Genomic DNA, 109846 nt, shown 5'->3' on the forward strand with positions numbered 1-109846 from the left:
TCGCCGCCCGAACAGACTCACGCACCTGGCGGATCAAATCCAGGCCATCGATATGCCCCATCCGCAGGTCCGTAATGACCAGTCCAATCGAGGGTTTCTCTTCCAGCATCTTGAGTGCGGTTTCGCCACTGGAGGCGGTCAGGCAGCGAATTCCGTCCAAACCCAGAATCTCTGACAACAGCTCTCGGGCGTCTTTATCGTCATCGACGATCAGCACCCGCTGCGGCGGCAGGTCAGGTTCCAGCATGACGGCACTGAGCGCCTCGCGCTCGGCGTCACTCAAAATATCGTGGTCGGACATGGCTTTCTCTACATGTTCAGTACAGTTCCCTAGCACAGTGGTGAGACATCGCTAAGCAGACCTCCAATGTGCACTTCGTCGGAAACTTTTCCAAGAGGGGAACGCAGAGGTTTTTCGCACATTTGCGTAAGTTTTTTCCGACGCTTCATCACGTTTACTGCCTACCTAGACTTACGTCCAATGGGCACCCCGGCCGCAGGGGCCGACCATGGGTGAGTCATCCGACAACAACAAATCCAAAAAAGACTGCGGTAATGGTTATGAGTAAAGCGGACGCCTTCACACAGGCAGGGAAAACCGCGGTGTTGCAGAACATCCAGGGCACTTTGCAATTCCTTCAGCGCTTCCCGCCTTTCAATCAGATGGAACACGCCCACCTGGCGTACCTGGTTGAGCAATGTCAGCTGCGTTTTTATGCGCCCGGCGAGAGCATCATCAAACCTGCCGACGGCCCGGTTGAGCATTTCTACATCGTCAAGCAGGGTCGAGTGGTGGGCGAGCGTCCACATTCGGCCAAGGGCGGTACCGAAACCACTTTTGAGATCACCACCGGCGAGTGTTTTCCCCTCGCCGCGCTGCTGGGCGAGCGCGCGACCCGCACCGAACACCTCGCCGCCGAAGACACCTTTTGCCTACAGCTGAACAAGCTCGCATTCATCAAGCTGTTCGCCCTTTCCGGCACCTTTCGCGACTTTGCCCTACGCGGCGTGAGCAGCCTGCTGGATCAGGTCAATCAGCAAGTCCAGCAAAAAGCTGTGGAAACCCTCGGCACCCAGTACTCGCTGAACACTCGCCTCGGCGAATTGGCCATGCGCCATCCGGTGACGTGCAGCCCGACCACCCCACTGCGGGAAGCCGTGACCCTGATGCATGAGCAGCAGGTCGGCAGCATCGTGGTGGTCGATGAGCATAAAGCGCCGCTGGGCATTTTCACTCTGCGCGATTTGCGCCACGTGGTCGCCAGCGGCATCGGTGACTTCAACGAAGCCATCAAGCGGCACATGACCCAGGCGCCGTTCTATCTGACCCCGGACCACAGCGCCTTCGATGCCGCGATTGCCATGACCGAGCGGCATATCGCCCACGTCTGCCTGGTCAAGGATCAGCGCCTGTGCGGGGTGGTTTCGGAACGGGATCTGTTTTCCCTGCAACGGGTCGATCTGGTGCACCTGGCGCGCACCATCCGCAGCGCCCAGCGCGTGGAAAACCTGGTGGTGCTGCGCGGCGAGATCGGCCAATTGGTCGAGCGCATGCTGGCCCACGGCGCCTCTTCGACCCAGATCACCCACATCATCACCCTGCTCAACGACCACACCGTATGCCGGGTGATCGAACTGACCCTGGCGGAGAAAGGCGACCCCGGCGTGCCGTTCAGTTGGTTGTGCTTCGGCAGCGAAGGCCGCCGCGAACAGACGCTGCACACCGATCAGGACAACGGCATTATTTTCGAAGCCCGGGACGCCGCCCACGCTGCGGAAATTCGCGGCAAATTACTGCCCATCGCCCAACAAATCAATCACAGTCTGGCGCTCTGCGGTTTCACTCTGTGCAAGGGCAACATCATGGCCGGCAACCCCGAGCTGTGTTTGTCACGTGTCGAGTGGGCACGCCGCTTCGCCGCGTTTATCCGTGAAGCAACGCCGGAGAACCTGCTGGGGTCGAGCATTTATTTCGATTTGCGCGTGGTCTGGGGCAACGAGCAAAGTTGTGAACAGCTGCGTCGCGGGATTCTCGAACAGGTCGGCGACAACCGTTTGTTCCAGCGCATGATGGCCGAGAACGCACTGCGCAATCGCCCGCCCGTAGGACGTTTCCGCGAGTTTGTCCTGGCACGCAAAAATGGCGAGAAAGCCACGCTCGACCTGAAAGTCCAGGGTCTGACTCCATTCGTCGACGGCGCGCGATTGCTGGCACTGGCCAACGGGATCGAAACCAACAACACGCTGGAGCGCTTTCGCCAACTGGTGGACAAAGAGGTCATCGAGCCGCTGGACGGCGCGGCGTACGAAGAGGCGTATCACTTCATCCAGCAAACCCGCATGCAGCAACATCAGCTACAGACCCGGGAGAATTTGCCCTACTCCAACCGCGTCGATCCGGACAGCCTTAATCATCTGGATCGACGCATCCTGCGAGAATCCCTGCGCCAGGCCCAACGCCTGCAAAGCAGCCTGACCCTGCGGTATCAGCTATGAGCCTGTTCTCATGGCTGCGCCCGGCCGGGCCGATGCTGAATGGCGACCTGCAACAACGGCTGCAACGTTTACCGGCGGTGTCCAGTCTGGGTGAGTGCAACCTGCGTGATCAACGCTGGGTGGTGCTCGACCTGGAAACCACCGGGCTAAACCTGAGCAAGGACCGGGTGCTGTCCATCGGTGCGGTGGTAATCGAGGACGGCGCGATCGATTTCAGTCAGCAATTCGAACGCACCTTGCAATGTGCCGAACTGAAACTCGGCCCCAGTGTGTTGATTCATGGCCTCGGACCCAGCGCGATTGCTGCCGGCAGCGACCCAGCCGAGGCGCTGCTTGAGTTCATGGAATTCGTCGGCGACAGCCCGGTGCTGGCCTTTCATGCGCCATTCGACCAGCACATGCTCGGGCGAGCGTTGAAGGATCATCTGGGCTACAAGTTGCAGCATGCATTTCTGGATGTGGCGGACATCGCACCGATGCTGTGTCCGCAGGCCAACATCCGCGAGGCCGGGCTGGACGAGTGGATCGACTGGTTCAAGCTGGAAGTCTTCGAACGCCACAACGCCAGCGCCGATGCGCTGGCCACTGCTGAATTGGCGTTGATCCTGTTCAGCCGCTCGCGCCAGCAGCAGATTCATAGCCCGTTGAACTTGCAGCAGCGGTTGAATCAGTGGAAGCGGCGGCAACAAACTCCTTCTTTCTAACCTCACATAACCCCTGTGGCGAGGGAGCTTGCTCCCGCTGGGCTGCGGAGCAGCCCCTAAACACTTCAAACCGTACCGCATTCTCCGATTTTGCGACTGCTGCGCAGCCGAGCGGGAGCAAGCTCCCTCGCCACAGATCGGTAATTAACACCAAAACTCACCCGACCAACGCCAATTGCTTTACCTCCCCCGCCTCTGACACAATCGCGAACAATTCTCGTTAGTTAACACTTCCCAAACGGTGATGCTGCGTGTCGTCAGTCCCAAGCCCTCATAGTGAGCTCGTCGGTGCGTTATATCGCGACCATCGCGGTTGGTTATTGGCCTGGCTACGGCGCAACGTCGCTTGCCCGCAACGGGCCGAAGACCTGAGCCAGGACACCTTCGTGCGCTTGCTGGGCCGTGAGGAACTGAAACTGCCACGCGAACCGCGGGCGTTTCTGGTAGCGATTGCCAAGGGCCTGTTGTTCGACTATTTCCGCCGCGCCGCGCTGGAACAGGCCTACCTCACCGAACTGATGCTGATTCCCGAAGCCGAGCAACCTTCGGTGGAAGAACAGCAGATGATCCTCGAAGACCTGAAAAACATTGATCGTCTGCTCGGCAAACTGTCGAACAAGGCCCGGGCGGCGTTTCTCTACAATCGCCTCGACGGCCTCGGCCACGCGGAAATCGCCGAACGCCTGGGCGTCTCCGTGCCCCGCGTGCGTCAGTACCTGGCCCAAGGCATCCGCCAGTGCTACATCGCGTTGTACGGTGAGCCGGTATGAGTCCCGTCAGTTCCAAACCGGTGTCGGCGCAGGTGCTCGACGCCGCCATCGCGTGGCAATTGTCGCTGGATTCCGACAGCCCGGTGGAGCGCGAAGAATTCGCCAAATGGCACGCCGCCCACGAAGAACACGCGCGTGCCTGGCGCCAGTTGGGCATGCTCGATCAACGTTTCAGCGTCGCCAGCGGTCCGGCCCGCACGGCCCTGCTGCAATCGCGTGAAAGCATCCGTCGGCGAGTGCGCAATCTCGGCAGCGGTCTGGCCAGCGTGGTCGCGGTGATTGGCCTGACGCTGTTCGCCGCTGACCGTTACTTGCCGCTCGACTATTGGCTGGCAGATCAGCGCACCGCCACCGGTGAACAACGCACCCTGCGCTTGAGCGACGGCACGCTGATCAACCTCAACACTCACAGCGCCGTGGACGTGCGTTTTGACGAGAAGCAGCGGCGGGTCGTTCTTCAGGAAGGCGAAATCCTTGTTGAAACTGGGCATGGCGACGCTCGGCCGTTCATCGTCGAGACCCGTGAAGGCAGCATGCGTGCGCTGGGTACGCGGTTCCTGGTCAAGCATGAAGAACAAGGCACACGCCTGAGCGTGTTGCAGTCGGCGGTGGCCGCCCATCCGCAGTCGAACCCAGACGAATTGATTCTGCGCGAAGGCCAGCAAATGCTGATCCGCAATGATGGGTTGGGGCCGGTGACCGCGCTCAACCTCGGTGCGGATGCCTGGACACGCGGCATGCTGGTGGTGGACAACGCGCGGCTGGAAGATCTGATCCACGAGATTGGTCGCTATCGCCCCGGGCATTTGGGCGTCGCTCCGGAAGTGGCCGACCTGCGGATCACCGGCAGTTTCCCGCTGCGGGACACTGATCTGGCGTTGAGCGCGCTGTTGCCGACCCTGCCGGTACAGATTGAACAGCGCACGCAATGGTGGGTGACGGTGGCGGCGAAGACTGAAGCCAAGCCCTGAGTACAAGCGAAACCCTGTGGCGAGGGAGCTTGCTCCCGCTGGGTCGCGAAGCGACCCCCTGCATTATCCCGCCAGACCGTAATCGCTGATTTTGCGACTGCTGCGCAGCCGAGCGGGAGCAAGCTCCCTCGCCACAACTGTGCCTGCTGAATTATTAAATCGAAATTATTTTCATCCAGCCCTATCACTTTTTGATTTTCGTCCGGCACCTAGGCAATTGAGAAGTATTCCCTTTCAGGAGCCGCTGTATGTCCCGTTCGCTAGACACCTTGTTGCGCCCCAGTTTGTTGGCGGTTGCCATTGCCCTTTGCACCCCTTTGGCCAGCAGCCAACTGATCGCCGCTGAACAGGCATCCAGCGTTCGTGCTTACAACCTGCAGGCCGCGCCTTTGGCCAATACGCTGAACCAGATCGCCAGTCAGGCCGGTGTGGCGCTGTCGCTGAACCCATCGTTGGCGGCGGGCAAGACGTCGGCTCCGGTCAATGGCCAGTTCGACGCGGCCGGCGCCCTGCGCGAAGCCCTGCGCGGCACCGGTCTGCAGCTCGAGCAAAGTGGTACCGGCACTTACAGCCTGGTGGCCGTGCCCGAGGGCGCGATGGCCCTGCCGGCGACCAGTGTGATTGGTGTGGAAGACACTGAAAGTGCTTGGGGGCCGGTCGAAGGTTATCTGGCCAAACGTACGGCAGCCGGGACTAAAACCGATACGGCGCTGGCCGAGGTGCCTCGTTCAATTTCTGTCGCCACCCGTGAACAGATGCAGGACCGCGCCGTACAGAACCTGGATGACGCCGTCCGCTACATGCCCGGTGTCGTGGCCAGCAGCTACGGCAGTGACAGCCGTGCCGAGTGGCTGAAAGTCCGCGGATTTGAACCAACTCAATTCCTCGATGGCTTGCCGCTGCCCAAGGGCACCTACGCCATGCCCAAAATAGAAACCTGGGACCTTGAGCGAGTGGCCTTGCTGCGGGGTCCTGCATCATCGCTTTACGGTCAGACGCCTCCTGGCGGCTTGCTTGACATGGTTAGCCGCCGCCCCGAAGAACTTGCCAGCAACGAAGTGCAACTGCAGGTCGGCAGCCATGAGCGCAAGCAGATCAGCTTCGACAGCACTGGCCCCCTCGATGACCAAGGGCGTTTTCTTTACCGTGTCAGCGGCGTGGTGCGAGACAGCAACACCACCATCGAGCACACCGACGATAAACGCTACAACATCGCTCCCAGCCTGACCTGGAACATCGATCCCGATACCAAACTGACGTTCCTCAGCCAGTACAACCGTGACGATACCGGGATCACCAGCCAGTTCCTGCCGTTGCAAGGTACCAAGCTGTCTACGCCTGCCGGCGAGGTGAAGTATCACAAGAACCTCGGCGATCCAGAGTGGGAGTTCTACGACAAGACTTACTACGCTTTGGGTTATGCGTTTGAGCACCGGATGAACGACGTTTGGCAGTTCCGTCAGAACCTGCGCTACACCAAAAGCGATCTGTCTTTCCAAGGCATCACCTCTGGCGGGTTTTTCGGTTCGGTCAGTGACGACGGCACCTTGTCCCGGGGCGCCAACGTCGTCAACGAAGACATCAGCCAATTCGCTGTGGATAACAACTTCCAGGCCGATTTCGACACTGGCGTGATCAGGCACACCCTGTTGCTGGGCCTGGACCACCAACGCGTCAACACCAATTACAAATGGCTGTTCGGCAGCGCGCCGACCAGCAATATCATCACCCCGATTTACGGCCAGGACTTCAGTAACGTCAGCTACACCGCGTTCAACGATTACAACCAGAAGACCCATGACACAGGCCTGTACGTTCAGGACCAGATGGCCCTCGACAACTGGCGCCTGACGCTGGGCGGCCGTCAGGACTGGCTGCACACTGACTCGACCTTCTACAACGTGAACGATGCCAAGGACACCCGCGACGATAACGCCTTCACCGGCAACGCTGCCCTTAGTTATGTGTTCGATTCCGGCTTCACGCCGTACATCTCTTACGCGGAGTCTTTCCAGGCTGAAGCCGGTGGTGCGAATGGAGAAGCCTTCAAACCGGGCACTGGCAAGCAATACGAAGTGGGTATCAAATACCAGCCTCCGGGTATGGACATGCTGTTCACTGCGGCGGCCTATGACCTGACCCGCAAGGACATCGTGCTCAGTGACACACTGGGCGTTTCGCGTCCACTGGGTGAAGCCAAGGTGCGTGGTTTCGAACTGGAGGCGACCGGTGACGTCAACGAAAACCTCAAATTGACGGCCGCGTATACCTACGCCAATACCAAGATGACCAAGGTCACCAGCCCTTTGGACAAAAACCGCCCACTTCCACTGACGCCGGAAAACCAGGCCTCTGCGTGGGCTGATTACACTTGGCACACGGGCGTGCTGGATGGTTTCGGACTCGGATTCGGCGTGCGCTATATCGGAGAAACCGACAACATTGCCATCGGCAGCATGGCCTTCGTGCGCGATAAATCTGACGGCCATAGCGATTCGTACACCGTCTATGACGCAGCGGTCCATTACGACCTGGGCCGTCTGAATAGCTCCCTCAAAGGCGTTAGTGTTGCCGTTAATGCCAATAACGTGTTCGACAAGGAATACATCTCGACGTGTGACGGTTTCTATTGCTACTACGGCGACCGTCGCAATGTCTTGGCCAGCGTTAACTACAAGTGGTAATGGCATGACCTGACATGCCCCACGACCTGGCCGCCCTCGAAGGGCGGCTTTGGTGTTTCTGAAGGCTATGAAATGAAAAGTAAAACAATTCGCCGCTGGTCCGCCGTTCACACCTGGACCAGCCTGATTTGCACGGTGTTCCTGCTGATGCTGGCGCTGACCGGCCTGCCGTTGATCTTCCACCACGAGATCGACCACTTGCTGGGCGATGCCGCCGAGTTGAAGCAAATGCCGGCGGACACCCCGCAGCTGAATTTGCAGCAATTGGTGCTGGCTGCTGAAAAGCATCGTCCCGGTGAAGTGATGCAGTACTTCGGTTTCGACGAAGACGAGCCCTATGCCGCGATCGCGATCATGGCCGCCACGGCCGGTACAGAGCCGAACTCTTCCCACACGTTCATGCTCGACGCCCGAACCGGCGAAGCACTGGAAATGCCGTCGGCCAATGGCGGCTTCATGATGCTGATGTTGCGCCTGCACGTGGACATGTTCGCCGGGTTGCCGGGCAAGTTGTTGCTGGCGTTCATGGGGATTTTGTTCGTAGCGGCAATCGTCTCTGGCACGGTGTTGTACCTGCCGTTCATGCGCCGCTTGAAGTTCGCCACCGTACGCCAGGACAAATCCACCCGCCTGCGCTGGCTCGACCTGCATAACCTGATCGGCGTCGTGACCCTGACCTGGGCTTTGGTGGTCGGCGTCACTGGTGTGATCAGTGCCTGCGCCGACCTGTTGATCGCCGCGTGGCGCAACGACAGCCTCAGCGCGATGGTCGCGCCGTACCGCGATGCACCGCCGCTGACACAACTGGCGCCCGCCACCCGCTTGCTCGACATCGCCAGGGAAGTCGCACCGGGCATGCAACCGGACTTCATCGCCTTCCCCGGCACGCGGTTTTCCAGCGAGCATCATTACGCGGTGTTCATGAAAGGCAGTACACACCTGACTTCGCACCTGCTGACGCCGGTGCTGATCGATGCCAACACCCTGCAAGTCACCGCCGTGGCCGAGCGTCCGTGGTACATGGATGCGATGGGCATGTCGCAGCCGCTGCACTTCGGTGATTACGGCGGCATGCCGATGCAAATCCTCTGGGCGACTCTGGATGTGCTGACGATCATCGTTCTCGGCAGCGGGGTTTACCTCTGGGTGGTGCGGCGCAAGGCGGCAAAACCAGTCCTGGAAAAAGCGGAGAGCGTGGCATGAGGCCTCGGCAGTCGAATTTCTGGAAGGTGTTTGCCACGCCCACCGTCATTGCTCTGTTCAGCGCAGCGGGGTTGTTTGCCGCGTTGCTCGGCGATGGCATCTGGGATGCGCTGAGCTGGCTGGGCTTGGGTATCCCGGCCGTTCTTGCCCTGCGCGGCCTCCTCCAACGCCACTAACCTTCACCTGTAGGAGCTGCCGAAGGCTCGGGCCGCGTTCGGACGATCTTTTGATCTTGATCTTAAAAAACAAGATCAAAAGATCGCAGCCTTCGGCAGCTCCTACAGAGTCAAACGCCCCCGCCTGTCGCCTCCCCACGTCACCCCTCTGACATATTTGTTGACACTTTCCCCCTTGCACTTCTATAAAGACGCATGTTGTACGACAACCTACAACAACAGCTGCACCCCATAACTCCAAAAATAAAATGACGGTGATGTGATGAAAGTCAAAGGCATCCGCTGGTGGATGGTCGGTCTGGTGACGGCCGGCCTGATGGTCAACTACCTGGCTCGCAATACCCTCTCGGTGGCCGCTCCCACCCTGATGAGCGAAATGAACATCAGCACCGAGCAGTATTCGCACATCGTCGTCGCGTGGCAGGTTTGCTACGCGCTGATGCAACCGGTGGCGGGTTACATCATCGATGCCATCGGCACCAAAATGGGCTTCGCGATTTTTGCCTTTGCCTGGTCCGTTGCCTGCGCAATGGCGGCCATGGCCAGCGGCTGGCAAGGGCTGGCATTTTTCCGTGGCCTGCTCGGGCTGACGGAGGCGGCGGGCTTGCCGGCCGCGGTCAAGACGTCCACCGAATGGTTCCCGGCCAAAGAGCGCTCGGTGGCCATCGGCTGGTTCAACATCGGTTCGTCGATTGGTGCCGTGCTCGCACCGCCACTGGTGGTCTGGGCGATTTTGCACAGTGGCTGGGAACTGGCGTTCCTGATCGTTGGCGGTCTGGGTGTGGCCTGGACGTTCTTGTGGATGGTGCTCTACAAACACCCGCGCAATCAGAAGCTGCTGGGTGATGAAGAGCGCGAGTACATCCTCAGCGGCCAGGAAGATCACTTCAAAGACCCGGCTACCAAGAAAGGCAGCTGGAAGAAAATCATCGGCAGCCGCAACTTCTACGCCATCGCCAGCGCGCGGATTCTCTCCGAGCCAGCCTGGCAGACGTTCAACGCGTGGATTCCGCTGTATCTGATGACAGAGCGGCACATGAACATCAAAGAGATTGCGATGTTCGCCTGGCTGCCCTTCCTCGCCGCCGACCTTGGCTGCGTCCTCGGCGGTTATCTGAGCCCGTTCTTCCACAAGCACTGCAAAGTATCGTTGTTCACCTCACGCAAAATGGTCTTGCTGTTCGGCGCTTCGTGCATGATCGGCCCGGCGTGCATCGGCCTGGTCGCCAGCCCGTACACCGCGATTGCGCTGCTGTGCATTGGCGGCTTCGCCCACCAGACCTTGTCCGGCGCGCTGTATGCGATCACCTCGGACTCGTTCGGTAAAAACGAAGTGGCCACCGCCACCGGCATGGGCGGCATGTTCGGTTACCTCGGCGCCGCAGCATTTACTTTGGTGTTTGGCGTGATGGTGACCAAGATCGGCTACAGCCCGCTGTTCGTGGTGCTGGCGATCTTCGACATCATCGCCGCGTTCATCGTCTGGACGGTTGCCCGTGAGCTCAAACCTCAACAAGCCGGCCCAGATCTTCAAGCTGCAGTTCCAGCCAGCTAAACCACAACCCCTGTAGGAGCGAGCCTGCTCACTCCTACAGGGGAGTTTGTGGTGTTGAGCTATCGGCTCAACACGCTATGCTGCCCGACATTGCCACCGATCGAGACGTTGCCATGTCCGCCCCGAGCATGACCCTGTACCACAACACCCTTTCCCCCTTCGTTCGTAAAGTCATGGTGCTGCTGCACGAAACCGGTCAACAGGACCGCGTAGCCCTGCGCAACTGCGTGCTCACTCCGGTCGACCCGGACCTGACGCTGATCGACGACAACCCCCTGAGCAAAATCCCCGCCCTGCGCCTGGCCGACGGCAACGTCATTCACGACAGCCGGGTGATCCTCGATTACCTTGACCACCAGCACGTCGGCAACCCACTGATCCCCCGCGAAGGTTCGGCCCGCTGGCGGCGCCTGACCCTGGCCTCCATGGCCGACGGGATCATGGACGCCGCTGTGCTGGTGCGCTACGAAGTCGTCCTGCGCGCTCCGGAAAAACACTGGGATGCGTACCTCGACGGCCAGCGCGACAAGATCCGTCGCGCCCTGGCGTTGCTGGAAAAAGACGCCATCGCCGAGCTGACCAGCCACTTTGACGTTGCCGCGATCAGCGTGGCATGTGCCTTGGGTTACGTGGACTTGCGCCATCCGGACCTGGACTGGCGCGCGGCGAACCCGCAATTGGCGGCGTGGTATTTCGAGGTGAGCCAGCGGCCATCGATGATTGCGACGATGCCCAAGGTTTAAATTTTCGCGGATTGTCCCGGCCTTATCGCGAGAAGGCTCGCTCCTGCTTTTGAGCGCGCTCCCCTGTGGGAGCGAGCTTGCTCGCGATGGCACCACAACGAACCTAACGGAAACAATCCGGCAATCAGCGTCGCCAATACCCTTCCCTCCCGCTGGTCTTCGCGCAACCCCAGCGACCGGCTCATTGCACCGCTCCAATATCAAACTCCAATGGCTTGGCCGCTTTCTGCCCAACCCCATACCAATCGAGTTTCCGCGTCAGCACCATGAACACGCCGAGCAACCCGAACAGCAGCAGCGAGCCCATCAACAGCGCGTAATCCTCGGCACTCAACAAGCCATAAAGCAGCCCATACAACGTCGCCAATCCCGCCGAAAAACTCAGCCCGTGTCGCACGCTGCGCAACACGTGACAAACGTAAAACCCGATCAACAACACGCAACCGCTGGCCGACAACAGATACGCCAAGGCAAAGCCGATGTGCTCGGACAACGACAACAACAGCAAATAGAAGAACGCCAGCGCTACCCCCACCAATGCGTACTGCACCGGGTGCACCGCGAGGCTTTTCAGCACTTCAAAAAGGAAGAAGCCAGCGAAGGTGAGGACGATGAACAGCAACGCATATTTGATCGCCCGATCACTCTTCAAATACTGATCCACCGGATCGATAAAGCTCACGCCGAAACTGCGGCTGTTCAGCGAATCGCAACCGCCACGGGAGACGCAGCTGTTCAAAATTTCTTGCAGGTTGGTGGAGAAAAACGATGTCTGCCAGTTGGCGGTGAAACCCTGATCGGTGATTTCGCGCTGCGCGGGCAAGTAGTTGCCGATGAAGCTCGGATGCGGCCAGTTGGCACTCAGCGAAACCTTGCTGGTCTTGCCCACCGGCAGGATTTGTAATTGGCCGGTGCCTTGCAGTTTCAAGTCGAAACCGAAGGCCAGTTCGGTGACTTGCTTTGGGTCCACGGCCGGCAGGGTCACATGGACGCCCTCGCCCAACCAGCCAACCTGACTGCCGGGAACGAAGTCCAGGCTCTGGCCGTTGAGTTCGAGTTTTAACGCGTTTTCGATGCCGCGAATGTCGCTGATACCCACGGCCAGAAACGGCTGGTCGAATTGGTAATCGGCGAAGTCTTCCTTGATGCCCAGTTGAGCCGGCAGCGAAAAATGCCCGCTGATGCGGTTATCGGCATGGAACAATCGCGCCTGATAGATGCCCCGCGAGCGCAATTCCGTCTGCACGGCGCCGTCGAGTTCGAAGCGCTCCGGCAGAAAGTACAGGCGCCCGCGCTCCTCGCCGATTTCCTGATATCGCTTGTTGGTTTTTTCGTGGGTTTTCCAGGTGCGCACGACTTTGCGATACGGCACCACCATCAGCGGCCCACTCAATTGCTGGCTGTAACTGGAACTGCGGGCGATGTCTTCGAGCACGCCGTCGCGCAGTTGCTGCCGGTCCTGGATTACCCCGTTGATCATCAGCAACGGGATCAGCAACAACAGAATCAGCAGGGCGATCGCCCCGAGTTTGAGGGTAAGGCTGCGGTTCATGGGACTCTCCCTGTTTTCGATGGGGAAAGTCTGATGGGGCCGTGTGGGGGATTTGTGGAGAGAATGTGCAGAGTGTGTGGAGTTCGGAAAAGATCGCAGCCTTCGGCAGCTCCTACAGGTGCACATCGATCCCAGCAGGCGCTGCCGAAGGCTGCGATCTTTAGCGTATCGAAGGCAAACGCAAACTGACTTGGACACCGCCAACTACATTACCGACCGTAAGACTCCCACCATGCAACTTGACCACTTCCTCGACAAAATTAAGCCCAAGCCCAGTGCTTTTGCGCCCACTGTCAGGGCGAGGCAAAGAGTAGAAACGTTCGCTCAAACGCGGCAATGCATAGTCGGGAATCGGCTCGGCCTGGTTGAACAGTTTGAACTCGACTTGCTCACCGATCCGCTCAGCGGTGAAACGCAGCACGCCTTGAACCGGCGTGAAATCCAGCGCGTTGTCCAGCAGATTGCCCAGCGCCTGACGCAACAGAAACGGTTCGCCGATCAACGCCAGTTCCGATGCAATTGTTTGCTCTACCCGCAACTGTTTGCCTTCAGTCCGCGCCGCTTGTGCGTTCAACAGGCCGTCCACCAAAACCGCCAATGGCACCGCTACCCGCTCCTCAAGCCCTTGGCGCTGCTCGACCTGTGCCAGATTCAGCAGCCGCTCGATCAACTGCTGCATGCGCGCACTTTCGCTGTCGATGTTGCCGACAAACCGCTGCCGCTGCGCCAACGGCATTTCGCTTTGCAGCAACTCCGCCGCACCGCGAATCGCCGCCAACGGACTTTTCAGTTCATGGGTCAAGGTGTGCACGTAACGCTCGACGTAGGCCTTGCCTTCAAGCTGCGTGCGCATCTGTTCCACCGCCGTCGCCAATTGCTCCAGCTCGCCGCCACGGTAATGCGGCACTTCGACCCGTCGGCCCTCGCTCACGGCTTGTGCATAAGCGGTCAACCGTCGCAATGCCCGGCTCAACCACCACGACAACAGTGCGCCGAACAATAAGCCAAGGCCGATCAGCCCGGCGCCGTATGCGAGCAACCGGCGTTCCGTGCGATCCACATAAGGCTGCAACGAGCTGTTGGGCTTGGCCACGGTCACCACGCCGATGATTCGCCCGTTGTCGCGAATCGGCGCGCCGACGTGCATCACTGAGGACGTCGCGTCATCGGGATCACTGCGTGTCGAACGCGCGCCATACTCGCCGCGCAGGGTCAGGTAAACGTCGTTCCAGCGCGAATAATCTTGCCCCAGCGCTGCGCCGCTGGAGTCCAGCACCACCACGCCTTTGGCATCGGTGACATAGATGCGGTGGTTGACCTGATTCTTCGGCAAGCCCCAGATGTTCGCCGCCGGTTGTCGCTCACCGTAGGCCCGGAGCAGTTCGGGCCAGCGGTTCTGAGTCAGGGTGCCAGCCTTGAAATCATCACGCAGGATTTCCGCCATCAGGTTGGCGGTGTCGACCAGGGTTTCCTCGGTGGACTGGCGCACGCCCGGGCGAATTTCTTCCATCACCGTGTTGAGCACGAAGTAGCCGGTCAGGCCGATGAACAGCACGTAGACCAGAAAAATCCGTATCCCCAACGGCATCAGCTGTGCCCCGGGCTGTAGCTGTAACCAAGGCCGCGATGGGTCTGGATTGGCTCGGCGTCGGCCTTCACCCGTCGCAACTTGGCGCGCACGCTCTTGATGTGGCTGTCGACGCTGCGCTCGTACCCGGCATCGGCGGCCACGCCCAGCGCGTCGAGTAACTGTTCGCGGCTGAAGACGCGTTCGGGCTGATCGAGCAGACATTGCAACAAGCGGAATTCGTGACGGGTCAGGCTCAGCGGCTCGCCGCGATAGCTGATTTGCACTCTTTCATTGTCGATGCGAAACAGCGCAGACGCCGGCTCGGCGACAGCCCGCGGCACCATGCGTTTGAGAATCGCCCGGACCCGCGCTGCTACTTCACGAGGGCTGAAGGGCTTGACCACGTAATCATCAGCACCGATCTCCAGGCCCACCACACGATCGATTTCGCCATCCCGCGCACTGAGGAACATCACCGGTACTTCACTGAAACGCCGCAACTGCTTGCAGGTTTCAAAGCCGCTGATATCCGGCAGACCGATGTCCAGGATGATCAGGTCCGCCGGGGTCTGCCGCTGATGCTCCAGCGCCGCCGCGCCGAGGGTCAGCCACGTGGTGGTGAAGCCCTCGCCCTGCAAAGCGAAAATCAGGGTGTCGGCAATCGCCGCTTCGTCTTCGACAATCAGGATATGAGGCATGGCGTCCGGGCGTGGAGGTTGAGTGGGCGAACGGTGACTCAAGGGAGAATCGGCGTCAATCCAGCTGAGCAGATGAATGGTCCGGTCTGTAGTACCTAGCAGTTCTGATAGTAGGCAATGGCTGAAAACGGGTTGATGCTGTTAATCCGCCCTTTCGGAACTGATACGGAGATTGGTCAATGTCTACACACTCGCGCACAACGATACTGTTGGTAACCGATCATCAGCACTCAGTGATAAGTGCCTTGGCCGCAACGCGTCCTCAGTACATCGCCTATACACCTTATGGTCATCGTCCGGCGGAAAATGGCTTGATGAGTCTGCTTGGGTTTAACGGTGAACAACCAGATCCGCTGACCGGACATTATCATTTGGGGAACGGTTATCGGCAGTTCAATCCGGTTTTGATGCGGTTTAATAGTCCGGATAGTTGGAGTCCGTTTGGGGACGGAGGGATTAATTCTTACGCTTACTGCGAGGGTGACCCTAGAAATCGGAGTGACCCAACAGGACATGTATACGTATTTAACGCCTTAAAAAATCCAATATCCAGTATATCCAATCAGTCAAAAACCATTTCACGACCGGACCTTAACCGTAAGCGTGCTGTTTATTCCTCTTCTCCAATCACAGCAAGCGCTTCTACAACGAAAAAAAAATACAACGACAGCATCATCGACATTAAATATCACCGATATAAATACCGCCGTTTCGAAAATTCACCATAGCGAGCCAATTGCTCAAGTCATCGGTAGCTACACGGACAAACTCAATATTGTAATCTTAAAGAAAGCAAACTTCTTTACACTAACGCACTGAAAAAATATCCGTTCACGCCCCTCCGTAAAACACCGAGTATATATGTACCTGATGTAGCGACTCCTCAATGGACAGCCAATGGGCAGCTGGATGTCCATCACTTTGATGTATCGATATCAATTTTTAGGAATATGGCGCCCGTCCATCCTGAAGGTCACAGGTTTTCAGTTCTCGCAGATATACAAGAAATCAGACGAGCTAACTATATTCGGCAAAATACAGGTATAGATTTCCTTAAATAGCTCGTGTAGGTGTCCTTGAAAAATCAACAATCCGGCTTATCCGCCGTAAACCTTCTCGCCGGGTTCACCGCCGCGCCAAACTCACGCAGTGCCTTGGCGCCGATCAACAGTGGGTAGTTAAAGCTGCTGCGGTCAGTCAAGTTGACCTCGACGGTGCGTTTCACATTGCCCAGGCACAATTCCAGATCGACCACCGGACGCTTGGTGGGCGCGGCGGTGTCTTCATCTTCGTCTTCTTCGGAGCGGGTCTTGATCTTGCTGATCCGCGCGACCTTGTGCTCGTAAACCTTGTTGCTCGCATCTTTGGTGGCGAGGCGGAAACGCACCCAGTCTTCGCCGTCGCGGGTGAAGGTTTCGATGTCTTTGGCCGACAGCGACGCGGTCAGCGCGCCGGTGTCCATTTTGGCCTTGAGCACTTCGCCGCCGATTTCCGGCAGGGCGATGTATTCGTAACGCCCGTACAGGGTTGGTTCGGCGGCCATGACCGGCAGGGCCAAAAGGGAAAGCAATGCGAGGAGCGATTTCACGTGATGGGTGTCCTTGGAAATGAGGGGGCAATGGCCAAATTCTAGACCGCAACAAACAACGATAGTTGGGCCGCCATGTACCTTTGTGGCGAGGGAGCTTGCTCCCGCTCGGCTGCGCAGCAGTCGTCATGCGTGGTAATGAAACCGCATTGAATGGGGTTGGGGCCGCTTCGCAGCCCAGCGGGAGCAAGCTCCCTCGCCACGGGATACTCAGTGCGCTGCAAGCCTAACGCTTCCAAGGTGAAACATTCGTCACCAGCGATTTGGCCTGTCGCGCGAAGCTGCTTATCATGTCGCGCCCAAAATGCTTCCAAGAGTTTCTTATGCGCCGCCTGCTCACCGGCTGTTTCGTTGCCCTGCTGCTTTTACTCAACACCTTGGTCCTGATCGGACCTTTGATGGTGTTTGCCCTGCTCAAACTGGTCCTGTCCGGTCGCTTTCGCGATTACGCATCGAATGCGGTGATGTGGATTGCCGAAACCTGGTCGGAAATCGACAAGCTGATCTTCCGCCTGTGCATCCCCACCCAATGGGACATTCGCGGCGGCGACGATCTGCGTCGTGATACTTCGTACCTGGTGATCAGCAACCATCAATCCTGGGTCGATATCCCGGCGCTGATCCAGACGCTGAATCGGCGCACGCCGTTCTTCAAATTCTTCCTCAAGAAAGAACTGATCTGGGTGCCGTTCCTGGGCCTGGCGTGGTGGGCGCTGGATTACCCGTTCATGAAGCGCTACACCAAGGCGTTCCTGGCGAAGTATCCGGAGCTGGCCGGCAAAGACCTGGAGATCACCAGGCAAGCCTGCGAGCTGTTCAAGCGTCAGCCAGTGACGGTGGTCAACTACCTGGAAGGCACCCGTTTTACCGCCGCAAAAAGCGCTCAGCAACAATCACCGTTTACTCACTTGCTCAAGCCCAAGGCGGGCGGCGTGGCCTTCGTGCTGGCGGCGATGGGCGAACAACTGGATGCGATTCTCGACGTGACGGTGGCGTATCCGCAGCAGGCGATTCCGGGGTTCTGGGACTTGATCAGCGGCAACGTGCCGAGGGTCATCATCGACATCAAGACCCGCGAACTCGACCCGGCGCTGTGGCAGGGCGATTACGAAAACGATCCGCTGTTTCGGGAGAAAATCCAGAACTGGGTCAACCAGCTCTGGATCGAGAAGGACCGGCGTATCGACGCGTTGCGCGCCGAAAGCCGCTGATCAGCTACCAATACCGGTGCCGGTGCCAGCACCCCAGATTCCGCCAAGGCTTTGCAGCAACGAGCCACCCACTCCTTGCTGACCAAGGTATTGCAGGATCACCGGGGCAAACTGGCCGATCATGCCGGTGTCCATGCCCAGGGCACTGAAGGCGTTGTTCAGGTCGTTGGTGTCCTTGACGTTGCCCAAGGCGTTATCCAGCCCGGCAGCCTTGCCGTTGGCGCCGAGCAACGCAGCAAGAGCACCCAGCTCACCGCCACCCGACAGTTTGTCGATCCCCGGCACGCTTTTGGCCAGTTCCGAATAGTCGGTCGAGCTCAACTGATTCTTCGCCAGCCCCAACATCGCCCCGGCGCCGCCGACGGCTTGCTGTGGCGTCACATCCAGTTGGGTGAGTGCACCCAACAGGTCCGCTGTTTCCGAAGTCGGCGCGGCCTTCGTCGCGGCGTTGTCGCCCTTCATCCCCGCAATGGCGTTGGCCGCATCGCCCAGGCTGAACTGTGCGAAGGCCGGGCTGGCCGCCAGGGTCAGCAGCGAAGCGAGTGCAAAACCGCGTGAAATCTTCATCCAGACATCCTCTTGTGCCATGAAAACGCCCGACTCACGGGCGCAAAGCTGCCGGTTTGACCGGGTATGGACGGGCATGTTCCTTGAGGCTGGGCGCTTTTCCAACCCACTCGTCGAATCGCGGGTTTGATGGTTAGAAACCTATCAGATCTGCTAGTAGGCAACCTTGGGCGGTTGCGCCACAGTTATCCCTGAATCGTCGAACCTGCTCAGGAAGCCCGGCCATGCTGTCCAATCCAGAAACTCTGCTCTGTCGCTATCACTATGACCCGCTGGATCGGCTGGTTGATAGTGCGCCGTCGGCGTCATCGAATACTCGGCGCTTTTACCTGAAAGATCGCCTGGCTACCGAAATTCAGGGCACGGTGCAGCGTTCGATTGTGCAACACGACGATCAGCTGCTGGCTCAACAGCAGTGGCAGAGCGGTGTCGTGGAAACGGATTTGCTTGCCACTGATCAACAGCGTTCAGTGTTGAACGTACTCGGCGCGACTCGTCTTAATCCTCTTGCCTACGCGCCCTATGGTCATCGCCCGGCCGAGAACAGTTTGCTCAGCCTGCTCGGGTTTAACGGCGAACGACCGGATCCGGTGACTGGGTGTTACTTGTTGGGAAATGGTTATCGGGCGTTTAACCCGGTGTTGATGCGGTTCAACAGTCCGGACAGTTGGAGCCCGTTTGGGGAGGGTGGGTTGAATGGGTATGCGTATTGTGTGGGGGATCCGGTAAATAGGGAGGACTCGACGGGACACGCTGGCTGGCTGACTAAAACATTCAAGACCATTAGGGTAAAGTTAACTTATAGCAGGGCTAAAAAAGTAAACATATCAAAATCGAGTGACCTAACTGAGCCTTTTAGTGGAACTTATACAAAAAAAGAAATCACAAAAACTCAATTAGAAAACTCGCCAAACCAAGCGAAATTTGAACACCCTGAAATTTCACGCCCAAATAAAAATTTGAACAGCCAAGTAGATGAATTACATACAAAAATTACCGCCGCAGCCATAACACAAAGACAAAACAACATAAGACTAACAACTTCAATTTCGATATCATCAACCGATCCTGGCGAGAGGGAAGTTTTCAGAGATGTCACCGAAACACTAATCCTCCAACCACCCGACATAAGAAAACAAAATCCTGGCAACCTACCACTTACAATCAAGTCCATTCGCACGAATCAGGAACTACATTGATTCACACTACAAACTTAAAAGGGCGACATTACGTCGCCCTCTTCTTCAGCTACACCGGCTAAGCCGCACTAAACATCTTATGCGGATCAATCACAAACTTCTTCGGCACACCCGCATCAAACTCACCATACCCCTGCGGTGCCTGATCCAGGCTGATCACCTGAACCCCCACCACTTCGGCAATGTTGATACGGTCCCACATGATCGCCTGCATTAGCTGGCGGTTGTACTTCATCACCGGGGTCTGGCCGGTGTGGAAGCTGTGGGATTTGGCCCAGCCCAGACCGAAGCGAATGCTCAGGCTGCCCATTTTCGCGGCAGCGTCGACAGCGCCCGGGTCTTCGGTGACGTAGAGGCCTGGGATGCCGATTTTGCCGGCAACCCGCACCACGCCCATCAGCGAGTTGAGCACGGTGGCCGGGGCTTCGTGTTTCACGCCGTCATGGCCGTGGCCGCGGGCTTCGAAGCCTACGGCGTCGATGGCGCAATCCACTTCCGGTTCGCCGAGCAGTGCGGCGATTTGTTCGTGCAGTGGCGTGTCCAGGGACAGGTCGGCGATTTCGAAACCCTGCGCCTTGGCATGGGCCAGGCGAATGGTGTTGACGTCACCGACGATCACCACCGCCGCGCCCAGCAGGCGAGCGGAAGCGGCAGCAGCGAGACCAACCGGGCCGGCACCGGCGATGTACACGGTGCTGCCTGGGCCAACGCCGGCCGTTACGGCGCCGTGGTAACCGGTTGGCAGGATGTCGGAGAGGCAGGTCAGGTCACGGATTTTTTCCATGGCCCGGTCGCGATCCGGCAGTTTCAGCAGGTTGAAATCGGCGTAAGGCACCAAGGCGTATTCAGCCTGACCGCCGGTCCAGTCGCCCATATCGACGTAACCATAAGCACCGCCCGGACGCGCCGGATTAACACTCAGGCAAACGCCGGTGTGCATTTCCTTGCAGGAACGGCAGCGCCCGCATGCCACGTTGAACGGCACGGACACCAGGTCGCCGATTTGCAGGTTCTCGACGTCGCTGCCCTTCTCGATCACTTCACCGGTGATCTCGTGGCCCAGCACCAGGCCGGTTTGCGCGGTGGTACGGCCGCGCACCATGTGCTGGTCGGACCCACAGATGTTGGTGGAAACCACGCGCAGGATGACGGCGTGTTCAATCTTCCTGCCGCGCGGGTCCTGCATTTTCGGATAGTCGATTTTCTGTACTTCGACCTTGCCAGCGCCGAGATACACCACACCACGATTGCCAGACATGCTTTCACCTCGCTGTTGTTTTTATGGAACCGCGTTGCCCAGGCAGGCAGCGCGTTAAGTGCTCGGGTATAGATGCTGTTTCTTGTGTTGCTTGTAAGGGCCTCATCGCTGGCAAGCCAGCTCCCACAGTGGGCGGGGGTGTACACAAATTCTGCATACGACATAAATCCCTGTGGGAGCTGGCTTGCCAGCGATAGCAATCTAAAGAACGACCGTACGATTGGCGTTCAAAAACACCCTTCGCTCAATGTGATAACCCACGGCCCGGGCCAAAGTCAGCCCTTCGATGTCCCTGCCCTTGGCGATCAAATCTTCCGGGTAATGACTGTGGTCGACCACCTCGACGCCCTGGGCAATGATCGGCCCTTCGTCGAGGTCGTTGTTGATGTAGTGCGCCGTGGCGCCGACCAATTTCACACCCTTGTTGTAGGCCTGGTGGTACGGCTTGGCGCCCTTGAAACCCGGCAGCAGGGAGTGGTGAATGTTGATCGCCTTGCCATCGAGTTTGCGGCACAGCTCCGGCGACAACACCTGCATGTAACGCGCAAGGATCACCAGCTCGGCGCCGGACTCTTCGATCACTTGCAACACCTGACGCTCCTGCGACGGCTTGTCATTCGGGTCCAGCGGGAAGTGGTAGTACGGAATCTGGTGCCAGTCCGCCAGCGGCTTGAGGTCCGGGTGGTTGGAGATCACGGCGGCCACGTCCATCGACAACTGGCCGATGCGCTGGCGGTAGAGCAAATCGTTGAGGCAGTGATCGGCCTTGGAGACCATGATCACCACTTTCGGCCGGTAGTGCGGCGGGGTCAGTTCGAAAATCATGCCGAAGGATTCGCCACGTTCGGCGAGGCCTGCGCGGAATGATTGTTCGTCGAAGCCGTCGGGCTGGCGGAACTCCACGCGAATGAAGAAGCGACCCGAGAGCCGGTCATCGAAGGAATGGTGCTCGGTGACGTAGCAGCCCTGCTCGAACAGAAAGCGCGTCACCGCGTCCACGGTGCCGAGCACGCTGGGGCAGTCGGCGGTCAGAATCCATGTGTCTGGGGCGCGGCTCATAGTGCGGTGACTCCTGTTGCTACATCTGTGATCAGAGATAACTCTGTGGCGAGGGAGCTTGCTCCCGCTGGGTTGCGAAGCAACCCCAAAATCAGCGACCGCATGCCTTCAGGAAGGAATGCGGAATCAAGGTTTACGACTGCTGCGCAGCCGAGCGGGAGCAAGCTCCCTCGCCACAAAAGCAGTCAGCGACGTCACTGTGTTACGCCTGAACGCTAAGGCCAAACTCGGCAGAAGCATCCTGCAACCACAACCACCAGTAATCCGAGAAGCTGCGGCGGATCAGCAATTCCCAAGTGTCTTCGGCGGTGTGGCGGATCACCAGTTGCGACTTGGCGAACACCGTGCCGACCGCTTTGCCCACCGGAAAACTGTTCGGGTGTACGTCATAGCTGGTGGACTTCATCAAGACCTGGCGCACGCTCGGGCCGCTCAGTTCGAGGATCTGCTGGCCACCGCTGACGTTGACGATCTGGATGTGCAGGTCGCCCAGCGCTTCACGCAATTTTTGCTCGGCGGCGAACTCTTCGCCGGTCGGCACGATCAGCAGCCACTCATCCGGGCCCATCCATTGCAGGCTGGTTTCACCTTTGACGATGACAGTCAGTGCGCCCGGCAATTCGATGCCGAGGGCCTTGTGCACGCCGGCGGCGAACGCAGCATCGTGGCCGTCGCCACGAATGGTCAGGTGGCCCAGAAGCTTTTTCTCACGCACGGTCACACCGGCGCTCTTGCGCCCCTTGCCCACCAGGCTGGCGAGGTCGGCGTGATGCAGCGACGATTCGGCCTTGGCCCCGGTGGTTGGGCGTTGTTGGTAAACATTGGCTGCGGTCATAAAGCACCTGTTCCTGAATTCTGTTGATGGTGCGGTTGCCTCCTGTAGGAGCCGGCTTGCTGGCGATCCGGACGACGCGGTGTATCAGGTGCACCGTGTTTTCGTTCATCGCCAGCAAGCCGGCTCCTACAGACATCACCACATCCTGCAATCACACGTTCTGCCGTTCGCCTTTCGGATCGAAGAACACCGAAGAAACGATTTCCGCCTCGATCACGCTGCCGTCCGCCAGCGGCGCAAACACACGCTCGCCCATGCGGTTCAGGCCGCCCTTGACCACGCCCATGGCAAACGAATAGCCGAGGGAGTTATGGGCATAGCTGGAGGTCACGTGACCGACCATGGTCATCGGGATCGCCTGCTTGGTGTTGAACACCAGTTGTGCACCTTCCGGCAGCCATTTGTTCGGATCGATCGGCTTCAGGCCAACCAGTTGCTTACGCTGATCACGCACGCAGTCTTCGCGATTCATGCCGCGCTGGCCGATCCACGAGAACGGTTTGGTACGACCGACACACCAGCCCATGTTCAAGTCGTCAGGCGTCATCGAGCCATCGGTATCCTGACCGACGATAATGAAACCCTTCTCGGCGCGCAGTACGTGCATGGTTTCGGTGCCGTACGGGGTCAGGTTGTACTTCTTGCCGGCGTCGACGATTTTCTCGAGCACGCCCATCGCATAGTCGGCTTGCACGTTGACTTCGTACGACAGCTCACCGGTAAACGAAATCCGGAACACCCGCGCCGGCACGCCACCGACCAGACCTTCTTTCCAGGTCATGAACGGGAACGCTTCGTTGCTCAAATCGATATCGGTGACTTCGCTGAGCAGCTTGCGGCTGTTCGGCCCGGACAGGGTCATGGTTGCCCAGTGATCCGTCACGGAAGTGAAGTACACCTTCAGGTCTGGCCATTCGGTCTGCTGGTAGATTTCCAGCCATTGCAGCACGCGTGCAGCGCCGCCAGTGGTGGTGGTCATCACGAAATGGTTGTCGGCCAGGCAAGCGGTTACGCCGTCGTCGAACACCATGCCGTCTTCTTTGCACATGAGGCCGTAACGCGCCTTGCCCACGTCGAGCTTGGTCCAGGCGTTGGTGTAGATGCGGTTGAGGAACTCACGCGCATCGGGACCTTGAATGTCGATCTTGCCCAGAGTCGAAGCGTCCAGCAGGCCGACGCTGTCGCGCACGGCTTTGCATTCGCGCTTGACTGCGGTGTGCATGTCTTCGCCGGATTTCGGGAAGTACCATGGACGTTTCCACTGGCCGACGTCTTCGAACTCGGCGCCATTTTTCAGGTGCCAGTGATGCAGTGCGGTGAAACGCACCGGCTCGAAGATGTGCCCACAATGACGACCGGCCACGGCGCCGAAAGTCACCGGCGTGTAGTTCGGGCGGAACATGGTGGTGCCCATCTGCGGGATGGTCACGTTCAGCGAACGGGCGGCAATGGCCAGGCCATTGACGTTACCGAGCTTGCCCTGATCGGTGCCGAAGCCCAGTGCGGTGTAGCGCTTGACGTGCTCGACCGACTCGAAGCCCTCGCGGGTCGCCAGTTCGATGGCGGCGGCGGTGACGTCGTTTTGCAGGTCGACGAATTGCTTCGGTGCACGAGCGGTGTTCTTTTCATGAGGTACCTGGAACAGCGCCAGAGTTGGCTCTTCCAGACGCGACAAGGCTTTCGGCAAGGTCGCTTCGACCACCCCGAAACCGGCTTCGCTGGCCGCGCGCACGCCACCTTCAAAACCATCGACCAGGGAATCGCCGAGGCCGTAGACGCCGTTGATGCCACCGACGCACACGCGTTTTTGCGGTGCTTCGCCCGGCACAAAACCGAGGATGTCTTCACGCCAGGTCGGCTTGCCGCCCAAGTGCGAAGCCAGGTGCACCACCGGGCTGTAACCGCCGGAACTGGCGACCAGGTCACAGTCGAGCCATTCGCCAGGGCTGGTGACTTTGTGCCCTTTCACATCAATTGCGGCAACGCGGGCAGCGGTCACGTGCTTGCTGCCACGGGCCTCGATCACGGCGCTGCCGGTGAGGATGCGGATGCCTTTGGCGCGTGCTTCTTCCACCAGCGCACCACGCGGATTGCTGCGGGCGTCAGCAATAGCGACCACTTGCAGGCTGGCATCGAGCCAATCCAGCGCCACGCGATAGGCGTGATCGTTGTTGGTCGACAGCACCAGTTTTTTGCCCGGTGCCACGCCGTAGCGGCGCACATAAGTCGAGACAGCACCGGCCAGCATGTTGCCCGGCACGTCGTTGTTGCCGTAGACCAGTGGACGCTCGTGAGCGCCGGTCGCCAGCACCACACGCTTGGCACGAACACGGTGGATGCGCTGACGCACCTGGCCAATCGGTGCGCGGTCGCCGAGGTGATCGGTGAGGCGCTCGTGAATGGTCAGGAAGTTGTGGTCGTGGTAACCGTTGACCGTGGCGCGCGGCAACAGCAGCACGTCCGGGGTGTTCTTCAGCTCGGCGATGACGCTGGCGACCCATTCCACGGCAGGCTTGCCGTCGAGGCTTTCGCGGGAGTCGAGCAGGCTGCCGCCGAACTCTTCCTGCTCATCCGCGAGGATCACACGAGCGCCACTGCGTGCAGCCGCCAGTGCAGCGGCCAGACCAGCAGGGCCGGCACCGACGATCAGCACGTCGCAGTGCTGGTTCATGTAGTCGTAGGTGTCCGGATCGTTCTCGGTCGGCGAGCGGCCAAGACCTGCGGCCTTACGGATGTACTTCTCGTAAGTCATCCAGAACGATTGCGGGTACATGAAGGTTTTGTAGTAGAAACCCGGCGGCATCAGCTTGCCGCCGACCTTGCCGAGAATCCCCATCATGTCGTTGTTCACGCTCGGCCAGCCGTTGGTGCTGGTGGCGACCAGGCCTTGATACAGCGCTTGTTGCGTAGCGCGTACGTTCGGGATCTGCGTGGCTTCGGTCGCGCCGATCTGCAGCACTGCGTTCGGCTCTTCAGCACCAGCAGCAAAGATGCCGCGGGGACGGGAATATTTGAAGCTGCGACCGATGATGTCGACGCCGTTGGCCAGCAGTGCAGCGGCCAGGGAGTCGCCTTCAAAGCCTTTGTAGCTCTGGCCGTTGAAGGTGAAGCTCAAGACTTTATTGCGGTCGATCCGTCCGCCGTTGGACAGGCGATTGATCTGGCTCATACCTTCTCTCCCAGAGCCGTGGTGGCCGCTTTCGGGCTATCGGTCTTGTCGGTGAATTGTGGCTTGGTGCCGATCTTGTAGGTTTCGAGAATCTCGTAGGTCACGGTGTCGCGGGTGGCGTTGAAGTACTGACGGCAACCGGCGGCGTGGATCCACAGCTCATGGTGCAAACCGCGCGGGTTGTCGCGGAAGAACATGTAGTCGCCCCACTCCTCGTCGGTGCAGCTGTTCGGGTCCAGTGGACGCGGGATGTGCGCCTGGCCGGATGCATGGAATTCCTCTTCGGAGCGCAGTTCGCCGCAGTGAGGACAGAAGATATGCAACATGGGGATTTCTCCTGTTAGTGGGCAACCGCAGCAGCGCCGTGTTCATCGATCAACGCACCGTTGTGGAAACGGTCGATGGAGAAAGGTGCGGCCAACGGGTGCATTTCACCCTGGGCCAGGCTTGCGGCAAACACGTTGCCCGAGCCAGGTGTAGCCTTGAAGCCGCCGGTGCCCCAACCGCAGTTGAAGAACATGTTCGGCACCGGGGTTTTCGAAATGATCGGGCAGGCATCCGGGGTGGTGTCGACGATGCCGCCCCACTGACGGTTCATGCGTACGCGGGACAGCACCGGGAACATCTCGACGATGGCCTGGATGGTGTGCTCGATCACCGGGTACGAACCACGCTGGCCGTAGCCGTTGTAGCCGTCGATACCGGCGCCGATCACCAGGTCGCCCTTGTCGGACTGGCTGATGTAGCCGTGTACGGCGTTGGACATGATCACGCTGTCGATAATCGGTTTGATCGGCTCGGACACCAGCGCTTGCAGCGGGTGGGATTCGATCGGCAGACGGAAACCGGCGAGTTTGGCCATGTGCCCGGAGTTACCGGCAGTGACCACACCGACGCGCTTGGCACCGATGAAGCCCTTGTTGGTTTCGACGCCGATGCACACGCCGTTTTCCTTGCGGAAGCCGATCACTTCGGTCTGCTGGATCAGGTCCACGCCCAAGGCGTCAGCGGCACGGGCAAAGCCCCAGGCCACGGCATCGTGACGGGCCACGCCGCCGCGACGCTGGACGGTGGCGCCCATCACCGGGTAGCGGGTGTTTTTCGAGCAGTCGAGGTAAGGGATCTCGTCCGCCACTTGCTTGGCATCGAGCAGTTCACCGTCGACGCCGTTGAGGCGGTTGGCACTGACCCGACGCTCAGAATCACGGATGTCCTGCAGGGTGTGGCACAGGTTGTAAACGCCACGCTGGGAGAACATCACGTTGTAGTTCAGGTCCTGGGACAGACCTTCCCACAGTTTCATCGCGTGTTCGTACAGGTGCGCCGACTCGTCCCACAGGTAGTTGGAACGAACGATGGTGGTGTTGCGCGCGGTGTTACCGCCGCCCAACCAGCCTTTCTCGACCACGGCGACGTTGGTGATACCGTGCTCCTTGGCCAGGTAGTAGGCGGTCGCCAGACCATGCCCGCCACCGCCGACGATGACCACGTCGTAGACCTTTTTCGGGGTCGGCGTGCGCCACATGCGCTGCCAGTTTTCGTGGTGGCTGAGGGAGTGTTTGAAGAGGCCGAAGCCCGAATAGCGTTGCATAGTCATTTACTCCAAAACCGCGCTCAGCGATAAACCGGGAAGTCCGCGCACAGTGCCGACACTTGCTGGGCGACATTGGCCTCGACATCGGCGTCGCCGAGGTTGTCGAGGATGTCGCAGATCCAGCCAGCCAAGGTCACGCACTGGGTCACCTTGAAGCCGCGCGTGGTCACCGCCGGGGTGCCGATGCGCAGGCCGGAGGTCACGAACGGCGACTGTGGATCGTTCGGGACAGCGTTCTTGTTCACAGTGATATGCGCGCGACCGAGTGCTGCATCCGCGTCTTTGCCGGTGAGGCCCTGACGAATCAGGCTGACCAGGAACAGGTGGTTGTCGGTGCCGCCGGACACTACATCGTAGCCGCGTTTGATAAATACGCCGGCCATCGCCTGGGCGTTGTCGATCACTTGTTGCTGGTAAGCCTTGAAGCCTGGCTCCAGCGCTTCCTTGAAGCACACGGCTTTACCGGCGATGACGTGCATCAGCGGGCCGCCCTGGGCGCCGGGGAATACCGCAGCGTTGAGCTTCTTCTCGATCTCTTCGTTGGACTTGGCCAGGATCAGCCCGCCACGTGGACCGCGCAGGGTTTTGTGGGTAGTGGTGGTGACCACATCAGCGTACGGCAGCGGGTTCGGGTACAGGCCAGCGGCGACCAGACCGGCCACGTGGGCCATGTCGACGAACAGCAGCGCGCCAACCTTGTCGGCGATCTGGCGGAAACGCGGGAAGTCCAGCGTCTTGGAGTAAGCCGAGAAACCGGCAACGATCATCTTCGGCTTGCACTCGACCGCCAGACGCTCGACTTCGTCGTAATCGATCAGGCCGGTCTTGGTGTCGATGCCGTACTGCACGGCGTTGTACAGCTTGCCCGAGGACGACACTTTGGCGCCGTGGGTCAAGTGACCGCCGTGGGCCAGGCTCATGCCGAGGATGGTGTCGCCCGGCTGGATCAACGCCAGGTACACGGCGCTGTTGGCCGAGGAACCGGAGTGTGGCTGGACGTTGGCGTAATCGGCGCCGAACAGTTGCTTGGCGCGTTCGATGGCCAGGGCTTCAACCTTGTCGACGTGTTCGCAGCCACCGTAGTAGCGCTTGCCCGGATAGCCTTCGGCGTATTTGTTGGTCAGGCCGCTGCCTTGCGCTTCCATGACGCGTTTGCTGGTGTAGTTCTCCGACGCGATCAGCTCGATGTGATCTTCCTGACGTTGCTCCTCGGCATTCATCGCCGCCAGCAGTGCATCGTCGTAACCCTGGATCTGGTCTTGCTTGCTGAACATCGCGTCTCTCCCAGCGGCGGCGGTGCGCCTTTCGTCTCGGTGAGGCACGTACCTTTCGGCAGTGCCCTTTGATAGCGATGGTATGACTGGCTTGGACAGATCAAATGCCTACGGGCGCCACGCAAAGGTGCGTTTACGACATGGCGGGAAATGGCATGCCGAACACAACTATTAAATCAGCGAGAAACCCTGTGGGAGCTGGCTTGCCAGCGATGGCGGCGTCACATCCAGCATTGATGGCGGCTGACCCACGGCTATCGCTGGCAAGCCAGCTCCCACAAGGTCATGTGGCGATGTGGCGGACGAGCAGCAGCAGAAGGAAATGCGCGGGATAAAGGGCATACGCCCAACGCCGCATCGGGGGTGGTTTTACGCCCTGGACATGTCGCAACAAGAACATCCCCAGCCATGGCGCAATCAGACAAGCGACGATGGCCGGAATGGCCGCGTGGTTACCCAGCCGTGCGGCGTAATACAGCACCTGCCACTGATTGCACGCCAGACAAACCAGCCCCGGCAACAGCGCGAAATACCACGGCCGCCGGATGACCAAAAGCATCGCCAACGGCAACAACACCCCGAAGAAACCGAACATCAGTGTTTGCGTGAACAGCGCCGCCAGTAACAAGGCGACTGCCGCCAGCAACCGCGATTGCAGGGTCGGCTGCTGCCAACCTCGCGCCACCAGCAGGCCGAGGACCAAAGTGGGCATTACGTTCAGCGTGTCGAGCTCAGGAATGAACATTCGGTAAGGAATTTCACTCACGGCGCTAAATAGCAACAACCACCCGAAATAGCGCCACTGCCCGCCCGTCGTCACCGTCGACGCGCGCGCCAGATTCGCCGCCATCGCCAGGCAGAACCACGGAAACGCCAGACGCCCCGGCACATACATCAAATCGACGGAATAACCGACATATCGCAGGTGATCGAGCACCATGCTCAGCAGCGCCAGCCACTTGAGCAAATCCAGTGCACCGTCGCGCTGCTTTAAGTGCATAGCCATGTGCATAATTGCCCGGCATCCTTGTATTTTTCTGACAGTGACATCCCGTGTGCTCCCCGGACGATCTTCGGTAAAGTGCGCACCCTCATTGACCACGAGACGCTTCACCATAGGCGTCCCGACCACGGAAGCAGGCCATGACCGACAAGAGCCAACAATTCGCCAGCGACAACTACTCCGGCATTTGCCCTGAAGCCTGGGCTGCCATGGAGCAGGCCAACCATGGCCACCAGCGCGCTTACGGCGACGACGAGTGGACCGCCCGCGCGTCCGACGATTTCCGCAAATTGTTCGAAACCGACTGCGAAGTGTTCTTCGCCTTCAACGGCACCGCTGCCAACTCGCTGGCGCTGTCGTCGCTGTGCCAGAGTTACCACAGCGTGATCTGCTCGGAAACCGCTCACGTCGAAACCGACGAATGCGGCGCCCCGGAATTTTTCTCCAACGGTTCCAAACTGCTGATCGCCCGCACTGAAAATGGCAAGCTGACCCCGGAATCGATCCGCGAAGTCGCGCTCAAGCGCCAGGACATCCACTACCCGAAACCCCGCGTCGTGACCCTGACCCAGGCCACCGAAGTCGGCAGCGTCTACACCCCGGACGAAATCCGCGCCATCAGTGCCACCTGCAAAGAGCTGGGCCTGAACCTGCACATGGACGGCGCACGCTTCTCCAACGCCTGCGCATTCCTCGGCTGCTCTCCAGCGGATTTGACCTGGAAGGCCGGCGTCGATGTGTTGTGCTTCGGCGGCACGAAAAACGGCATGGCCGTGGGCGAAGCGATTCTGTTCTTCAACCACAAACTGGCCGAAGACTTCGACTATCGCTGCAAGCAGGCCGGGCAACTGGCCTCCAAGATGCGCTTCCTCTCCGCGCCTTGGGTCGGGATCCTGGAAAACGACGCCTGGCTCAAATACGCCCACCACGCCAACCACTGCGCGCAATTGCTGGCGGAACTGGTGAGCGATATTCCGGGCGTGGAACTGATGTTCCCGGTGCAGGCCAACGGCGTGTTCCTGCAACTCTCGGAACCGGCCATCGCCGCCCTGACCGCCAAGGGCTGGCGCTTCTACACCTTCATCGGCAACGGCGGCGCACGCTTCATGTGCTCGTGGGACACCGAAGAAGAACGCGTGCGTGAATTGGCCAAAGACATTCGTGAAGTAATGTCGCACTGATTTCCCGCAACCTACGCCGATCCCCGTGGCGAGGGAGCTTGCTCTCGCTCGGGGGCGCAGCCGCCGTAAAACCCGCCATGCGGTCTGCCTGACAGACCGCATTTTCAGACGTTGGGTCTGCTTCGCAGCCCAGCGGGAGCAAGCTCCCTCGCCCCAATGACCTTATGCGCCTGAAGACATCGTCTACATTGTTTGTCGAGCCTCCGCTCACATAACAATAAGCAGGAGCGTACGCATGTCATTGCAAGGCAAAACCCTGTTCATTACCGGCGCCAGTCGCGGGATTGGTCGTGAGATCGCGCTGCGGGCCGCGCGTGACGGGGCCAATATCGTGATTGCAGCGAAAAGCGCCTCGCCGCATCCCAAGTTACCCGGCACGATTTTCAGCGTGGCCCAGGAAGTCGAAGCCGCCGGCGGCAAGGCGCTGGCCCTGCAAGTGGATGTGCGCGATGAAGACGCCGTGCATCAGGCCTTGGCTCAGGCCAACGAACATTTCGGCGGCATCGATGCGCTGGTCAACAACGCCGGGGCCATCAAGTTGACCGGGGTCCAGCACGTTGAACTCAAGCGCTTCGACCTCATGCACCAGATCAACACCCGCGCCGTGCTGCTGTGCAGTCAGGCCGCGCTGCCCTTTCTGAAAAAGTCCGGCGGACACATCCTTAATCTCTCGCCACCGCTGAATCTCGCCACCAAGTGGTTCGCCCAATACAGCCCGTACACCGTGACCAAATACGGCATGAGCATGCTGACCCTGGGCATGAGCGAGGAATTCAAGAATTACGGGATCAGCGTCAATTCGCTGTGGCCGCAGACCATGATTGCCACGGCGGCGATCGAGTTTCAGCTAGGGTCACGGGAGTCGTTCAAGCATGCGCGAACGCCGGCGATCATGGCTGATGCGGCGCACATCATTCTGAGTAGCGCGAATCGCAGCCTGACCGGGCGGTTGCTGATTGATGAGGAAGTTTTGCGGGAGAACGGCGTGACCGGGTTCGATCACTACCGATTTGAACCCGACAGCGACGACAAGCTGATGCCTGACCTGTTTATCGACTGAACGCATTCCCCTGTAGGAGCTGTCGAGTGAAACGAGGCTGCGATCTTTTGATCTTAAAAAAATCAAGATCAAAAGATCGCAGCCTTCGGCAGCTCCTACAGGGGTTAGGTGTTTAGAAATCGATGCGAACGTCGCCCTTCGGCACGCTGCAGCACGACAGGATGTACCCTTCGGCCTCGTCTTCCTCGGTGATCCCGCCGTTGTGTTCCATCTCCACTTCGCCGCCCAGTTTCAACACTTTGCAGGTTCCGCAAATGCCCATGCCACAGGCCTTCGGAATCAGCAGACCGGCCTTGGAAGCCGCCGCATGAACGGTCTCGCCCGGCGCCACGCGAATGCTCTTGCCGGAAGCGATGAACTCGACTTGATGCAGATCCGCCGCATCGACTTCCGGGGCATCGGCGGCTTGTTCGGCTTGTTCCACGGCGTCGGCGCGGGCTTCTGGCGGCGTCGCGCCAAACGACTCCTCGTGATAGCGCTTCATGTCGAAGCCAGCGCTCTCCAGCAGGCGCTTCACCGCGTTCATGTACGGCGTCGGGCCGCAGCAGAACACTTCGCGCTCAAGGAAGTCCGGCACCATCAGTTCCAGCATCTTGTGGTTCAGGTAACCGCGATAACCGGCCCACGGCTCGCCCAGACCATGCTTCTCGCAGATCAGGTGCAGGCTGAAGTTGTCGATCCGCGACGCCATGTGTTCCAGCTCGCGGTGGTAGATGATGTCTTTGGGCGAACGGGCGCTGTGGATAAACGTCATGTCGACGTTGCCGTTGGTGTCGTAGAACCAGCGCGCCATGGACATGCATGGGGTGATCCCTACGCCGCCGCTCAGGTACAGCACTTTCGGGCTCGGGAAGTCGATGGCGTTGAACAACCCGACCGGGCCGTGTACCGCCAGCTCCTGGCCTTCGTGCAGGGTGTCGTGCAACCAGTTCGAGACCTTGCCACCCGGCACGCGCTTGATCGTCACCGAGAAGCTGTACGGCACCGACGGCGAGCTGGAAATAGTGTACGAGCGCATGATCGGCTGGCCTTCAATCTCCAGCTCCAGCGTGACGAACTGCCCCGGTTTGAAGAAGAACAGGATTGGCTGATCGGCCATAAAGCAGAAGGTGCGCACATCCCAGGTTTCCTGGATGACTTTGACGCAACGGACGATGTGCCGACCATTGGCCCAGGTCTGGGTGGTTACCGGGTTCAGGAAGCTGTTGGACATGCTGATCTCCACGGCCGACTGTCGGCCTTCATGTTGGCGATTCTGCGTATAGCGCGAACCACCCATTTACCTATCTGCGACATTCACATGCTTATCGCGACCAGCCCCCAACTACCGGGGGTTGCGCGTCGGGAACAGATTGCATCATGTCGCCCATGGATAAGGTTCTGGCCAGCGCCGGCCCCACACTCGCCCCATACCAAGACACATTCCTTACACCTTGCGTAGCAACCCGAAGCAGCACACCTGATTAGCCACTTTCGCCGGCCACGCAGATGGCCATGAGGATTAAATCGATGGACGTCACTACTACCCTGAGCCTGGGCGATCCGCTGGAACCCGCACGCAAGGCCACCGCGCAGATGCTGCAAGAGCGCGAGCGCACGTTCTCCCTGCCACAGCCGTTCTACTCGGACGAGCGCCTGTTTGATATCGACATGCAGGAGATTTTCCAGAAAGAGTGGTTGATCGCCGGCATGACCTGCGAGATCCCGACCAAGGGCAACTACCTGACGCTTCAGGTCGGCAAGAACCCGATCATCGTGATTCGCGGCGCCGAAGGTGTAGTGCACGCATTCCATAACGTCTGCCGCCACCGTGGCTCGCGCCTGTGCACCAGCGAAAAAGGCAAGGTCGCCAAACTGGTCTGCCACTACCACCAGTGGACGTACGAACTCGACGGTCGCCTGCTGTTCGCCGGCACCGAAATGGGCGCCGACTTCGACATGAAGCAGTACGGCCTCAAACCGGTGAACGTGAAGACCGCCGGCGGCTACATCTTCATCAGCCTGGCGGAAAATCCGCCGGCCATCGATGACTTCCTGTCGACGCTCAGCCATTACATGGAACCGTACGACATGGAAAACACCAAGGTGGCGATCACCACCACCTTGATGGAAAAGGCCAACTGGAAACTGGTGCTGGAAAACAACCGCGAGTGCTATCACTGCAACGCGTCGCACCCGGAACTGCTGAAAACCCTGCTGGAATGGGACGACGTCACCGACCCGCGCGCCGACCAGGCGTTCAAGGACCACGTGGCCGCCTCCGCCGCTGCCTGGGAAGCCGAGAAGATCCCTTACGCCCACGCCAGTTTCGGCCTGCGTAACCGCATCGTGCGCATGCCGCTGCTCAAGGGCACCGTGTCGATGACCCTGGACGGAAAACAGGGCTGCGCCAAACTCATGGGCCGCATCAAGAACCCGGACCTCGGTTCGATGCGCATCCTGCACCTGCCGCACTCGTGGAACCACTGCATGGGCGACCACATCATCGTGTTCACCGTGTGGCCGATCAGCGCCCAGGAAACCATGGTCACCACCAAGTGGATCGTGCACAAGGACGCGGTCGAAGGCGTCGACTACGACGTGGAGCGCATGCGCCAGGTCTGGGATGCCACCAACGACCAGGACCGTCGCCTGGCCGAAGAGAACCAGCGCGGGATCAACTCCACTGCGTATCAGCCGGGGCCTTATTCCAAGACCTATGAGTTCGGTGTGGTGAACTTTGTGGATTGGTACAGCGAGCGTCTGTTGAGCAATCTGGGGGCTGAGCCAGCGCCTTATCTCAAAGGGGTTCCGGTTAGCGGCTAAAAATCAAAAGCATCGCGAGCAAGCTTGCTCCTTGGTTTGGGTCGTTCACAGAATGTGTGTACCACTCAGGTTATTTGTAGGAGCAAGCTTGCTCGCGATAGCGTCAATCCTCGCAATACATCCCCATCTGACTCGCCACTAATTTAGAACTGTACGAAATATGACCTATTCCGTTCAGCGCTATGTCCTGCGCGCCTCTCAGCCTTCCGCAAACAAGTTATCCACACCTCCACCCACAGCAAATGGGGACAAGTGTGGAAAGGCTGAAAACTTTCTCCACAGAAACCGAAGAAAATCCGTGACTTATCCAGAATTAACGTTTTCAACAGCGACTGATCATTAATTGATCAAACCGCTACAACTCACGGATTTAGTGGCCTGCAGAGGATCGCGAACACCTTATCCACAGAAGCGCCAACAGACTTTGGGTACAACTTCGGCGTCTCTGTGGAAAACCGTTGAAAGCCGCGAATTTTCTACGCCTGCGGAGGTTTTACCCGCTCGAAACGACACTTTGGTCAAGTTTTAACCAGAAGTCTGAAAGGCTCGATTCATAAGGCCTGCAACGGTAAGCGAACATCTTATCCACAGAAGCGCCAACAGAGATTGGGGGCAAGTATGAACACCCAGAACCCTTTCCCCTCAGGAAAAAGCATTGGAAAACCGCAAGTTACGCTGGTTGTTTTTTGATCTAACGCTTACGGGCCGCGGTTTGCATGGGCCGTAGCGAGGGGCAAACATGTTATCCACAGAAGCGCTAACAGGGATTGTGGGTAAACAGCTCGGGCAACGCTGAAAATCATCAACCTCGGTTCAAGCAGGATCGACCCGTCTTCAACCGGGTATCGCGCATTGATCCAGACGACCAGCGCACAGTAAAAATGAGCTCAACGAAATCTTTAACTCCTGACATTCATGGCTGCAAGTGTTAGAGAAACCTGTGTTAGAGACTTCTCATCGACCACATTAGGGACCGATGGAGAATCTCCTAAACCCATGATATTTGCGACGTTATTCTTTACCGTTTGCCACAAAATGTTGTTCGTGTATGCGTTCTTGAGCGCAACAGCTCCGCGCGTCGCCGCACCAGCCAACAACGCTGTTGTCCCGGCAGCGCTGACATAGGCTCCTGCGGAGTATCCCGCTATCTGCATGGCTGCTCCGACAGCACTGCCAACGGAACCGGCGAGACTGACACGGGTAGCGCCTAAAGCCACTCCTGAAACCTTGGGCCCCAGGATCATGCCAATCGGAACCACCGAGTGCAGCGCGACGGTCAGGCCTCGCTGAACCAATGGAAGAAGAGTCCATTGACCCGTTGGATCCGTGAAGTTGACAGGATCGCCCTGACAATAGGCATAGGCATTCACCCCACCCTTCCCAAACGGACTCAACCGATCCGGGCTGTGAAACCGCATCAGCAACGGGTTATAGACGCGATAGCCATTGCCCAGGTGATACCACCCGGTTGATTGCTCCTTGAGCTGCCCATTGAATCCCAGATGCGTCGCTGCCTGGCTAACGCCACTCTGCAAACCATGGGGGGAATAAACGAAGGGATTCGAACCACGCTGATCCAGTTCGCCGAGAACGCTTTGCTGCACGTCGCTGGTCAGCAACAGGATTCGGGAGTACAGCGGCGCTGCTGCGGGCGAGTGCTTTACACATTGAATCGAGAGGGAGTTGGGCATCGACAGCGTCCTTGAGAAGACCTGAATAACCCGCCATGCCTGTCTGTTTCTGGCCCGCAAAACGCCGCCTGGCCCTGCTGGTGAAGGAGGGTATTAACTCTGCGATACCCTAACAAACAAACTGCAACGCCAACACTATCAGTTCTGCTAGGGGTCCGCCCGTTACGGAGCCTCCCGCTAAGGCCGATACATCAAATAAGCCTCACCCGTGACCCGAATCATCGGATGCGGCGTGATCTGGCAAGTATCGACAATACGAAAACCATGACGCTCATAGAAACGCCGAGCACCGGTGTTGGCGGCATAGTCGATCAGGCTCAGGCCATTGAGCCCGAGCTGGCTGGCGCGGTCGTAAGCGTAGGCAAGGAACTGCTTGCCCAGCCCCTGATTTCGCCAGCCCTCGTGCAGTGCCAGGCTGGAAATGTAGAGTGTGTCCGGGATTTCCATCTTGGCATACGGCGCCAGCACCGGATCGGTCACCGGCGCTGCAAACGGGTCGTGACGCATCACGTAACTGTGCAGCATGCCTATGATGTTCCCGCCCGCCTCGGCGATCAGGCAGTTCTGCCAGGAGAAATCCACACCGTCACGGGCATAACGGAGGGCGCCGACGTCCAATAGCTCCTGGCCGGGCTCGGCCATCTGGCTCCAGATGTAATCCGCAGCACCCTCCGATGAAATCTGGAACAACCGCGCAATCTCTCGCGCATCCGCGCGCACTGCCGAGCGAAATTCAACTGCCATTGCTTTTCCTTGTGGGATTGCTCGCGGTAACAAGCCAACCTCAATGCAGGAGCTGCCGAAGGCTGCGATCCTTTGATCTTGCTTTTAAAAATCAAAGTCAAAAGATCGCAGCCTTCGGCAGCTCCTACAAAAGCATCAGCGGACCACGCCTTCTTCGATCAGCAGTTTGAGGATGGCCTCGGCCCCGGCTTGCGCCGTCACGTTTTTAAGCACTTGTCCGCCACCGCCACTGGCTTTCGCCGTCGCCGCTTTCATTCGATCGGCGCCGCTCTTGGCCTTGATCACCTTCAAGCGTTTAGGCCGTGGTTTTGCTGGTTGCAGCGTGGCGACCGCCAGCAGTTCATCGTCGACGATTTCCACCTCATCGGCCTGCAACACCCCCCGTCGGGCCGGACCGTAGGCGCTCTGCCGAGGCTTGGGCGCTGCGTTATCCACAGTCGCGAGGAACGGCAAACGAACCTTCAAGCGACGGCGCTGACCACGGGGCAAGGCTTGCAGCACCAGCGCCGAAGCGCCGTCGATGGACTCAACCTGTGCCAGCCCCACCACCAGCGGCCAACCCAGACTTTCCGCCAACAGGAACGGCAACATGCCCGAGCCTTCACCGGTTTCCGCCTGGCTGCCGGTCAGCACCACTTGTGCCCCGGCATCACGCAAATACGCGGTCAACGCCGGCAACGCATCGGCGCCCTCCGGTTGTTCCAGCACGTGCAACTGCTCAAGCCCCATGCCCAGATAAGCGCGCAACGCAGGCTCGGCGACGTCGCCGGCATGCAGCACCTGCAAGTTATCCCCAGCCAGTTGCAGACCCAGCTCCACCGCCCTCGCATCCTGTTCCGCGCGACGTGGCCGGCCGGAAGTCGGGTGGGCACCAATGGACACCAGGCTGATGATTTTCGTGCTCATAACCCTTTCCTTCCCTTAAGCCGCATCGCGCTTGGCGTCGTTGCGGTAAGCCGCTACCGCATCGATCAAGGCTTGAAGAATCTCGGCGCTTTCGCCGATCACCGACAGGTCGGCCCGTTTGATCATGTCGCAGCCAGGGTCGAGGTTGATCGCCACCACCTTGTCGCAGGCACCGATGCCTTGCAGGTGCTGGATCGCCCCGGAAATCCCCACCGCCACATAGACGCGAGCGGTGACCCAGGTGCCGGAGGCGCCGACCTGACGATCGCGAGCCATGAAGCCGTCGTCCACCGCCACGCGGGACGCACCTTCGGTGGCGCCCAACGCTTCAGCCGTTCTGTGGAAAAGTCCCCAGTCCTTGACCCCGTTCCCGCCAGAGAAAATGAACTCGGCTTCGGCCATCGGAATCGCCGCCGGATCCACCGCCACCGCGCCCAGATCCTCAATGCGCGACAAGCTGCGCGCTACGGCTGTGGATAACTCCACCGGCAAGGCTTCGTGTCGGGTTTCGCTGACGGGTTCGGCACATTCGACGGCAGCCAGAATCAGCCGAGCGACCGGGCGGGCCAGGTCTTGCAAACCGGCACCAGCACGGCCGATGCACTCTTCATCTTTGACCTGCCAGACCCGCGTAGCCGGACGTTCGCCCAGGGCCGAGGCAAAGCGTCGACCGAGTTCGCCGCCACCGGTGCGGCTGTCAGGGAGCAACCAGTGACGTGGACTGAACTGGTTATCCACAGCCCGCAAGCCCTGGACCCGTTGCTCCGGTGCATAACCACTGAATTCCTCGCCTTCCAGCACCAGCAAGCGGTCGACGCCAGCGGTCGCGAAGGCGCTCTCTTTGTGTTCGCCGAAGACCACGGCCAACACCGCGCCGTCGTTGCCAGCCAATTGATGAGCCAGACCGAGCAAGTCACGGTCGTGGCTGCTCAAGCGGCCACCGACCATGTCCGGAACGACGCTGATGTAGAAGGCTGGTGCGGGCACTTGATGCAATGGCAACTGCACTTCGACGGCGGCCGAGCGTTTGCTCGTGCCGCCCTGCTGAGCGCCACTGCGGTCTATGCGTTTAATGCCGTTGGGACCGATAAAACCGATGCCATGGGGATTCTTGCGGATGACGCCGTTCGGTCCCATCCAGCTGTGCTGCGCCGGTTGCATGGCCGCGTGCAGCGGATGCAGGCGGTTACGGGCGATCCATTCGGCGCGGGGGTCGCGGCGGATAATGTCGCTCATCAGTGCACCTCCGCAGGTTCACGTTTGGCCGGGGTGGTCGACTTCGGCGCTTCGTCTTCGAGCAACGCGTCGGCCACCAGTTCGGCGATGTCCTTGATCAGTGGCCGAGGTTCGACCACGCCTTCGAGCATCGCCGTGCACTGTGGACAACCCACGGCCACCAGTTCGGCGCCGGTCTCGCGGATGTCTTCCATGCGCATGTCGGGGATCCGTTGCTTGCCCGGGATGTCGGTGATCGGCGCACCGCCACCACCGCCGCAGCAGCGCGAACGGAATCCGGAGCGTTGCATCTCTTTCACTTCGATCCCGAGTGCGCGCAGTACTTCGCGCGGTGCCTCGTACTCGCCGTTGTAGCGGCCGAGGTAGCACGGGTCGTGATAGGTCACGCTGTTGCCTTTGTGTTGGCCGAGGTTCAATGCGCCGGCACCGATGATTTCCGCCATGTAGGTGCTGTGGTGCTGCACCAGGTAGTTGCCATCGAATGCGCCATATTCGTTTTTCAGCACGTGGAAGCTGTGCGGATCGCAAGTGACGATGCGGTTGAAGCTGTATTTGGCCAGGGTCTGGATGTTGCGCTTGGCCAGCAACTGGAAAGTCGCTTCGTCGCCCAGGCGTCGGGCCACGTCACCGCTGTCACGCTCTTCCAGGCCGAGTACCGCGAAGTCGACCTTTGCTGCTTTCAGCACTTTGACGAAGGCGCGCAGGGTGCGCTGGTTGCGCATGTCGAAGGCGCCGTCGCCGACCCAGAACAGCACGTCGACGGATTTCTTCTCACTCATCAGGTTGAGGTTCAGGTCCGCCGCCCAGTTCATCCGTCCGCCCGGTGCGAAACCGCCCGGGTTGTCGGTAGCGATCAAGTTCTCCAGAACTTCCGCGCCCTTGTTCGGTGTGGCGCCTTTTTCCAGAGTCAGATGGCGGCGCATGTCGACGATGGCATCGACGTGCTCGATCATCATCGGGCATTCCTCGACGCAGGCGCGGCACGTGGTGCACGACCACAGCGTCTCGGCATCCACCAGACCATTGACGATCGGCTGATGCGGGTTGCCCGCGTGTTCGCCGATTGGCTTGCCGGGATACGGACTGCCGGCGAACTTGGCGTCGGTGCCACCGGCGAGGCCGACGACCATGTCCTGAATCAGTTTTTTCGGATTCAACGGCTGGCCGGCGGCGAAGGCCGGGCATGCCGCTTCGCATTTACCGCACTGCACGCAGGCGTCGAAACCGAGCAGCTGGTTCCAGGTGAAATCCTTGGGTTTTTCCACGCCCAGCGGTGCGCTCGGGTCATTCAGGTCCAGCGGTTTCAAACCGGTGGAACGGCCACCGCCAAAGCGCTCGGCGCGACGGTGCCAGGCCAGGTGCAGGGCACCGGCGAAGGCGTGCTTCATCGGCCCGCCCCAGGTCATGCCGAAAAACAGTTCCGACACGCCCCACAGCACGCCAATGCCGAGAATCGCCGCGACCAGCCAGCCACCGAAGTTTTCCGGCAGGATTCCGGCCACCGGCAGGGTCAACAGGAAGAACGATGCCGAGAACGCCAAAAGACTTTTCGGCAGGCGCATCCACGGGCCTTTGGACAAACGGCTTGGTGGGTTGCGCCGACGCAGGTACATAAAGATCGCACCGACGAACATCACCGCCGACATCAGCAGCAACGCGTAACCGAGGATGCGGTTATGCAGGCCGAAACCGTGCACCAGGATCGCCAGCACAATCGACGCCACCGCACCGCCCGCCGTGGCGACGTGGGTGTTGGCGATGTACTTGTCCCGCGCGACCACGTGGTGCAAGTCGACCATGTAACGCTTGGGCATGGCGAACAGGCCGCCGATCAGGTCGACCTTCGAGGCCCGGCCCCGGCGCCACATGGCTACCCGCCGCAACGCGCCGAGAACCGCAAGGCCCAGGGCAGCGAACAACAGGATTGGAAGAAGGGTGTTCAACATAGGTGTTGCTCCCAAAGACCGCAGGGTCGTGTGCGTGCCGGTAAGAGCAACGCACCTACTTGTGGCGTGGGAGCTTGCTCCCGCTGGAGCGCGGAGCGCTCCCAAAACAGCCGCAGTTGCATATCTGATGCACCTCGACTGCAGGTTTTGGGGCCGCTTCGCAACCCAGCGGGAGCAAGCTCCCTCGCCACAGGTGATGGTGGTTATCCGCTAGAAATCCTTGCACAACCGCAACGCGTCGTAGATGGCCGCGTGCACGTTGCGCTGGGCCACGCAGTCGCCGATGCGGAACAGCAGGTAGCCGTCACCGCTCTGCTCAAGGCATGGCTGCGGCTTGATCGCGAACAAGGCTTCGACGTCGATCTGGCCTTTGTTGCGCGAGCCTTCCTTCATCGCGTAGTAGATTTCCTCGTCCGGGCGCACACCGTTTTCGATGACCACCTGGTCCACCACCCGCTCCTCTTTGGCGCCGGTGTATTCGTTCTCCAGCACCGCCACCAGCTTGTCGCCTTCGCGGTAGACCTTCTCCAGCATCATGTCGCCGGTCATGATCACTTCTTTCGGGTACATGCTGCGGTAGTAAGTCGGGAACGACGTACCGCCAATCGCCACGCCCGGCTTGATGTCATCGGTGACGATCTCGACCTGGCTGCCCTTGTCGGCGATGAAGTCGGCGGTGGACATGCCGGTAAATTCGCAGATGGTGTCGTAGACCAGCACGTTCTTGCCCGGTGCAACCTTGCCGTCGAGGATGTCCCAGCTGCTGACCACCAGGCCTTCAGCCGCGCCCCAGTGTTCGTTCTGCTCGATGAACGGATGACCGCCGACAGCCAGCACCACCACGTCCGGACGCAGGTCCATGATGGTCGGCGCATCCGCCGCAGTACCCAGGCGCAGGTCGACTTTCAGGCGCGCCAGTTCCAGCTGATACCAGCGGGTGATACCGGCGATCTGGTCCCGTTGCGGCGCTTTCGAAGCGGTGGTGATCTGCCCGCCGATGAATTCTTTCTTCTCGAACAGCGTCACGTCGTGGCCACGTTCAGCAGCAACGCGAGCCGCTTCCATCCCCGCAGGACCGGCACCCACGACCACCACTTTGCGCTTCACGCCGGTGGTTTTTTCGATGATGTGCGGCAGACCCATGTATTCACGGGAAGTCGCGGCGTTCTGGATGCACAGCACATCCAGACCTTGATATTGACGGTCGATGCAGTAGTTGGCGCCGACGCACTGCTTGATCTGGTCGATCTGGCCCATCTTGATCTTGGCGATCAGGTGCGGGTCGGCGATGTGCGCACGGGTCATGCCGACCATGTCGACGTAGCCGCCTTCCAGAATACGCGTGGCCTGGTTCGGGTCCTTGATGTTCTGCGCGTGCAGCACCGGAACCTTGACCACTTCCTTGATGCCGGCAGCCAAGTGCAGAAACGGCTCCGGTGGATAACTCATGTTCGGAATCACGTTGGCCAGGGTGTTGTGGGTATCGCAACCCGAGCCCACGACGCCGAGGAAATCGAGCATGCCGGTGTCGTCGTAATACTTGGCGATCTGCTTCATGTCTTCATGGGACAGACCATCCGGGTGGAACTCGTCACCACAGATACGCATGCCCACGCAGAAATCGTCACCAACCTCGGCGCGCACGGCTTTCAACACTTCCAGACCGAACTTCATGCGGCCTTCGAAACTGCCGCCCCACTCGTCGGTACGCTTGTTGACCCGCGGGCTCCAGAACTGGTCGATCATGTGCTGGTGCACCGCCGACAGTTCGACGCCGTCCAGGCCACCGGCCTTGGCGCGGCGGGCCGCTTGAGCGTAGTTGCCGATCACCCGCCAGATCTCTTCCGGCTCGATGGTTTTGCAAGTGGCACGGTGCACCGGCTCGCGCACACCGGACGGCGACATCAGCGTCGGCCAGTTGAAGCCGTCCCAACGGGAGCGACGGCCCATGTGGGTAATCTGGATCATGATCTTGGCGCCGTGCTTGTGCATGGCATCGGCCAGATTCTGGAAGTGCGGAATGATCCGGTCGGTGGACAGGTTCACCGAGCTCCACCATTCCTGCGGGCTGTCGATGGCTACCACGGACGAGCCGCCGCAGATCGCCAGGCCGATCCCGCCCTTGGCCTTCTCTTCGTAATACTTGACGTACCGGTCGGTGGTCATGCCGCCGTCGGTCGCGTAGACCTCGGCGTGCGCGGTGCTGAGCACGCGGTTGCGGATGGTCAGTTTGCCGATCTGGATCGGCTGGAACATTGCTTCGAAAGCCATGGCGGGTTCCTCGACTTACAACGGCTTGACGATGAACAAGCCGTCTTCGTGGCCCTCTTCGGAGCCACCGTAGACTTGCTCGGCCACGGTGCGAATCTGGCTGCCGCGAGCGGCGAGGATCTGGTCCATCGCGCCGGCAAACCAGCCGGTGAACATGTAATCAACCTTGCGCCCGACCTTGCCGTACACGTACACGAACGCCGAGTGTTCGAGCTTGACGCTGGCGGTACCTTTGTCGAGGTCGATGTCCTGGATCTTGAACAGGCCCCAGCCGCGTTGCGACAGACGCTTCATGTAGTGCTCGAACACCGCAACGCCTTCCAGGCCGTGGCATTCGGCTTCTTTTTCACACCAGTGCCAGGCGGACTTGTAGCCGGCCTTGTAGAGGATGTCAGCGTAGGCTTCGGCGCCCAGCACTTCCTCGATGCCCATGTGGTTGTTGACGAAGAAATGGCGCGGTACGTACAGCATCGGCAGGGCGTCGGAGGTCCAGACACCGGTTTCGCTGTCGACTTCGATAGGCAATTGCGGGGCGATCTTGGCCATGGAAACTTAACTCCAGAAAAATTTTGGTGTTGCCCCCGGCACGGACGGCCGGGGGAAAGGATTCAGAAGTGCGGCGGCTTATTCGCCCCAGACGTCTTTCAAAACATTGACCCAGTTCTCGCCCATGATCTTGCGCACCACACGCTCGGAATGGCCGCGCTTGAGCAGGGTTTCGGTCAGGTTCGGGAACTCGCCGACGGTGCGGATGCCCAGCGGGTTGATGATCTTGCCGAAGCTGGTCAGGCGGCGGGCATAGCCCTTGTCGTGGGTCAGGTATTCGAAGAAGTCCTGGCCGTGGCCCTGGGTGAAGTCGGTGCCGATGCCGATGGCGTCTTCGCCGACGATGTTCATGGTGTATTCGATGGCTTCGGCGTAGTCGTCGATGGTCGAATCGATGCCCTTGGCGAGGAACGGCGCGAACATGGTCACGCCGACGAAACCGCCGTGGTCGGCGATGAACTTCAGTTCTTCATCGGACTTGTTGCGCGGGTGGATTTTCAGGCCCGACGGCAGGCAGTGGGAGTAGCACACCGGCTTCTTCGATTCGAGGATGACTTCTTCGGAAGTCTTGGAACCGACATGGGACAGGTCGCACATCACGCCAACGCGGTTCATCTCGGCGACGATTTCACGACCGAAGCCCGACAGACCGCCGTCGCGCTCGTAGCAACCGGTGCCGACCAGGTTCTGGGTGTTGTAGCACATCTGCACGATACCGACGCCCAGCTGCTTGAACACCTCGACGTAGCCGATCTGGTCTTCAAACGCGTGGGCGTTCTGGAAGCCGAAGAGGATGCCGGTCTTGCCCTGCTCCTTGGCCTTGCGGATGTCGGCGGTGGTGCGCACCGGAATCACCAGGTCGCTGTTCTCGCGGATCAGTTTCTGGCTGGCGGCAATGTTGTTGACGGTGGCCTGGAAGCCCTCCCACACCGACACGGTGCAGTTGGCTGCGGTCAGACCGCCCTTGCGCATGTCTTCGAACAGCTCACGGTTCCACTTGGCAATAATCAGCCCGTCGATAACGATGCTGTCGGCGTGCAATTCGGCTGGGCTCATCAGGCTGTCCCCTTATTAGCGATTCATGCGCCGAATCGTCTGCCGGCGCTTTGGGGCCAGCATATGCCTGAGCACCGGGGCGACCGGGTGCAAAAACGACAGGGGGTTTGCCGAAAGCGTCAATCTGCGACAAAGGGTCGTCGCCGGGCGCAATCAGCGCCCTGTTCAAGGCCCCGCGCTTGGGCCAGAATTCGCCGCATTACTAAATTTGGGGCGATGTAATGAAATCGATCTTCCTGGTTTTGGCACTGATGGCGACTGGCGTACACGCGGCTGAAGAAGCCGACGACAACCCCTGCGACAAAGTCGAAAACGACATCCAGACCCTGGAATGCTCGGTCTTCAGCAAAACCACCGCCGAAGACCTGCTGAGCGAAAACTACAAGAGCCTGAACGAGCGCATGCAGTCGCTCTACGGCAAGAACCCGTCGCAACTGACCGACATCACCGCCAAAATCAAAGCCGCCCAGCAACAATGGCTGAAAACCCGCGACGCCGATTGCGCCGTCGAAGCCTTCCCGGCCACAGCGGGCAGCAAGGCGTTCACGATTGCGCAGAATGATTGCGTGGCGCGGATGAGTGATGAGCGGTCGGAGTTTTTGGAGTCGATTGGGCAGGAGTAACCACAAAGGATGGAAAACAGCATGATCCCTCACGAAGTTGTCAGCCGCATTGTCGATGGAGCGCTGCCAGTACGCGCCTGGCGCGAACACTTGAACCTTACACAGGATGAAGTGGCCAAACGCATGGGCATCTCCCAACCGGCGTTCGCCCAGCAGGAAACGGTCGCAAAGCCGCGCAGAGCGACTCGTGGAAAAATCGCGGCGGCTTTTGGCATCAACGCCAGTCAACTTGAGCTGTAAGCTTCACGCCTTCAGCCAGAAAAGGGATTCAACATGAAAGTCTGCGGCATCGAAATCAAAGGCAGCGAAGCGATCATTGCCGTGGCCGACCTCGAAGGCTCGGCGCTGAGCCATGTAGCGCTCGCCACCAAGAAAATTGCCCTAGACGATGACGACGAAGCCGCCAACGTCAAAGTCTTCGCGGCTCAGGTTGCTTCGTTCGTGCGCGAGAATTCGATTGATCGGATCGCGATAAAAAAACGCAGCAAGAAAGGTGAGTTTGCCGGTGGGCCGACGACGTTCAAGATCGAGGGGATTTTCCAGTTGCTGGAGAATTGTGAGGTGACGCTTTTGTCGCCACAGACGATCAATGCGCAAGCCAAGAAGCACGGTTTTGAACCGCCGACGACGTTGAACAAATATCAGCATGAGGCGTACAAGGCGGCGTGTTCGGCGTTGATGAAGAAATAACCGCAACACATCCTGTGTAGGAGCCGGCTTGCTGGCGATGAAGCCAGTGGCATCATGGTGATCTTTCGTTTGCCATCGCCAGCAAGCCGGCTCCTACAGGTTCCCCGGGTGTTTATGCTTTCGCGGTACGCCGATCTTCCCGCGGACAACGCTCAAACTTCGCCCGATAACTGCGGGTGAAATACGATGGCGATTCAAACCCGCAGGCAATACTCACTTCCAACACGCTCATGTCGGTCTGTCGCAGCAGCTGCCGCGCTTTTTCCAGCCTTAATCGCAGATAGAAATTGCTCGGTGTGTCGTTGAGATGCAGACGAAACAGCCGCTCTAGCTGCCGCCGCGTCACCTTGATCGATTCCGCCAATTCCAGCGTACTCAACGGCGGTTCGCTGTGTTGCTCCATCTCACCGATGACCTGCACCAGTTTCTTGTTGCTGATCCCATATCGCGTGGCAACTTCCATGCGCTGGTGGTCTTTGCGCGGGCGGATGCGCCCGAGCACGAATTGCTCGCTGACCTGGATCGCCAGTTCCGGGCCGTGGGCCTGGGCGATCAGATCCAGCATTAAATCAATGGAAGCGGTACCGCCCGCAGAGGTAATACGCCGACGGTCGATCTCGAACAGCTCCTGGGTGACGCTGAGCTGCGGATAGGACTCCTTGAAGGCGTCGATGGCTTCCCAGTGCAGGGTCAGGCGATGGCCGTCGAGCAGGCCCGCCTCGGCGAGGATGAAACTGCCGGTGTCGATGGCGCCGAGGGTCACGCCTTCGTTGTCCAGCCGCCGTAGCCAGTGTTCCAGCGCTGGAGTGGTGAACTTCAACGGCTCGAAGCCGGCGACCACCAATAATGTCGCTCCTTTTTTCAACGGCTCCAACGCTGCATCGGCGTTGACCGACATGCCGTTACTGGCCAAAACCGCGCCACCATCGGCGCTCAGCACATGCCAGCGATACAGCTCACCACGAAAACGATTGGCGACCCGCAGCGGCTCGATGGCCGAGATAAATCCAATGGCCGAGAAACCCGGCATCAACAAGAAATAGAAATCCTGGGACATGGAGCGTACTCGATGGCACGTAACGTGAGGACGGGTAGCGTGAGGATGTTGATACGCCACTTGCCACAGGCATTCAAGAGGACAGGTCGCTGCAGTGCAAGTGCTGGTCGCCGCAGTGCGCTTTCATGGCTGATTTGCTGCGTAACGTGTCATCACCGGCGCATCAGACGCCGGAACTCACAATAATGAAACTGCCGAGGAACCTGAGAATGAAACGACTGATCAGCAGCTGTGTTCTTGCACTCAGTGGTACCGCTTTGCTGAGCGCCAGCGTCATGGCCGCCGAACCCGCCTCTTGCCAGAATGTGCGCATGGGCGTGGTGAACTGGACCGACGTCATCGCCACGAGCGCGATGACCCAGGTATTGCTCGATGGCCTCGGCTACAACACCAAACAAACCAGTGCGTCCCAGCAAATCATCTTCGCCGGGATTCGCGATCAGCGCCTGGACCTGTTCCTGGGTTACTGGAACCCGCTGATGACCCAGACCATCACCCCGTTCGTCGACGCCAACCAGGTCCAAGTGCTTGAAGCGCCCAGCCTGAAAGATGCCCGCGCCACCCTCGCCGTTCCGACCTACCTCGCCGACAAAGGCCTGAAAACCTTCGCTGACATCGCCAAGTTCGAAAAAGAACTGGGCGGCAAGATCTACGGCATCGAGCCGGGCTCGGGCGCCAACACCCAGATCAAGGCGATGATCACCAAGAACCAGTTCGGCCTCGGCAAGTTCCAGTTGGTCGAGTCCAGCGAGGCCGGCATGCTCGCCGCGGTGGATCGCGCCGTGCGCCGCAAGGAAGCCGTGGTGTTCTTCGGCTGGGCGCCGCACCCGATGAACGTCAACGTGCAAATGACCTACCTCACCGGCAGCGAAGACGCCCTCGGCCCGGACGAAGGCATGGCCACGGTGTGGACCGTCACCGCGCCTAAATACGCCGAACAATGCCCGAACATCGGCCGCCTGCTGAGCAATCTGACGTTCACCGCCGAAGATGAGAGCCGGATGATGCAGCCGTTGCTGGATCACAAGGACGCCTTCGAATCGGCAAGGCAATGGCTGAAAGACCATCCGCAAGACAAGCAGCGCTGGCTCGAAGGCGTCACTACCTTCGACGGCAAACCGGCGGCTGAAAATCTGAAACTGACCAGCAAGTAAACCTCATTTGAACCACCGACTCGCAGCCCGACAGGGCTGCGAACGGGACCACTACGCCTGAAGGAAACCGCCACATGAACCACGACGTCATCATCACCTGCGCACTCACCGGTGCTGGCGACACGACCGCCAAGAGCCCACACGTGCCGGTCACCCCGAAACAGATCGCCGCTGCCGCCGTGGAAGCCGCTAAGGCCGGCGCCACCGTGGTGCACTGCCACGTTCGCGACCCGCAAACCGGCAAGTTCAGCCGTGACGTGGCGCTCTACCGCGAAGTGATGGAGCGCATCCGCGAGGCCGACGTCGACATCATCGTCAACCTCACCGCCGGCATGGGCGGCGACTTGGAAATCGGCGCGGGCGAGAGCCCGATGGAGTTCGGTCCGAACACCGATCTAGTCGGCCCGCTGACCCGCCTGGCCCATGTCGAAGAATTGCTACCGGAAATCTGCACCCTCGATTGCGGCACCCTGAACTTCGGCGATGGCGACACCATTTACGTCTCCACCCCGGCCCAGCTGCGTGCTGGCGCCAAACGCATTCAAGAGCTGGGCGTTAAGGCCGAGCTGGAAATCTTCGACACCGGGCACCTGTGGTTCGCCAAACAGATGATCAAGGAAGGCTTGCTCGACAACCCGCTGTTCCAGCTCTGCCTGGGCATCCCGTGGGGCGCTCCGGCGGATACCACCACCATGAAAGCCATGGTCGACAACCTGCCGGCCGACGCCGTCTGGGCCGGTTTCGGCATCGGTCGCATGCAAATGCCAATGGCGGCGCAAGCGGTGCTGCTGGGCGGCAACGTTCGGGTCGGTCTGGAGGACAATCTTTGGCTGGACAAGGGTGTACTGGCGACCAACGGCCAACTGGTCGAACGCGCGGCAGAAATCCTCAGCCGCCTCGGCGCCCGCGTACTGACCCCGGCTGAAGGCCGCAAAAAAATGGGCCTGACCCAACGCGGCTGAGCCCCACACAACAAAACCTGTAGGAGCCGCCGAAGGCTGCGATCTTTTGATCTTGTTTTTTAAAAAGCCAAAGTCAAAAGATCGCAGCCTTCGGCAGCTCCTACAGGATTCAGCGAATCTTTTAGGACGCCACAATGACCTTCATTACCGAAATCAAAACCTTCGCTGCGCTGGGCAGCGGTGTCATCGGCAGCGGCTGGGTGTCTCGCGCCCTCGCCCACGGCCTGGATGTGGTGGCCTGGGACCCGGCGCCCGGTGCCGAAGCCGCACTGCGCAAACGCGTGGCCAATGCATGGGGCGCGTTGGAGAAACAAGGCCTGGCACCCGGCGCCTCGCAAGATCGCCTGCGCTTCGTCGACACCATCGAAGAATGCGTGCGCGACGCCGACTTCATCCAGGAAAGTGCTCCGGAACGCCTGGAGCTGAAACTGGAACTGCACAGCAAAATCAGCGCGGCGGCCAAGCCTGATGCCCTGATCGGTTCGAGCACCTCCGGCTTGTTGCCGAGCGAATTCTACGAGAGCGCCACGCACCCGGAACGCTGCGTCGTCGGTCACCCGTTTAACCCGGTGTACCTGCTGCCCTTGGTCGAAGTGGTCGGCGGCAAAAATACTGCGCCCGAAGCCGTGCAAGCGGCGATGAAAGTCTATGAATCCCTCGGCATGCGCCCGCTGCATGTACGCAAGGAAGTGCCGGGGTTCATCGCCGACCGTTTGCTCGAAGCGCTATGGCGCGAGGCCTTGCACCTGGTCAACGACGGCGTGGCGACCACTGGCGAAATCGACGATGCAATTCGTTTTGGCGCGGGTCTGCGCTGGTCGTTCATGGGGACGTTCCTGACCTACACTCTGGCCGGCGGCGATGCCGGCATGCGCCACTTCATGGCGCAGTTCGGCCCGGCGCTGCAGTTGCCGTGGACTTATCTGCCGGCGCCGGAACTGACCGATAAGTTGATTGATGACGTGGTGGATGGCACCAGTGATCAACTCGGCAAGCACAGCATTTCGGCATTGGAGCGCTATCGTGATGACTGCCTGCTCGCGGTGCTGGAGGCAGTGAAGACCACCAAAGAGAAGCATGGGATGGCGTTTGCCGAATAACCGCAGTCACCTGTGGCGAGGGAGCTTGCTCCCGCTCGGCCGCGCAGCGGTCGTAAAACCAGTGAATGCGATCTGTCTGTTATGCCGCGTTTCGAGGTTTTGGGACTGCTTCGCAGTCCAGCGGGAGCAAGCTCCCTCGCCACAAATGTGTATGCCAGCAACTATCTGTGGAGTGCTTTATGCCCACCCTCACCACCTACCAGACCAGAATCATCCCCGACTGGGTCGACTACAACGGCCACCTGCGCGACGCCTTCTACCTGCTGATTTTCAGCTACGCCACCGATGCGTTGATGGATCGCCTCGGCATGGACAGCAACAACCGCGAAGCCAGCGGTAATTCACTGTTCACCCTGGAACTACACCTCAACTATCTGCATGAAGTGAAGCTCGACGCTGATGTCGAAGTGCGCACGCAGATCATCGCCCACGACGCCAAACGTCTGCACCTCTATCACAGCCTGTATTTGATAGGCGATGACAAGGAGCTGGCAGGCAACGAGCAAATGCTGCTGCACGTCGACCTCGACGGACCGCGCTCCACGCCGTTCAGCGAAGTAACGTTGGGCAAGCTGCAAGCCATCGTCGCCGAACAGGCCGACCTGCCCGCCCCCGCCTACATCGGCCGAGTGATCGCGTTACCACCCAAAAAATAACAAGGAGATCGCCATTGAATACCGCCGCCGCTTTTGCCGACTTCCGTACTTATCCGTTGATCAGCGCGCTGTCAGGCGTGCAGGCCATGGCGGATCGTGTTCTGGTGAAGTGGGCCGATAACCGTGTCAGCCCGTTTCATCATCAATGGCTGCGGGACAACTGCCCGTGCCCGCAATGCGTCTACCCGGTGACCCGCGAGCAGGTGCTGGAAATCGTCGACGTGCCAGAAAACCGGACACCCGCCGAAACCCGCATCGATGCCGAGGGTTGCCTGTGCATCCAGTGGCAGGACGATCACCTCAGCCGCTTCGATCCTGGCTGGTTGCGCGCCCACGCTTACGACGACGAGTCCCGTGCCGAGCGCCGCGCCGGCAAGGCGAAAGCCAGACTCTGGCGCAGTGATTTGCAGCTGCCAGTGTTCGATTACCAAGCGCTGATGAACGACAACGACGCCTTGTTGCAATGGCTGCTGGCGGTGCGTGACGTCGGCCTGACCCAGGTTCGTGGCGTACCGACCGAGCCCGGCTCCTTGAAGCTGATCGCCCAGCGCATTTCCTTCATCCGCGAGAGCAATTTCGGCGTGCTGTTCAACGTGCAATCCAAGGCTGATGCCGATAGCAATGCCTACACCGCGTTCAACTTGCCGCTGCACAGCGATCTGCCGACTCGCGAGCTGCAACCGGGGCTGCAATTCCTTCATTGCCTGGTCAATGATGCCGAGGGTGGCGAGAGCATTTTTGTCGACGGTTTTGCCATCGCCGAAGCGTTACGCCTGGAAGATCCCGAGTCGTTCAAGAGTCTCTGCGAAATCCCCGTGGAATTCCGCAATAAAGACCGTCACAGCGACTACCGCTGCCTGGCGCCGATCATCGCGCTGGATCCTTTGGGGCAGGTGTCGGAAATTCGCATGGCGAACTTTTTGCGGGGTCCGTTTGATGCATCGGTGGAGCAGATGCCCAAGCTCTATCGTGCGTATCGACGGTTTATTGCGATGACCCGCGAGCCCCGGTTCCGGTTGATGCAAAGGCTCAATCCGGGCGAGTTGTGGTGCTTCGACAACCGCCGCACTTTGCACGCGCGCAATGCGTTTGATCCCGCCACCGGGGCGCGGCATTTCCAGGGGTGTTATGTGGATCGGGATGAGTTGTTGTCGCGGATCCTCGTTTTGCAACGCTAGACCGCGTCATCGTTCATCGCGGGCAAGCCCGCTCCCACAGGTTTTTGCGATCCCTGTGGGAGCGGGCTTGCCCGCGATGGGGTGCGAACAGGCAACACAAAATCCCGGATTGACAGGCAAAAAAAACCCCGATCAAGCCGTGACAAGATCGGAGCTGAGGAGGGTACTGTTGAGGAGCCGTTGCGCGAGGGTGACCAAACCTTCGTGAAGCGAGCTGAGTCCAGTGTGCCGACTCTCTTCGCAGGCAAATAGCCCGAAAACGACCTGTTCATAGTCATTGCGGCCATTGCGACAAATCGCCCTTGCCGCCACTCCGTGCCACTACCAGAATCGAGCCACGACACCGTTCCCTGAAGAAGGATTGCGTCATGATGTACGCCGATTTGATAGACCAGGAAGACCTGTTGGGCCAACTGAAAGCGTTGGGATTTCAAGTACCGAGCGGCGCCACGGCCGAGCAGGCTTGTGAATGTGCAGTGCGGGGTTTGAACATCGAACGGGCAACCGAGTTGCGGACCATGGTCAAGCAGATGTACACCAGCAGCGCGACCATCCTGCCGGCGGTACGTCAGGCCATCGACAAGCAGTTGCTGCCGGCGTTGGCGGAGTTTCAGCAGAGCCGTAGCGCCTGAGGGCCGAGGTGTAACACTCTGTGGCGAGGGAGCTTGCTCCCGCTCGAGCGCGAAGCGGTCGAAAACCCGGTAAATGCAACCTACCGGGAAGATCGCATATACCGGACTTGGGGCTGCTGCGCAGCCCAGCGGGAGCAAGCTCCCTCGCCACAAAAGCGCCTCTGCTTTAGAGCCTTACGCTGGCAAACGTCGACTCATTACGCGCTTGGCTCAGCGCCGACAACGGCCCGGACAACGGCGACAGCACCAGCGCTTGCGGCAGCGGCATCATCGCCACTTGCTGCGTGGTGTTGGACCCAACGCGCTCGTCACGCGGCGGAATGCCGAAGTATTCGCGGTAGCACTTGGAAAAGTGCGGCGTGGACACGAAGCCGCACACCGACGCCACTTCGATGATCGACATCGGCGTTTGCTTGAGCAGTTGCCGCGCGCGGATCAGGCGCAGCTTCAAGTAGTAACGCGACGGCGAGCAATGCAGGTATTTCTGGAACAACCTTTCTAGCTGACGACGGGACACGGCGACGTACACCGCCAGTTCGTCGAGGTCGATCGGCTCTTCGAGGTTGGCTTCCATCAGCGCAACGATTTCCTGCAACTTCGGCTGGTTGGTGCCGAGCATGTGCTTGAGCGGCACACGCTGGTGATCCTGTTCGTTGCGGATGCGCTCGTAGACGAACATCTCCGAAATCGCCGCCGACAGTTCACGGCCGTGATCGCGACTGATCAGGTGCAACATCATGTCCAACGGCGCGGTGCCACCGGAGCTGGTGAAGCGGTTACGGTCGAGGGTAAACAGGCGGGTACTCATGGCCACACGCGGGAAAGCTTCCTGCATCGCCGCCAGACATTCCCAGTGCACGCTGCAATCGAAACCGTCCAGCAGGCCGGCGCAGGCCAGGGCCCAACTGCCGGTGCACACTGCGCCGAGGCGACGGGACTGACGCGCCTGGCTTTGCAGCCATGACACGTGTTCGCGGGTAACAGTGCGTTGAATTCCAATACCGCCGCAGACAATCACTGTGTCCAGGGCGGGGGCTTTGTGCATGGAGGCATCGGGGGTGATTTGCAGACCGTCACTGGCCCAGACCTGACCGCCGTCGACGGTGAGGGTGGTCCAGCGATACAACTCGCGACCGGACAATTGGTTGGCCATGCGCAGAGGTTCGACTGCGGAAGCCAGAGAAATCAGCGTGAAATTGTCCAGCAGCAAAAAGCCGATGGATTGAGGCGCACGGTTCTGGGGTTGGGCCCCGGAGTTGGACGACGTCATCGCGGTATCTCCTCACACAAAGCGGGTGATGGCCTCAGGCGGAGGCTCTTGTTATCGCCATCGTTCTCGCGTGAGAGACGGGCTTTGTAATGACAGAGCAATTGCCATGCCTAAATTTGAATGTGCGTTCAATAACTCCTAAAAACGACGTCGGAATGTGTCTATATAAGACACGCAGTGAGTAGGGGTTATAAGTGCCATCAGGCAAGGCAAACGCGCTGTCCCGTTGCGTGTGAGCAAATCGGTAGCACTTGTGGGAACAGGGCTGCGAGCAGCCCGGAAAGAGTGTCACCGCAGGCACAGGTGACGGATGGTCAGGCCGGGGAAGGACCTGATTTTGAAGTCAGTTACTTATCTGTGAGCGACGCGCCAAAAGGTGGCGCGCCTGGGATTGCGTGTTCACTTAGCGCGCAGTTTTGACTGGTCTTGCGCTATCTATAGGAGCCTGCTTGCTGGTGATTGAGACGACGCGGTGAATCAGTCAGTCCGCGTTATCGTTCATCGCCAGCAAGCAGGCTCCTACAGGGATTTATGGTGTGATGAAAATATCAGTTACACCACAGAACCTGTGGGAGATTGCCAGCGATTGGGGTCACACGGTCTCAGCACTCCACAGCGCTAACCGCCAATCCCCCTCGCGATGTCTCTTTATATTTGTCATGCATGTCGGCACCGGTATCGCGCATGGTGCGGATCACCCGGTCCAGCGAGATAAAGTGCTGACCGTCACCGCGCAATGCCATCTGCGCCGCGTTGATCGCTTTCACCGCGGCAATCGCGTTGCGCTCTATGCACGGCACTTGCACCAGCCCGCCCACCGGGTCGCAGGTCAAACCGAGGTTATGTTCCAAACCAATTTCCGCCGCGTTGCACAGTTGCTCCGGTGTAGCGCCGAGGATTTCCGCCAGCCCCGCCGCTGCCATGGCGCAGGCCGAGCCCACTTCACCCTGGCACCCGACTTCGGCACCAGAAATCGAAGCGTTTTTCTTGCACAGAATCCCGACCGCTGCCGCGCCGAGGAAGTAGTCGACGACGTTGGCGTCGGTCACGTCTTCGCTGAACTTCATGAAGTAGTGCAACACCGCCGGAATGATCCCCGCCGCGCCATTGGTCGGTGCCGTGACCATGCGCCCGCCGGCCGCGTTTTCTTCGTTGACTGCCAGGGCGAACAGGTTGACCCATTCCATGGCGCTAAGCGTGGAGCCGATCACGTTGGGTTTATTCAGCTCCTGCAAACTGCGATGCAGCTTGGCCGCGCGCCGACGCACATTCAGGCCGCCAGGCAATATGCCCTCGTGCTTGAGGCCGTGCTCGACGCAATCCTGCATGGCGCGCCAGAGCGTCATCAGGCCGCTGCGAATTTCTTCCTCACTGCGCCAAACCTTCTCGTTGGCCAGCATCAATTCGGCCACGCGCAGGTTGTGCGTTTTGCACAGTTCCAGCAGCTCGGCGGCGCTGGAAAAATCGTACGGCAATACGGTGCGATCAAGGTCAACGACGCCGCTTGAAGCCTGGGCTTCGTCGACGACAAAACCGCCGCCGACCGAATAATAAGTGTCGCGATGCAACTCACCGTCATCGCCTTGGACAATCAGGGTCATGGCGTTGGGATGGAACGGCAGGTTTTCGTCGATCAGGCGCATATCGCGAGCCCAGATGAACGGCACTGACACGCGACCGTCGAGCAACAGGGTGTCGGTTTCGCGCAGGGTGGCGATGCGAATGCCGATTTGCGACGGATCGATCGCATCCGGCCACTCGCCCATCAGGCCCATGATCACCGCGTTGTCGCTGCCGTGGCCGATGCCGGTGGCGGACAACGAACCATAGAGCTGAACTTCGACGCGCCGCACTTGCTCAAGCAACCCCCGCTCACGCAAACCCTGCACGAACAGCGCTGCCGCCCGCATAGGCCCCACGGTGTGCGAACTGGAAGGGCCGATGCCGATTTTGAACAGGTCGAAAACACTGATAGCCATTACTGCCGAACTCCTGGATGAGCCTGATCCAGACGCAAAAGCGCCCGGTGGCGGAGCTGCTACGCTCAAGCTGCAATCCGCCGAGATGGCCGCATCATCAGGCTTTTGTCATGTCGTTCGACGTCTCACACCGACGCACTCATGCCCACTAACGCCGCGTGCGTTTTGCGCCATGTTTTCGCCGTTTTTTTGCGAATCAGAAGGGGAAATGGGGCTGAAAAAATCTGTAAACGACGTCACTGACACTGGATACGACCATCCCTGTACTGGTTACGACGCACCCTGTAGGCGTCAGATTTTCACTGGTACATGATCGTATCGACTCGATTGCAAGGCGCCGTGGTAGAGATGTCTCCAAAACGCCATCCAACCGCAACCTATAAGTGCGGTGGTCCAGTCGGAACACTGCCAAAAAAAACACCAAGGAGTCCATCCATGAAAGGTTCCCGTTCGTTGTTGTTGGCCGCCATGCTTAGTCTGCCGGTTCTGGCGCAAGCCGCCGAACCGGCCCAATGCAGCACCGTAAACTTCTCCGATGTCGGCTGGACCGACATCACCGCAACAACCGCGACCACCAGCGTCGTGCTCAACGCCCTCGGCTACAAGACCAAGACCACCATGATTTCCGTGCCCGTGACCTACAAGTCCCTGGCCGACGGCAAGAACATGGACGTGTTCCTCGGTAACTGGATGCCGACCATGGAAAACGACATCAAGGCCTACCGCGATGCGGGCACCGTGGAAACCGTGCGCACCAATCTCAAAGGCGCCAAGTACACCCTCGCCGTCCCACAGGCGCTGTACGACAAAGGGCTGCATGATTTCGCCGACATCGCCAAATTCAAGAAAGAACTCGACGGCAAGATTTATGGCATCGAACCCGGCAACGACGGCAACCGCCTGATCCAGAGTATGATCGACAAGAACGCCTTCGGCCTCAAAGACGCCGGTTTCAAAGTCGTCGAGTCCAGCGAGGCGGGCATGCTGTCGCAGGTCGACCGCGCGCAGAAACGCGACACCGCCGTGGTGTTCCTGGGCTGGGCCCCGCATCCGATGAACAAGCGCTTCAAGATTCAATACCTGACCGGCGGCGACGACTTCTTCGGCCCCGATTTTGGCGCCGCCACCGTGGCGACCAACACCCGTAAGGGCTACGCCTCGGAATGCAGCAACGTCGGTCAGTTGCTGAAGAACCTGGAGTTCACCGTCGACATGGAAAGTGAACTGATGGGCAACATCCTGGACGACAAAATGAAGCCTGACGCGGCCGCCAAGGCCTGGCTGAAAAAGAATCCCCAGGTGCTCGATACCTGGCTCGCTGGCGTGACCACCATTGACGGTAAACCTGGCTTGGACGCCGTGAAAGCCAAGCTTGCTCAGTAATCGCTTACGCCGGGCGGGCTCGCCCGCCCGGACTGTTTATTTCCTTGCATGCGGACGTTCACTACCATGCTGATTGATCAGAAAATACCTCTAGGCCAGTACATCGCAGGCTTCGTTGAATGGTTGACGCAACACGGCGCCAACACCTTCGACGCAATTGCCGTGTCACTGGAAACGATGATCCACGGCGTGACGTTTGCGCTGACCTGGTTCAACCCGCTGGTCTTGATCGGCCTAATCGCAATACTTGCCCACTTCATCCAGCGCAAATGGGGGCTGACCGCCTTCGTCGTTGCCTCCTTCCTGCTGATCCTCAATCTGGGGTACTGGCAGGAAACCATGGAAACCCTCGCCCAGGTGTTGTTCGCCACCCTGGTCTGCGTGGTCATCGGCGTACCGCTGGGTATCGTCGCCGCGCACAAACCGATGTTCTACACCATGATGCGTCCGGTGCTCGATCTGATGCAGACCGTGCCGACCTTCGTCTACCTCATTCCTACCCTGACCCTCTTCGGTCTGGGTGTGGTCCCCGGTCTGATCTCGACGGTGGTGTTCGCGATTGCCGCGCCCATCCGCCTGACCTACCTGGGCATCCGTGATGTCCCGCAAGAACTGATGGACGCCGGCAAGGCCTTTGGCTGCTCGCGACGCCAGCTGCTTTCGCGAATCGAACTGCCCCACGCCATGCCAAGCATCGCGGCCGGCATCACCCAGTGCATCATGCTGTCGTTGTCGATGGTGGTGATCGCGGCACTGGTGGGCGCCGACGGCCTGGGCAAACCCGTGGTCAACGCACTGAATACCGCTGATATCGCCCTGGGCTTCGAAGCAGGCCTGGCGATCGTACTGCTGGCGATCATGCTCGACCGTATCTGCAAACAACCCGACGCCAAAGTAGGGGGTGACGCATGAGCATAATTCGCTTCGAAGACGTCGACGTAATTTTCACCAAGGATCCGCGCGAAGCCCTGAAGCTTCTCGATCAAGGTCTGACTCGCAGCGAGATCCTGAAAAAGACCGGGCAGATCGTTGGCGTCGAAAAGGCCAGCCTTGATGTCGAAAAAGGTGAAATCTGCGTGCTGATGGGCCTGTCCGGCTCCGGCAAATCCAGCCTGCTGCGTTGCATCAACGGCCTCAACACTGTTAGCCGCGGCAAGCTGTACGTCGAGCACGAAGGCAAGCAGATCAACATTGCTTCCTGTACCCCGGCGGAACTGAAAATGATGCGCACCAAGCGCATCGCCATGGTGTTCCAGAAGTTCGCCCTGATGCCTTGGCTGACGGTGCGCGAGAACATCAGTTTCGGCCTGGAAATGCAGGGCCGTCCGGAGAAGGAACGCAAGAAACTGGTCGATGAAAAACTCGAACTGGTGGGCCTGACCCAATGGCGCAACAAGAAACCCGATGAACTCTCCGGTGGTATGCAGCAACGTGTGGGCCTGGCCCGTGCGCTGGCGATGGACGCCGACATTCTGCTGATGGACGAACCGTTCTCGGCACTCGACCCGCTGATCCGTCAGGGCCTGCAGGACGAACTGCTGGAACTGCAACGCAAGCTGAGCAAAACCATCGTTTTCGTGAGTCACGACCTCGATGAAGCACTGAAGCTCGGCAGCCGAATCGCGATCATGAAAGACGGCCGGATCATCCAGTACAGTAAACCTGAAGAAATCGTCCTCAACCCGGCGGACGACTACGTGCGGACCTTCGTCGCCCACACCAACCCGCTGAACGTATTGTGCGGTCGCAGCCTGATGCGCACCCTGGACAACTGCAAACGCATCAACGGCTCGGTGTGCCTGGATCCGGGCGGCGATTCGTGGCTGGACCTGGCGGAAGGCAACACCATCAAGGGTGCACGCCAGAACGGTTCTGCGCTGGACCTGCAAAACTGGGTACCGGGCCAGGCAGTTGAAGGTCTGGGCCGTCGGCCAACGTTGGTGGATTCGAACATCGGCATGCGCGATGCGTTGCAGATTCGCTATCAGACCGGCAACAAACTGGTGCTGCATGACAACAACCATGTGGTCGGGATTCTCGGCGACAGCGAGTTGTACCACGCGTTGCTCGGCAAGAACCTGGGCTAAGGCAACAAACACAAAAACGCCGCGAGAGGATCGCGGCGTTTTTGTTTTAAGAGCAAAGATCAAAAGATCGCAGCCTTCGGCAGCTCCTACAGGGGACCGCGATCAAATGTAGGAGCTGCCGAAGGCTGCGATCTTTTAAAGCTGACGCGATGCCACTGAAACACCGCGCCACTCACAACTTAGCTATACACCCGGCCAAGGAGCTGCCGATGGCTTTCAAACTGATCGAGCACGTCACGGGTGATCTGATCCTGGGTGAAACCCATCAAGTCGTAGTCCTGGCTGCCGTTGTGCAGGTACACCTCGGCGCGGTAGTAACGCTGACGCGCCTCATCGGATTGAGCCGATTCGGTCGGCGTCGCCAGATAACCGTCCAGGCTGACTTCGTAGACAAACGGGTTGCCCTCCTCCATCTCGACCCGCACGCCCATGCAACGCTTGGACTTGCCCAGCAACGTCTGCACTTCCAGGCCCTGCGCACGCATTTGCGTGGTCGCATCCTGCAAGGCCGGGCTCACGTGCTTGTCCATGAAACGCTGCACCACCGATTGGCTCGGTTGCAGGTCCAGTTGGGTCAAACGCTCGCTGAAACCACGACGTCCGCGCGCCGCCAGCTCGGCTTGTTCCTGTTCGATCTGCACGTCCTGGCGCATGGCCTTGTGCAAGCCAAACATGAAGCACACCAGCACCACCGAGAACGGCAGGCCGGCCAGCACCACCATGGTTTGCATGGCTTCGAAGTTACCGGCGAACAACAGACCGATAGTCACCAGGGTGATCACCACCGACCAGAAAATCCGCAGCCAGTGCGGCGCATCTTCATCGACATTGCCGCCCTTGCAGGAAAGGTTGGCCATCATCACCGCGCCGGAATCCGCCGGGGTCAGGAACAACACGAAACCTACGAAGATCGATACACCGATCACCACCTTCGACGCCGGGTAATGTTCCAGCAATTGGTAGATCGCCATGGACGGCTGTTCCAGCGCCGTTTTCCCAAGCTCCACCGCACCATGGTTCATCACCAGGTCCAGGGCCGAGTTACCGAAGATCGACAGCCACGCCAAAGTGAAACCCAGCGGAATCAGCAGCACGCCAGCCACCAGTTCACGCACCGTACGGCCACGGGAAATACGCGCGATGAACATGCCTACGAATGGCGCCCAGGAAATCCACCAGGCCCAGTAGAACAGGGTCCACAGGCCCAACCAGCGGTCAGACTTCTCACTGTCGCCTTCGTACACATAAAGGTCGAAAGTCTTCAGCACCACGCCGTTCAGGTAATCACCGACGTTTTGCACAAAGCCGTTGAGCAGGTGCAGGGTCGGGCCGAACAACAGCACGAAAATCAGCAGTCCGCTGAACAGCACGATGTTGAGGTTGGACAGACGACGAATGCCGTTTTCCACACCCGACACGGCAGCGATGGTCGCCACGGTGCTCATCACGATGATCACAATCAGCAGGTTGGTGTTGCTGTGTTCCATGCCGAACAGGTTTTCCAGCCCCGACGACACTTGCAGCGAACCAATCCCCAGGTTGGTCACCAGGCCCAGCAGGGTCACGAACATGCCAAAGCCGTCCACCGCATGTCCGGCCGCGCCCTTGACCCAACGCTCGCCCACCAGCGGATACAACGCCGAACGCAACGCCAGCGGCTGGTTATGACGGTAAGCAAAATAGGCAACGGCCAGACCGACCAGCGCGTAGATCGCCCAGCCATGCAGGCCCCAGTGCAGGAACGTCAGCTGAACCGCCTGACGCGCCGCGAGGTTGCTGGCGGCAACGCCTTCCGGCGGGTTGAAGTAATGGTCCAGCGGCTCGGAAGCACCAAAGTACAGCAGCGAAATGCCGATACCCGACGAGAACAGCATCCCCGCCCAGGCGCCGTAGCTGAAGTCCGGGGTGTCGTCCTTGCTGCCCAGTTTCAGTTTGCCGTAGGACGAAAATGCCAGGCCGACCACAAAGATCAGATAGGCGGCAATCACCACCATGTAGTACCAGCCGAAGCTGCGGGACAGCCAGGCTTGCGCCGTACCGAGCAGTCTGCCGGCCTCTTGCGGGGCGATGATCAGAATGGCGGTCAACAACAGAATCAACGCGGTAGAGGTGTAGAACACCCAACCGTTGACCGTCACCTTCTCGGGTGGGGTCTTTATTAGCGAGGCAGAACTCATGGCACAGATGCTCCGGGCAGTGCGAGAGAAGAACGCAAGACAAACGGGTTACCCGACTAATCGGTTAGTGGGCAGCCGACCAGTGGGTGATATAAAGACACCCCGAAAAAAGCCCGAAGCCCTGGGAGCGCCGTGGCGTACAGGTTTCGAGCCGTTTCGGATGTCGGTTTGTCGCCATTTACATGTAGGAAAAATCTGTAAGCAGCGACGATTTGTCGCAGATCTTATTCTTTGTTGATTGAACGTTCAATCAAAACAAAATAGAATGGCCCTCAAGCCGGTAGCCGTTTTACGTCTGCCGGAAGGCCTAAGGAGATGTGCAAGATGCCCAAGGTCGGTATGCAACCCATCCGTCGCCAGCAATTGATCGAAGCCACATTGCTGGCGGTTGATCAGGTCGGAATGGGGGACGCCAGCATTGCGCTGATCGCCCGTTTGGCCGGCGTCTCGAATGGCATCATCAGTCATTACTTTCAGGACAAGAACGGCCTGATCGCTGCCACGGCGCAGTACCTGATGAGTGTCCTCAGCGAGAACGTCACCGCGCGCCGTCAGGCGCTGAAGGACGACAGCCCGCGGGCGCATCTGCAGGTGATCATCGAAGGCAACTTCGACGCCAGCCAGGTCAATGGCCCGGCAATGAAAACCTGGCTGGCCTTCTGGGCCACCAGCATGCACCACCCGTCTTTGCACAGGTTGCAGCGGATCAACGATCACCGTCTGTATTCCAACCTGTGCTGCCAGTTCCGCCGCGTATTGCCGCTCGATGATGCGCGCAGTGCAGCCCGTGGCCTGGCAGCCCTCATTGACGGTTTGTGGTTGCGCGGTGCGCTGTCGGGAGATGCTTTCGACACCGAGCAGGCGCACCAGATCGCTTACGAATACATGGATTTCCAACTGGCCAAGCGGGTGAGTTAGAGCACACACAGAACGCTCAACCACCGCACAGCGCCAATCACTGATGCACTTGCGAGGACTTTATGGCCCGTTTCGAATTGCAAAAACTCTACATCGATGGCGGTTACTCTGACGCTGGCAGCGATGCCACCTTCGAAGCCATCAACCCGGCTAACGGTGAAGTCCTCGCAAAAGTACAACGTGCGACCAAGGAAGACGTTGAGCGCGCTGTGGTCAGCGCCGAAAAGGGCCAGAAAATCTGGGCCGCGATGACTGCCATGGAGCGTTCGCGCATCCTGCGTCGTGCCGTGGACATCCTGCGCGAGCGCAACGATGAACTGGCCGCCCTGGAAACCCTGGACACCGGCAAGTCGTACTCCGAAACCCGTTACGTCGACATCGTTACCGGCGCTGACGTGCTGGAATACTACGCAGGCCTGGTGCCAGCCATCGAAGGCGAGCAGATTCCGCTGCGTACCACGTCGTTCGTCTACACCCGTCGCGAGCCACTGGGCGTCGTCGCGGGTATCGGCGCGTGGAACTACCCGATCCAGATCGCCCTGTGGAAATCCGCTCCGGCCCTGGCGGCCGGTAACGCGATGATCTTCAAGCCAAGTGAAGTCACCTCGCTGACCACTCTGAAACTGGCCGAGATCTACACCGAAGCCGGCCTGCCAGCGGGCGTGTTCAACGTCCTGACCGGCAGCGGCCGTGAAGTCGGCACCTGGCTGACCGAGCACCCGCGCATCGAGAAAGTTTCGTTCACCGGCGGCACCGACACCGGCAAGAAAGTCATGGCCAGCGCTTCGAGCTCTTCGCTCAAGGACGTGACCATGGAACTGGGCGGCAAGTCGCCGCTGATCATCTGCGACGACGCCGACCTCGATCGCGCCGCCGACACCGCGATGATGGCCAACTTCTACAGCTCCGGCCAGGTCTGCACCAACGGCACTCGTGTGTTCGTACCGGCGCACTTGAAAGCCGCTTTCGAAGCGAAGATTGCCGAGCGCGTCGCACGCATCCGCATCGGCAACCCGGAAGACGAAAACACCAACTTCGGTCCGCTGGTGAGCTTCGCCCACATGGAAAGCGTGCTGGGCTACATCGCCAAGGGCAAGGAAGAAGGCGCCCGCCTGCTGTGCGGCGGCCAGCGCCTGACTGACGGCGAATTCGCCAAGGGCGCGTTTGTCGCGCCGACCGTGTTCACCGACTGCACCGACGACATGACCATCGTCCGTGAAGAAATCTTTGGCCCGGTGATGGCGATCCTGTCGTACGAAACCGAAGAAGAAGTGATCCGCCGCGCCAACGACACCGACTTCGGCCTGGCCGCCGGTATCGTCACCAAGGACCTGAACCGCGCCCACCGCGTGATTCATCAGCTGGAAGCCGGTATCTGCTGGATCAACGCCTGGGGCGAATCCGACGCGAAAATGCCGGTCGGTGGCTACAAGCAGTCGGGTGTCGGCCGTGAGAACGGCATCAGCTCGCTGAACAACTTCACCCGCATCAAATCGGTACAGGTCGAGCTGGGCGATTACGTCTCGGTGTTCTAAGACCCGAGACTTGTATTGCTTGCCAGGCCTTCATCGCTGGCAAGCCAGCTCCCACAGGTTTGGTGTCGCCCACTAAATCTGTGGCAGCCCCCAATCCTTGTGGGAGCTGGCTTGCCAGCGATTCGAGTGCGCAGCACTCGCCCAGGCCCGACCTGAACACTTTCAAAGAGGGTGCATTCAATGTCCCAAGAATTCGATTACATCATCATCGGTGCCGGCTCTGCCGGTAACACCCTGGCGACCCGTCTGACTGAAGACGCCGGCGTCACTGTCCTGCTGCTCGAAGCCGGTGGCCCTGACTACCGTTTCGACTTCCGCACACAAATGCCGGCGGCGCTGGCGTTCCCACTGCAAGGTCGTCGCTACAACTGGGCCTACGAAACCGACGCCGAGCCGCACATGGACGGTCGCCGGATGGAATGCGGTCGCGGCAAGGGCCTCGGCGGTTCTTCGCTGATTAACGGTATGTGCTACATCCGTGGTAACGCCATGGACTACGACGGTTGGGCGAAACTGCCAGGCCTGGAAGACTGGTCCTACCTGGACTGCTTGCCGTATTTCCGCAAAGCGGAAACCCGCGACATCGGTCCGAACGACTACCACGGTGGCGACGGCCCGGTCAGCGTGACCACGCCAAAAGCCGGTAACAACCCACTGTTCCACGCCATGGTTGAAGCGGGCGTGCAGGCGGGTTATCCGCGCACCGAAGACTTGAACGGTTACCAGCAAGAAGGCTTCGGTCCGATGGACCGCACCGTGACGCCGAACGGCCGTCGTGCTTCCACGGCTCGCGGTTACCTCGACGTGGCCAAAAAGCGTTCGACCCTGACCATCGTCACCCACGCCCTGACCGACAAGATCCTGTTCGACGGCAAGCGTGCGGTCGGCGTGCGTTACCTGGTCGGCGACGCTGAAGAGCGCGTTGAAGCCAAAGCGCGCAAGGAAGTGCTGCTGTGCTCCGGCGCCATCGCGTCGCCGCAGATCCTGCAACGCTCCGGCGTCGGCCCCGCCGAACTGCTGAACAAGCTCGATATTCCAGTGGTCCACGACCTGCCGGGCGTCGGTGAAAACCTGCAGGACCACCTTGAGCTGTACCTGCAATACGCTTGCACCCAACCGGTTTCCCTGTACCCGTCGCTGCTCTGGTACAACCAGCCGGCCATCGGTGCCGAGTGGCTGTTCAACGGCACCGGCATCGGCGCCAGCAACCAGTTCGAGGCCGGCGGTTTCATCCGTACTCGCGAAGAGTTCGAATGGCCGAACATCCAGTACCACTTCCTGCCGGTGGCGATTAACTACAACGGCAGCAACGGTGTGAAAGAGCACGGTTTCCAGGCGCACATGGGCTCCATGCGCTCGCCAAGCCGCGGGCGCATCCAGGCCAAGTCGAAAGACCCGCGCCAGCACCCGAGCATCCTGTTCAACTACATGGCCACCGAGCAGGACTGGCAGGAATTCCGCGACGGCATCCGCCTGACCCGTGAAATCATGCAGCAGCCGGCACTGGACGCTTTCCGTGGTCGCGAAATCAGCCCGGGCATCGACGTGCAAACCGATGAGCAGCTGGACAAGTTCATCCGCGAACACGCCGAAACCGCGTTCCACCCGTCCTGCTCGTGCAAGATGGGCACCGACGAGATGGCCGTGGTCGATGGCGAAGGTCGCGTGCATGGCATGCAAGGCCTGCGCGTGGTCGACGCCTCGATCATGCCGATCATCACCACCGGCAACCTGAATGCACCAACGATCATGATCGCCGAGAAAATCGCCGACAAGATCCGTGGCCGCCAGCCGTTGCCGCGCAGCACTGCTACGTACTATGTGGCGGGTGAAGCGCCGGTTAAGGGCAAGCCAATGCGGGAAGTGAGCCAGATCGCTCCGTAACGGCTCTCGCAATTGATTCAAAAAAAACCGTCAACCTTTCCGGGTTGACGGTTTTTTTTGGCTAATTCAAGCTGCTTACAACAAACAACAACACTCGCACCAAGCAACTAAAAACATCTATTACTCGAAACAAAATTCGTTACACATACACTCACACTAACTTAGAAACCTCCATTAATATTCGCGTCCAGTTCAAACAGGACTCGAGCAACTTAAATGGAGAAAAAAATATGCTCAACACGGAGTTTGCAAAAAAACCAAGTTACTTCAGAGACAAAATATCCGAAGAACAAGCGATCACCTTGGACTTCAGCTATATGGTGGGCGTTGTTGAGTCCTGGTGGAAAAAAACAACCAATACGACACGCACATCTTAAAAACACAGCTAGTTAACCTTTTTCTAACTTATCTGCGCACGGAAGATACCGTCTACTTCGACAAAGTGGGGCTGGCTAACGGATGCGCGGCCGTCCGTATTAAAAATGTATTCAACCTGGACTCGCCAAAACTTGCTTTAACCGTGCACGAGGCTCTGTCTGACCTGTTTTACCTCACTGACATCAAATACGAATACGAAGAACACAAAGCACTGTATCTCAAACCCTCCGCGGAAATACATCGGGAGTGGGGCAATGGTCATGGCGATATCACACCGCATTCTGATGACTTATATGAAGAGCTGAATGTTGATTTTCTGGCCCTGACTGTTTGCAGGGACGTCACGAAAACTCCCACCGCCTATTATTTCCCAGCTGATCTATTGCGTGATTTAAACGACGACGATATACGCGAGTTATTGACGATGCAGGCAACGTTCATTTCCGGTAAAAACGTCAGCGGCTTAAAAAAACGAGTCCGTCGCGTAGTTGAATATTCCGAAATCTACGGTTTTCTTTTTTCGCTGGATTTCCGAATTGATACAGAGAACGGTGAGCGGATGCGCGCTGAAAATGGTGGCCAGCACGTCCTGGACAAAATCCGCGCTGGCCTGCCAAACGCCAAACACAACGTTTCGACAGCTGAAACCGGTACGTTCCTTATCGTAGCCAACCACAAGATACTGCATGCACGCCCGATGCTGAATATCGATACCAACGAAGCTCGGGAACAAGCGCAACACTCGACATTCAATACAACGCCTCGATTGTTGTTTCGAAGCAAGGGCCCTAGAAAGCAATATTTCCCGCTGGATGAAACATTCTCAACCCGAGAGGCCCATTGATGACGGCTACAGATACATCCACTCGTCCCGTGGCCGTTGACGTCTTTATTGAAGGTGCACGGGATGCAATCACCTTTGGTGTCGCGTTTATTTTTTTGTACCTATCGATAGGTATTTTAAGTGCAACGCAATCACTAACACTCAGCCAGACACTTGCAACGACACTTTTAATATTCTCCACCCCCCTGCAGTTTTTACTAATTCAAAGCTATAACGATGGATGGATATTGCTTCCTGTCATCATGGCACTCAATGCTCGCTTTGTATTACTTTCCGCGACCCTTGCCCCCTATATAAGAAGCACTTCCACCACAAAAACCATGGCCGCCTTGATTCTGATCACGCCTTCGATATTCACAGGGTGTGTTACTCGATTCAAGCAAAAATCCGATCACGCCTTCGCCTACATGATCGGCCTTGGCCTTCCCATTTTCGGTGTCTCAATCATCTGCACCTACATCGGCTTTATCACCGGTGCCAAACTCACCTCACCCGTCATCTATGCGGCGATGACTCTTCTATTGCCGCTGCAGTTTACCGCTTTGGCGGGCAAGCACTGGCCTCATTACCCGGAAGTATCGAGTTACTGGCTTGGCTTCATCGGTGCGCCACTACTGGTTTATCTGTTCAAGGACTACAGCATGCTCTGCACGCCTTTTATCATCGGCGGACTGATCGTCCTGATTGAAAACACTTACAAAAAAGAGGCGGCGTAGCTTCATGACAATTTGGCTCCTTATTGCATTCTCCGCCGCAACCGCCTTCGCCTTTCGCGCCCTTCCCTTCGCCTTCAAGAACAGCACCGCACTCACGCAAACCCAAGGTTCTTTTTATCGGTTTATCAGCTACAGCGCACAAGCAATGTTGGGAGTCATCATTTATGACACAGCGTTCAACAAAAGGGATGCTCTGACCCTGATGCAGCAATTTGATACGCTGGATGCCCTGAAACTATTCTTGCTCGTCGGAACCTTCATCGCGGTCGCCAAAACAAGAAAAATCCTGCCTTCTTTTTTCGCCAGCCTAATCATTTATGTTGCTGCTTTCTTTTATCTGAACGGCTGAACGTGGCTCCCTGTACTGACGGCGGGATTGTTCGCGAGCAAGCTGCAATGGCTGCTCGCGAACTCAATCATCAGCCAACTCGTCATGCGCGCTCTCTATTTCGGAATCTTTTCCTCCATTGCTCCACCCTTGATCCTCCCCCCGCACAGGCCTAATCTAGCGCCACGCAATCGTTTCACCCCTCCCCTCGCAACACCGCTTCGCCGTCACTCCATACCAAGGAGGTTCCCGAATGTTCGATTTCCACCCCCAGCTCAAGCAGCGTTTTGCTGCCTTGCGCACGGGCGCTGAATTCTTTTCCCTGCGTTATGTGCGCGAGTCCGGGCAGTACCTGTCGGTGCGCAAGAACGTCGCCGAACCGCCAAGCCTGAGCCGTGACGAAGGCGCGATGCTGACCGCGCGCGTCAACGGCGTCGAAGCCTATGCCGCGACCAACGACCTGTCGCAACAAGGCCTGCAGGCCGCGCTCGAACGGGCCGAACAGCAAGCACGCAAGCTCAAGCCCCACGCCTTGCTCGACCTGCGCGAGCAGGCCGTGTCGAGTGATCGCGCCGACTATTTCTCGCCGAACCTCGACCAGCCCTTCCCGTCCCTGAGTGATTGCTACCAGTTGCTCAGCACCGAATCCGCCGCCGTGCCCAAGGACGAGCGGCTGGTGAACTGGCAGGTGAGCATCGGTATCACTCATGTCGAGCAGATCTACCTCAACAGTGCCGGCGCCGAACTGCGTCAGGCCCAGCGCTTCGTCTTCCCCGGACTGGAGGTCACCGCCTACGACGGCAACGACAGCCAGACCCGAACGTTCGGCCGGGAAAACTTCGGCCAACAGGGTGGCTTTGATGTCATCAGCCGCTGCGGGCTGATTGGCGCAGGGGTAAAAATCGCCGATCAGGCGCTGCAATTGCTGCTGGCGCCGAACACTCCGCAAGGTCCTCGCGACCTGCTGCTGACGCCTGACCAGATGATCTTGCAGATCCACGAATCCATCGGCCATCCGCTGGAGCTGGACCGCATCCTCGGCGACGAGCGCAATTACGCCGGCACCAGTTTCGTCAAAGCCGAAGACTTCGGTCACCTGCAATACGGCTCGAAACTGCTCAACGTGACCTTCGACCCGGACATCCCCGAGCAGCTCGCCAGCTACGGCCATGACGACGACGGCACGGCCGCCAGCAAACAATTCCTGATCCGCGAAGGCCTGTTGCTGCGCCCATTGGGCGGTGCGCTGTCGCAATTTCGCGCAGGGCTCGATGGCGTCGCCAACAGCCGCGCCTGCAGCTGGAACCGCCCGCCCATCGACCGCATGGCCAACCTGAATATCGAGCCCGGCGACCAATCGCTGGAGCAATTGATCGGCAACATCGAGCACGGCATCTTGATGAGCACCAACCGTTCATGGTCCATCGACGATGCGCGCAACAAGTTCCAGTTCGGCTGCGAATGGGGCCAGTTGATCGAGAACGGCGAACTCAAAGGCGTGGTGAAGAATCCGAATTACCGGGCGATTTCCGCGCAGTTCTGGAAGAACCTCAGCGCCGTCGGCGATGCCGGTACCTTCAAGGTCCTCGGCACACCGAACTGTGGCAAGGGTGAACCGAATCAGGTGATCCGCGTCGGCCATGCTTCGCCGGCCTGCGTGTTCAGCAACGTGGATGTATTTGGGGGAGACGCCTGATGAGTACAGCAAAAACTCAGGCCGAGTCATTTAAGGCGTTGGTCGACGGGTTGCGCGAAGCCCTGCGCGAGCCGGAACAATTCACCCTAAGCTACGCCGCCGAGTCGTCGGCCTTCGTGCGTTTCAACCATGCCAAGGTGCGTCAGGCCGGGCAAGTGCAGCAGGCGAGCATCGGTTTGAAACTGATCAATGCGGGTCGCCACGCCGACCTCGACATCACCCTCGCAGGCGACCCGCTAGTTGACCTTCAGCGCCTGGCCGAAGGCCTGCAACAGCTGCGCGAAACCTTGCCGCTGCTGCCGCAAGACCCGTACCTGCTGCTCAACTACAACGGCTGGAAAAACCAGAACGTGCAGGAGCATCCGCTGCCGGACACTGAACAAGTGGTCGGCGAAATCACCAGGGCTGCTGAAGGTCTCGATCTGGTCGGGTTCTATGCCGCCGGTCCTATCAGCCGTGGTTTCGCCAGTTCTTCCGGTGCATTCGGCTGGCATCAGGCCAACAGCTTCAACTTCGATTTCAGCCTGTTCCATGAAAACGGCCAGGCAGTGAAAGCCAGTTACGCCGGGCACGACTGGAGCAGCGAAGGCTTTGCCAAACGCTTCCAGCAGGCCCGCGAGCAACTTGAGTTTCTGGGTCGACCGCTGCGCACTTTGGCGCCGGGTCAGTACCGCGCCTACCTCGCTCCGGCGGCGATGGAAGAAATCATGGGCATGCTGTGCTGGGGCGGTTTTTCCGCGCAGTCGATTGCCAGCAAAAGCAGTCCGTTGCAGAAGCTCTACGGTGGCGATCAGGCATTCAGCCCGCTGGTTTCGCTGGATGAAAAAGTCAGTGGCTCGCTGAGCCCGGCGTTTTCCGACGAAGGCTATCCGCGCAGTGATCTTGGGCTGATTGTCGAGGGCAAGGCCGGCGCGCAACTGGTCGGCTCACGCAGCGCCGCCGAATACGGTTTGACCGCCAACGGTGCCAGCGGCGGTGAGTCGCCAACAGCATTGAACATGCGGGCCGGGGATTTGCCAGAGGCAGACATTCTCAAACAGCTCGGCAGCGGTTTGTACATCAGCAACCTGTGGTACCTGAACTTCTCGGATCAACCGGCAGCACGTTTGACCGGCATGACGCGGTTTGCGACGTTCTGGGTCGAGAACGGCGAGATTCAGGCGCCGGTCAGCACCATGCGTTTCGATGACAGCGCGTTCAGCTTGCTGGGTTCGCAACTGGAAGCGTTGACCCAGGAGCGCGAGATGCTGTTGTCGGCGAGCACCTATAGCCAACGGGCGACGGCTTCTGCTTTGTTGCCGGGGGCGCTGGTCAGCAAACTAACCTTGACCCTGTAAACACAAGACCCTGTGGCGAGGGAGCTTGCTCCCGCTGGGCTGCGAAGTAGCCCAAAACCGGCAACAGCGGAATATCAGACAGACCGCATTCGCTGGATTCACGACTGCTGCGCAGCCGAGCGGGAGCAAGCTCCCTCGCCACAGGGACCGAGCAATTTATGACTCAGAGGTCACATGCCCAACCGCCCGCCTCTCGATCCTGTCACCGCCCGCTGGGTGCCGTGGGTCGTCGCCATTGCCTTCTTCATGCAGTCCCTCGACGGGACCATCCTCAACACCGCCCTGCCGGCCATGGCCCGCGACCTGGCGGAAGACCCATTGCGCATGCAGGGCGTGATCATCGCCTACATGCTCACGGTCGCGTTGTTGATCCCGGCTTCAGGCTGGATCGCTGACCGTTTCGGCACCAAGAAAATCTTCTTCGGCGCGATCCTGCTGTTCAGCCTCGGCTCATTGCTCTGTGCGCTCTCGGAAAGCTTGAGCATGCTGATCGGCGCCCGGGTGATCCAGGGCTTGGGCGGCGCTCTGATGCTGCCAGTCGGGCGACTCGTAGTGCTGCGCGCCTACCCGCGCTCGGAACTGGTGCGAATCATGGGCTTCATCACCATTCCCGGCCTCCTCGGCCCGTTGATCGGCCCGACCATGGGCGGCTGGATGGTCGAGTATCTGACCTGGCACTGGATCTTCCTGATCAACTTGCCGGTCGGTGCGATCGGCTGCTACGCCGTGTGGAAATTCATCCCCGATCTGCGCGGCACCGAGCGCACCCGATTCGATAGCCTGGGTTTCGTGCTGTTCGGCGCGGCGATGATCCTGATTACCGTCGCCATGGAGGGCCTCGGCGAATTGCACCTGCCGCACCTGCGGGTGATGTTGTTGCTGTTCGGCGGCATGGCGTGTCTGGCGGCCTATTGGTTGCGCGCCGGGCATATCGAAAATCCACTGTTCGCGCCGTCGTTGTTCAAGACGAGGACTTTTGCCGTCGGCATCCTCGGCAACCTGTTCGCCCGTTTGGGCAGCGGCGCCCTGCCGTTCCTCGTGCCGTTGCTGCTGCAAGTGGCGCTGGGTTATTCGCCGTCCCAGGCCGGGATGAGCATGCTGCCGCTGGCCGCTGCGGCGATGATCGCCAAGTGGGTGGCGCGGCCGCTGATCGAGCGCCTGGGCTACCGCATCGTGCTGACAGGCAACACCCTGGCGCTGGGGATCATGCTGGCGAGCATGGGCCTGGTCAGCGAGCAGACGCCGTACTGGCTGCTGTTGTGCCTGCTGGCGATTCTTGGCGCGATCAACTCCTTGCAGTTCACCGCGATGAACACCGTGACCCTGATCGACCTTGACGACGCCAGCGCCAGCAGCGGTAACAGTTTGCTGTCGGTGGTAGCGCAATTGTCTTTGAGTCTGGGGGTGGCCTGCGCCGGTGCGTTGCTCGGCGGATTCACCGCAGAGATCGGCAATGATGGCGTGGACACGGTTTTGGGCGCCTTCCAGCTGACATTTGTGACCGTGGGAATCATGGCGATGCTGGCTGCAACGATCTTCTCGCAGCTCTCAAAGAATGACGGACGGCGTGTTAAACGTCCGGAAGAGCACATAGAGCCTTAGGGCGAATGGCCATCGGACTGGTACACTGCGCGACATTTTGTTTTGCAGGCCAGTCCCGTGACCACCATCGCCACCGCTTTTAATACTTTGCCGCTGTCCGCCGCCATGCTGGCTAACCTCGACTCCCTCGGTTATGCCCAGATGACGCCGATCCAGGCGCAAAGCTTGCCGGTGATCCTCAAGGGGATGGACCTGATCGCCCAGGCCAAGACCGGCAGCGGCAAGACTGCTGCGTTCGGTATCGGCCTGCTGAACCCGATCAATCCGCGTTACTTCGGCTGCCAGGCGCTGATCCTGTGCCCGACCCGCGAGCTGGCTGACCAGGTTGCCAAGGAAATCCGTCGCCTGGCCCGTGCCGAAGACAACATCAAGGTCCTGACCCTGTGCGGCGGCGTGTCCCTCGGTCCGCAGATCGCCTCGCTGGAGCACGGCGCGCACATCATCGTCGGCACCCCGGGGCGCATCCAGCAGCACCTGCGCAAGGGCTCGCTGGTGCTTCACGGCCTCAACACCCTGATCCTCGACGAAGCCGACCGCATGCTCGACATGGGTTTCTACGACTCCATCGAAGAAATCATCATGCAGTCGCCAGAACGTCGCCAGACCCTGCTGTTCTCCGCTACCTACCCGGTGGGCATCAAGCAACTGGCCTCGAAATTCATGCGCAACCCGCAGCAAGTGAAAGCCGAAGCGTTCCACGACGACACGCAGATCGAGCAGCGTTTCTACGAGATTTCCCCGGAAGAGCGCATGAGTGCCGTGACCAAGGTCCTCGGCCACTTCCGCCCGGCATCCTGCGTGGCCTTCTGCTACACCAAGCAGCAGGTCCAGGAAACCGTCGACCACCTGACCGCCAAAGGCATCTCCGCCGTCGGCCTGCATGGCGATCTGGAACAGCGTGATCGCGATCAGGTGCTGGCGATGTTCGCCAACCGCAGTACTTCGGTCCTGGTTGCCACCGACGTCGCCGCACGCGGTCTGGACATCGATTCCCTGGACATGGTGATCAACGTCGAACTGGCCCGTGATTCGGAAATCCACATTCACCGCGTCGGCCGTACCGGTCGTGCCGGTGAAAAAGGCATCGCGATCAGCCTGGTCGCACCGCCCGAAGCCCAGCGTGCACAGGCCATCGAACAGTTGCAGAAATCGCCGCTGACCTGGGATCAGGTCGACAACCTGACCAACCAGGGCGGTGGCCCGCTGCTGCCGCAGATGAGCACGCTGTGCATCGGCGCTGGCCGTAAAGACAAGGTTCGCCCGGGTGACATCCTTGGCGCACTGACTGGCGACGCGGGTATTCCTGGTGCTCAGGTCGGCAAGATCGCGATTTTCGACTTCCAGGCCTTCGTAGCCGTGGAACGCGGGATCGCCAAGCAGGCCTTGCAGCGCCTGAACGACGGCAAGATCAAAGGCCGTTCGCTGCGCGTGCGCATCCTCTGATCGACTGTAGGAGCCGGCTTGCTGGCGATGAACGATGACGCGGTCGACCAGATGGTCCGCAGCGTCTGCATCGCCAGCAAGCCGGCTCCTACAGGTTTTGCGTTGGTTTGAAAATTTTTGAGGACACCGTTTTGCGCTCTACCGAAGTCGTGATCATTGGCGCTGGCGCCGCTGGGTTGATGTGTGCGCTGACCGCCGCTGGGCGCGGGCGCAAAGTATTGTTGCTCGACCACGCGAATAAGGCCGGCAAGAAAATCCTGATGTCGGGCGGTGGCCGCTGCAATTTCACCAACATGTACACCGAACCGAGCAATTTCCTTTCGCAGAACGCGCATTTCTGCAAATCGGCCCTGGCCCGCTACACCCAGTGGGATTTCATCGGCATGGTCGCCAAGCACGGCGTGCCGTATCACGAGAAAAAACTCGGCCAGTTGTTCTGCGATAACAAATCCAGCGACATCCTCGAAATGCTGCTGAACGAGTGCGATCAGGTCGGCGTCAGCCTGCATCTGGATACCTCGATCCAGACCATCGAGAAGCTCGAAACAGGCTATTTGCTGGAGACCACGCTGGGGCAGATCACTTGCGAGTCCCTGGTGATCGCCACGGGTGGCCTGTCGATTCCGACTCTGGGCGCGACCGGCTTCGGCTATCAAGTGGCCAAGCAATTCGGCCACGACCTGTTGCCGACCCGTGCCGGACTGGTGCCGTTCACCATCACCGATCAGCTCAAGGAACTGTGCACCGAGTTGTCGGGGACGTCGGTGGATTGCCTGGTCAGCTGCAATGACCAGAGCTTTCGCGAGAACATCCTGTTCACCCACCGCGGCCTGAGTGGCCCGGCGATTTTGCAGATTTCTTCGTTTTGGGAATCCGGCGACACGGTGGAAATCAACCTGATGCCGGACCATGACGTGTCAGATTGGCTGCAACAGCAACAAGCCGAACGTCCCAACAGCGAACTGAAAACCCTGTTCGGTGAAATTTTCACCAAGAAGATGGCCAACTTGCTGGCAGACAACTGGTTCGTCTCCAAACCGATGAAGCAGTACACCCACGCGGAAATCGCCGCCATCGCCGAGAAACTGGCGAGCTGGAAAATCGTACCGGCCGGCACCGAAGGCTATCGCACCGCCGAAGTGACTTTGGGTGGCGTGGACACCAACGAAGTGTCGTCCAAGACTATGGAATCGCTGAAAAGCCCTGGGTTGTATTTCATTGGTGAAGTGCTGGACGTCACCGGGCACCTGGGCGGTTTCAACTTCCAGTGGGCGTGGGCTTCCGGCTACGCCGCCGCGCAGTACGCTTGATAAACGAGCTTTGGTGTCGAGGGAGCTTGCTCCCGCTGGGCTGCGGAGCAGGCCCAAAACCTGTCTCCCGGTTTGCCTGACACACCCAGTGCACAGGATTTACGACGGCTACGCCGCCGAGCGGGAGCAAGCTCCCTCGCCACAGGGTTCATTTCAAATGCGACATCTCCATCAGGAAGGAACAGATTTTGCTGTCAGATGTGATCGCCGCCATTGCGTCGGCGTCATTACTGGCTCAATTTAGCGTCATCGCCTCGGAAGGCCCTCGCACTTCATGTCATCGACCTCGTTTCGTCAGTCTTTGCGTCGCCTTTGGGCGCTGGATAAATTCAGCTACAGCGTGCGGGTGTTCATCGCCCTGACCGGCACCATGGCGTTGTGTTGGTATCAGGATGAAATGGGACTGCTGATCCCGTTATTCCTGGGGATCATTGCCAGCGCCCTGGCCGAGACCGACGACAGTTGGCAAGGCCGCCTCAACGCGCTGGCGGTGACGCTGGTGTGCTTCGCAGTCGCCGCGCTGTCGGTCGAACTGCTCTTTCCCTACCCCTACCTTTTCATCATCGCCTTCGCCCTCGCCGCCTTCTGCCTGACCATGCTCGGTGCCCTCGGCGAGCGCTACGGCGCAATTGCTTCGGCGACGTTGATCCTGTCGGTCTACACCATGATCGGCGTGGACCAGCGCGGCGGCGCAGTCACGGATTTCTGGCATGAACCGCTGCTGCTGGTGGCCGGTGCGGCCTGGTACGGCGTGCTGTCGGTGTTGTGGCAGGCGCTGTTTTCCAACCAGCCCGTACAGCAGAGCCTGGCGCGGTTGTTCCGCGAACTGGGGTTTTACCTGAAGCTGAAATCGTCGCTGTTCGAGCCGATCCGGCAGATGGATGTGGAGGCGCGGCGACTGGAACTGGCACAACAGAACGGTCGCGTGGTCGCAGCCCTCAACGCGGCCAAGGAAATCATTCTGCACCGGGTCGGCAACGGTCGGCCCGGCTCGAAGGTCAGTCGCTACCTGAAACTGTACTTCCTCGCGCAGGACATCCACGAACGCGCCAGTTCCTCGCACTATCCCTACAACGCTCTGGCTGAAGCATTTTTCCACAGCGACGTGCTGTTCCGCTGCCAACGCCTGCTGCGCCAACAAGGCAAGGCCTGCCGGGCGCTGGCCGAGTCGATCCAGATGCGCCAGCCATTCATCTATGACGCCAGTTTCGCCGAAGCCTTGAGCGACCTGCACGCGTCACTCGAACACCTGCGCATCCAGAGCAACCCGGCCTGGCGCGGCTTGTTGCGCTCGCTGCGCGCACTGGCGGCCAACCTCGGCACCCTCGACCGCTTGCTCAGCGATGCCAGCAACCCTGACGCCCTGGCCGATGCCACCGACAGCAGCCTGCTCGATCGCTCGCCGCGCAGTCTCAAGGACGTCTGGATACGTCTGCGCACGCAGCTGACTCCGACTTCGCTGCTGTTCCGCCACGCCCTGCGTTTGCCCCTGGCCTTGAGCATCGGCTACGCGATGGTGCATTTGATTCACCCGTCCCAGGGTTACTGGATCATCCTCACGACGCTGTTTGTCTGCCAACCGAACTACGGCGCTACCCGACGCAAACTCGGCCAGCGGATCATCGGCACCGCCATCGGCCTGACCCTGGCCTGGGCGCTGTTCGACCTGTTCCCGAACCCGCTGATCCAGTCGTGCTTCGCCATCGCTGCCGGGGTGGTGTTCTTTACCAACCGCACCACCCGCTACACCCTGGCGACAGCGGCAATCACCCTGATGGTGCTGTTCTGCTTCAATCAGGTCGGCGACGGTTACGGACTGTTTTTGCCACGGCTGTTCGATACCCTGCTCGGCAGCCTGATCGCCGGCCTCGCGGTATTCCTGTTCCTGCCCGACTGGCAGGGTCGGCGCCTGAACAAAGTGCTGGCCAACACCCTGAGCTGCAACAGCATCTATCTACGCCAGATCATGCAGCAATACGCGGCCGGTAAAAGCGACGACCTGGCCTATCGCCTGGCCCGGCGCAACGCGCACAACGCCGATGCGGCGCTGTCGACCACCCTGGCCAACATGCTGATGGAGCCGGGGCATTTCCGTAAGGAAGCGGACGTCGGGTTCCGTTTCCTGGTGCTGTCGCACACGTTGCTCAGTTATTTATCGGGCCTCGGCGCTCACCGGGAAACCCTGCTACCGGCGGATGTGCGCGAGCATTTGATCGAAGGCGCCGGCGTGAAGCTGGCCAGCAGCATCGACGAAATCGCCCAAGGCCTGGCGAGTAAAACCCCGGTTGCGATCCAAAGCGATGAGGAAGAAGCGCTGGCCAACGAACTGGAGCAAATGCCGGATGAAATCGATGAGGGTCAGCGACTGGTGCAGACGCAATTGGCGTTGATCTGCCGGCAACTTGGGCCGCTGCGCACGTTGGCGGCGCATTTGATCAAGGATACGAGTGAGGATTGAGATTTTCAGTGATTGCACTGGCCTCATCGCTGGCTTGCCAGCGATGAGGCCATTAGCCCCACCACAACACCTACATCCCATGCTGCTTCATCAACCGCGCATAACTCCCATCCGCCTTCATCCTGGCAATTTCCCGGTCGAACCCGGCGACGATCTGCTCATGCTTCGGGTTCTTCAGGCTGACCAGAATGTGCAGGCTGTTTTCGCTCAACGGCTTGGGCAAAAATTCCACGGCATTGCGCACCTTGGATGATTCACGGGCCAGGTAATAGCGAGCAACGTACTCATCTTCCAGCGTCAGCTTGACCCGATCGGCAGCGACCATGCGCACGGCCATGGCAAAACTGTGCACCGGGATTTTCTGCAAGGATTCATCTTCATCGAACGCAGCCGAATAGGCATACCCGCGCACCACAGCAATCGGATAGGTGTGCAGTTGTTGCAGATTGTTGAATTCGATCGGTGCGTCTTTGCGCTTGAGAAAGCGCACGCGATTGAGCAGATACTCGCCGGAAAACTGGCCGAGTTTTGTGCGCTCGTCGTTGTACCAGGCATTGACCAGCACGTCATAACGGCCCTCGCCTACTCCCAGCAACGCCCGCGCCCAGGGCACCTGTTCGAAATCACTGGCATAGCCGGCTCGCGCCAGTGCGGTGCTGACAATATCGGTGGCCAATCCACCGTTGAGCAGCGTGGCGTCGGTAAATGGCGGCCAGGCATCCGCCACCAGTCGCAGTTTTTCTGCCGCCGCGTTTTGAATCAGCAACAGCAATCCAATCAAAGCAAAGGCTCGATGCAATCGCGGCATGCTAGAAAATCCTTAGCGGGCGGGCTGCCCGACGTGTTTTCAGCCAAAACTCCAAGACCCCGTACCGGCACAACAAGGCACTAAACATTAGTTCATTGAAGCCACTGCACATCGCTCGATCCCAGATTACACAAAGAAGACAGCGCCGCGCGAAATGAATGATGGCATTTTGGTCTTTGTCACAGATTCCTTCGCCATAAAGACATCTAGCGCCCAGGCGCTTAGTATCGAGGGACGTTTTCAGGGAATCAGAACATGACAATCGATTGGGTCTGCAAACACCATAGTGACCTGGGCAAAGAACAGCTGTACGCCATTCTGCAACTGCGGGCCGAGGTGTTCGTCGTCGAGCAAAAATGCATCTATCAGGACATTGATGGCCAGGATCTGGAAGGTGACACCTGCCATCTGATGGCGTGGGACGGGGATCGTCTGGTGGCGTACCTGCGCCTGCTCGACCCGGAGTTACAGGGCGGTGACGTGGTGATCGGCCGGGTGATCATTGCACCTCAGGCCCGGCGTACAGGGCTTGGCCATGCGTTGATGGACCAAGCGCTGAAGCAGACTGAGAAGCGCTGGCCAGACATGCCGATCTATCTTTCGGCACAGGCGCATTTGCAGGGGTATTACGGGCGGTACGGGTTTGTGGTGGCGGGTGAGGAATATATCGAGGATGGCATTCCACACATTGGGATGCGTCGTTCCTAAGGGACGTATCGCTGGCAAGCCAGCTCCTACAATGATTGCGGGTGTATCGCATCTGAACCTGTAGGAGCCGGCTTGCTGGCGACGGCATCAGCGCAAATCTCAGGGATACTCCAACACCGCTTTAATCTGCCGCAAATTGCGCTCGATCCACCCCCGATCAATCGCCCCCCACTCGCGAATCCGATAGCGCCCGGCATGGTTGCGCGCGCCTTCTTCCTGCTCGAACTCGCAAACGATATCCAGATCCGCCAACGCAGCGATGGTGTCCTGGGCTGTACGCCGGGGCATACCGGTGACCTCGGTCAAGGCCGGAACGCTGCTGGCCAGACCACTGTCGATCAGGTACGCCACGTACAAGCGGCGGTAGAAGCTGCTCTTGGTCTTGCTTACGTCCATCCACAAACTCCCGGTTTAAAAGATCGCAGCCTGCGGCAGCTCCTACAGGGTTCGCGTTCCAATGTAGGAGCTGCCGCAGGCTGCGATCTTTTGATCTTTATTGCATATCCCGCCAAGTCAGATACACCCGCACATCGAACTCCACTTGGTGATACCCCGGCAACATGTGATCGCACAGCTTGTAGAAGGCCTTGTTGTGATCCGACTCTTTGAAATGTGCCAACTCGTGCACCACGATCATTTTCAGAAAGTCCGCGGGCGCTTCCTTGAACAGCGAAGCGATTCGAATCTCCTTCTTCGCCTTGAGCTTGCCGCCCTGCACACGCGAGATCGTGGTGTGCAGGCCGAGAGCCCGGTGGGTCAGGTCCAGACGGTTATCGAACAACACTTTGTCGATGGCCGGGGCGTTGCGCAGGTATTCCTGCTTGAGATCCAGCGCATAGGTGTACAACGCCTTGTCACTCTGCACCCCGTGTTTTTCCGGGTAACGCTGACTCAAGTAATCGCCCAGCCGACCTTCGGCGATCAGCTGGCGCACCTGGTCCTGCAATGAAGCGGGATAGGCCTGGAGATATTTCAACACGGTCATCGCAGCGGCAACACAAGTCACGAAAAGGTCGCCAGTGTAGCGAATTCAACGGGGCAGCGCGCTCCAGTCGAACGGCTGTACGAAGTCGCCGATGTCTTCAGCCATCATTGGCCGCGCCACCAAAAATCCTTGCACATATTCGCAGCCATTGGCTTGCAGCCAATCGTACTGCGCGATGGTTTCCACGCCTTCGGCAATCACCAGTATCCCGTACTGTTTGCACAGGTCGATGACATTGCGTGCCAACGCCGCGTCCCGCGCAGAGTCGGGCAGCCGCGCGATCAAATGCCGGTCGAGCTTGACCGTGTCCAGCTCCAGATCACGCAGGTGCGACAGCGAGCACGGGCCGGAACCAAAATCATCCAGCGCCACCCTGACCCCCAGGTTGCGCAGCAACCGTAGCTGTTTGCGGGTTTCTTCGGCGTCGTGCATCAAGGCCTCTTCCGTGACCTCGACTTCCAGATGACGCGCCAGCAAGCCGTGGCGTTCAAGCACGTGACGCAATTCGGTCACCAGATGCGGCATGGAGAACTGGGTGCGGCTCAGACTGACGCTCAGCACCAGGTCCTCAGCGAACAGGGTTTCCCAAGCCTTGCGCTGCCCGGCGCTACGCTGGTAAATCCAGCTGCCGAGACGACTGATCAGCCGTGCTTCTTCCAGCAGCGGCAAAAACAGCCCCGGCGGCACGTCACCGACGCTCGGATGCTGCCAGCGCAGCAAAGCCTCGAACCCGCGAATCTTCCCGTCACCAATGGCCACCTGCGGTTGATACACCAGGTTGAAATCTCGGTTCTCGATGGCCGTACGCACACTTTCTTCGAGCATCAGCCGCGAACGAGCCCGGCCGTTCATTTCGTGATCGTAAAAACGATATTGCTGACGACCGGCGCGTTTGGCCTCGTACATCGCGATATCGGACGCCCGCAACAAACCGTCAAGATTGGGACCGCAATCCGGGAACGTGGCAATGCCGATGCTGGCGCCCAAGGTAATGTCCAATCCATCGATTTGCTGACAAACCGACACCCGCTCAATGAGTTTTTCGGCAATCCGCGCCGCTTGATCGGGAACGTCGAGGTCCAGCAATGCAGTGAACTCGTCGCCACCAATGCGCGCCAGAATGTCGAAGGGCCGCAGGCAGGCCTTCAATTGCTCGGACACCCAACGCAGCACGCGATCGCCGGCATCGTGACCAAGGGAATCGTTAACCCGCTTGAAACCGTCGAGATCCAGGTACAACAAGACCCAGGAACGCTCGGTGCGATCGCTGCGCAGCAGCAGATTTTCCACGGTTTGATAAAAGCCACGACGGTTGAGCAATCCAGTCAGCGGGTCGGTGACGGCCTGGACTTCGAGTTGTTGGTGCAGGTGTCGCACCACCGACATGTCCTGCACGGTGACCACCATGGCACGTTGTTCGGCGGGCAACGGTGCGCAAGACAACGCAACCGGCACTTGCTGGCCGGGCGCAGTGCGCAGCAGCGCATCGTGCAGGCGTAACGTCTCGCCGCGTTTGTAGCCGGACAACAAATCCGAGTCAGCCCAGCGCGGGAAGTGCGGTTTTTGCAGATAGCCCAATAGCTCTCTGCCTTGCAGCTCTTGCACCGTGGCGTTGAGCAACCGCGAAATCGCCGGATTGGCAAAGCGGATCAGACCGTCCTCTCCGACCACCAGAATGCCTTCGGCGGCGTTCTCCAACACCGAGGCATTGAAGGCGCGAGCGACCTCCAGATCGTGGCTCAGGCGCTGCAACGCCCGTCGGTTGCGCTGGTGCTCCAGCAACGCCTGGACCTTGGGCTTGAGAATTTGCGGATCGAACGGTTTGAACAGGTAATCCACCGCACCACTGGCATAGCCCTTGATCACGGCATCCTGGGACTGTTCGTTGGCGGTGAGAAAAATAATCGGCGTCAGGCGGGTTCGCTGGCTGCCACGCATCAGGCGCGCCACTTCGAAGCCGTCCATGCCCGGCATCTGAACATCCAGCAGCACCAGGTCGACATCGTGTTCAAGCAACACGCCGAGGGCCTCGAAACCCGAGGCAGCGGTGATGACCTGCCAGTCCTGGCGCTGTAATAGTGCCCGCATACTGATCAGGTTTTCAGGGTAATCGTCGACGATTAGTAACGTTGAGCTGCCTTCAATTGGCGGGGGGTGCGCGCATTCCATGCTGCTTCTCTTGTTCAAGACGTCAGGCCGGTTTCTTGTGAAAACCGGACAAATACTGAGGCTTACTCTAGACCGGGTTCCGTAAAAGCAGAAGCTGTCAGTGCGCCATCATTTAACCGAAGCGTCCATTTGCCGACTAACGGTCGGAGCTACAGCCCGCTGAAACCGGCAGAGATGGCATTTCGACAGGATGTTGACGCCAACTAACTGCCAGGCGGACGTTAACAAAAAAGCATTCTACGATTATAAAGACCGCCCTCCAAGGCACGTGCCAGAGCATCTGGCACGGGCGTGCAACGAAAATTCGTGGAAGCTTTGATTATGATTGACCTCGCATCCTGGAACCTCAGTGTTCCTGTCGGCAGCCCGCCGTACACCGTTGAAACATCGAAACTGGTGAATGGCTTCAAGGATCAATACTTCCATTCCGACACCGGCGTTTTGTTCTTCTGGTCCCCGGTAACCGGCTCGCGCACTGAAAATGCCATCTATCCACGCACTGAATTACGCGAAACCTACAGCAACGGCACTCTGAAAAACTGGTACTACCCGGACGCCGACAATACCCTGAGGGCAACCCTGGCGGTGAATCAGGTGCCAAGCTCGGGCAAAATCGTCATTGGTCAGATCCATGCCTACAACAGCCAGAAGCCCATGGTGAAGGTCGAGTACCAGTACAAGACCAAAACCTCCACCGGTAACATCGTCGCCAAAGTGCGCATGCATCCAGATGACGACGAAGGCCGGGTCATCACCGTCGCCACCGGGGTAAAACTCGACCAGGAATTCTCCTACCTCATCCACCTCAGCCCCGGCGGCGCCTTGGGTATCAGCGCAGCGGGTTATCAGTGGGACACGGATATCAGCGCAACCTGGCGCGACAAACCGCTGTACTTCAAGGCCGGGGTGTATGTGCAGGACAATACCGGGTACACCAGTGAAGGCGGGAAAGTGACGTTTAGCAAGCTGGATATTGATCACGATAAATAATTTCACCATCGTTATCAGTGGTCAAAACATCACTTGGGAAACCCGCCTCGCGGCGGGATTCCAGGTATCCCGACCTGAAATGAAAGATTACAACGTTACGTAGAAACCGCTCACGATTGAACAGGAATGTGTCACTGAACGCACAATCAAAGAGATGAAAACTCGTATCACTAACGTAGTATCAAATGAATAATCGAATCTCCTACGACATTGTAGCTAGCCAAGGTCCGCCCATCCTCCATCTGCTTTCCTGCAAAGATCAAGCGCTGTTTGTCTGGAGGGACCCCCTCTTTAACTTGAATCTGTGCTTTCAAACGTTCAACTGAATCCAAGGAAGAAACTTCTATACTTATAGTTTTCCCACTACCACTGGGAGGTGTAACGAATATCTGCGAAACTTTTTCAATCTTGAAACCGGTAATATTTCGGATGGAGATAACTCTTGCAACGTTGTAACTGTCCTCATCTACAACGGTAATCATTGAGGTTTCTTTAGAATCCAGCTTTCCTGAAAGCGTACGACTCTCTGCTAAAGAGGTGGTCGCATCATTAAATACAAATTCCACGAAAACCCTATCACCTACTTTTGCCGCATCCAGGATAGCTTGAGTAGCAGTATCCATGGAACCTCCAGCGATAATATTCAACTTTGAGGAGCGAACTCATACTCATCACGAGATCACTTCACGGTAGCTCATTGCGCCCCCTATTTCGTCGGACACTGCCCATTTATCTTATCTTCGTCCGCGCAGTCATTAGCGAATATAATTTTTTGTTGAACCGACAATACTCTTTCAACCTCCGCATTAGTAAAATCCTGAGAAGCAAAACCAACCCCATTGACTGCTAAAAACATTAGGGCAGTACATGCAAACCATTTTGATACTTTCATTGAGAAAACTCCTAAGCAAGGGGGACACCTGACTTGAGAGTGAATCATCCTTCCCGGCGACGTACTATACAACTGTCAATGTTGACAGTATTCAATATTCATTCTGAAAAATTATCGCGACCGATATAGAGAATCGAAATATCAAAAGCATCGCTCACAAAAAAAACCGCCTCTCGGCGGGTTTCTCATACAACTCAAACGCTGAAGCACCTTAGTTGACCTTAGCGTTCAACTCTCCTTTCAGATAACGCTGATACATCCCTTCCAACGAGATCGCCCTGATCTTCGAAGCATTACCGGCAGTGCCGAAAGCTTCGTAGCGAGCGATGCACACGTCGCGCATGGCGGTGACAGTGGCGCCGAAGAATTTACGTGGGTCGAATTCGCTCGGGTTGGTGGCCATCAGGCGACGCATGGCGCCCAGCGGACGCCAAGTGCAGGTTGCTTTCAAACAAAAACTTCCTAGATAAAATGTTGCGTATACGATACATTTAAAATCAAATGTTGCGGTAATAGAACATGGATCACGATCTTATAATCAGCCGACTAGGCACCCAGTTACGAACCCAACGGATAAGACGTGGTTTGACGCAAGCGCAGCTTGCCGAGCTCGCGGGGCTGACGCGTTACAAGGTTATTGCGGTCGAAAAGGGCAACCTTTCTGTCGGCATGATCGCCTACGCGCGCATTCTCGGTGCTCTTGATTGTGAACTCGCTGTCGTCCCCGCCGCCATGCCCACCCTTGAAGAGCTTGGGGACCTGTTCGAATGAAAATGACCTCTCTCAAAGTGAGCACGCCTGAGGGAGCTAGTGGCAGGCTTTTCAGCGTTACAGAGGATTTCACGTTCCGTTATCACGGAGATGCATTGCCCGAGATGGCAATCAGCTTGTCCATGCCAGTACGGCATGACGAGTTTCGGCGGCGCGAGCTTCATCCTGTTTTTCAGATGAACCTGCCAGAAGGTTATGTGCTGGAGCAACTTCGCAATCGCTTGGCCAAGACTGCGAATGTCGATCCGATGTTGTTGCTGGCACTGACCGGCAGCACTTCACCCATCGGTAGGGTTCAGGTGCGATCTGAAGCGGTGGACGCACTGCTGGAGGAGCAACAATTTCCGGGAGAAAAGCTCGAAGAAATTCTGACCTGGAATGGGACGGAAGATATCTTCGCTGACATGCTTGATCGCTACATCCTGCGAGCAGGCATTTCTGGTGTTCAACCCAAGGTGTTAGTGCCGGAACGACAAGAAACAGCTCAGCCACGAGTGACATCGAAGACCTCGGATCTGATTATCAAAAGCGGCCGCGACGAATTTCCCGGCCTGGCGATCAACGAGTTCCTTTGCATGTCCATTGCCAAGGAGGCGGGAATTCCCGTTCCACCGTTTTACCTTTCCGATAATGCCAAGCTGTTTGTCATGCGTCGTTTTGACCGCGACGATCAGCTCAACCCGATAGGGTTTGAAGATATGGCGGTGTTGATGGGGTTATCGGCCAGCCAAAAGTACAGCAAGAGTTATGCAGCCATCGCCAAGGCTATTCGCTTGTTTTGCCCAGCCAGACATTTGCGCCACTCTCTTGAGCAACTTTTCGACAGCGTAGCCCTGAGTTGCATTGTCGGGAATGGCGACGCTCATTTGAAAAACTTCGGTTTGCTCTATTCCGATCCCACACAGCGTGATGCGCGTCTCTCTCCGGCTTACGACATCGTCAACACTACTGCCTATATCCCGGAAGACGTTTTGGCGCTGGATCTGGCCGGTAACAAGTCAATGTTTGCCTCACGACAAGGACTCCTGGAGTTCGCGCACACTTGTGATATCGAGCACCCAAGGGAACGCGTTCAGACAGTGCTCGCTGCGGTTGAAGCAGTCCTCAACCGCTATCCCCAGTATCGAGAACAGGCACCTCATGTTGTCACTGCCATTGAGCGTTCAGCAGCACCGTTCTCCCTGACCTTTGGATAGATTGATTACGCAAAATATCACTGCGCACAAAAAACCCGCCTCTCGGCGGGTTTTTCATGCAACTCAAACACTGAAGCGTCTTAGTTGACCTTAGCGTTCAACTCGCCTTTCAGATAACGCTGATACATCCCTTCCAACGAGATCGCCTTGATCTTCGAAGCATTACCGGCAGTGCCGAAGGCTTCGTAGCGAGCGATGCACACGTCGCGCATGGCGGTGACGGTGGCGCCGAAGAATTTACGTGGGTCGAACTCGCTCGGGTTGATGGCCATCAGGCGACGCATGGCACCGGTGGACGCCAGGCGCAGGTCGGTGTCGATGTTGACCTTGCGCACGCCGTGCTTGATGCCTTCGACGATTTCTTCAACCGGTACGCCGTAGGTTTCTTTGATGTCGCCGCCGTACTGGTTGATGATCGCCAGCCACTCTTGCGGAACCGAAGACGAACCGTGCATCACCAGGTGAGTGTTCGGAATGCGCTTGTGGATTTCCTTGATGCGGTCGATCGCCAGTACGTCGCCGGTAGGCGGCTTGGTGAACTTGTACGCGCCGTGGCTGGTGCCGATGGCGATGGCCAGGGCGTCGACCTGAGTGCGCTTGACGAAGTCAGCGGCTTCTTCCGGGTCGGTCAGCATCTGGCTGTGATCCAGAACGCCTTCGGCGCCGATGCCGTCTTCTTCACCGGCCATGCCGGTTTCCAGCGAACCCAGGCAACCCAGCTCGCCTTCTACCGAAACGCCGCAGGCGTGAGCCATGGCGACGGTTTGTTGGGTAACGCGGACGTTGTAGTCGTAGTCGGTCGGGGTCTTGCCGTCTTCGCCCAGGGAACCGTCCATCATCACCGAGCTGAAGCCCAGTTGAATGGAACGCTGGCAGACGTCAGGGCTGGTGCCGTGGTCCTGGTGCATGCACACCGGGATGTGCGGGAATTCTTCGATGGCTGCCAGGATCAGGTGACGCAGGAACGGTGCGCCGGCGTATTTGCGAGCACCGGCCGAAGCCTGGACGATCACCGGGGAGTCAGTCTTGTCAGCGGCTTCCATGATGGCGCGCATCTGCTCAAGGTTGTTGACGTTGAAGGCTGGAACGCCGTAGCCGAACTCGGCTGCGTGGTCCAACATCTGGCGCATGCTGATAAGTGCCATTGTGTGTGTCTCTCCCGGTTTGGGTCGTTAATCGTGCCAGCCTGCCGTAGCGGCGGCGGCTATTCAAGTTATTGCAGATCGGGGGTTGGCCCGGGCTGCGAATTCGGTGTTACCAAAATCTCAAAAACTACAAAGAACCCTGTGGCGAGCGAGCTTGCTCGCGCTCGGCTGCGAAGCAGTCGTAACCCGGCTATCTGATCGGGAACGCTTCGCGCTCCAGCGGGAGCAAGCTCCCTCGCCACAAAAGCCCAGCGGGCGGCATTTTTATTGCGCTTTACAGCCACGGCCAATCAAATCATTGGTGGCGACCCAGTAAACCAGGCCTTCCTCGCCTTTTATGTGAAACGCCAGCATGTCGTTGCTGTACAGCGAACCCGACGCACCCGGCTCCTGCTTCAAGCGGTAGACCTGATCGGCCCCGCCCAGACGCACGTCGACTTCCTTGCGGCTGTCGTCGGTATAGCGCCAAACCACTTTGGCCTGGCTATCGCAGGTCCAGGTGGTCCAGTTATCCACAGGGGCGGACGACTGGAACAGGTTCAACTGAGAACAACCGGCCAACAACACCAGCGCCGTAATGGCGATAAAACCTTTCATCCGTGTTCCTCGACCGGCAACATACGCCGCCGGCCTTGAGTAAAGAGTCAGACCCGTCAAGGGCAACCATGTTCCTTGGCAGGGGCCTGGGTCTCGTATTTGTCCAAGCCATCAGGCCCGGAACGCTTGTTGAGCACCGGATTGGTTTCCGCCTGCCAGTCGGCCTGATAGCAGCCATGCTGCGGCGCAGCCGGTGCAGGCTCCGGCGTGGCTTTCGGGTTGCTCCCGCAAGCCGCCAGCAAACCCGCGACGATCAACAGCGCGAACGACTTGACCATCTGAACACTCCCTTGCCTGGTCAAACGGGCGACCCTCAGGCCTTGGCCCGGCTTTCCAGCACTTCAACGGCTGGCAACACCTTGCCTTCGACGAATTCGAGGAACGCGCCGCCACCGGTAGAAATGTAGGAGATTTGCTCGGCAACGCCATATTTGTCGATGGCTGCCAGAGTGTCGCCGCCGCCAGCGATGGAGAACGCCGAGCTTTCTGCGATGGCCTGGGCCAGCACTTTGGTGCCGTTACCGAACTGGTCGAATTCGAACACGCCGACCGGGCCGTTCCACAGAATGGTTTTCGACGATTTCAGCAGCTCGGCGAAGTTGGCAGCAGTTTGCGGGCCTATGTCGAGGATCATGTCGTCGGCAGCAACGTCAGCGATCAATTTCACGGTCGCTGCTGCGCTTTCGGCGAATTCCTTGGCAACTACAACGTCCACCGGCAATGGCACGCTGACTTTGGCGGCGATGGCGCGGGCAGTGTCGAGCAGGTCCGGCTCGTACAGGGATTTGCCGACCGGATGACCGGCTGCAGCCAGGAAGGTGTTGGCAATACCGCCGCCGACGATCAGCTGGTTGCAGATCTGGCTCAGGCTGTTCAGCACGTCGAGTTTGGTCGAGACCTTGGAACCGGCAACGATGGCCGCCATAGGCTGGGCCGGGGCGCCGAGGGCCTTGCCCAATGCGTCCAGCTCGGCAGCCAGCAACGGACCTGCCGCTGCAACCTTGGCGAACTTGGCCACGCCGTGGGTCGAGCCTTCGGCGCGGTGAGCGGTGCCGAACGCGTCCATCACGAACACGTCGCACAGGGCGGCGTATTGCTTGGCCAGGTCGTCGGCGTTCTTTTTCTCGCCCTTGTTGAAGCGCACGTTTTCGAACAGCACGATGTCGCCCGCTTTCACGTCAACGCCGCCCAGGTAATCAGCCACCAGAGGCACTTCGCGACCCAGCGCCTTGCTCAGGTAGTCGGCGACTGGCTTGAGACTGTTCTCAGCCGAGAACTCGCCTTCGGTCGGACGGCCAAGGTGCGAGCAAACCATCACGGCCGCGCCTTTTTCCAGGGCCAGCTTGATGGTCGGCAGCGAAGCCAGGATTCGCGCATCGCTGGTGACAACACCGTCCTTGACTGGGACGTTGAGGTCTTCGCGGATCAATACGCGCTTACCTTGCAGATCGAGGTCGGACATCTTCAACACGGTCATGGGTCGCACTTCCTACGGTTTTTTTGAAGTTGCTGTGTGCAGATAGTGTTCTGCAACATCCAGCATTCGGTTGGCAAAACCCCATTCGTTGTCGAACCAGGCCAGGATGTTCACCAGCCGAGGGCCGGAAACGCGGGTCTGACTGGCATCGACAATCGCCGAATGTGGGTCATGGTTAAAATCGCAACTGGCGTGAGGTAACTCGGTGTAGGCCAGCAGGCCTTTGAGCGGGCCGCTGATGGCAGCCTCGCGCAGGATCCGGTTGACCTCGGCAGCGTCGGTATCGCTGACGGTCTGCATCGTGATGTCGAGGCAAGACACGTTCACCGTCGGCACGCGTACGGCTTTGGCCTGAATTCGCCCGGCAAGTTCCGGCAGCAAGCGTTCGATGCCGCGTGCCAGACCAGTGGATACCGGAATCACCGACTGGAACGCTGAACGGGTTCGGCGCAGGTCTTCGTGGTGATAGGCATCGATCACCGGCTGATCATTCATCGCCGAGTGGATGGTAGTAATCGACACGTACTCAAGACCAATGGCCTGATCCAGCAGACGCAACAGCGGCACGCCGCAGTTGGTGGTGCAGGACGCGTTGGAAACCAGCAACTCGTCGCCGGTCAGGCAATCCTGGTTCACACCATAGACGATGGTGGCGTCGACATCCGCCTCGCTGGCCATCGGCTGGGAAAAAAGCACCCGAGGTGCGCCGGCGTCGAGGAAACGCTGGCCGTCGTCGCGAGTGTGGTAAGCGCCGGAGCACTCCAGCACCAGATCGACGCCCAGGGACGCCCAATCGATGCCTTCGGGGGTGGCACTGCGCAGGACCTTCACGCAGTCGCCATTAATATGCAGACAATCGCCGTCGACCTTCACTTCACCGGGAAAACGCCCGTGAGTGGAGTCGAAGCGTGTCAGGTATTCGATGCTGGCCATGTCGGCCAGATCGTTGATCGCGACAATTTCAAACCCGGCCCTCTCGCCTCGCTCGAACAACGCACGCAAGACGCAACGACCAATCCGGCCGTAGCCGTTGAGTGCAACTTTGTAGGGACGCGGTTGAGGCATGGGGTTCTCGATTACCGTGGTGAATCCGTTATTGCAGCGTCGCCTGATCGACCGCTATCGCGGGCAAGCCCGCTCCCACATGGACGGTGTATATCCCTGTGGGAGCGGGCTTGCCCGCGATGGCGTCGGCTCAGGCAACACCTTTTCTGGATCAGTCTTCCAGCAACTCTTCAGCCTGACCCAGGATGTTTTCCAGGGTGAAGCCGAACTCTTCGAACAAGGCAGGCGCAGGCGCCGACTCGCCGTAGGTGGTCATGCCAATCACGCGACCTTCCAGGCCCACGTACTTGTACCAGTAGTCCGCGTGAGCGGCTTCGATGGCGATACGGGCGCTGACCTGCAACGGCAGAACCGATTGCTTGTAGCCGGCGTCCTGGGCATCGAACACGCTGGTGCACGGCATGGAAACCACACGCACGTTACGGCCCTGCTCGGTCAGCTTGTCGAAAGCCTGAACGGCCAGACCCACTTCCGAACCGGTGGCGATCAGGATCAGCTCAGGCTCGCCTGCACAGTCCTTCAACACGTAACCGCCACGGTTGATGTCGGCGATCTGCCCGGCATCACGGGTTTGGTGCTGCAGGTTCTGACGCGAGAAGATCAGGGCCGAAGGACCGTCCTTGCGCTCCAGAGCGTTTTTCCAGGCCACAGCCGATTCAACGGCATCGGCTGGACGCCAGGTATCGAGGTTCGGCGTGCAGCGCAGGCTGGCCAGTTGCTCGATTGGCTGGTGAGTCGGGCCGTCTTCGCCCAGACCGATGGAGTCGTGGGTATAGACGTGGATCACACGCTGCTTCATCAGGGCCGACATGCGTACCGCGTTGCGGGCGTACTCCATGAACATCAGGAAGGTCGCGCCGTAAGGCACCAGGCCGCCGTGCAGGGCAACGCCGTTCATGATCGCGGTCATGCCGAACTCGCGCACGCCGTAGTACATGTAGTTGCCGCTGGCATCTTCGGCGGTGACGCCTTTGCAACCTTTCCACAGGGTCAGGTTGGAACCGGCGAGGTCAGCCGAACCGCCGAGGAACTCAGGCAGCAGCGGACCGAATGCGTTCAGGGCGTTCTGGCTGGCTTTACGGCTGGCGATGGTTTCGCCTTTGGCGGCCACTTCAGCGATATAGGCATCGGCCTTCTCGGAGAAGTCAGCCGGCAGTTCGCCGCTCAGACGACGGATCAGTTCGTTGGCTTCGGTCGGGAATGCGGCGGAATAGGCAGCGAAACGCTGGTCCCACTCGGCTTCGACTGCGCGGCCGGCTTCCTTGGCGTCCCACTCGGCGTAGATATCGGCCGGGATTTCGAACGGGCCGTGGTTCCACTTCAGCGCAGCGCGGGTCAGGGCGATTTCCGCGTCACCCAGTGGGGCGCCGTGGCAGTCTTCCTTGCCTTGCTTGTTCGGCGAACCGAAGCCGATGGTGGTCTTGCAGCAGATCAGGGTTGGTTGCTCGCTTTTGCGCGCCGTCTCGATCGCGGTCTTGATCTCTTCCGGGTCGTGACCGTCGACGTTGCGGATCACTTGCCAGTTGTAGGCTTCGAAACGCTTCGGCGTGTCGTCGGTGAACCAGCCTTCGACTTCGCCATCGATGGAGATGCCGTTGTCATCGTAGAAGGCGATCAGTTTGCCCAGGCCCAAGGTGCCGGCCAGGGAGCCGACTTCGTGGGAAATGCCTTCCATCATGCAGCCATCACCCAGGAACACATAGGTGTGGTGGTCGACGATGTTGTGGCCAGGACGGTTGAACTGCGCCGCCAGGACCTTTTCAGCCAGGGCAAAACCCACGGCATTGGCCAGACCTTGGCCCAGTGGACCGGTGGTGGTTTCTACGCCCGGGGTGTAGCCGAGTTCCGGGTGACCCGGAGTGCGGCTGTGCAACTGGCGGAATTGTTTCAGGTCTTCGATCGACAGGTCATAGCCGGTCAGGTGCAGCAGCGAATAGATCAACATCGAGCCGTGACCGTTGGACAGCACGAAGCGGTCACGGTCGGCGAACGATGGATTGCTCGGGTTGTGCTTGAGGTAGTCGCGCCAAAGCACTTCGGCGATATCTGCCATACCCATAGGGGCACCGGGATGGCCGCTGTTGGCTTTTTGCACGGCATCCATGCTGAGGGCACGAATGGCGTTGGCACGCTCACGACGGCTAGGCATCGCTGTTCTCCTGGGGGCTTGAATAAAACGAAACGGAAAAAAGGCGAGCATTTTCCCTCACCGGGCCGCCTCGGGGCAATCACAGATAGTCATCTGAAGGCGTTTTTCCAATGGATTACGGCGTATTCGGCTGGTGAAACCTTTCCGCTGTTCGTTTGTAGAGTTAACCACCTCGTGAGAAGTGCCATCTATCGTCCAATATCAAAACTTTTTGATATTGCCCTTGCGATGCTTTCGACCCATGACTAGACTGCCGGCCTTATGAATTTACGCGTGCCTTCCATTCAACATGACGATTGCGACGAGCTGGCGGCCCTGTGCAAGGCCGGCGGCGATCCTCTGCGATTGAATGTATTGCGCGCCTTGGCCAACGATTCGTTCGGCGTGCTGGAACTGGCGCAGATCTTCGGCATCGGCCAGTCGGGCATGAGTCATCACCTCAAGGTGCTGGCCCAGGCCGACCTGGTGGCGACTCGTCGTGAAGGCAATGCGATTTTCTACCGTCGTGCCCTGCCCCACACCGAGCTGCTCGGCGGCAAGCTGCACGCAGCCTTGCTCGAAGAAGTGGATGAGTTGACCCTGCCTGCCGATGTGCAATCGCGGATCACTCAGGTTCACGGGCAACGAGCGGCGGCCAGTCAGGACTTTTTCTCACGGGTTGCGGAGAAGTTTCGCGCCCAGCAAGACTTGATCGCCGGCCTGCCGCAATACCGCGAAAGCGTCGTGGCATTGCTCGACAAGTTGAGTTTCGGCGACGGCGCCACCGCCATCGAAGTCGGCCCTGGCGATGGTGCATTTTTGCCGGAGCTGGCGCGCCGCTTCTCACAGGTCACCGCGCTGGATAACAGCCCGGCGATGCTCGAACTGGCACGCCAGGTCTGCGAGCGTGAAGCGTTGGCTAACGTTAACCTGCAATTGGCCGATGCACTGAACGGCGTCAGCCTGACGGCAGATTGCGTGGTACTGAACATGGTGCTGCACCATTTCGCCGCGCCAGCCGAAGCGCTCAAGCACATGGCCGATTTGCTGCAACCAGGCGGTAGCCTGTTAGTGACAGAGTTATGTAGCCACAACCAGAGTTGGGCCAAGGAGGCCTGCGGTGATCTCTGGTTGGGGTTTGAACAGGACGATCTGGCCCGTTGGGCCACCGCTGCGGGACTCGTTCCCGGGGAAAGCCTCTATGTAGGCTTACGTAATGGTTTCCAGATCCAGGTCCGCCATTTTCAGCGACCGGCTGGCGACACTCACCATCGGTAAATTCAGGAAAAAATCGAGATGAGCGAATACTCCCTTTTCACCTCCGAGTCCGTGTCTGAAGGGCATCCGGACAAAATCGCCGACCAGATTTCTGATGCGGTGCTGGACGCCATCATTGCTGAAGACAAGTTCGCCCGTGTGGCGTGCGAGACTCTGGTGAAAACGGGCGTGGCGATCATCGCCGGCGAAGTCACCACTTCGGCCTGGGTTGACCTGGAGCAGATCGTTCGTGACGTGATCACCAACATCGGCTACACCAGCTCCGACGTCGGCTTCGACGGCGCGACCTGCGGCGTGATGAACATCATCGGCAAGCAGTCCCCTGACATCAACCAGGGTGTCGACCGTGCCAAGCCTGAAGATCAGGGCGCCGGCGACCAGGGCCTGATGTTCGGCTACGCCAGCAACGAAACCGACGTGCTGATGCCTGCACCGATCACCTTCTCGCACCAACTGGTTCAGCGCCAGGCAGAAGCCCGTAAATCCGGCCTGCTGCCTTGGTTGCGCCCGGACGCCAAGTCGCAAGTGACCTGCCGCTACGAAAACGGCAAGGTTGTCGGTATCGACGCGGTTGTTCTGTCGACTCAGCACAACCCTGAAGTGTCGTACAACGACCTGCGCGAAGGCGTGATGGAGCTGATCGTCAAGCACGTGCTGCCTGCCGAACTGCTGTCCAAAGACACCCAGTTCCACATCAACCCGACCGGCCAGTTCATCATCGGCGGCCCGGTGGGTGACTGCGGCTTGACCGGTCGCAAGATCATCGTTGACAGCTACGGCGGCATGGCCCGTCACGGCGGCGGCGCGTTCTCCGGTAAAGATCCATCGAAGGTTGACCGTTCGGCTGCCTACGCCGGTCGTTACGTGGCCAAGAACATCGTCGCTGCCGGCCTGGCCGAGCGCTGCGAGATTCAGGTTTCCTACGCGATCGGTGTTGCTCAACCGACTTCGATCTCGTTGAACACCTTCGGCACTGGCAAGATCAGTGACGACAAGATCGTCAAACTGGTCCGTGAAGTGTTCGACCTGCGTCCATACGCAATCACCACCATGCTCGACCTGCTGCACCCGATGTACCAGGAAACCGCTGCGTATGGCCACTTCGGTCGCACCCCGGCGACCAAGACTGTGGGTGACGACACCTTCACCACGTTCACATGGGAAAAAACCGACCGCGCCGACGCCTTGCGTTCCGCTGCCGGCCTGTAAGACTTCCCTGGCGGTACCAAAAGCCTCGCACGGTTCGCCGTGCGGGGCTTTTTATTGTCTGCGCCTAAGACCGTGTTGCCGCTTTCGCGAGCAGGCTCGCTCCCACACCTGTGCACGACGCAGATCCCCTGTGGGAGCGAGCCTGCTCGCGATGGGGCCAGCCCAATCACCTTAGAAACACCAAGCAAAACACCCGTCATTCCGGCCGCACAATCCTGACTAACCTTCGAGCATCCATAATGAGCAAGGAAGCTCACAATGCGCGTGTTCATCGCTTTCCTTCTGACATTCCTCTGTCATGCAACCAACGCCGCCACATGCCCCGACTGGCCGCCCGCGCGCGCCTTGGCCGAAATCACCGCACTGCAAAAACAAATCGACACCTGGGACGACCAATACCATCGCGCAGGCCGTTCATTGATTGCCGACGAACTCTACGACCAATCCCGCGCACAACTCACCGAATGGCGCCGATGTTTCAATCCGGGCCCGGCCAAAGACCCGTTGCACTCCGCGGGCGGAACGGTCCCACACCCCGTCGCCCACACCGGCCAGGAAAAACTGCGCGATGTCCGGGCCGTCGAACACTGGCTGCGCGATCGTAAAGACGTTTGGGTCCAACCCAAGGTCGATGGCGTGGCAGTCACCCTGATTTATCGGCAAGGCCTGCTGACTCAGGCGATCAGTCGTGGCGACGGTGCACAGGGTCAGGACTGGACGACTTCGGCGCGCCAGATCGCTGCCATTCCCCAACAACTTTCACAGCCTCGGGACCTGCTGGTGCAAGGTGAACTCTATTGGCGCCTCACCGACCACGTGCAAGCACAGGCCGGCAGCCGCAACGCCCGAAGCACAGTGGCAGGCTTGATGGCGCGCAAAACATTGAGCACAGAGCAGGCTGGCGGCATCGGCCTGTTTGTCTGGGACTGGCCCCAAGGCCCGGCCAGTTTGCCGGCCCGAATCGCGATGCTGGACGAACTGGGCTTTGCCAGCACCGCGCCCTTTAGCCAGCCGATCAGCGCATTGGCAGACGCCGAGCGCTGGCGTGATCACTGGTATCGCACGCCCCTGCCCTTTGCCAGCGACGGGATTGTCCTGCGCCAGGAGCAACGTCCAGCTGTCGAACGCTGGCAAGTCAAACCGCCGTATTGGAGTGTCGCGTGGAAGTATCCCTTCGCTCAGGCATTGGCCGAAGTGCGCAAGGTTCACTTCAAGATTGGCCGCACGGGGCGGATTACCCCGCTGCTGGAACTGACGCCGGTGATGCTCGACGACCGGCAAATCAAACGCGTCAGCGTGAGCTCACTGCAACGCTGGCAAGCGCTGGGCATTCGACCGGGTGACCAGGTCGCCATCAGCCTGGCCGGCCTGACCATTCCAAGGCTGGATGGCGTTGTGTTGCGCAGCACCGAGCGCGCCGAACTGAAAGTGCCGCTGGCAGCGGACTTTCATCCAATGAGTTGCTGGCAGCCGACGCCGGGATGCGAAAGCCAGTTTCTCGCGCGCCTCACCTGGCTCAGCGGCAAGCACGGTCTGGCGCTGCCCCACGTCGGCCCTGGCACTTGGGAAAAACTTCTTGAAACAGGTCGTCTGAACAGCCTTCTGGATTGGTTGACCCTCGACGCTCAAGAGCTTGCTACCATTGACGGTTTCGGCGAGCGAAGTGCTGCCCGCCTTGAGGCCAGTTTCAACAGCGCCCGCCAGCGCCCTTTTTTGCGCTGGCTGAAAGCCTTGGGCTTGCCACCGACAGGTCAGGCACGTCTCGCCGATTCATGGCAGACATTGGCACAGCGAGACACCGAACAATGGCAGGCCGAAGACGGCATAGGCCCGGGACGCGCGGCGCAATTGAGCGCATTTTTCCGCGACCCGCAGGTCCTGGCCTTGAGTGAGACATTACGCGGGGCAGGGATTGACGGTTTTCAATAGCCGGCGAGGCCTGGCCACCGGGGAACCCCATAGCACCGATGAGCTCAAACAAGCCATCGCCGCACTGATTCGATTGCCTTTCCACATGGAGCTTTTATGAAATTTCTTTCACCGCTCGCCTTGTTGACCCTTTGCAGCGTGATGGCCGCTCCGTTGATGGCGGCCGAGGACGCACCGGAGCTGACCGGCTGCGCTGCCAAGAAGCAAGGCATCATCAATCAGATCGAATTGGCCAAGTCCCGCGGCAATGCAGACCAGCAGGCGGGACTGGAAACAGCCCTGAGCGAAGTCACTGCCAACTGCACTGACGCCTCGTTGAAAAAGGAACGGGAAAACAAGGTGCTCGACGCCAAACACGAAGTCAGCCAGCGTCAGGCCGACCTCGACAAGGCCATGAAAAAAGGCGACCCGGAGAAGATCAACAAGCGCAAAGACAAACTCGCCGAGTCCCGCAAGGAATTGCAGGAAGCGGTGGATGAGCTGGATAAGTAAACCCCGGCTAAACAAGTAAGCTTTTGTGGCGAGGGAGCTTGCTCCCGCTGGGTTGCGAAGCAGCCCTATAACCATTCAATAGCGTTTAGTGAGCTGTATTCGGTCAGCCGGATTTACGACGGCTTCGCCGCCGAGCGGGAGCAAGCTCCCTCGCCACAAATGCGCAAATCAATGATCCCGAAACGCCTTATGACAAGCACTACAGGCATCTTCAACCTTCTGCACCGCCGGCCCCAGATTGCTGGCCTTGTAAGGTTGTACCTGGCTGGCAATCACCAATTCACCGGTGGCGGTTTCAAGGTCGCGGGCCATTGTCTGAAAGCGCGCTTGCTGCTCCCAGACATCGCTTTTGGCGCTGGTGTGGTCTTCCTCACGCACTTGCGGGAAATGTTTCCACGGTTCATGGGACAGCGCATCGAGCTTCACCGCGCCATCCGCGAATTTGGGTCCATCGAACGGAATACGGCCACGCAACATGCCACCCAGGTCTTCACCGGTCTTGAGCATCTGCTTGAAAATAGCCTTGCGCTGACCGAGCGGCGAATGGGGGTCGACGCCACCGCAAGCGGACATCGTCAGGCAGGCCAGCAATACAACAGAAAGTCTTTTAAGAGTCATGGTGGCTTCAGGTCACGGGAACGGCGGCCAGTATCCTCGCGTCATCGGCAAAGACCAATAGCCCTATTATCAATACGGGTTGCCTGAGCGCATGGAGCACTCGGGCAACCGGCAAAGGAATTACTCCATGAACAGCCGTTTCAAGGCATGGCGTCACAGCCTGACCTGGACTCTGCCGATGGTGGCCCTGCTCGCAGGCTGCACCGGTGGCGACAACAACAAGCCGAAAACCCACGCCCTGGCCACCTACTCCAGCGCTACTTGGGAAGCCCTGCCGGCAGTATCCGACAACGACCTCGTTGCCGGTTTCGGTTCGTGGCGCAGCGCCTGCACCCGACTCAAGGCCGATCCGGTCTGGGGCGGAACTTGCGCGGAGGCTGCCAACGTGCCGCAAACCGCCAGCGAGATTCGCGGTTTCCTCAAGCAGAACCTTGATGTCTACGGGCTGCGCGCCGCCAACGACAATCCCAACGGCTTGATCACTGGCTATTACGAACCGGTGTACCCCGGCAGCCTGACCCAGACCACAACGGCGAACGTCCCGGTATATGGCGTGCCCGAAGACATGATCATCGTCTCGCTGGATAGCCTCTACCCGGAACTCAAAGGCAAACGCCTGCGCGGTCGACTTGAAGGCCGCGTACTCAAGCCTTACGACGATGCCGCAACCATCGGAGCAAAAGGCGTCAAGGCTCCGGTCGTGGCCTGGTTGACCGACCCGATGAACCTGCAGTTCTTGCAAATCCAGGGCTCTGGCCGTATCCAGCTCGACAGCGGTCGTCAACTGCGAATCGCCTATGCCGACCAGAACGGCCACCCTTATCGACCGATCGGGCGCTGGCTGGTTGAGCAAGGTGAATTGAAGAAAGAAGACGTGACCATGGGTGCGATCAGCAGTTGGGCCAAGGCCAATCCTTCGCGCATTCCGGAACTGCTCGCCAGCAACCCAAGTTATGTGTTCTTCACCCAGAACCCCGATAGCAACGAAGGCCCGCGCGGTTCGCTGAACGTGCCGTTGACGGCCGGCTATAGCGCGGCGGTGGATCGCAAGGTAATCCCGCTGGGCAGCCTGTTGTGGTTATCCACCACCAAACCGGACGGCACTGCGCTGGTCCGCCCGGTGGCGGCTCAGGACACCGGCGGCGCGATTGCCGGCGAGGTTCGTGCGGATCTGTTCTGGGGCACCGGCGAAGCGGCCGGGCAACTGGCGGGAGACATGAAGCAGCAGGGGCAGATCTGGATGCTGTGGCCCAAGGGCGCGGCGTTGCCACAAGTGCCGCAGGTCGCCGACAAGCCTTAAAGCAAAAGATCGCAGCCTGCGGCAGCTCCTACAGGGCTCACACAAACCCCATGTAGGAGCTGCCGCAGGCTGCGATCTTTTGATCTTGCCTTTAAACCGATACCACAAAGAACGCGGCAATCAACCCCATCCCCACGAACCACATCAACGACCGCAAAATCGCCCAGTCCGCCAGATAGCAAATGATGTACAGCAGCCGACTGGTGATGAACATCACCGCCAACACATTGATCGTCACCAGCTCGGCATTGCCCACCAGGTGCGCCACGATCACTGCCGCGACGAACGCCGGGGTCACTTCAAAACTGTTCAGTTGCGCCGCATGCGCGCGCCGGGCCACCCCATTGAGCGACTCGAGAAAGTCCCGAGGGTCATGGTTGTCACTCAGACGAAATCCACCACTGGCCTTGGCGATGCCCGTGCAGACATAGGGCAGGAAAATCGCAATCAAAATGCACCACAGAGCAACAGTCATAAAGCAGTCCCTTTCTCACGTATCAGAGCAATCAAAATTTCATGACCAACATGCCGATCAAAACCAGCCCACAGGCTAAGAGCCTTGGCCCGCCGAAAGGTTCTTTCAGGTAACGCATGCCAAACAGCACCACCAGAATCACGCTGATCTCGCGCAAGGCAGCCGCTTCGGCAATCGAGCCCAGCTGCATGGCCCACAGCACCAGAGCGTAGCTGAACAACACGCAGAACCCGACCGCCAAACCCAACCGCCATTGCTCTCTCCAAAACAATTTGAACGCTGGCCGCTTGCGCACCCAGGCCAGCAGCGGAAACGGCCAGGCACTGATCAACGTCACCCAGACCAGGTAATCCAGTGGATGCGACCAGCGCCGCAGCGCCTGGCCATCGATGAAGGTGTAGCAACCGATGCACAGTCCGATCAGCGCCACCACCGGCAGCATCGACCACGGCAGTCGCGCACCGCCTCCACCCTGCCAAAGCAGGCAAAGCATGCCGAGCGGGATCAACAAAATTCCAAAGATCTGCTGATGGGTCAGCACTTCGCCGGCGAATATCAGCGTCAGCGCCAACACCACCAACGGCGATAAACCCCGCATCAGCGGATAGACCAGTCCCAGATCGCCAACCCGATAGGCCTGGATCAGCAAATAGCGGTAGAGCAATTCGAACGCTGCCGAGGCGAGAATCCACGGCCAGATTTCCAGCGCAGGCAGCTCCACGAACGGCAGCATCAGCGCGACAAACAACATCGCCACGCTGTCCATGCAGGCCACCACCAGCAAACGCTCGGCACTGAATTTGATCAGGGTATTCCACGTCGCATGCAACAGTGCAGCCACCAACACCAACGCCGTCGCAAGCACGGCCTACTCCTTTATTTGTTGACGGCCCCCCTTGTAGGAGCCGGCTTGCTGGCGATGGCGTTCCTGAGATCGCCATCGCCAGCAAGCCGGCTCCTACAAGGGCTGGTCAGAGAATTGATTCGCCATATGTCAGCAGCTGTTTATACTGCAAGCGACCACGCCGCACTCAGTTGCACACCGACTAATTCCAATAAAAATTCTGCCCTGCCCGCTCTCGTCGAGAACGGTCATCGGCATGCGTATGCCTGATCACAGCGTCAAGACTACCGACAGAGACCTTGCGCATGCCACTCGCTTTGCTTGCCCTCGCTGTTGCCGCGTTCGGCATCGGCACCACCGAATTCGTCATCATGGGCTTGTTGCCCGATGTTGCCCGCGACCTTGCAGTGAGTATTCCGCACGCTGGATTGCTGATCACCGGCTACGCCCTGGGCGTGGTGTTCGGCGCGCCGATCCTCGCGGTCGGCACCGCCAACATGCCGCGCAAAGCCACGCTGCTGGGCATGACCCTGATGTTCATCCTCGGCAACATGCTCTGCGCCCTGGCACCGAATTACGCCACGCTGATGGCTGCACGAGTGGTGACGGCGCTGTGTCATGGCGCGTTCTTCGGCATTGGTTCGGTCGTAGCCGCCGGCCTGGTGGCACCCAACAAGCGGGCCCAGGCGATTGCGATGATGTTCACCGGCCTGACCTTGGCCAACGTCCTTGGCGTGCCGTTGGGCACTGCGCTCGGCCAATACGCCGGCTGGCGCTCGACCTTTTGGGCCGTGTCGGTGATTGGTGTGATCGCAGCCATCGCGCAATGGGTCTGGCTGCCAAAAAACATCGCGATGGACAAAGCCAACCTGGCCAGCGAGTTCAAGGTGTTGGGCAAGGCCAACGTGCTGTTGGCGCTGGGGATGAGCGTGCTGGCCTCAACCAGTCTGTTCAGCGTGTTCACCTACATCGCGCCGATCCTGCAGGACATCACCGGCGTCAGCCCCCATGGCGTAACCGTCATGCTGCTGTTGTTCGGCGTGGGTCTGACGGCAGGCAGCATGCTTGGCGGGCGCCTGGCTGACAGCCGCCTGTTGCCTTCACTGGTCGGCATGGTGTTCGCCGTGGTGCTGGTACTGGCCGCTTTCACCCAAACAAGCCACTCGGTTGTCCCGGCAGCGATCACGCTGGTGCTGTGGGGAATTTTTGCGTTCGCCCTGTGCCCGATCTTGCAACTGCTGATCATCGATCAGGCCCATGAGGCGCCGAACCTTGGATCGACGCTGAACCAGAGCGCGTTCAATCTCGGTAACGCCGCCGGTGCCTGGATCGGCGGCCTGGTGGTCGCCAGCGGCGCAGACCTCGCTGACCTACCCTGGACCGGCGCGCTGGTCAGCGGCCTGACCGTGCTGACTGCGCTGTTTTTTATCTACCTGCAACGTCGCGGTGCCACTGCGCCAGAGATGGCCGGCTAATTAGCGACGCGAAAAACGGAATGGAAGGCTCGGACAATTCGGACGCAAGCCGTATGAAGTTTCCTAAGCCCCTTTCACCGCGCTTTTGATGCCCAGCTGAAAGGCTCACACCAGAGCCTTTTCAGCCTTTCTCCGCCACTTCTTAATGCCGTTTCAGCCGTGTGTCTCAACTCATTGCACCACGTACTCAAGCCCCCTTGAGTCTCCTAAAGTGCGACTTCCGTAACCGTTCTCAAAGGAAGAGACACCCATGACCATTACCACTGCCCTCCCAATACGCCCGCCCAGTTCCTTGCCGATTTCTGGAAATACCTCCCAGAGCGCACCGACAGAACCCAGCGAGATTGATTGGGGTGACTTCAAGTGGGGTGCAATGCGAATCGGCCAAGGCCGAGCTGAAACCCTGGTGCAATCCCTGACTGAGCGTGGACTGACAATCCGTCGGTTTGAAAATGCAGTGGTCGAAATGGACCTGAATCTCCCCGACATCGAACATCTGGTCCTCAGTGGCGGTGGCGCCAAGGGCGTGGCGTTTTCAGGGATGGTCAAAGCATTGGAGGTTGAAGGGGCGCTGGGCAAAATACAAAGCATTTCCGGCTCATCGGCCGGCGCTATTTCCGCAGCTTTTATCGCCAGCGGAATGTCTTACGCAGACTTCGACAAAATGTCGGACGAAACCAATCTCGTTACGCTGCTCGACAGTCACAGCAAGATTCGGGGGCCGATACAACAAGCCTGTTCCGCTATTGGCAAAGTCATTGCGGAGGCCTCGGGAAAGCCTGGAAGCATTGGACGACTGTTTTTCGATCTAATGCCTCGCCTTCATTCCAAAGCCGAGCCGCTGGAGGAACTGCTTCACGAGAAAATGGTGGAGTCGGTTCAGTCGCGTTTCAAACAGGCCCTTGGCGACCCGCAGCGGCAGCTTTCGCAGGAAACCCGGGTCTGCGCAGATCACATAAAAAACAAAGGCTATGTGACATTCGGTGATCTGGCGAAGCTGAGCAAGGACATGCCTGAAATCAAGCAACTGCACATCACCGGCACAGCCATGTTCGACGATCGACCGCAGATGGTGGTATTCAATGCAAGCCTGACCCCGGAGATGGACGTGGCCCGCGCCGCCCATATTTCCGGCTCGCTGCCCGTGGTTTTCCAGAAGCCTTCGGAACAGGGATTGCCGTTCCAGACTGACGGAGAACTGACCGCCTTCCAGGACGGCGGAATCATGCTCAACACCCCGGTCGCGGACCTTTACGAACCGCAATTCCCGATGAGCCCGATTCCCGAACGCGATCAGTTGATTCTCAAGTTCGAGAGCGGCAATGACGGTACAAAAAAAGATCGTGGAACGTTGGGCTCGAACATCGCCGATAAATTCGTCGGTGTGAGCTACGCGGCTCGCGATGCACAAGAAGCGAGCGGCATCAAAGCCTTTGAAAAGCAGACAATCACCGTTCCATTGAAAACTGAAAAAGGCGACTTTACGGGGATGCTCAATGGGACCGTCAACTTCAGCATGCCGCTGGAACACAAAAACCACTTGCAGCAAAAACTCGAAGTTGCGGTGGGTGATCACCTGAGACGCCACGAACGCAGCGAAACCTTCACGTTCAATTCAATCGGCGGCGCCCTGCTCGCCCTAGATGACCGATTGTTCGACGCGGCGGCGACTGAACTGCAGTACGAAACGGGTTGCTCAGAAGTCATCCAGTTCCGCCAGGAAGCTCAACAGACATTGGCCGAATTAAGCCAGGCCCTGATCGAGGCGAAAGCCTCCGGCTCCGACAGGCTCGATCTTAGTGCTCCACTGAAAGATGCCATCACCCGTCTTGATCACCTCGGCGACAGGTCAGACAAAATCGAATGGCTGGCGAATAAACTCAACCAGGGAAACGCTGCAGATTACATGGAGCTGCTACAAGCCGTTAAACGCATGGATGCCCAGCTGGTAGGACCCAAATCCGTGGTGATGACTAAGGCGATCGAGGAAATGGGTCTGCGCGATATCAAAACCAAAGCCGAAAACTTCATCAGTGAAGTGATCTTTCCCTCCCTATACCGTCACGGCCAGCCTGATTCGAACGTCAAGCTGCTTAACAAGGCAGTATTCGAATTGCGCGAGTCAACGAGCCCCACGGACTTCAACGCGGCACTCAGTCGGATTGCTGATCAATATGTCTCGCGCAGCCTCCTGAATTCGTCGCGCCCATTCAATTCGACCACGATCACTCAAGCACGGGCATGGCTGATTCCTGCCCGATAAACGCAGTTGCCGGACGTCAGGCGAGCACTACCCTGCTCGCCCTACATTACTGTTCAGTGGTTTCTTTGGGAAAGTCCGGGCCAGCCTTGCTGCCATCGTCTTTCGGTGGCCCGCTTTCACTGCGAATCTGTGCATGGCTGATCAACGCAAAGATAAAACTGCCACCCACGATATTCCCCACCAGTGTCGGCCCGGCGAACACCAGCCAGAAATCTTTCCACGGGAGTTCGCCGGCAAACACCAGATAACCGACCTCGAGCGAACCGACCACGATGTGCGTGAAATCACCCAGCGCCATGAGGTAGGTGATGAGGATGATAATCCACATCTTGGCGCTCTCCATGGACGGGATCATCCAGACCATGGTGGCGATCATCCAGCCAGAGATGATGCCCTTGGCGAACATCTGACTGACGTCGTTTTCCATGACCTTGCGACCGATGTCGAGGAAGGCTACGTCGGTCTTGCTGTCGAAAATCGGCAGCTCCAGCATGACGTAAGCCACCAGCAAGGTGCCGCAGAGGTTGCCGATCAGCACCACTGCCCACAGCCGCAGCAATCGGCCAAAATTGCCCAGCGTAGGCTTGCTCATGATCGGCAGCACGGCGGTCAGAGTGTTTTCGGTGAAGAGTTGCTGACGGGCAAGAATCACCGCGAGAAAGCCGGCGCAATAACCGAAACTGGCGATCACCTTGAAACCTTCGCCGTCCGGCAGACGGGAATTGAGCAGGCCCATGCCCATCAACGACAGGCCCATGGTCAGTCCGGCGGCTAACGCTGACCACCATAGCGCGGCCACGCTGCGCTCCAGTTCCTTATCGCCCTGGGTACGGATAATTTCGTGCAGAACCGCCGCGCGTGGCGGCTGGTTTTTTTCGACCTCGTGCTGCTCTTTCGCCGAGAGGTCGGGGGTCTTGCCATCTTTTTTAGTGTCCATGGGATTCCTGAACCGCTGGCGTGTCGTTTAGGTACGACATTTGCGGACCGGCATCCGTTCTGTAGGAGCTGCCGAAGGCTGCGATCTTTTGATCTTGTTTTTGAGCTGTCAGTAACGACGACAGAATCAAGATAAAAATCTCACAGCCTGCGGCAGCTCCTACAGGTCTCGCATTATTCGACGCTGGCGTCGTCCTTGAACTGGTCTTTGACGTACTTGATCTCGGTCCGGCCGTGTGGCGCAGGGAGTCCGTCTTCACCCAGGTTGACGAACACGATCTTCTCCACGGTCAGGATGCTTTTGCGGGTGATCTTGTTCCTCACTTCGCACTTGAGGGTGATGGAGGTGCGACCGAACTCGGTGGCGGTGATACCCAGCTCGATGATGTCGCCCTGGCGCGAGGCGCTGACGAAGTTGATTTCGGAAATGTACTTGGTCACCACGCGCTGATTGCCCAGTTGGACGATAGCGTAGATCGCCGCTTCTTCGTCGAGCCAGCGCAGCAGGCTGCCGCCGAACAGCGTGCCGTTGGGATTGAGGTCTTCGGGTTTAACCCATTTGCGGGTGTGGAAATTCATGGTCACTCCTGAGCGTCTTGCCGAATGATGGGCGGTATCTTGGCAGACCCCGGTCCAGAGCTCTATTAACCATCGACTATGGTCTCGATTACCGTTCGGTCATTGACCAGCAGAAAGGCTTTGGAAGATCAGCATAGCCCGCTATAATCGCCCCCGTTTCAAAACGGTAATCTTCATTTGCTACCGTTTTCCCGCCACCTGTCCGAGGGGCGCTGCAGCAGGTTCAACCTGTCAGGCTCGGATGGGGCGTTGCTTGGTTGTCATCAGCCAGACACTAAACGCACAACGGCGCCCATTCGCATACATTACGAATGGAGGCTCTTCATGAGCGCTGTTATCACGCCTGCAGATTTTAACGATTACAAAGTTGCCGACATGTCCCTGGCTGCCTGGGGCCGTCGCGAAACCATCATCGCCGAATCCGAAATGCCGGCCCTGATGGGTCTGCGCCGCAAGTACTCCGAAGAGCAACCGCTCAAGGGCGCGAAGATCCTCGGCTGCATCCACATGACCATTCAGACTGCCGTGCTGATCGAAACCCTGGTTGCCCTGGGTGCCGAAGTTCGCTGGTCGTCCTGCAACATTTTCTCGACTCAAGACCAGGCCGCTGCGTCCATCGCCGCTGCCGGCATCCCGGTTTTCGCCTGGAAAGGTGAGACCGAACAAGAGTACGAGTGGTGCCTGGAGCAAACCATCCTGAAGGATGGCGCGCCTTGGGATGCCAACATGATCCTCGACGACGGCGGCGACCTGACCGAGCTGCTGCACAAGAAGTACCCACAGGTTCTGGATCGCGTCCACGGCGTGACCGAAGAAACCACCACTGGCGTTCACCGCCTGCTGGACATGCTGGCCAAGGGCGAGCTGAAAATCCCGGCCATCAACGTCAACGACTCGGTGACCAAGAGCAAGAACGACAACAAGTACGGCTGCCGTCACAGCCTGAACGATGCGATCAAGCGTGGTACTGACCACCTGCTGTCCGGCAAGCAAGCGCTGGTCATCGGTTACGGTGACGTGGGCAAGGGCTCCGCTCAGTCCCTGCGTCAGGAAGGCATGATCGTCAAAGTCTCCGAAGTCGACCCGATCTGCGCCATGCAAGCCTGCATGGACGGCTTCGAGCTGGTTTCGCCGTTCATCGACGGTATCAACAACGGTACTGAAGCGAGCATCGACAAAGCGCTGCTGGGCAAGATCGACCTGATCGTGACCACCACCGGCAACGTCAATGTTTGCGACGCGAACATGCTCAAAGCCCTGAAGAAGCGCGCTGTTGTCTGCAACATCGGCCACTTCGACAACGAAATCGACACCGCTTTCATGCGCAAGAACTGGGCATGGGAAGAAGTGAAGCCACAGGTTCACAAGATCCACCGTACCGGCGCTGGCGCGTTCGACGCCCAGAACGACGACTACCTGATCCTGCTGGCCGAAGGCCGTCTGGTTAACCTGGGCAACGCCACTGGCCACCCAAGCCGCATCATGGACGGTTCGTTCGCCAACCAGGTTCTGGCGCAGATCTTCCTGTTCGGCCAGAAGTACGCCGACTTGTCGCCAGCCCAGAAAGCCGAGCGCCTGACCGTTGAAGTACTGCCGAAGAAACTCGACGAAGAAGTGGCCCTGGAAATGGTCCGTGGCTTCGGCGGCGTCGTGACTCAACTGACCAAGACCCAGGCCGACTACATCGGCGTGACTGTCGAAGGTCCGTTCAAGCCGCACGCTTACCGTTACTGATTCGCTGACTGGCAACGCGGTGTTCTGATACACCGTGTTGCCTGTTTCGCCAGCAAGCCGGCTCCTACAAGTGAGCGGTCGTACATCGTGTACGACGTAAACCCTGTAGGAGCCGGCTTGCTGGCGAAAGCGGACAAAATGGCCCCACAGGCTTACGCGTTTCCAAGGATATGACCATGTCCCAAGATCGTCGCTACAGCTTCGAGTTCTTCCCTACGAAGACCGACGCTGGGCATGAAAAGCTGCTTGCCACTGCCCGTCAGTTGGCCTCGTACAACCCCGATTTCTTTTCCTGCACCTACGGCGCTGGCGGTTCGACCCGTGATCGCACGCTCAACACCGTGTTGCAGCTCGAAATCGAAGTCAAAGTTCCTGCCGCACCGCACCTGTCTTGCGTGGGCGACAGCAAGGACGACTTGCGCGGCCTGCTGAGCCAATACAAGGCCGCCGGCATCAAGCGTATCGTTGCCCTGCGCGGTGACCTGCCTTCCGGCATGGGCATGGCCAGCGGCGAAATGCGCCACGCCAATGACCTGGTTGAATTCATTCGTGAAGAGACCGGCGATCATTTCCACATCGAAGTCGCTGCTTACCCGGAAATGCATCCGCAAGCACGCAACTTCGAAGACGATATCGCCAATTTCGTGCGCAAGGCCAACGCCGGCGCCGACAGTGCGATCACCCAGTACTTCTTCAACGCGGACAGTTACTTCTACTTCGTCGAGCGGGTACGGGCTGCAGGTGTGAACATCCCGATCGTGCCGGGGATCATGCCGATCACCAACTACAGCAAACTCGCGCGCTTCTCTGACGCTTGCGGTGCGGAAATCCCGCGCTGGATCCGCAAGCAACTGGAAGCCTACGGCGACGACACCCAGAGCATTCAACGCTTTGGTGAACAAGTCATCACCGAGATGTGCGAAAGACTGCTGCAAGGTGGAGCACCAGGGTTGCACTTCTACACACTGAATCAGGCCGAAGCCAGCCTGGCAGTGTGGAACAACCTGAAGTTGCCGCGTTAAGCAAAAGCGGTAAAGGCAAGATCAAAAGATCGCAGCTTTCGGC

95 protein-coding genes, 2 pseudogenes and 1 riboswitch (1 of these 98 only partly in view) are annotated in these 109846 nt (G+C 59.0%); of the genes and pseudogenes, 52 read left to right on the forward strand and 45 right to left on the reverse strand.

Annotation, left to right across the window (positions count from 1 at the left end; all coding sequences use genetic code 11):
* On the reverse strand, positions 1-301 hold the 5' portion of the coding sequence (locus tag NL64_RS07040; RefSeq protein ID WP_034147428.1) for a response regulator. The gene continues 146 nt to the left of window position 1, outside the view; only the first 301 of its 447 coding nucleotides appear in the window; the start codon lies at positions 299-301; the stop codon falls past the left edge of the window.
* A gap of 254 nt (positions 302-555) precedes the next feature.
* On the opposite strand from NL64_RS07040, the gene NL64_RS07045 reads away from it, so the two are divergent.
* The 9 genes from NL64_RS07045 (at position 556) to NL64_RS07085 (ending at position 11302) form a co-directional block, all read left to right on the forward strand.
* Entirely contained in the window at positions 556-2496 is a 1941-nt protein-coding gene (locus NL64_RS07045; RefSeq protein ID WP_034147429.1) for a putative nucleotidyltransferase substrate binding domain-containing protein, read from the forward strand.
* Entirely contained in the window at positions 2493-3200 is a 708-nt protein-coding gene (locus NL64_RS07050; RefSeq protein WP_034147430.1) for a 3'-5' exonuclease, read from the forward strand. Before NL64_RS07045 ends, NL64_RS07050 begins: the two co-directional genes overlap by 4 nt.
* A gap of 251 nt (positions 3201-3451) precedes the next feature.
* Entirely contained in the window at positions 3452-3970 is a 519-nt protein-coding gene (locus tag NL64_RS07055; RefSeq protein WP_034147431.1) for an RNA polymerase sigma factor, read from the forward strand.
* Complete coding sequence (locus tag NL64_RS07060) at positions 3967-4941, forward strand: FecR domain-containing protein (protein ID WP_034147432.1); 975 nt, start codon at positions 3967-3969, stop codon at positions 4939-4941. The genes NL64_RS07055 and NL64_RS07060 overlap by 4 nt, the downstream gene beginning before the upstream one ends.
* Before the next feature lie 248 nt (positions 4942-5189).
* Positions 5190-7625, forward strand: coding sequence for a TonB-dependent siderophore receptor (locus NL64_RS07065; RefSeq protein WP_034147433.1), 2436 nt, complete (start codon positions 5190-5192; stop codon positions 7623-7625).
* A 72-nt stretch (positions 7626-7697) separates the two neighbouring features.
* Complete coding sequence (locus NL64_RS07070; RefSeq protein WP_034147434.1) at positions 7698-8828, forward strand: PepSY-associated TM helix domain-containing protein; 1131 nt, start codon at positions 7698-7700, stop codon at positions 8826-8828.
* Entirely contained in the window at positions 8825-9004 is a 180-nt protein-coding gene (locus NL64_RS07075; RefSeq protein ID WP_034147435.1) for a hypothetical protein, read from the forward strand. Before NL64_RS07070 ends, NL64_RS07075 begins: the two co-directional genes overlap by 4 nt.
* Before the next feature lie 262 nt (positions 9005-9266).
* Positions 9267-10559, forward strand: a complete 1293-nt coding sequence (locus NL64_RS07080; RefSeq protein ID WP_034147436.1) for an MFS transporter — start codon at positions 9267-9269, stop codon at positions 10557-10559.
* A gap of 113 nt (positions 10560-10672) precedes the next feature.
* Positions 10673-11302, forward strand: a complete 630-nt coding sequence (locus NL64_RS07085; protein ID WP_155292729.1) for a glutathione S-transferase family protein — start codon at positions 10673-10675, stop codon at positions 11300-11302.
* Between the two features lie 181 nt (positions 11303-11483).
* Here NL64_RS07085 and creD read toward each other — a convergent pair whose 3' ends face one another.
* The 3 genes from creD to creB all read right to left on the reverse strand — a co-directional run bounded on the left by creD (position 11484) and on the right by creB (position 15122).
* Positions 11484-12854 carry a cell envelope integrity protein CreD gene (creD, locus tag NL64_RS07090; RefSeq protein WP_034147438.1) on the reverse strand — a complete coding sequence of 457 codons (1371 nt, stop codon included), beginning with the start codon at positions 12852-12854 and terminating at the stop codon, positions 11484-11486.
* Between the two features lie 160 nt (positions 12855-13014).
* Positions 13015-14442 carry a two-component system sensor histidine kinase CreC gene (gene creC, locus NL64_RS07095; RefSeq protein WP_034147439.1) on the reverse strand — a complete coding sequence of 476 codons (1428 nt, stop codon included), beginning with the start codon at positions 14440-14442 and terminating at the stop codon, positions 13015-13017.
* A complete protein-coding gene (gene creB / locus NL64_RS07100; RefSeq protein ID WP_034147440.1) occupies positions 14442-15122 on the reverse strand; it encodes a two-component system response regulator CreB in 681 nt (226 codons plus the stop codon). The genes creC and creB overlap by 1 nt, the downstream gene beginning before the upstream one ends.
* A gap of 179 nt (positions 15123-15301) precedes the next feature.
* Between creB and NL64_RS31040 the strand changes: the two genes are divergently transcribed.
* Positions 15302-15850, forward strand: a complete 549-nt coding sequence (locus NL64_RS31040; protein ID WP_080757879.1) for an RHS repeat-associated core domain-containing protein — start codon at positions 15302-15304, stop codon at positions 15848-15850.
* A gap of 356 nt (positions 15851-16206) precedes the next feature.
* Here the strand turns inward: NL64_RS31040 and NL64_RS07105 are convergent, their stop codons facing one another.
* The gene (locus NL64_RS07105; protein ID WP_034147441.1) at positions 16207-16710 is read right to left on the reverse strand and encodes an ATP-dependent zinc protease family protein; all 504 of its coding nucleotides are present in this window, start codon (positions 16708-16710) and stop codon (positions 16207-16209) included.
* A 323-nt stretch (positions 16711-17033) separates the two neighbouring features.
* On the opposite strand from NL64_RS07105, the gene NL64_RS07110 reads away from it, so the two are divergent.
* Positions 17034-17921, forward strand: coding sequence for an acyltransferase (locus NL64_RS07110; protein ID WP_034147442.1), 888 nt, complete (start codon positions 17034-17036; stop codon positions 17919-17921).
* On the opposite strand, the gene NL64_RS07115 is transcribed toward NL64_RS07110, so the two are convergent.
* Positions 17922-18488: a DUF2780 domain-containing protein gene (locus tag NL64_RS07115; RefSeq protein WP_034147443.1), complete on the reverse strand. Its 567-nt coding sequence runs from the start codon at positions 18486-18488 to the stop codon at positions 17922-17924.
* A gap of 224 nt (positions 18489-18712) precedes the next feature.
* Between NL64_RS07115 and NL64_RS29395 the strand changes: the two genes are divergently transcribed.
* Positions 18713-19687: an RHS repeat-associated core domain-containing protein gene (locus tag NL64_RS29395; protein WP_080757881.1), complete on the forward strand. Its 975-nt coding sequence runs from the start codon at positions 18713-18715 to the stop codon at positions 19685-19687.
* A 58-nt stretch (positions 19688-19745) separates the two neighbouring features.
* Here NL64_RS29395 and fdhA read toward each other — a convergent pair whose 3' ends face one another.
* The 8 genes from fdhA to NL64_RS07155 all read right to left on the reverse strand — a co-directional run bounded on the left by fdhA (position 19746) and on the right by NL64_RS07155 (position 29876).
* Positions 19746-20945: a formaldehyde dehydrogenase, glutathione-independent gene (gene fdhA, locus NL64_RS07120; RefSeq protein WP_034147444.1), complete on the reverse strand. Its 1200-nt coding sequence runs from the start codon at positions 20943-20945 to the stop codon at positions 19746-19748.
* 201 nt (positions 20946-21146) lie between these two features.
* Entirely contained in the window at positions 21147-22004 is an 858-nt protein-coding gene (purU, locus tag NL64_RS07125; RefSeq protein ID WP_034147445.1) for a formyltetrahydrofolate deformylase, read from the reverse strand.
* Positions 22005-22206: 202 nt separating this feature from the next.
* Positions 22207-22839 (reverse strand): sarcosine oxidase subunit gamma, encoded by a 633-nt coding sequence (locus NL64_RS07130; protein ID WP_034147446.1) that lies wholly within the window; start codon positions 22837-22839, stop codon positions 22207-22209.
* Positions 22840-22990: 151 nt separating this feature from the next.
* Positions 22991-26008 (reverse strand): sarcosine oxidase subunit alpha, encoded by a 3018-nt coding sequence (locus NL64_RS07135; RefSeq protein ID WP_034147447.1) that lies wholly within the window; start codon positions 26006-26008, stop codon positions 22991-22993.
* Positions 26005-26334, reverse strand: coding sequence for a sarcosine oxidase subunit delta (locus NL64_RS07140; protein WP_034147448.1), 330 nt, complete (start codon positions 26332-26334; stop codon positions 26005-26007). Before NL64_RS07140 ends, NL64_RS07135 begins: the two co-directional genes overlap by 4 nt.
* A 14-nt stretch (positions 26335-26348) precedes the next feature.
* Positions 26349-27599, reverse strand: coding sequence for a sarcosine oxidase subunit beta (locus NL64_RS07145; protein WP_034147449.1), 1251 nt, complete (start codon positions 27597-27599; stop codon positions 26349-26351).
* Between the two features lie 23 nt (positions 27600-27622).
* On the reverse strand, positions 27623-28876 hold the full coding sequence (gene glyA / locus NL64_RS07150) for a serine hydroxymethyltransferase (RefSeq protein ID WP_034147450.1): 1254 nt from the start codon (positions 28874-28876) through the stop codon (positions 27623-27625).
* A gap of 283 nt (positions 28877-29159) precedes the next feature.
* A complete protein-coding gene (locus NL64_RS07155; protein WP_052321220.1) occupies positions 29160-29876 on the reverse strand; it encodes a TraX family protein in 717 nt (238 codons plus the stop codon).
* A gap of 143 nt (positions 29877-30019) precedes the next feature.
* Here NL64_RS07155 and NL64_RS07160 point away from each other — a divergent pair, with 143 nt between their 5' ends.
* On the forward strand, positions 30020-31060 hold the full coding sequence (locus tag NL64_RS07160; RefSeq protein WP_034147452.1) for a threonine aldolase family protein: 1041 nt from the start codon (positions 30020-30022) through the stop codon (positions 31058-31060).
* Positions 31061-31295: 235 nt separating this feature from the next.
* A complete protein-coding gene (locus NL64_RS07165; RefSeq protein ID WP_034147453.1) occupies positions 31296-32120 on the forward strand; it encodes an SDR family oxidoreductase in 825 nt (274 codons plus the stop codon).
* Positions 32121-32232: 112 nt separating this feature from the next.
* On the opposite strand, the gene gbcB is transcribed toward NL64_RS07165, so the two are convergent.
* Positions 32233-33333 carry a glycine-betaine demethylase subunit GbcB gene (gene gbcB, locus NL64_RS07170; RefSeq protein WP_034147748.1) on the reverse strand — a complete coding sequence of 367 codons (1101 nt, stop codon included), beginning with the start codon at positions 33331-33333 and terminating at the stop codon, positions 32233-32235.
* A gap of 296 nt (positions 33334-33629) precedes the next feature.
* On the opposite strand from gbcB, the gene gbcA reads away from it, so the two are divergent.
* Positions 33630-34925, forward strand: a complete 1296-nt coding sequence (gene gbcA, locus NL64_RS07175; RefSeq protein ID WP_034147454.1) for a glycine-betaine demethylase subunit GbcA — start codon at positions 33630-33632, stop codon at positions 34923-34925.
* An 899-nt stretch (positions 34926-35824) separates the two neighbouring features.
* Here gbcA and NL64_RS29140 read toward each other — a convergent pair.
* The 8 genes from NL64_RS29140 to NL64_RS07215 all read right to left on the reverse strand — a co-directional run bounded on the left by NL64_RS29140 (position 35825) and on the right by NL64_RS07215 (position 45321).
* Entirely contained in the window at positions 35825-36616 is a 792-nt protein-coding gene (locus NL64_RS29140) for an RHS repeat-associated core domain-containing protein (protein WP_052321218.1), read from the reverse strand.
* Between the two features lie 177 nt (positions 36617-36793).
* Positions 36794-37360, reverse strand: a complete 567-nt coding sequence (locus NL64_RS07185) for a GNAT family N-acetyltransferase (RefSeq protein WP_034147455.1) — start codon at positions 37358-37360, stop codon at positions 36794-36796.
* Between the two features lie 135 nt (positions 37361-37495).
* Entirely contained in the window at positions 37496-38266 is a 771-nt protein-coding gene (gene etfB / locus NL64_RS07190) for an electron transfer flavoprotein subunit beta (RefSeq protein WP_034147456.1), read from the reverse strand.
* A 15-nt stretch (positions 38267-38281) separates the two neighbouring features.
* Positions 38282-39502: an electron transfer flavoprotein subunit alpha gene (gene etfA / locus NL64_RS07195; RefSeq protein WP_034147457.1), complete on the reverse strand. Its 1221-nt coding sequence runs from the start codon at positions 39500-39502 to the stop codon at positions 38282-38284.
* Positions 39502-41448, reverse strand: a complete 1947-nt coding sequence (gene dgcB / locus NL64_RS07200; protein ID WP_034147458.1) for a dimethylglycine demethylation protein DgcB — start codon at positions 41446-41448, stop codon at positions 39502-39504. The genes etfA and dgcB overlap by 1 nt, the downstream gene beginning before the upstream one ends.
* 210 nt (positions 41449-41658) lie before the next feature.
* Entirely contained in the window at positions 41659-43719 is a 2061-nt protein-coding gene (gene dgcA / locus NL64_RS07205) for a dimethylglycine demethylation protein DgcA (protein WP_034147459.1), read from the reverse strand.
* Between the two features lie 15 nt (positions 43720-43734).
* The gene (locus tag NL64_RS07210; protein WP_034147460.1) at positions 43735-44265 is read right to left on the reverse strand and encodes a DUF5943 domain-containing protein; all 531 of its coding nucleotides are present in this window, start codon (positions 44263-44265) and stop codon (positions 43735-43737) included.
* Between the two features lie 78 nt (positions 44266-44343).
* Positions 44344-45321 carry a dipeptidase gene (locus tag NL64_RS07215; RefSeq protein WP_008033250.1) on the reverse strand — a complete coding sequence of 326 codons (978 nt, stop codon included), beginning with the start codon at positions 45319-45321 and terminating at the stop codon, positions 44344-44346.
* A gap of 221 nt (positions 45322-45542) precedes the next feature.
* Between NL64_RS07215 and NL64_RS07220 the strand changes: the two genes are divergently transcribed.
* The 3 genes and pseudogenes from NL64_RS07220 (at position 45543) to NL64_RS07230 (ending at position 46634) form a co-directional block, all read left to right on the forward strand.
* The gene (locus NL64_RS07220) at positions 45543-45944 is read left to right on the forward strand and encodes a lysozyme inhibitor LprI family protein (protein WP_034147461.1); all 402 of its coding nucleotides are present in this window, start codon (positions 45543-45545) and stop codon (positions 45942-45944) included.
* An 18-nt stretch (positions 45945-45962) separates the two neighbouring features.
* Positions 45963-46184 (forward strand): annotated as a pseudogene (locus NL64_RS07225) (helix-turn-helix domain-containing protein); the annotation flags it as partial.
* A 33-nt stretch (positions 46185-46217) separates the two neighbouring features.
* On the forward strand, positions 46218-46634 hold the full coding sequence (locus tag NL64_RS07230; RefSeq protein ID WP_034147462.1) for a DUF3010 family protein: 417 nt from the start codon (positions 46218-46220) through the stop codon (positions 46632-46634).
* 112 nt (positions 46635-46746) lie between these two features.
* Here the strand turns inward: NL64_RS07230 and NL64_RS07235 are convergent, their stop codons facing one another.
* Positions 46747-47691, reverse strand: a complete 945-nt coding sequence (locus NL64_RS07235; RefSeq protein WP_034147463.1) for a GlxA family transcriptional regulator — start codon at positions 47689-47691, stop codon at positions 46747-46749.
* A gap of 209 nt (positions 47692-47900) precedes the next feature.
* Between NL64_RS07235 and NL64_RS07240 the strand changes: the two genes are divergently transcribed.
* The 6 genes from NL64_RS07240 to NL64_RS07265 all read left to right on the forward strand — a co-directional run bounded on the left by NL64_RS07240 (position 47901) and on the right by NL64_RS07265 (position 53373).
* Positions 47901-48845 (forward strand): choline ABC transporter substrate-binding protein, encoded by a 945-nt coding sequence (locus NL64_RS07240; RefSeq protein ID WP_034147464.1) that lies wholly within the window; start codon positions 47901-47903, stop codon positions 48843-48845.
* Between the two features lie 74 nt (positions 48846-48919).
* Positions 48920-49807 carry a 3-keto-5-aminohexanoate cleavage protein gene (locus NL64_RS07245; protein WP_034147465.1) on the forward strand — a complete coding sequence of 296 codons (888 nt, stop codon included), beginning with the start codon at positions 48920-48922 and terminating at the stop codon, positions 49805-49807.
* Between the two features lie 134 nt (positions 49808-49941).
* Entirely contained in the window at positions 49942-50907 is a 966-nt protein-coding gene (locus NL64_RS07250) for an L-carnitine dehydrogenase (RefSeq protein ID WP_034147466.1), read from the forward strand.
* Between the two features lie 179 nt (positions 50908-51086).
* Positions 51087-51563 (forward strand): thioesterase family protein, encoded by a 477-nt coding sequence (locus NL64_RS07255; protein ID WP_034147467.1) that lies wholly within the window; start codon positions 51087-51089, stop codon positions 51561-51563.
* A 14-nt stretch (positions 51564-51577) separates the two neighbouring features.
* Positions 51578-52741 carry a gamma-butyrobetaine dioxygenase gene (locus NL64_RS07260; protein ID WP_034147468.1) on the forward strand — a complete coding sequence of 388 codons (1164 nt, stop codon included), beginning with the start codon at positions 51578-51580 and terminating at the stop codon, positions 52739-52741.
* 368 nt (positions 52742-53109) lie between these two features.
* Positions 53110-53373, forward strand: coding sequence for a hypothetical protein (locus NL64_RS07265; RefSeq protein WP_034147469.1), 264 nt, complete (start codon positions 53110-53112; stop codon positions 53371-53373).
* Positions 53374-53539: 166 nt separating this feature from the next.
* Here the strand turns inward: NL64_RS07265 and NL64_RS07270 are convergent, their stop codons facing one another.
* Positions 53540-54643, reverse strand: a complete 1104-nt coding sequence (locus NL64_RS07270) for a GlxA family transcriptional regulator (RefSeq protein ID WP_034147470.1) — start codon at positions 54641-54643, stop codon at positions 53540-53542.
* Between the two features lie 602 nt (positions 54644-55245).
* Complete coding sequence (locus NL64_RS07275; protein ID WP_034147471.1) at positions 55246-56622, reverse strand: L-serine ammonia-lyase; 1377 nt, start codon at positions 56620-56622, stop codon at positions 55246-55248.
* Between the two features lie 435 nt (positions 56623-57057).
* On the opposite strand from NL64_RS07275, the gene NL64_RS07280 reads away from it, so the two are divergent.
* From NL64_RS07280 to choV, 3 genes are all read left to right on the forward strand, one after another.
* A complete protein-coding gene (locus tag NL64_RS07280) occupies positions 57058-58005 on the forward strand; it encodes a choline ABC transporter substrate-binding protein (RefSeq protein WP_034147472.1) in 948 nt (315 codons plus the stop codon).
* Between the two features lie 66 nt (positions 58006-58071).
* Positions 58072-58917, forward strand: a complete 846-nt coding sequence (choW, locus tag NL64_RS07285; RefSeq protein WP_034147473.1) for a choline ABC transporter permease subunit — start codon at positions 58072-58074, stop codon at positions 58915-58917.
* Entirely contained in the window at positions 58914-60092 is a 1179-nt protein-coding gene (choV, locus tag NL64_RS07290) for a choline ABC transporter ATP-binding protein (protein ID WP_034147474.1), read from the forward strand. The genes choW and choV overlap by 4 nt, the downstream gene beginning before the upstream one ends.
* A gap of 179 nt (positions 60093-60271) precedes the next feature.
* Here choV and NL64_RS07295 read toward each other — a convergent pair whose 3' ends face one another.
* Complete coding sequence (locus NL64_RS07295; RefSeq protein WP_253277064.1) at positions 60272-62212, reverse strand: BCCT family transporter; 1941 nt, start codon at positions 62210-62212, stop codon at positions 60272-60274.
* A 381-nt stretch (positions 62213-62593) separates the two neighbouring features.
* Here NL64_RS07295 and betI point away from each other — a divergent pair, with 381 nt between their 5' ends.
* The 12 genes from betI (at position 62594) to yccS (ending at position 78718) form a co-directional block, all read left to right on the forward strand.
* Positions 62594-63187 carry a transcriptional regulator BetI gene (gene betI / locus NL64_RS07300; protein ID WP_034147476.1) on the forward strand — a complete coding sequence of 198 codons (594 nt, stop codon included), beginning with the start codon at positions 62594-62596 and terminating at the stop codon, positions 63185-63187.
* Positions 63188-63249: 62 nt separating this feature from the next.
* A complete protein-coding gene (gene betB / locus NL64_RS07305; protein ID WP_034147477.1) occupies positions 63250-64722 on the forward strand; it encodes a betaine-aldehyde dehydrogenase in 1473 nt (490 codons plus the stop codon).
* 180 nt (positions 64723-64902) lie between these two features.
* Entirely contained in the window at positions 64903-66606 is a 1704-nt protein-coding gene (betA, locus tag NL64_RS07310) for a choline dehydrogenase (RefSeq protein ID WP_034147478.1), read from the forward strand.
* Positions 66607-66946: 340 nt separating this feature from the next.
* Positions 66947-67828 (forward strand): hypothetical protein, encoded by an 882-nt coding sequence (locus NL64_RS07315; RefSeq protein ID WP_034147479.1) that lies wholly within the window; start codon positions 66947-66949, stop codon positions 67826-67828.
* Positions 67828-68544, forward strand: a complete 717-nt coding sequence (locus tag NL64_RS07320; RefSeq protein WP_034147480.1) for an AzlC family ABC transporter permease — start codon at positions 67828-67830, stop codon at positions 68542-68544. Before NL64_RS07315 ends, NL64_RS07320 begins: the two co-directional genes overlap by 1 nt.
* 4 nt (positions 68545-68548) lie before the next feature.
* Positions 68549-68893: an AzlD domain-containing protein gene (locus tag NL64_RS07325; RefSeq protein WP_034147481.1), complete on the forward strand. Its 345-nt coding sequence runs from the start codon at positions 68549-68551 to the stop codon at positions 68891-68893.
* 232 nt (positions 68894-69125) lie between these two features.
* On the forward strand, positions 69126-70568 hold the full coding sequence (locus NL64_RS07330) for a TldD/PmbA family protein (protein WP_034147482.1): 1443 nt from the start codon (positions 69126-69128) through the stop codon (positions 70566-70568).
* The gene (locus tag NL64_RS07335) at positions 70568-71905 is read left to right on the forward strand and encodes a TldD/PmbA family protein (RefSeq protein WP_034147483.1); all 1338 of its coding nucleotides are present in this window, start codon (positions 70568-70570) and stop codon (positions 71903-71905) included. Before NL64_RS07330 ends, NL64_RS07335 begins: the two co-directional genes overlap by 1 nt.
* 174 nt (positions 71906-72079) lie before the next feature.
* A complete protein-coding gene (gene mdtD, locus NL64_RS07340; RefSeq protein ID WP_034147484.1) occupies positions 72080-73507 on the forward strand; it encodes a multidrug transporter subunit MdtD in 1428 nt (475 codons plus the stop codon).
* A 105-nt stretch (positions 73508-73612) separates the two neighbouring features.
* On the forward strand, positions 73613-74950 hold the full coding sequence (gene dbpA, locus NL64_RS07345; RefSeq protein WP_253277065.1) for an ATP-dependent RNA helicase DbpA: 1338 nt from the start codon (positions 73613-73615) through the stop codon (positions 74948-74950).
* 131 nt (positions 74951-75081) lie between these two features.
* The gene (locus NL64_RS07350) at positions 75082-76260 is read left to right on the forward strand and encodes an NAD(P)/FAD-dependent oxidoreductase (protein WP_034147751.1); all 1179 of its coding nucleotides are present in this window, start codon (positions 75082-75084) and stop codon (positions 76258-76260) included.
* A gap of 274 nt (positions 76261-76534) precedes the next feature.
* Entirely contained in the window at positions 76535-78718 is a 2184-nt protein-coding gene (gene yccS / locus NL64_RS07355; RefSeq protein WP_034147486.1) for a YccS family putative transporter, read from the forward strand.
* Between the two features lie 70 nt (positions 78719-78788).
* Here the strand turns inward: yccS and NL64_RS07360 are convergent, their stop codons facing one another.
* A complete protein-coding gene (locus NL64_RS07360; RefSeq protein WP_034147487.1) occupies positions 78789-79526 on the reverse strand; it encodes a substrate-binding periplasmic protein in 738 nt (245 codons plus the stop codon).
* Between the two features lie 255 nt (positions 79527-79781).
* Here NL64_RS07360 and NL64_RS07365 point away from each other — a divergent pair, with 255 nt between their 5' ends.
* Positions 79782-80234, forward strand: a complete 453-nt coding sequence (locus NL64_RS07365) for a GNAT family N-acetyltransferase (protein ID WP_034147488.1) — start codon at positions 79782-79784, stop codon at positions 80232-80234.
* A 99-nt stretch (positions 80235-80333) separates the two neighbouring features.
* Here NL64_RS07365 and NL64_RS07370 read toward each other — a convergent pair whose 3' ends face one another.
* The 3 genes from NL64_RS07370 to NL64_RS07380 form a co-directional block, all read right to left on the reverse strand.
* Positions 80334-80630: a winged helix-turn-helix domain-containing protein gene (locus NL64_RS07370; RefSeq protein ID WP_007894945.1), complete on the reverse strand. Its 297-nt coding sequence runs from the start codon at positions 80628-80630 to the stop codon at positions 80334-80336.
* Between the two features lie 97 nt (positions 80631-80727).
* Complete coding sequence (locus tag NL64_RS07375; protein WP_034147489.1) at positions 80728-81219, reverse strand: M48 metallopeptidase family protein; 492 nt, start codon at positions 81217-81219, stop codon at positions 80728-80730.
* 45 nt (positions 81220-81264) lie between these two features.
* A complete protein-coding gene (locus NL64_RS07380; protein ID WP_034147490.1) occupies positions 81265-83388 on the reverse strand; it encodes a putative bifunctional diguanylate cyclase/phosphodiesterase in 2124 nt (707 codons plus the stop codon).
* Positions 83389-83709: 321 nt separating this feature from the next.
* Here NL64_RS07380 and NL64_RS07385 point away from each other — a divergent pair, with 321 nt between their 5' ends.
* A complete protein-coding gene (locus tag NL64_RS07385) occupies positions 83710-84378 on the forward strand; it encodes a polysaccharide lyase family 7 protein (RefSeq protein ID WP_034147491.1) in 669 nt (222 codons plus the stop codon).
* A 170-nt stretch (positions 84379-84548) separates the two neighbouring features.
* On the opposite strand, the gene NL64_RS07390 is transcribed toward NL64_RS07385, so the two are convergent.
* From NL64_RS07390 to NL64_RS07395, 3 genes and pseudogenes are all read right to left on the reverse strand, one after another.
* On the reverse strand, positions 84549-85001 hold the full coding sequence (locus NL64_RS07390; RefSeq protein WP_216594564.1) for a ubiquitin-like protein: 453 nt from the start codon (positions 84999-85001) through the stop codon (positions 84549-84551).
* Between the two features lie 83 nt (positions 85002-85084).
* Complete coding sequence (locus tag NL64_RS30035) at positions 85085-85270, reverse strand: hypothetical protein (protein WP_155292731.1); 186 nt, start codon at positions 85268-85270, stop codon at positions 85085-85087.
* A gap of 211 nt (positions 85271-85481) precedes the next feature.
* A pseudogene (locus NL64_RS07395) lies at positions 85482-85710 on the reverse strand (fructose-1,6-bisphosphate aldolase); the annotation flags it as partial.
* Between the two features lie 79 nt (positions 85711-85789).
* Between NL64_RS07395 and NL64_RS07400 the strand changes: the two are divergent.
* Together NL64_RS07400 and NL64_RS07405 are read left to right on the forward strand one after the other, a co-directional pair.
* Positions 85790-86041 (forward strand): helix-turn-helix domain-containing protein, encoded by a 252-nt coding sequence (locus NL64_RS07400; RefSeq protein ID WP_034147493.1) that lies wholly within the window; start codon positions 85790-85792, stop codon positions 86039-86041.
* Positions 86038-87237 carry a type II toxin-antitoxin system HipA family toxin gene (locus tag NL64_RS07405; RefSeq protein WP_034147494.1) on the forward strand — a complete coding sequence of 400 codons (1200 nt, stop codon included), beginning with the start codon at positions 86038-86040 and terminating at the stop codon, positions 87235-87237. Before NL64_RS07400 ends, NL64_RS07405 begins: the two co-directional genes overlap by 4 nt.
* 80 nt (positions 87238-87317) lie before the next feature.
* On the opposite strand, the gene fba is transcribed toward NL64_RS07405, so the two are convergent.
* From fba to tkt, 6 genes are all read right to left on the reverse strand, one after another.
* Positions 87318-88382: a class II fructose-bisphosphate aldolase gene (gene fba, locus NL64_RS07410; protein ID WP_034147495.1), complete on the reverse strand. Its 1065-nt coding sequence runs from the start codon at positions 88380-88382 to the stop codon at positions 87318-87320.
* Positions 88383-88646: 264 nt separating this feature from the next.
* Positions 88647-88979, reverse strand: coding sequence for an MliC family protein (locus NL64_RS07415; protein WP_034147496.1), 333 nt, complete (start codon positions 88977-88979; stop codon positions 88647-88649).
* 56 nt (positions 88980-89035) lie between these two features.
* Positions 89036-89257: a hypothetical protein gene (locus NL64_RS07420; RefSeq protein WP_034147497.1), complete on the reverse strand. Its 222-nt coding sequence runs from the start codon at positions 89255-89257 to the stop codon at positions 89036-89038.
* 35 nt (positions 89258-89292) lie between these two features.
* On the reverse strand, positions 89293-90456 hold the full coding sequence (locus NL64_RS07425; protein WP_034147498.1) for a phosphoglycerate kinase: 1164 nt from the start codon (positions 90454-90456) through the stop codon (positions 89293-89295).
* A 12-nt stretch (positions 90457-90468) separates the two neighbouring features.
* Complete coding sequence (gene epd, locus NL64_RS07430; RefSeq protein ID WP_034147499.1) at positions 90469-91521, reverse strand: erythrose-4-phosphate dehydrogenase; 1053 nt, start codon at positions 91519-91521, stop codon at positions 90469-90471.
* A 151-nt stretch (positions 91522-91672) separates the two neighbouring features.
* Complete coding sequence (tkt, locus tag NL64_RS07435; protein ID WP_034147500.1) at positions 91673-93670, reverse strand: transketolase; 1998 nt, start codon at positions 93668-93670, stop codon at positions 91673-91675.
* 261 nt (positions 93671-93931) lie between these two features.
* Here tkt and NL64_RS07440 point away from each other — a divergent pair, with 261 nt between their 5' ends.
* The 4 genes from NL64_RS07440 to NL64_RS07455 all read left to right on the forward strand — a co-directional run bounded on the left by NL64_RS07440 (position 93932) and on the right by NL64_RS07455 (position 98557).
* A complete protein-coding gene (locus NL64_RS07440) occupies positions 93932-94927 on the forward strand; it encodes an ArsR/SmtB family transcription factor (protein WP_034147501.1) in 996 nt (331 codons plus the stop codon).
* 18 nt (positions 94928-94945) lie between these two features.
* A complete protein-coding gene (gene metK, locus NL64_RS07445; RefSeq protein ID WP_008050251.1) occupies positions 94946-96136 on the forward strand; it encodes a methionine adenosyltransferase in 1191 nt (396 codons plus the stop codon).
* 258 nt (positions 96137-96394) lie between these two features.
* Positions 96395-98065, forward strand: a complete 1671-nt coding sequence (gene ligB / locus NL64_RS07450; RefSeq protein ID WP_034147502.1) for an NAD-dependent DNA ligase LigB — start codon at positions 96395-96397, stop codon at positions 98063-98065.
* Between the two features lie 96 nt (positions 98066-98161).
* Positions 98162-98557: a DUF1090 domain-containing protein gene (locus NL64_RS07455; protein WP_034147503.1), complete on the forward strand. Its 396-nt coding sequence runs from the start codon at positions 98162-98164 to the stop codon at positions 98555-98557.
* Between the two features lie 168 nt (positions 98558-98725).
* On the opposite strand, the gene NL64_RS07460 is transcribed toward NL64_RS07455, so the two are convergent.
* On the reverse strand, positions 98726-99175 hold the full coding sequence (locus NL64_RS07460; RefSeq protein WP_034147504.1) for a c-type cytochrome: 450 nt from the start codon (positions 99173-99175) through the stop codon (positions 98726-98728).
* Between the two features lie 127 nt (positions 99176-99302).
* Between NL64_RS07460 and mltA the strand changes: the two genes are divergently transcribed.
* Positions 99303-100475: a murein transglycosylase A gene (gene mltA / locus NL64_RS07465; RefSeq protein ID WP_034147505.1), complete on the forward strand. Its 1173-nt coding sequence runs from the start codon at positions 99303-99305 to the stop codon at positions 100473-100475.
* Between the two features lie 91 nt (positions 100476-100566).
* Here mltA and NL64_RS07470 read toward each other — a convergent pair whose 3' ends face one another.
* Both NL64_RS07470 and NL64_RS07475 read right to left on the reverse strand, forming a co-directional pair.
* Complete coding sequence (locus NL64_RS07470; RefSeq protein ID WP_034147506.1) at positions 100567-100950, reverse strand: MAPEG family protein; 384 nt, start codon at positions 100948-100950, stop codon at positions 100567-100569.
* 31 nt (positions 100951-100981) lie between these two features.
* Positions 100982-101815 carry an EamA family transporter gene (locus NL64_RS07475; RefSeq protein WP_034147507.1) on the reverse strand — a complete coding sequence of 278 codons (834 nt, stop codon included), beginning with the start codon at positions 101813-101815 and terminating at the stop codon, positions 100982-100984.
* A 284-nt stretch (positions 101816-102099) separates the two neighbouring features.
* Here NL64_RS07475 and NL64_RS07480 point away from each other — a divergent pair, with 284 nt between their 5' ends.
* Together NL64_RS07480 and NL64_RS07485 are read left to right on the forward strand one after the other, a co-directional pair.
* Positions 102100-103269, forward strand: a complete 1170-nt coding sequence (locus NL64_RS07480) for an MFS transporter (RefSeq protein ID WP_034147508.1) — start codon at positions 102100-102102, stop codon at positions 103267-103269.
* A gap of 250 nt (positions 103270-103519) precedes the next feature.
* A complete protein-coding gene (locus tag NL64_RS07485; protein WP_080757891.1) occupies positions 103520-105532 on the forward strand; it encodes a patatin-like phospholipase family protein in 2013 nt (670 codons plus the stop codon).
* Positions 105533-105578: 46 nt separating this feature from the next.
* Here the strand turns inward: NL64_RS07485 and NL64_RS07490 are convergent, their stop codons facing one another.
* Positions 105579-106469, reverse strand: coding sequence for a formate/nitrite transporter family protein (locus NL64_RS07490; RefSeq protein ID WP_034147509.1), 891 nt, complete (start codon positions 106467-106469; stop codon positions 105579-105581).
* 173 nt (positions 106470-106642) lie between these two features.
* Positions 106643-107047 (reverse strand): acyl-CoA thioesterase, encoded by a 405-nt coding sequence (locus tag NL64_RS07495; RefSeq protein ID WP_034147510.1) that lies wholly within the window; start codon positions 107045-107047, stop codon positions 106643-106645.
* A 198-nt stretch (positions 107048-107245) separates the two neighbouring features.
* A riboswitch (S-adenosyl-L-homocysteine riboswitch) is annotated at positions 107246-107348 on the forward strand.
* A 23-nt stretch (positions 107349-107371) separates the two neighbouring features.
* On the opposite strand from NL64_RS07495, the gene ahcY reads away from it, so the two are divergent.
* Together ahcY and metF are read left to right on the forward strand one after the other, a co-directional pair.
* Positions 107372-108781 carry an adenosylhomocysteinase gene (ahcY, locus tag NL64_RS07500; RefSeq protein WP_034147511.1) on the forward strand — a complete coding sequence of 470 codons (1410 nt, stop codon included), beginning with the start codon at positions 107372-107374 and terminating at the stop codon, positions 108779-108781.
* Positions 108782-108957: 176 nt separating this feature from the next.
* A complete protein-coding gene (gene metF / locus NL64_RS07505; protein WP_034147512.1) occupies positions 108958-109803 on the forward strand; it encodes a methylenetetrahydrofolate reductase [NAD(P)H] in 846 nt (281 codons plus the stop codon).
* The last annotated feature ends 43 nt before the right edge of the window (positions 109804-109846 follow it).

The sequence above is a fragment of the Pseudomonas fluorescens genome, assembly GCF_000802965.1.
In the GTDB taxonomy this organism is placed as follows: Bacteria; Pseudomonadota; Gammaproteobacteria; order Pseudomonadales; family Pseudomonadaceae; genus Aquipseudomonas; species Aquipseudomonas fluorescens_A.

What these genes read in the sequence shown, in the direction of transcription:
- NL64_RS07155 (WP_052321220.1), bottom strand. Translation starts at nt 29,876, where the DNA reads ATGCACTTAAAGCAGCGCGACGGTGCACTGGATTTGCTCAAGTGGCTG.
- creB (WP_034147440.1), bottom strand. Translation starts at nt 15,122, where the DNA reads ATGCCTCATATCCTGATTGTCGAAGACGAAGCGGCGATTGCCGACACC.
- NL64_RS07415 (WP_034147496.1), bottom strand. Translation starts at nt 88,979, where the DNA reads ATGAAAGGTTTTATCGCCATTACGGCGCTGGTGTTGTTGGCCGGTTGT.
- epd (WP_034147499.1), bottom strand. Translation starts at nt 91,521, where the DNA reads ATGCCTCAACCGCGTCCCTACAAAGTTGCACTCAACGGCTACGGCCGG.
- creD (WP_034147438.1), bottom strand. Translation starts at nt 12,854, where the DNA reads ATGAACCGCAGCCTTACCCTCAAACTCGGGGCGATCGCCCTGCTGATT.
- choW (WP_034147473.1), top strand. Translation starts at nt 58,072, where the DNA reads ATGCTGATTGATCAGAAAATACCTCTAGGCCAGTACATCGCAGGCTTC.
- NL64_RS07365 (WP_034147488.1), top strand. Translation starts at nt 79,782, where the DNA reads ATGACAATCGATTGGGTCTGCAAACACCATAGTGACCTGGGCAAAGAA.
- NL64_RS07330 (WP_034147482.1), top strand. Translation starts at nt 69,126, where the DNA reads ATGTTCGATTTCCACCCCCAGCTCAAGCAGCGTTTTGCTGCCTTGCGC.
- fba (WP_034147495.1), bottom strand. Translation starts at nt 88,382, where the DNA reads ATGGCACTTATCAGCATGCGCCAGATGTTGGACCACGCAGCCGAGTTC.
- NL64_RS07325 (WP_034147481.1), top strand. Translation starts at nt 68,549, where the DNA reads ATGACAATTTGGCTCCTTATTGCATTCTCCGCCGCAACCGCCTTCGCC.
- NL64_RS07255 (WP_034147467.1), top strand. Translation starts at nt 51,087, where the DNA reads ATGCCCACCCTCACCACCTACCAGACCAGAATCATCCCCGACTGGGTC.
- NL64_RS07210 (WP_034147460.1), bottom strand. Translation starts at nt 44,265, where the DNA reads ATGGCCAAGATCGCCCCGCAATTGCCTATCGAAGTCGACAGCGAAACC.
- NL64_RS07165 (WP_034147453.1), top strand. Translation starts at nt 31,296, where the DNA reads ATGTCATTGCAAGGCAAAACCCTGTTCATTACCGGCGCCAGTCGCGGG.
- NL64_RS07130 (WP_034147446.1), bottom strand. Translation starts at nt 22,839, where the DNA reads ATGACCGCAGCCAATGTTTACCAACAACGCCCAACCACCGGGGCCAAG.
- NL64_RS07045 (WP_034147429.1), top strand. Translation starts at nt 556, where the DNA reads ATGGTTATGAGTAAAGCGGACGCCTTCACACAGGCAGGGAAAACCGCG.
- metF (WP_034147512.1), top strand. Translation starts at nt 108,958, where the DNA reads ATGTCCCAAGATCGTCGCTACAGCTTCGAGTTCTTCCCTACGAAGACC.
- gbcA (WP_034147454.1), top strand. Translation starts at nt 33,630, where the DNA reads ATGGACGTCACTACTACCCTGAGCCTGGGCGATCCGCTGGAACCCGCA.
- NL64_RS07240 (WP_034147464.1), top strand. Translation starts at nt 47,901, where the DNA reads ATGAAACGACTGATCAGCAGCTGTGTTCTTGCACTCAGTGGTACCGCT.
- mdtD (WP_034147484.1), top strand. Translation starts at nt 72,080, where the DNA reads ATGCCCAACCGCCCGCCTCTCGATCCTGTCACCGCCCGCTGGGTGCCG.
- NL64_RS07460 (WP_034147504.1), bottom strand. Translation starts at nt 99,175, where the DNA reads ATGACTCTTAAAAGACTTTCTGTTGTATTGCTGGCCTGCCTGACGATG.
- NL64_RS07135 (WP_034147447.1), bottom strand. Translation starts at nt 26,008, where the DNA reads ATGAGCCAGATCAATCGCCTGTCCAACGGCGGACGGATCGACCGCAAT.
- NL64_RS07420 (WP_034147497.1), bottom strand. Translation starts at nt 89,257, where the DNA reads ATGGTCAAGTCGTTCGCGCTGTTGATCGTCGCGGGTTTGCTGGCGGCT.
- gbcB (WP_034147748.1), bottom strand. Translation starts at nt 33,333, where the DNA reads ATGTCCAACAGCTTCCTGAACCCGGTAACCACCCAGACCTGGGCCAAT.
- NL64_RS07280 (WP_034147472.1), top strand. Translation starts at nt 57,058, where the DNA reads ATGAAAGGTTCCCGTTCGTTGTTGTTGGCCGCCATGCTTAGTCTGCCG.
- NL64_RS07320 (WP_034147480.1), top strand. Translation starts at nt 67,828, where the DNA reads ATGACGGCTACAGATACATCCACTCGTCCCGTGGCCGTTGACGTCTTT.
- dgcA (WP_034147459.1), bottom strand. Translation starts at nt 43,719, where the DNA reads ATGGCTTTCGAAGCAATGTTCCAGCCGATCCAGATCGGCAAACTGACC.
- NL64_RS07230 (WP_034147462.1), top strand. Translation starts at nt 46,218, where the DNA reads ATGAAAGTCTGCGGCATCGAAATCAAAGGCAGCGAAGCGATCATTGCC.
- metK (WP_008050251.1), top strand. Translation starts at nt 94,946, where the DNA reads ATGAGCGAATACTCCCTTTTCACCTCCGAGTCCGTGTCTGAAGGGCAT.
- NL64_RS07405 (WP_034147494.1), top strand. Translation starts at nt 86,038, where the DNA reads ATGAAAATGACCTCTCTCAAAGTGAGCACGCCTGAGGGAGCTAGTGGC.
- glyA (WP_034147450.1), bottom strand. Translation starts at nt 28,876, where the DNA reads ATGTTCAGCAAGCAAGACCAGATCCAGGGTTACGACGATGCACTGCTG.
- NL64_RS07370 (WP_007894945.1), bottom strand. Translation starts at nt 80,630, where the DNA reads ATGGACGTAAGCAAGACCAAGAGCAGCTTCTACCGCCGCTTGTACGTG.
- NL64_RS07235 (WP_034147463.1), bottom strand. Translation starts at nt 47,691, where the DNA reads ATGTCCCAGGATTTCTATTTCTTGTTGATGCCGGGTTTCTCGGCCATT.
- NL64_RS07470 (WP_034147506.1), bottom strand. Translation starts at nt 100,950, where the DNA reads ATGACTGTTGCTCTGTGGTGCATTTTGATTGCGATTTTCCTGCCCTAT.
- NL64_RS07490 (WP_034147509.1), bottom strand. Translation starts at nt 106,469, where the DNA reads ATGGACACTAAAAAAGATGGCAAGACCCCCGACCTCTCGGCGAAAGAG.
- etfA (WP_034147457.1), bottom strand. Translation starts at nt 39,502, where the DNA reads ATGAGCGACATTATCCGCCGCGACCCCCGCGCCGAATGGATCGCCCGT.
- NL64_RS29140 (WP_052321218.1), bottom strand. Translation starts at nt 36,616, where the DNA reads ATGCCCAACTCCCTCTCGATTCAATGTGTAAAGCACTCGCCCGCAGCA.
- NL64_RS07060 (WP_034147432.1), top strand. Translation starts at nt 3,967, where the DNA reads ATGAGTCCCGTCAGTTCCAAACCGGTGTCGGCGCAGGTGCTCGACGCC.
- yccS (WP_034147486.1), top strand. Translation starts at nt 76,535, where the DNA reads ATGTCATCGACCTCGTTTCGTCAGTCTTTGCGTCGCCTTTGGGCGCTG.
- NL64_RS07335 (WP_034147483.1), top strand. Translation starts at nt 70,568, where the DNA reads ATGAGTACAGCAAAAACTCAGGCCGAGTCATTTAAGGCGTTGGTCGAC.
- NL64_RS30035 (WP_155292731.1), bottom strand. Translation starts at nt 85,270, where the DNA reads ATGAAAGTATCAAAATGGTTTGCATGTACTGCCCTAATGTTTTTAGCA.
- NL64_RS07270 (WP_034147470.1), bottom strand. Translation starts at nt 54,643, where the DNA reads ATGACGTCGTCCAACTCCGGGGCCCAACCCCAGAACCGTGCGCCTCAA.
- NL64_RS07390 (WP_216594564.1), bottom strand. Translation starts at nt 85,001, where the DNA reads ATGGATACTGCTACTCAAGCTATCCTGGATGCGGCAAAAGTAGGTGAT.
- NL64_RS07075 (WP_034147435.1), top strand. Translation starts at nt 8,825, where the DNA reads ATGAGGCCTCGGCAGTCGAATTTCTGGAAGGTGTTTGCCACGCCCACC.
- NL64_RS07245 (WP_034147465.1), top strand. Translation starts at nt 48,920, where the DNA reads ATGAACCACGACGTCATCATCACCTGCGCACTCACCGGTGCTGGCGAC.
- NL64_RS07485 (WP_080757891.1), top strand. Translation starts at nt 103,520, where the DNA reads ATGACCATTACCACTGCCCTCCCAATACGCCCGCCCAGTTCCTTGCCG.
- NL64_RS07050 (WP_034147430.1), top strand. Translation starts at nt 2,493, where the DNA reads ATGAGCCTGTTCTCATGGCTGCGCCCGGCCGGGCCGATGCTGAATGGC.
- NL64_RS07220 (WP_034147461.1), top strand. Translation starts at nt 45,543, where the DNA reads ATGAAATCGATCTTCCTGGTTTTGGCACTGATGGCGACTGGCGTACAC.
- NL64_RS07145 (WP_034147449.1), bottom strand. Translation starts at nt 27,599, where the DNA reads ATGCAACGCTATTCGGGCTTCGGCCTCTTCAAACACTCCCTCAGCCAC.
- NL64_RS07160 (WP_034147452.1), top strand. Translation starts at nt 30,020, where the DNA reads ATGACCGACAAGAGCCAACAATTCGCCAGCGACAACTACTCCGGCATT.
- betB (WP_034147477.1), top strand. Translation starts at nt 63,250, where the DNA reads ATGGCCCGTTTCGAATTGCAAAAACTCTACATCGATGGCGGTTACTCT.
- betA (WP_034147478.1), top strand. Translation starts at nt 64,903, where the DNA reads ATGTCCCAAGAATTCGATTACATCATCATCGGTGCCGGCTCTGCCGGT.
- NL64_RS07185 (WP_034147455.1), bottom strand. Translation starts at nt 37,360, where the DNA reads ATGGCAGTTGAATTTCGCTCGGCAGTGCGCGCGGATGCGCGAGAGATT.
- ligB (WP_034147502.1), top strand. Translation starts at nt 96,395, where the DNA reads ATGCGCGTGTTCATCGCTTTCCTTCTGACATTCCTCTGTCATGCAACC.
- NL64_RS07080 (WP_034147436.1), top strand. Translation starts at nt 9,267, where the DNA reads ATGAAAGTCAAAGGCATCCGCTGGTGGATGGTCGGTCTGGTGACGGCC.
- NL64_RS07455 (WP_034147503.1), top strand. Translation starts at nt 98,162, where the DNA reads ATGAAATTTCTTTCACCGCTCGCCTTGTTGACCCTTTGCAGCGTGATG.
- NL64_RS07480 (WP_034147508.1), top strand. Translation starts at nt 102,100, where the DNA reads ATGCCACTCGCTTTGCTTGCCCTCGCTGTTGCCGCGTTCGGCATCGGC.
- NL64_RS07380 (WP_034147490.1), bottom strand. Translation starts at nt 83,388, where the DNA reads ATGGAATGCGCGCACCCCCCGCCAATTGAAGGCAGCTCAACGTTACTA.
- NL64_RS29395 (WP_080757881.1), top strand. Translation starts at nt 18,713, where the DNA reads ATGCTGTCCAATCCAGAAACTCTGCTCTGTCGCTATCACTATGACCCG.
- betI (WP_034147476.1), top strand. Translation starts at nt 62,594, where the DNA reads ATGCCCAAGGTCGGTATGCAACCCATCCGTCGCCAGCAATTGATCGAA.
- etfB (WP_034147456.1), bottom strand. Translation starts at nt 38,266, where the DNA reads ATGAGCACGAAAATCATCAGCCTGGTGTCCATTGGTGCCCACCCGACT.
- NL64_RS07495 (WP_034147510.1), bottom strand. Translation starts at nt 107,047, where the DNA reads ATGAATTTCCACACCCGCAAATGGGTTAAACCCGAAGACCTCAATCCC.
- NL64_RS07085 (WP_155292729.1), top strand. Translation starts at nt 10,673, where the DNA reads ATGTCCGCCCCGAGCATGACCCTGTACCACAACACCCTTTCCCCCTTC.
- NL64_RS07385 (WP_034147491.1), top strand. Translation starts at nt 83,710, where the DNA reads ATGATTGACCTCGCATCCTGGAACCTCAGTGTTCCTGTCGGCAGCCCG.
- NL64_RS07070 (WP_034147434.1), top strand. Translation starts at nt 7,698, where the DNA reads ATGAAAAGTAAAACAATTCGCCGCTGGTCCGCCGTTCACACCTGGACC.
- purU (WP_034147445.1), bottom strand. Translation starts at nt 22,004, where the DNA reads ATGAGCCGCGCCCCAGACACATGGATTCTGACCGCCGACTGCCCCAGC.
- NL64_RS07400 (WP_034147493.1), top strand. Translation starts at nt 85,790, where the DNA reads ATGGATCACGATCTTATAATCAGCCGACTAGGCACCCAGTTACGAACC.
- NL64_RS07115 (WP_034147443.1), bottom strand. Translation starts at nt 18,488, where the DNA reads ATGAAGATTTCACGCGGTTTTGCACTCGCTTCGCTGCTGACCCTGGCG.
- NL64_RS07360 (WP_034147487.1), bottom strand. Translation starts at nt 79,526, where the DNA reads ATGCCGCGATTGCATCGAGCCTTTGCTTTGATTGGATTGCTGTTGCTG.
- NL64_RS07440 (WP_034147501.1), top strand. Translation starts at nt 93,932, where the DNA reads ATGAATTTACGCGTGCCTTCCATTCAACATGACGATTGCGACGAGCTG.
- ahcY (WP_034147511.1), top strand. Translation starts at nt 107,372, where the DNA reads ATGAGCGCTGTTATCACGCCTGCAGATTTTAACGATTACAAAGTTGCC.
- choV (WP_034147474.1), top strand. Translation starts at nt 58,914, where the DNA reads ATGAGCATAATTCGCTTCGAAGACGTCGACGTAATTTTCACCAAGGAT.
- NL64_RS07425 (WP_034147498.1), bottom strand. Translation starts at nt 90,456, where the DNA reads ATGACCGTGTTGAAGATGTCCGACCTCGATCTGCAAGGTAAGCGCGTA.
- NL64_RS07265 (WP_034147469.1), top strand. Translation starts at nt 53,110, where the DNA reads ATGATGTACGCCGATTTGATAGACCAGGAAGACCTGTTGGGCCAACTG.
- fdhA (WP_034147444.1), bottom strand. Translation starts at nt 20,945, where the DNA reads ATGTCTGGCAATCGTGGTGTGGTGTATCTCGGCGCTGGCAAGGTCGAA.
- NL64_RS07275 (WP_034147471.1), bottom strand. Translation starts at nt 56,622, where the DNA reads ATGGCTATCAGTGTTTTCGACCTGTTCAAAATCGGCATCGGCCCTTCC.
- dbpA (WP_253277065.1), top strand. Translation starts at nt 73,613, where the DNA reads ATGCTGGCTAACCTCGACTCCCTCGGTTATGCCCAGATGACGCCGATC.
- NL64_RS07140 (WP_034147448.1), bottom strand. Translation starts at nt 26,334, where the DNA reads ATGTTGCATATCTTCTGTCCTCACTGCGGCGAACTGCGCTCCGAAGAG.
- NL64_RS07375 (WP_034147489.1), bottom strand. Translation starts at nt 81,219, where the DNA reads ATGACCGTGTTGAAATATCTCCAGGCCTATCCCGCTTCATTGCAGGAC.
- NL64_RS07065 (WP_034147433.1), top strand. Translation starts at nt 5,190, where the DNA reads ATGTCCCGTTCGCTAGACACCTTGTTGCGCCCCAGTTTGTTGGCGGTT.
- NL64_RS07110 (WP_034147442.1), top strand. Translation starts at nt 17,034, where the DNA reads ATGCGCCGCCTGCTCACCGGCTGTTTCGTTGCCCTGCTGCTTTTACTC.
- NL64_RS07215 (WP_008033250.1), bottom strand. Translation starts at nt 45,321, where the DNA reads ATGAGCCCAGCCGAATTGCACGCCGACAGCATCGTTATCGACGGGCTG.
- NL64_RS31040 (WP_080757879.1), top strand. Translation starts at nt 15,302, where the DNA reads ATGTCTACACACTCGCGCACAACGATACTGTTGGTAACCGATCATCAG.
- NL64_RS07250 (WP_034147466.1), top strand. Translation starts at nt 49,942, where the DNA reads ATGACCTTCATTACCGAAATCAAAACCTTCGCTGCGCTGGGCAGCGGT.
- mltA (WP_034147505.1), top strand. Translation starts at nt 99,303, where the DNA reads ATGAACAGCCGTTTCAAGGCATGGCGTCACAGCCTGACCTGGACTCTG.
- creC (WP_034147439.1), bottom strand. Translation starts at nt 14,442, where the DNA reads ATGCCGTTGGGGATACGGATTTTTCTGGTCTACGTGCTGTTCATCGGC.
- tkt (WP_034147500.1), bottom strand. Translation starts at nt 93,670, where the DNA reads ATGCCTAGCCGTCGTGAGCGTGCCAACGCCATTCGTGCCCTCAGCATG.
- dgcB (WP_034147458.1), bottom strand. Translation starts at nt 41,448, where the DNA reads ATGTTGAACACCCTTCTTCCAATCCTGTTGTTCGCTGCCCTGGGCCTT.